Annotated in this window: 105 protein-coding genes, 4 tRNA genes, 1 other RNA gene, 1 pseudogene and 1 riboswitch (1 of these 112 running past the window's edge); of the genes and pseudogenes, 67 read left to right on the top strand and 44 right to left on the bottom strand. The window is 55.1% G+C overall.

Annotation, left to right across the window (positions count from 1 at the left end):
* Positions 1-28: 28 nt before the first annotated feature.
* Positions 29-105 (top strand) — tRNA-Ile (locus H6A25_RS01320).
* Between the two features lie 186 nt (positions 106-291).
* A complete protein-coding gene (locus H6A25_RS01325; protein ID WP_243423141.1) occupies positions 292-975 on the top strand; it encodes a DUF4230 domain-containing protein in 684 nt (227 codons plus the stop codon).
* 183 nt (positions 976-1,158) lie between these two features.
* Here H6A25_RS01325 and H6A25_RS01330 read toward each other — a convergent pair whose 3' ends face one another.
* Positions 1,159-2,121 (bottom strand): hypothetical protein, encoded by a 963-nt coding sequence (locus tag H6A25_RS01330; protein WP_204750223.1) that lies wholly within the window; start codon positions 2,119-2,121, stop codon positions 1,159-1,161.
* A 331-nt stretch (positions 2,122-2,452) separates the two neighbouring features.
* On the opposite strand from H6A25_RS01330, the gene H6A25_RS01335 reads away from it, so the two are divergent.
* From H6A25_RS01335 to H6A25_RS12645, 8 genes are all read left to right on the top strand, one after another.
* Positions 2,453-2,683, top strand: coding sequence for a hypothetical protein (locus H6A25_RS01335; protein ID WP_204750224.1), 231 nt, complete (start codon positions 2,453-2,455; stop codon positions 2,681-2,683).
* A gap of 58 nt (positions 2,684-2,741) precedes the next feature.
* Positions 2,742-3,728: a 3D domain-containing protein gene (locus H6A25_RS01340; protein ID WP_204750225.1), complete on the top strand. Its 987-nt coding sequence runs from the start codon at positions 2,742-2,744 to the stop codon at positions 3,726-3,728.
* 60 nt (positions 3,729-3,788) lie between these two features.
* Complete coding sequence (gene rsmA / locus H6A25_RS01345) at positions 3,789-4,619, top strand: 16S rRNA (adenine(1518)-N(6)/adenine(1519)-N(6))-dimethyltransferase RsmA (protein WP_243423143.1); 831 nt, start codon at positions 3,789-3,791, stop codon at positions 4,617-4,619.
* 65 nt (positions 4,620-4,684) lie between these two features.
* A complete protein-coding gene (locus H6A25_RS01350; protein WP_204750226.1) occupies positions 4,685-4,963 on the top strand; it encodes a DUF1294 domain-containing protein in 279 nt (92 codons plus the stop codon).
* Positions 4,964-4,989: 26 nt separating this feature from the next.
* The gene (locus H6A25_RS01355; protein WP_204750227.1) at positions 4,990-5,787 is read left to right on the top strand and encodes a metallophosphoesterase; all 798 of its coding nucleotides are present in this window, start codon (positions 4,990-4,992) and stop codon (positions 5,785-5,787) included.
* A gap of 77 nt (positions 5,788-5,864) precedes the next feature.
* Positions 5,865-6,731, top strand: a complete 867-nt coding sequence (locus H6A25_RS01360) for a PPK2 family polyphosphate kinase (protein WP_204750228.1) — start codon at positions 5,865-5,867, stop codon at positions 6,729-6,731.
* A gap of 169 nt (positions 6,732-6,900) precedes the next feature.
* Positions 6,901-7,350: a peptidylprolyl isomerase gene (locus tag H6A25_RS01365; protein WP_243423153.1), complete on the top strand. Its 450-nt coding sequence runs from the start codon at positions 6,901-6,903 to the stop codon at positions 7,348-7,350.
* Between the two features lie 134 nt (positions 7,351-7,484).
* On the top strand, positions 7,485-8,144 hold the full coding sequence (locus tag H6A25_RS12645) for a hypothetical protein (RefSeq protein ID WP_243423144.1): 660 nt from the start codon (positions 7,485-7,487) through the stop codon (positions 8,142-8,144).
* A 73-nt stretch (positions 8,145-8,217) separates the two neighbouring features.
* Here the strand turns inward: H6A25_RS12645 and spoIIP are convergent, their stop codons facing one another.
* Together spoIIP and gpr are read right to left on the bottom strand one after the other, a co-directional pair.
* Complete coding sequence (spoIIP, locus tag H6A25_RS01375; RefSeq protein ID WP_204750229.1) at positions 8,218-9,132, bottom strand: stage II sporulation protein P; 915 nt, start codon at positions 9,130-9,132, stop codon at positions 8,218-8,220.
* Between the two features lie 244 nt (positions 9,133-9,376).
* Complete coding sequence (gene gpr, locus H6A25_RS01380) at positions 9,377-10,255, bottom strand: GPR endopeptidase (RefSeq protein ID WP_204750230.1); 879 nt, start codon at positions 10,253-10,255, stop codon at positions 9,377-9,379.
* A gap of 140 nt (positions 10,256-10,395) precedes the next feature.
* Between gpr and rpsT the strand changes: the two genes are divergently transcribed.
* Together rpsT and H6A25_RS13025 are read left to right on the top strand one after the other, a co-directional pair.
* On the top strand, positions 10,396-10,656 hold the full coding sequence (rpsT, locus tag H6A25_RS01385) for a 30S ribosomal protein S20 (protein WP_118427731.1): 261 nt from the start codon (positions 10,396-10,398) through the stop codon (positions 10,654-10,656).
* A 186-nt stretch (positions 10,657-10,842) separates the two neighbouring features.
* The gene (locus H6A25_RS13025; protein WP_204750231.1) at positions 10,843-12,306 is read left to right on the top strand and encodes a lectin-like protein; all 1,464 of its coding nucleotides are present in this window, start codon (positions 10,843-10,845) and stop codon (positions 12,304-12,306) included.
* Between the two features lie 57 nt (positions 12,307-12,363).
* Here H6A25_RS13025 and H6A25_RS01395 read toward each other — a convergent pair whose 3' ends face one another.
* Both H6A25_RS01395 and H6A25_RS01400 read right to left on the bottom strand, forming a co-directional pair.
* Positions 12,364-13,164 carry an RNA-binding protein gene (locus tag H6A25_RS01395; protein WP_204750232.1) on the bottom strand — a complete coding sequence of 267 codons (801 nt, stop codon included), beginning with the start codon at positions 13,162-13,164 and terminating at the stop codon, positions 12,364-12,366.
* A 97-nt stretch (positions 13,165-13,261) separates the two neighbouring features.
* Positions 13,262-14,122 (bottom strand): DegV family protein, encoded by an 861-nt coding sequence (locus tag H6A25_RS01400; protein ID WP_243423146.1) that lies wholly within the window; start codon positions 14,120-14,122, stop codon positions 13,262-13,264.
* 156 nt (positions 14,123-14,278) lie between these two features.
* Here H6A25_RS01400 and H6A25_RS01405 point away from each other — a divergent pair, with 156 nt between their 5' ends.
* From H6A25_RS01405 to H6A25_RS01425, 5 genes are all read left to right on the top strand, one after another.
* Complete coding sequence (locus H6A25_RS01405) at positions 14,279-14,887, top strand: TetR/AcrR family transcriptional regulator (RefSeq protein WP_204750234.1); 609 nt, start codon at positions 14,279-14,281, stop codon at positions 14,885-14,887.
* Between the two features lie 140 nt (positions 14,888-15,027).
* Positions 15,028-15,699: a PAQR family membrane homeostasis protein TrhA gene (gene trhA, locus H6A25_RS01410; protein ID WP_243423148.1), complete on the top strand. Its 672-nt coding sequence runs from the start codon at positions 15,028-15,030 to the stop codon at positions 15,697-15,699.
* An 18-nt stretch (positions 15,700-15,717) separates the two neighbouring features.
* Positions 15,718-16,320: a GNAT family N-acetyltransferase gene (locus H6A25_RS01415; protein ID WP_204750235.1), complete on the top strand. Its 603-nt coding sequence runs from the start codon at positions 15,718-15,720 to the stop codon at positions 16,318-16,320.
* 59 nt (positions 16,321-16,379) lie between these two features.
* A tRNA-Ser gene (locus tag H6A25_RS01420) sits at positions 16,380-16,469 on the top strand.
* A 70-nt stretch (positions 16,470-16,539) separates the two neighbouring features.
* Positions 16,540-17,820 (top strand): dihydroorotase, encoded by a 1,281-nt coding sequence (locus H6A25_RS01425; RefSeq protein ID WP_204750236.1) that lies wholly within the window; start codon positions 16,540-16,542, stop codon positions 17,818-17,820.
* Here H6A25_RS01425 and H6A25_RS01430 read toward each other — a convergent pair.
* The 3 genes from H6A25_RS01430 to H6A25_RS01440 form a co-directional block, all read right to left on the bottom strand.
* The gene (locus H6A25_RS01430) at positions 17,811-18,248 is read right to left on the bottom strand and encodes an ImmA/IrrE family metallo-endopeptidase (protein ID WP_204750237.1); all 438 of its coding nucleotides are present in this window, start codon (positions 18,246-18,248) and stop codon (positions 17,811-17,813) included. The genes H6A25_RS01425 and H6A25_RS01430 overlap by 10 nt on opposite strands.
* 6 nt (positions 18,249-18,254) lie before the next feature.
* Entirely contained in the window at positions 18,255-18,524 is a 270-nt protein-coding gene (locus tag H6A25_RS01435; protein ID WP_204750238.1) for a hypothetical protein, read from the bottom strand.
* A 385-nt stretch (positions 18,525-18,909) separates the two neighbouring features.
* Positions 18,910-19,167: a hypothetical protein gene (locus tag H6A25_RS01440; RefSeq protein WP_204750239.1), complete on the bottom strand. Its 258-nt coding sequence runs from the start codon at positions 19,165-19,167 to the stop codon at positions 18,910-18,912.
* 181 nt (positions 19,168-19,348) lie between these two features.
* Here H6A25_RS01440 and H6A25_RS01445 point away from each other — a divergent pair, with 181 nt between their 5' ends.
* From H6A25_RS01445 to H6A25_RS01570, 26 genes are all read left to right on the top strand, one after another.
* Positions 19,349-20,272, top strand: a complete 924-nt coding sequence (locus H6A25_RS01445; protein ID WP_204750240.1) for a DMT family transporter — start codon at positions 19,349-19,351, stop codon at positions 20,270-20,272.
* Positions 20,273-20,328: 56 nt separating this feature from the next.
* A riboswitch (cobalamin riboswitch) is annotated at positions 20,329-20,520 on the top strand.
* 156 nt (positions 20,521-20,676) lie between these two features.
* A complete protein-coding gene (locus H6A25_RS01450) occupies positions 20,677-21,432 on the top strand; it encodes an energy-coupling factor ABC transporter permease (RefSeq protein ID WP_204750241.1) in 756 nt (251 codons plus the stop codon).
* Complete coding sequence (locus H6A25_RS01455; protein ID WP_204750242.1) at positions 21,429-21,728, top strand: energy-coupling factor ABC transporter substrate-binding protein; 300 nt, start codon at positions 21,429-21,431, stop codon at positions 21,726-21,728. The genes H6A25_RS01450 and H6A25_RS01455 overlap by 4 nt, the downstream gene beginning before the upstream one ends.
* A 63-nt stretch (positions 21,729-21,791) precedes the next feature.
* Positions 21,792-22,718, top strand: coding sequence for a cobalt ECF transporter T component CbiQ (gene cbiQ, locus H6A25_RS01460; protein ID WP_204750243.1), 927 nt, complete (start codon positions 21,792-21,794; stop codon positions 22,716-22,718).
* A gap of 1 nt (position 22,719) precedes the next feature.
* Positions 22,720-23,565, top strand: coding sequence for an energy-coupling factor ABC transporter ATP-binding protein (locus tag H6A25_RS01465; protein ID WP_204750244.1), 846 nt, complete (start codon positions 22,720-22,722; stop codon positions 23,563-23,565).
* Positions 23,544-24,329 (top strand): sirohydrochlorin cobaltochelatase, encoded by a 786-nt coding sequence (locus tag H6A25_RS01470; RefSeq protein WP_204750245.1) that lies wholly within the window; start codon positions 23,544-23,546, stop codon positions 24,327-24,329. Before H6A25_RS01465 ends, H6A25_RS01470 begins: the two co-directional genes overlap by 22 nt.
* Positions 24,330-24,365: 36 nt before the next feature.
* Positions 24,366-25,502, top strand: coding sequence for a cobalt-precorrin-5B (C(1))-methyltransferase CbiD (gene cbiD, locus H6A25_RS01475; protein ID WP_204750246.1), 1,137 nt, complete (start codon positions 24,366-24,368; stop codon positions 25,500-25,502).
* On the top strand, positions 25,499-26,188 hold the full coding sequence (cobI, locus tag H6A25_RS01480) for a precorrin-2 C(20)-methyltransferase (RefSeq protein WP_204750247.1): 690 nt from the start codon (positions 25,499-25,501) through the stop codon (positions 26,186-26,188). Before cbiD ends, cobI begins: the two co-directional genes overlap by 4 nt.
* 5 nt (positions 26,189-26,193) lie before the next feature.
* Positions 26,194-26,952 carry a precorrin-4 C(11)-methyltransferase gene (cobM, locus tag H6A25_RS01485; protein WP_204750248.1) on the top strand — a complete coding sequence of 253 codons (759 nt, stop codon included), beginning with the start codon at positions 26,194-26,196 and terminating at the stop codon, positions 26,950-26,952.
* Positions 26,949-27,962, top strand: a complete 1,014-nt coding sequence (locus H6A25_RS01490; protein ID WP_204750249.1) for a cobalamin biosynthesis protein — start codon at positions 26,949-26,951, stop codon at positions 27,960-27,962. Before cobM ends, H6A25_RS01490 begins: the two co-directional genes overlap by 4 nt.
* Positions 27,959-28,696, top strand: coding sequence for a precorrin-3B C(17)-methyltransferase (cobJ, locus tag H6A25_RS01495; RefSeq protein WP_204750250.1), 738 nt, complete (start codon positions 27,959-27,961; stop codon positions 28,694-28,696). The genes H6A25_RS01490 and cobJ overlap by 4 nt, the downstream gene beginning before the upstream one ends.
* Positions 28,693-29,463: a precorrin-6A reductase gene (gene cobK / locus H6A25_RS01500; RefSeq protein WP_204750251.1), complete on the top strand. Its 771-nt coding sequence runs from the start codon at positions 28,693-28,695 to the stop codon at positions 29,461-29,463. The genes cobJ and cobK overlap by 4 nt, the downstream gene beginning before the upstream one ends.
* The gene (gene cbiE / locus H6A25_RS01505) at positions 29,460-30,683 is read left to right on the top strand and encodes a precorrin-6y C5,15-methyltransferase (decarboxylating) subunit CbiE (protein WP_204750252.1); all 1,224 of its coding nucleotides are present in this window, start codon (positions 29,460-29,462) and stop codon (positions 30,681-30,683) included. Before cobK ends, cbiE begins: the two co-directional genes overlap by 4 nt.
* The gene (locus tag H6A25_RS01510) at positions 30,673-32,052 is read left to right on the top strand and encodes a cobyrinate a,c-diamide synthase (protein WP_345941566.1); all 1,380 of its coding nucleotides are present in this window, start codon (positions 30,673-30,675) and stop codon (positions 32,050-32,052) included. The genes cbiE and H6A25_RS01510 overlap by 11 nt, the downstream gene beginning before the upstream one ends.
* Positions 32,053-32,058: 6 nt before the next feature.
* The gene (gene cobT, locus H6A25_RS01515; protein WP_204750254.1) at positions 32,059-33,117 is read left to right on the top strand and encodes a nicotinate-nucleotide--dimethylbenzimidazole phosphoribosyltransferase; all 1,059 of its coding nucleotides are present in this window, start codon (positions 32,059-32,061) and stop codon (positions 33,115-33,117) included.
* Positions 33,101-33,658, top strand: coding sequence for a bifunctional adenosylcobinamide kinase/adenosylcobinamide-phosphate guanylyltransferase (locus tag H6A25_RS01520; RefSeq protein WP_204750255.1), 558 nt, complete (start codon positions 33,101-33,103; stop codon positions 33,656-33,658). The genes cobT and H6A25_RS01520 overlap by 17 nt, the downstream gene beginning before the upstream one ends.
* Positions 33,655-34,425: an adenosylcobinamide-GDP ribazoletransferase gene (gene cobS / locus H6A25_RS01525; protein ID WP_204750256.1), complete on the top strand. Its 771-nt coding sequence runs from the start codon at positions 33,655-33,657 to the stop codon at positions 34,423-34,425. Before H6A25_RS01520 ends, cobS begins: the two co-directional genes overlap by 4 nt.
* Positions 34,426-34,440: 15 nt before the next feature.
* Complete coding sequence (locus tag H6A25_RS01530; protein ID WP_204750257.1) at positions 34,441-34,785, top strand: bifunctional adenosylcobinamide kinase/adenosylcobinamide-phosphate guanylyltransferase; 345 nt, start codon at positions 34,441-34,443, stop codon at positions 34,783-34,785.
* A gap of 5 nt (positions 34,786-34,790) precedes the next feature.
* Positions 34,791-35,390: a histidine phosphatase family protein gene (locus H6A25_RS01535; RefSeq protein ID WP_204750258.1), complete on the top strand. Its 600-nt coding sequence runs from the start codon at positions 34,791-34,793 to the stop codon at positions 35,388-35,390.
* Positions 35,387-36,364, top strand: a complete 978-nt coding sequence (gene cbiB / locus H6A25_RS01540) for an adenosylcobinamide-phosphate synthase CbiB (RefSeq protein ID WP_204750259.1) — start codon at positions 35,387-35,389, stop codon at positions 36,362-36,364. The genes H6A25_RS01535 and cbiB overlap by 4 nt, the downstream gene beginning before the upstream one ends.
* The gene (locus tag H6A25_RS01545; protein ID WP_204750260.1) at positions 36,361-37,425 is read left to right on the top strand and encodes an aminotransferase class I/II-fold pyridoxal phosphate-dependent enzyme; all 1,065 of its coding nucleotides are present in this window, start codon (positions 36,361-36,363) and stop codon (positions 37,423-37,425) included. Before cbiB ends, H6A25_RS01545 begins: the two co-directional genes overlap by 4 nt.
* A 1-nt stretch (position 37,426) precedes the next feature.
* On the top strand, positions 37,427-38,944 hold the full coding sequence (locus tag H6A25_RS01550) for a cobyric acid synthase (protein WP_204750261.1): 1,518 nt from the start codon (positions 37,427-37,429) through the stop codon (positions 38,942-38,944).
* Positions 38,941-39,582, top strand: a complete 642-nt coding sequence (locus H6A25_RS01555; RefSeq protein WP_204750262.1) for a precorrin-8X methylmutase — start codon at positions 38,941-38,943, stop codon at positions 39,580-39,582. Before H6A25_RS01550 ends, H6A25_RS01555 begins: the two co-directional genes overlap by 4 nt.
* Positions 39,583-39,884: 302 nt before the next feature.
* Positions 39,885-41,423, top strand: a complete 1,539-nt coding sequence (locus tag H6A25_RS01560; RefSeq protein ID WP_204750263.1) for a DUF1538 domain-containing protein — start codon at positions 39,885-39,887, stop codon at positions 41,421-41,423.
* A 2-nt stretch (positions 41,424-41,425) separates the two neighbouring features.
* Entirely contained in the window at positions 41,426-41,785 is a 360-nt protein-coding gene (locus tag H6A25_RS01565; RefSeq protein ID WP_204750264.1) for a hypothetical protein, read from the top strand.
* Positions 41,782-42,120: a P-II family nitrogen regulator gene (locus tag H6A25_RS01570; protein ID WP_204750265.1), complete on the top strand. Its 339-nt coding sequence runs from the start codon at positions 41,782-41,784 to the stop codon at positions 42,118-42,120. Before H6A25_RS01565 ends, H6A25_RS01570 begins: the two co-directional genes overlap by 4 nt.
* 43 nt (positions 42,121-42,163) lie before the next feature.
* Here H6A25_RS01570 and H6A25_RS01575 read toward each other — a convergent pair whose 3' ends face one another.
* On the bottom strand, positions 42,164-42,676 hold the full coding sequence (locus H6A25_RS01575) for an NUDIX hydrolase (RefSeq protein WP_204750266.1): 513 nt from the start codon (positions 42,674-42,676) through the stop codon (positions 42,164-42,166).
* A 276-nt stretch (positions 42,677-42,952) separates the two neighbouring features.
* A complete protein-coding gene (locus tag H6A25_RS01580; protein ID WP_204750267.1) occupies positions 42,953-44,098 on the bottom strand; it encodes a pyridoxal-phosphate-dependent aminotransferase family protein in 1,146 nt (381 codons plus the stop codon).
* Positions 44,099-44,293: 195 nt separating this feature from the next.
* On the opposite strand from H6A25_RS01580, the gene H6A25_RS01585 reads away from it, so the two are divergent.
* A complete protein-coding gene (locus H6A25_RS01585) occupies positions 44,294-45,070 on the top strand; it encodes an IclR family transcriptional regulator (protein WP_204750268.1) in 777 nt (258 codons plus the stop codon).
* A gap of 265 nt (positions 45,071-45,335) precedes the next feature.
* Here H6A25_RS01585 and recR read toward each other — a convergent pair whose 3' ends face one another.
* The 4 genes from recR to ffs form a co-directional block, all read right to left on the bottom strand.
* On the bottom strand, positions 45,336-45,935 hold the full coding sequence (gene recR, locus H6A25_RS01590) for a recombination mediator RecR (protein ID WP_204750269.1): 600 nt from the start codon (positions 45,933-45,935) through the stop codon (positions 45,336-45,338).
* 2 nt (positions 45,936-45,937) lie between these two features.
* Positions 45,938-46,252, bottom strand: coding sequence for a YbaB/EbfC family nucleoid-associated protein (locus tag H6A25_RS01595; protein ID WP_430651151.1), 315 nt, complete (start codon positions 46,250-46,252; stop codon positions 45,938-45,940).
* 81 nt (positions 46,253-46,333) lie between these two features.
* Positions 46,334-47,884, bottom strand: a complete 1,551-nt coding sequence (dnaX, locus tag H6A25_RS01600; protein WP_204750271.1) for a DNA polymerase III subunit gamma/tau — start codon at positions 47,882-47,884, stop codon at positions 46,334-46,336.
* Between the two features lie 64 nt (positions 47,885-47,948).
* Positions 47,949-48,216: signal recognition particle sRNA large type (ffs, locus tag H6A25_RS01605), an RNA gene on the bottom strand.
* Positions 48,217-48,395: 179 nt separating this feature from the next.
* Between ffs and H6A25_RS01610 the strand changes: the two genes are divergently transcribed.
* A complete protein-coding gene (locus H6A25_RS01610; RefSeq protein ID WP_204750272.1) occupies positions 48,396-48,833 on the top strand; it encodes a helix-turn-helix domain-containing protein in 438 nt (145 codons plus the stop codon).
* A gap of 45 nt (positions 48,834-48,878) precedes the next feature.
* Here H6A25_RS01610 and H6A25_RS13030 read toward each other — a convergent pair whose 3' ends face one another.
* The 5 genes from H6A25_RS13030 to H6A25_RS01635 form a co-directional block, all read right to left on the bottom strand.
* Positions 48,879-50,894, bottom strand: a complete 2,016-nt coding sequence (locus H6A25_RS13030; RefSeq protein ID WP_204750273.1) for an MATE family efflux transporter — start codon at positions 50,892-50,894, stop codon at positions 48,879-48,881.
* Positions 50,895-50,909: 15 nt separating this feature from the next.
* Entirely contained in the window at positions 50,910-51,380 is a 471-nt protein-coding gene (locus tag H6A25_RS12660; RefSeq protein WP_204750274.1) for a WHG domain-containing protein, read from the bottom strand.
* 272 nt (positions 51,381-51,652) lie between these two features.
* On the bottom strand, positions 51,653-52,216 hold the full coding sequence (locus tag H6A25_RS01625) for a M48 family metallopeptidase (RefSeq protein WP_204750275.1): 564 nt from the start codon (positions 52,214-52,216) through the stop codon (positions 51,653-51,655).
* Positions 52,217-52,281: 65 nt separating this feature from the next.
* Positions 52,282-53,565, bottom strand: a complete 1,284-nt coding sequence (locus H6A25_RS01630) for a glycosyltransferase (protein ID WP_204750276.1) — start codon at positions 53,563-53,565, stop codon at positions 52,282-52,284.
* A gap of 65 nt (positions 53,566-53,630) precedes the next feature.
* Positions 53,631-53,912, bottom strand: coding sequence for a hypothetical protein (locus H6A25_RS01635; protein ID WP_207750792.1), 282 nt, complete (start codon positions 53,910-53,912; stop codon positions 53,631-53,633).
* Between the two features lie 85 nt (positions 53,913-53,997).
* Between H6A25_RS01635 and H6A25_RS01640 the strand changes: the two genes are divergently transcribed.
* Positions 53,998-54,156 (top strand): hypothetical protein, encoded by a 159-nt coding sequence (locus H6A25_RS01640; RefSeq protein WP_204750277.1) that lies wholly within the window; start codon positions 53,998-54,000, stop codon positions 54,154-54,156.
* Here H6A25_RS01640 and H6A25_RS01645 read toward each other — a convergent pair.
* The 6 genes from H6A25_RS01645 to H6A25_RS01670 all read right to left on the bottom strand — a co-directional run bounded on the left by H6A25_RS01645 (position 54,153) and on the right by H6A25_RS01670 (position 69,937).
* A complete protein-coding gene (locus tag H6A25_RS01645; protein WP_204750278.1) occupies positions 54,153-54,605 on the bottom strand; it encodes a hypothetical protein in 453 nt (150 codons plus the stop codon). The genes H6A25_RS01640 and H6A25_RS01645 overlap by 4 nt on opposite strands.
* Complete coding sequence (locus tag H6A25_RS01650) at positions 54,532-55,017, bottom strand: hypothetical protein (protein WP_204750279.1); 486 nt, start codon at positions 55,015-55,017, stop codon at positions 54,532-54,534. Before H6A25_RS01650 ends, H6A25_RS01645 begins: the two co-directional genes overlap by 74 nt.
* Positions 55,018-55,108: 91 nt before the next feature.
* Positions 55,109-55,717 carry a TetR/AcrR family transcriptional regulator gene (locus H6A25_RS01655; protein ID WP_204750280.1) on the bottom strand — a complete coding sequence of 203 codons (609 nt, stop codon included), beginning with the start codon at positions 55,715-55,717 and terminating at the stop codon, positions 55,109-55,111.
* Between the two features lie 165 nt (positions 55,718-55,882).
* Entirely contained in the window at positions 55,883-62,305 is a 6,423-nt protein-coding gene (locus H6A25_RS01660) for an S-layer homology domain-containing protein (protein ID WP_204750281.1), read from the bottom strand.
* A gap of 22 nt (positions 62,306-62,327) precedes the next feature.
* A complete protein-coding gene (locus tag H6A25_RS01665) occupies positions 62,328-69,533 on the bottom strand; it encodes an immunoglobulin-like domain-containing protein (RefSeq protein ID WP_204750282.1) in 7,206 nt (2,401 codons plus the stop codon).
* A gap of 32 nt (positions 69,534-69,565) precedes the next feature.
* Positions 69,566-69,937, bottom strand: a complete 372-nt coding sequence (locus tag H6A25_RS01670) for a response regulator (RefSeq protein WP_204750283.1) — start codon at positions 69,935-69,937, stop codon at positions 69,566-69,568.
* A gap of 182 nt (positions 69,938-70,119) precedes the next feature.
* Here H6A25_RS01670 and H6A25_RS01675 point away from each other — a divergent pair, with 182 nt between their 5' ends.
* The 3 genes from H6A25_RS01675 (at position 70,120) to H6A25_RS01685 (ending at position 72,364) form a co-directional block, all read left to right on the top strand.
* Positions 70,120-70,845, top strand: a complete 726-nt coding sequence (locus H6A25_RS01675) for a LytR/AlgR family response regulator transcription factor (protein WP_204750284.1) — start codon at positions 70,120-70,122, stop codon at positions 70,843-70,845.
* On the top strand, positions 70,842-72,155 hold the full coding sequence (locus H6A25_RS01680; protein ID WP_204750285.1) for a sensor histidine kinase: 1,314 nt from the start codon (positions 70,842-70,844) through the stop codon (positions 72,153-72,155). Before H6A25_RS01675 ends, H6A25_RS01680 begins: the two co-directional genes overlap by 4 nt.
* Positions 72,156-72,288: 133 nt before the next feature.
* A tRNA-Ala gene (locus H6A25_RS01685) sits at positions 72,289-72,364 on the top strand.
* Between the two features lie 309 nt (positions 72,365-72,673).
* Here H6A25_RS01685 and H6A25_RS01690 read toward each other — a convergent pair.
* Entirely contained in the window at positions 72,674-73,096 is a 423-nt protein-coding gene (locus H6A25_RS01690; RefSeq protein WP_204750286.1) for a hypothetical protein, read from the bottom strand.
* Between the two features lie 755 nt (positions 73,097-73,851).
* Positions 73,852-74,298 (bottom strand): hypothetical protein, encoded by a 447-nt coding sequence (locus H6A25_RS01695; RefSeq protein WP_204750287.1) that lies wholly within the window; start codon positions 74,296-74,298, stop codon positions 73,852-73,854.
* A gap of 131 nt (positions 74,299-74,429) precedes the next feature.
* Between H6A25_RS01695 and H6A25_RS01700 the strand changes: the two genes are divergently transcribed.
* The gene (locus tag H6A25_RS01700; protein ID WP_204750288.1) at positions 74,430-74,672 is read left to right on the top strand and encodes a helix-turn-helix domain-containing protein; all 243 of its coding nucleotides are present in this window, start codon (positions 74,430-74,432) and stop codon (positions 74,670-74,672) included.
* A 41-nt stretch (positions 74,673-74,713) separates the two neighbouring features.
* On the opposite strand, the gene H6A25_RS01705 is transcribed toward H6A25_RS01700, so the two are convergent.
* The gene (locus H6A25_RS01705) at positions 74,714-75,379 is read right to left on the bottom strand and encodes a hypothetical protein (protein ID WP_204750289.1); all 666 of its coding nucleotides are present in this window, start codon (positions 75,377-75,379) and stop codon (positions 74,714-74,716) included.
* Between the two features lie 50 nt (positions 75,380-75,429).
* Positions 75,430-76,131 (bottom strand): helix-turn-helix transcriptional regulator, encoded by a 702-nt coding sequence (locus tag H6A25_RS01710; RefSeq protein WP_204750290.1) that lies wholly within the window; start codon positions 76,129-76,131, stop codon positions 75,430-75,432.
* Positions 76,132-76,799: 668 nt separating this feature from the next.
* On the opposite strand from H6A25_RS01710, the gene H6A25_RS01715 reads away from it, so the two are divergent.
* On the top strand, positions 76,800-80,825 hold the full coding sequence (locus tag H6A25_RS01715) for a choice-of-anchor I family protein (RefSeq protein ID WP_204750291.1): 4,026 nt from the start codon (positions 76,800-76,802) through the stop codon (positions 80,823-80,825).
* A 403-nt stretch (positions 80,826-81,228) separates the two neighbouring features.
* Positions 81,229-81,857: pseudogene (locus H6A25_RS01720) on the top strand (helix-turn-helix domain-containing protein); the annotation flags it as partial.
* Between the two features lie 80 nt (positions 81,858-81,937).
* Here the strand turns inward: H6A25_RS01720 and H6A25_RS01725 are convergent.
* The 3 genes from H6A25_RS01725 to H6A25_RS01735 are packed head-to-tail and all read right to left on the bottom strand — an operon-like array spanning position 81,938 to position 83,172.
* On the bottom strand, positions 81,938-82,432 hold the full coding sequence (locus H6A25_RS01725; protein WP_204750292.1) for an AAA family ATPase: 495 nt from the start codon (positions 82,430-82,432) through the stop codon (positions 81,938-81,940).
* 43 nt (positions 82,433-82,475) lie between these two features.
* The gene (gene def, locus H6A25_RS01730; RefSeq protein ID WP_204750293.1) at positions 82,476-82,934 is read right to left on the bottom strand and encodes a peptide deformylase; all 459 of its coding nucleotides are present in this window, start codon (positions 82,932-82,934) and stop codon (positions 82,476-82,478) included.
* Entirely contained in the window at positions 82,909-83,172 is a 264-nt protein-coding gene (locus tag H6A25_RS01735; RefSeq protein ID WP_204750294.1) for a helix-turn-helix transcriptional regulator, read from the bottom strand. Before H6A25_RS01735 ends, def begins: the two co-directional genes overlap by 26 nt.
* 160 nt (positions 83,173-83,332) lie before the next feature.
* Between H6A25_RS01735 and H6A25_RS01740 the strand changes: the two genes are divergently transcribed.
* Positions 83,333-84,733, top strand: coding sequence for an S-layer homology domain-containing protein (locus tag H6A25_RS01740; protein ID WP_204750295.1), 1,401 nt, complete (start codon positions 83,333-83,335; stop codon positions 84,731-84,733).
* A 194-nt stretch (positions 84,734-84,927) separates the two neighbouring features.
* Here the strand turns inward: H6A25_RS01740 and H6A25_RS01745 are convergent, their stop codons facing one another.
* From H6A25_RS01745 to H6A25_RS01775, 7 genes are all read right to left on the bottom strand, one after another.
* Entirely contained in the window at positions 84,928-87,054 is a 2,127-nt protein-coding gene (locus H6A25_RS01745; RefSeq protein WP_204750296.1) for a heavy metal translocating P-type ATPase, read from the bottom strand.
* A gap of 53 nt (positions 87,055-87,107) precedes the next feature.
* Positions 87,108-87,380 (bottom strand): DUF6110 family protein, encoded by a 273-nt coding sequence (locus H6A25_RS01750; RefSeq protein WP_204750297.1) that lies wholly within the window; start codon positions 87,378-87,380, stop codon positions 87,108-87,110.
* A 186-nt stretch (positions 87,381-87,566) separates the two neighbouring features.
* A complete protein-coding gene (locus H6A25_RS01755) occupies positions 87,567-88,478 on the bottom strand; it encodes a helix-turn-helix transcriptional regulator (RefSeq protein WP_204750298.1) in 912 nt (303 codons plus the stop codon).
* A 45-nt stretch (positions 88,479-88,523) separates the two neighbouring features.
* Complete coding sequence (locus H6A25_RS01760) at positions 88,524-88,880, bottom strand: metal-dependent transcriptional regulator (protein WP_204750299.1); 357 nt, start codon at positions 88,878-88,880, stop codon at positions 88,524-88,526.
* Positions 88,881-89,153: 273 nt separating this feature from the next.
* Positions 89,154-89,324: a FeoB-associated Cys-rich membrane protein gene (locus H6A25_RS01765; RefSeq protein ID WP_204750300.1), complete on the bottom strand. Its 171-nt coding sequence runs from the start codon at positions 89,322-89,324 to the stop codon at positions 89,154-89,156.
* The gene (gene feoB / locus H6A25_RS01770; protein ID WP_204750301.1) at positions 89,324-91,327 is read right to left on the bottom strand and encodes a ferrous iron transporter B; all 2,004 of its coding nucleotides are present in this window, start codon (positions 91,325-91,327) and stop codon (positions 89,324-89,326) included. Before feoB ends, H6A25_RS01765 begins: the two co-directional genes overlap by 1 nt.
* 126 nt (positions 91,328-91,453) lie before the next feature.
* Positions 91,454-91,666 carry a FeoA family protein gene (locus tag H6A25_RS01775; RefSeq protein ID WP_204750302.1) on the bottom strand — a complete coding sequence of 71 codons (213 nt, stop codon included), beginning with the start codon at positions 91,664-91,666 and terminating at the stop codon, positions 91,454-91,456.
* A gap of 772 nt (positions 91,667-92,438) precedes the next feature.
* On the opposite strand from H6A25_RS01775, the gene H6A25_RS01780 reads away from it, so the two are divergent.
* Positions 92,439-95,954, top strand: coding sequence for an S-layer homology domain-containing protein (locus H6A25_RS01780; protein WP_204750303.1), 3,516 nt, complete (start codon positions 92,439-92,441; stop codon positions 95,952-95,954).
* Between the two features lie 76 nt (positions 95,955-96,030).
* Here H6A25_RS01780 and H6A25_RS01785 read toward each other — a convergent pair whose 3' ends face one another.
* Together H6A25_RS01785 and H6A25_RS01790 are read right to left on the bottom strand one after the other, a co-directional pair.
* On the bottom strand, positions 96,031-96,561 hold the full coding sequence (locus H6A25_RS01785) for a GNAT family N-acetyltransferase (protein ID WP_204750304.1): 531 nt from the start codon (positions 96,559-96,561) through the stop codon (positions 96,031-96,033).
* Positions 96,562-96,599: 38 nt separating this feature from the next.
* Positions 96,600-98,459, bottom strand: a complete 1,860-nt coding sequence (locus tag H6A25_RS01790) for an LTA synthase family protein (protein WP_204750305.1) — start codon at positions 98,457-98,459, stop codon at positions 96,600-96,602.
* Between the two features lie 230 nt (positions 98,460-98,689).
* Here H6A25_RS01790 and H6A25_RS01795 point away from each other — a divergent pair, with 230 nt between their 5' ends.
* The 4 genes from H6A25_RS01795 to H6A25_RS01810 all read left to right on the top strand — a co-directional run bounded on the left by H6A25_RS01795 (position 98,690) and on the right by H6A25_RS01810 (position 104,465).
* Positions 98,690-99,430, top strand: coding sequence for a DUF2461 family protein (locus H6A25_RS01795; protein WP_204750306.1), 741 nt, complete (start codon positions 98,690-98,692; stop codon positions 99,428-99,430).
* A 32-nt stretch (positions 99,431-99,462) separates the two neighbouring features.
* Positions 99,463-101,391, top strand: coding sequence for an LTA synthase family protein (locus tag H6A25_RS01800; protein ID WP_204750307.1), 1,929 nt, complete (start codon positions 99,463-99,465; stop codon positions 101,389-101,391).
* Between the two features lie 18 nt (positions 101,392-101,409).
* Entirely contained in the window at positions 101,410-102,447 is a 1,038-nt protein-coding gene (locus tag H6A25_RS01805; protein WP_204750357.1) for a threonine aldolase family protein, read from the top strand.
* A 128-nt stretch (positions 102,448-102,575) separates the two neighbouring features.
* Positions 102,576-104,465 (top strand): family 10 glycosylhydrolase, encoded by a 1,890-nt coding sequence (locus H6A25_RS01810; RefSeq protein ID WP_204750308.1) that lies wholly within the window; start codon positions 102,576-102,578, stop codon positions 104,463-104,465.
* Between the two features lie 71 nt (positions 104,466-104,536).
* On the opposite strand, the gene H6A25_RS01815 is transcribed toward H6A25_RS01810, so the two are convergent.
* Complete coding sequence (locus tag H6A25_RS01815; protein WP_118748075.1) at positions 104,537-104,722, bottom strand: Arc family DNA-binding protein; 186 nt, start codon at positions 104,720-104,722, stop codon at positions 104,537-104,539.
* A 283-nt stretch (positions 104,723-105,005) separates the two neighbouring features.
* Between H6A25_RS01815 and H6A25_RS01820 the strand changes: the two genes are divergently transcribed.
* On the top strand, positions 105,006-105,308 hold the full coding sequence (locus H6A25_RS01820) for a hypothetical protein (protein WP_204750309.1): 303 nt from the start codon (positions 105,006-105,008) through the stop codon (positions 105,306-105,308).
* Positions 105,309-105,374: 66 nt separating this feature from the next.
* Here the strand turns inward: H6A25_RS01820 and H6A25_RS01825 are convergent, their stop codons facing one another.
* The gene (locus H6A25_RS01825) at positions 105,375-105,935 is read right to left on the bottom strand and encodes a GNAT family N-acetyltransferase (RefSeq protein ID WP_204750310.1); all 561 of its coding nucleotides are present in this window, start codon (positions 105,933-105,935) and stop codon (positions 105,375-105,377) included.
* A 227-nt stretch (positions 105,936-106,162) separates the two neighbouring features.
* Between H6A25_RS01825 and H6A25_RS01830 the strand changes: the two genes are divergently transcribed.
* The 6 genes from H6A25_RS01830 (at position 106,163) to H6A25_RS01855 (ending at position 110,782) form a co-directional block, all read left to right on the top strand.
* Positions 106,163-107,299, top strand: coding sequence for an aldo/keto reductase (locus tag H6A25_RS01830; RefSeq protein WP_207750793.1), 1,137 nt, complete (start codon positions 106,163-106,165; stop codon positions 107,297-107,299).
* A gap of 249 nt (positions 107,300-107,548) precedes the next feature.
* Positions 107,549-107,625, top strand: a tRNA-Val gene (locus tag H6A25_RS01835).
* A 346-nt stretch (positions 107,626-107,971) separates the two neighbouring features.
* Entirely contained in the window at positions 107,972-108,634 is a 663-nt protein-coding gene (locus H6A25_RS01840; protein WP_204750311.1) for a hypothetical protein, read from the top strand.
* A gap of 56 nt (positions 108,635-108,690) precedes the next feature.
* Positions 108,691-109,716 carry an SPFH domain-containing protein gene (locus tag H6A25_RS01845; protein WP_204750312.1) on the top strand — a complete coding sequence of 342 codons (1,026 nt, stop codon included), beginning with the start codon at positions 108,691-108,693 and terminating at the stop codon, positions 109,714-109,716.
* Between the two features lie 3 nt (positions 109,717-109,719).
* Positions 109,720-109,917 (top strand): PTS ascorbate transporter subunit IIC, encoded by a 198-nt coding sequence (locus H6A25_RS01850; RefSeq protein WP_204750313.1) that lies wholly within the window; start codon positions 109,720-109,722, stop codon positions 109,915-109,917.
* Between the two features lie 139 nt (positions 109,918-110,056).
* Positions 110,057-110,782, top strand: a complete 726-nt coding sequence (locus H6A25_RS01855) for a LytR/AlgR family response regulator transcription factor (RefSeq protein WP_204750314.1) — start codon at positions 110,057-110,059, stop codon at positions 110,780-110,782.
* 19 nt (positions 110,783-110,801) lie between these two features.
* Here H6A25_RS01855 and H6A25_RS13035 read toward each other — a convergent pair whose 3' ends face one another.
* The gene (locus tag H6A25_RS13035; RefSeq protein WP_204750315.1) at positions 110,802-112,724 is read right to left on the bottom strand and encodes a GHKL domain-containing protein; all 1,923 of its coding nucleotides are present in this window, start codon (positions 112,722-112,724) and stop codon (positions 110,802-110,804) included.
* Between the two features lie 356 nt (positions 112,725-113,080).
* Between H6A25_RS13035 and H6A25_RS01865 the strand changes: the two genes are divergently transcribed.
* Together H6A25_RS01865 and H6A25_RS01870 are read left to right on the top strand one after the other, a co-directional pair.
* Positions 113,081-113,977, top strand: a complete 897-nt coding sequence (locus H6A25_RS01865) for a hypothetical protein (protein ID WP_204750316.1) — start codon at positions 113,081-113,083, stop codon at positions 113,975-113,977.
* Positions 113,978-114,051: 74 nt separating this feature from the next.
* A protein-coding gene (locus H6A25_RS01870) for a phage tail sheath family protein (protein WP_204750317.1) crosses the window boundary here: on the top strand, positions 114,052-115,343 show its 5' portion. It continues 421 nt past the right edge of the window; only the first 1,292 of its 1,713 coding nucleotides appear in the window; the start codon lies at positions 114,052-114,054; the stop codon falls past the right edge of the window.

A 115,343-nucleotide genomic window follows, 5' to 3' on the forward strand; every position in this document is an offset into this window, starting at 1 on the left:
CAGAAATGCGGCGGCTTTTTCCATAGCCGGGCCTTTAGCTCAGTTGGTTAGAGCATCCGGCTCATAACCGGACGGTCCCGGGTTCGAGTCCCTGAAGGCCCACCATTTCACCAAAAGACACGCCATCCGGCGTGTCTTTTTTCGTTGTATTTTATTGCGGATAAAAGCACATTTTTGTGGAAAAGATTGTCGAAAAATGGTATAATAGGGAACCGTGGAGAAACATGACAGATGCCTTCCGCGAAATTTGCAGGCTCTGTTATGAAAATCTTCAAAACGGAGGGTAAAAACATGAACGAACAAAAACAAGAAACCAATCAGCAAACTCAGCCTGTGCAGGTGCAGGAACCGGTGAAACAGAAGAAGGGAAAGGGCTTTTTCCGGTGGCTTGCGCGCCACCCCAAATTGCTGATACTGTTTATCCTGGTGGTGGCCATAGCCGTGGGCGGCCCCTTCTTCTGGCTGGCCATCCGGGATCAGATGAGTATTTACAGCGATACCAGCAAGTTGGGGTTTGAGGACATCGGCGAGATGGCTACACAGTCGGCTTATTGCACTGAAATCAGCATGACCGAGGCCGAACGAGAACTGTTTGGCATTTCCATTCCCTTCACCCAGAGCAAGTATATTTACAGCTATGATGTGGAGATCAAAGCGGGTTATGACTTTGGGGAGATCCAATGGAGTGTGGACGAGGAAACAAAGACCATTGAAGTCAAATTACCGGAAGCACAGATTCTCAGCAACGAGATCGACCTGGATTCCTTCAAAGTGTATTATGAAAAAGAGAGTATTTTCCGTCCAATTACCTTGGAGGAAAACAACACCGCCATGAAGGAATTGCAGGAAACAGCTGAAAAAGATGCCATTGAAAATGGCCTCCTGGAAAATGCTCGAACCAATGCGGAAACCATTCTGAAAGCCTTTTTCGCCAAAGGCTTTGATTTGGAAAAATACGAGATCTATTTTTCCTAAACGGAAAGGAGTGCTAGTCAGTGAAAAGCTTTGCGAGAGGGATTTTATACGCGCTGGGGATTCTGGCGGCCGCTGTGGTGATCTTTTACTTCATTTTGTTCATCACTGCCTGATGGCCGGTACTGTGCCACGCAAAACAAAGCCCTGGGAGAAGCCTTCTCCCAGGGCTTTTCATTTATCCCGTTATTTTGGATCGCTTTCTTTTCTTTGCTTTTTCTGACTTGCCTGAGCCAGGTCACGGATGCGAAGCTCTTCCTGGAATTCTTCGTTCCGTTCATCATGGCCGGTTTGCTGCAAGCCGGTCATCCGAGCCTGCATTTCACCGGTGACAAAAGGACTGAGATACATTCCGGAGGAAACGAATTTGGCCCGCTGCATACCACTGTCCAGAATGGCAAAGGGCTGGAAGATGGTAAAGAGCAAAGCATATTTCAGCCCCAGCTTGGGGATGCGCACCACCAGAAGAACCAGAAGCAGGACACCCATCCACAGATAGAGGGAAGGCTTCGCCAGCCCCATCAGGGCCAGCAGAAGCAGCGCCACGCTGGCGGCGGTGTTGCCCAGGCTATCGCTGTCATAGCCTTTCTCCCGGGCTGCATAGATGCGGAGAGGAAGAAACAGGATGTGACACACCAAACATACAGCCACAACAGCCACAAAGAGGAGAAGGTATTTCCAGTTCCAGGTGCCCCAATATTCCCGTAGAGCTTCTTTGTGCTGTTGCTCCTCAGCAATCTCCCGGGAACTGGGATTGGGATCGATTTCAAAACTGTAAGAGTACCGTTGGGCAACTTCTCCCCAGTCCTCACTCCAATGCACATAGTCCAAAGCGGGAAGGATGCCCAGAATCGAAGAGAGCAGATAAACCACAACCACAATTCCAACGGCGATCATGGCGGCCCAGCGTTTCCATGGGTCAGAAAAGGCGTGGTCATACAGATAAAGGATGAAACTCACCCCGAAATAGACAAGCACCAGGGAGCTGAGCACCAGCATCAGCACCATTAAGGGGCCGTAGGCCGGCTGGACCCGACCGAAGAAACGGGTGGTTTCCCACAAAACCAGAGAGACAAATCCCAAGATCAGAATAAAAATAAAATTGGTGGGAACAAAACGGCGATTGCTCATCATCTTCATAGGAAACATAAAGACCCTCCTTTCAAAGGGCAGGAACATCGCTCTCTGATTCTGTTTGAATACATTATAGCATATGTCGAAATTTTGGCAATATATCGGGCATGAAATCAGCAATATAGCCAAATATATTGTTAAAAAAATATCAATATTGCTGTGAGACAAGGAATACAGCGGAGAAAAGAAAAAACAAATGGTTACAGAAAAATAACAAAAAGGGTAAAAATATTCGCCAACAAAAAAGAAGCAAAAGAAAAAGAGACAAAATGAGAATTCTTGACTATAAAATAGCCGGTATAGTGGATGAAATACAGAAAAGTTGAAACAAAAATGAAGAAATGTTTTGGAAAAATGGAATAAAAATTTAGAAAAAAGGGGAGAATATATCCCTGAAAAGACCATATTTTGTGGTGCTGGTGGGGAAGGTCGAAAGAAAAAGGTTGCAAAATGGTATCAAATCGGTTACAATAAAGAAGGTTTCAAGCCGGCAAACAGGCCGGCGGATGGTCAGAGCGCCATTCTCCGCAGACAGCAAGCGGGGGAGCCAGCCAGAGGGGAGGCAGAGCCTGCCTGATGACGGCACCACAAGCCCGCGGCCTTGGCCGCGAGGAAATGGAAGGAGACATTCCCAAATGGAAACCAAGAAAAAGAGCCGATTGATCCCCATGTGTTCCATGTTTCTGGCCTCGTCCCTGTTGATGGGCGGCATGATGATGGGCACAAAACGGGTGGTTATTTACGACGAAGGGGAGCGCCATGTGGTCTATACCCTTTCCGGTGATCCCCAGCGGGCTGTGGCCGCAGCGGGCATTGAGCTGGGGGCTGACGATGAAATCACCTGCTCCGGAGATCTTTCCCAGGGCTTTGGCGTGGTGCAGGTGGAGCGGGCCTTCCCGGTGCTGATCACCGCCGACGGCCGTACCCATATGCTGCAGACCACAGGCGGCACGGTGCAGAGCATTCTGGCCGATGCCGGCATCACTCTGGGAGATCAGGATCTGGTATATCCTGCATCGGAAGAAGAATTGACCCAGGGCAGCGACATCACGGTGCGCCGGGTGGAAGTGCGCAATGAAGAAGTGCGGGAGAGCATTCCCTATACCACAAAAACAGTGGAGACCGATGCGCTCCCTTACGGAGAAAGCCGGGTGGTCCAGCAGGGCCAGGCCGGAGAAAAGGTGACAACCTTCCGGGTGGAATACCGGGACGGGTCGGAATACAGCCGTACCAGCCTGGGAACAGAAATCACCCGCCAGCCGGTGACTGAAGTGATTGAAACCGGCACCGGAGGTATGGTACAATACAACGGTCAGAACTACACTTACAGCAAGGTGTATCAAATGAAGGCCACTGCCTACACCACCGAGGGAAAGACCTGGAAGAAAACAGCTTCCGGTACCATTGCCCGTGTGGGCGCCGTGGCGGTGGATAAAAATGTGATCCCTCTGGGCTCCCGCCTGCTCATCCAGGGCAGCGACGGCAGCTGGATGTATGGTCTGGCGGTGGCAGAAGACACCGGCGGATCGGTGAAGGGAAACAAGATCGACCTTTATTTCAACACCTATCGGGAGTGTATCAATTTCGGCGTACGGACGGCTACCGTCTATGTGCTGGATTAGATCGCGTCAAAAGGGTGATCCCATCTGAATCTGTGTGATATCGGCACCATCAAAGAGATATTGACCCGTCATGGGTTTCATTTTTCCAAAAGCCTGGGACAGAATTTTCTCTGTGCCAGACATGTACCCACAGCCATTGCTCAGGGAGCAGGCATCGATGAAAATACCGGCGTGCTGGAAGTGGGCCCCGGCATTGGCACCCTCACCCGGGAGCTGTGCCAGAGAGCCCGGCGTGTGGTGGCGGTGGAATTGGACCGCAGACTGCCCCCGGTGCTGGGGGAGACCCTGGGGGAATTTGATAACTTCCACCTGGTGGAGGGAGATATTCTGAAAACAAATATTCCCCAGCTGTGCCGTGAGGAGCTGGGGGAGGGGCGGAAAGTGGCCTGTGCCAACCTGCCCTATTATATCACCACTCCGGCTCTCACCGCTTTGGTAAGCAGCGGCTGCTTTGCCCAGATCACCGTTATGGTGCAGAAGGAAGTGGCCCGGAGAATCTGTGCCAAACCGGGCACTGGGGATTATGGAGCCTTTTCGGTCTATTGCCAGTTCCACGGAAAGCCATCCATTTTGCTGGATGTGCCGGCCGGATGCTTTATTCCGGCTCCCAAAGTGGATTCGGCCGTGGTGGTGCTTACGCCCTATGCGGAAAATCCCCTGGGACCGGTGGACGAAAATCTTTATTTCCGGGTGGTGCGGGCGGCTTTTGCCCAGCGGCGTAAGACGCTGCTCAATTGCCTGCGCCATGGCTTTCCCCAGCTGGAGCGGGAGGATATACTGGCTTGCTTGGAAGAGGCCGGCATTGGAGCGCAGGCCCGGGGCGAGACCCTGGGGCTGGAGGATTTCGCCCGTCTCACAGAGGCTGTGGGAAAGCGTTTGCAGAAAGAATAAGAAAAGAGGGCCGGGCCGTCTATGGCTTCGGCCCTTTGCCCTGTGGAAAGAAAAAGGAGAATGGTATGCTCAAGGCCCTGTGGCTGTGGCTGCTGCTGATCAATGGAACGGCATTTGCCCTGTGCGGTGTGGATAAATGGAAGGCGGTACAGGGGCAATGGCGGGTGCGGGAGCGCACATTGCTGCTGTCGGCGGCATTGGGAGGAAGTCCGGGGTTGCTTTTGGCCATGCTCTTCTTTCATCACAAAACCAGACATCGAAAATTCACCTGGGGTGTACCGGCTATTCTGGTTTTGCAGATTGCCGTTTTGGTGTGGGTGGCTTTTCAGCGGAGCCGCCTTTGAAGCGGGAAAACAAGGAGGGAAGCTGTTTGGGAAAGTGGATCAAGCGGGTGCTGGCCCTGCTTTTGTTGTGTGCTATGGTGCTTGGCTATGCCCGATGGATTGAGCCTCGGTGGATCCAGGTGAAAAAGGTAGAGCTCTCCCTTCCCGGCCTCACAGAAGAAATGCGGGTGGTCTGCTTTGGGGATACCCATATGGGGCTGGAGTTCGGCCCGGAGGATCTGGAACAATGGGTGGAAAAAATCAACGGTCTGGAGCCCCAGGCCGTGGTGTTCCTGGGAGATCTGTTTGACAATTACAGCCAATATGAGGGCGATCCGGGCGAAGTGAGCCGGGCGCTTTCTCATTTGCAGGCGCCATGCAAGCTGGCGGTGATGGGAAACCACGATGTGGGCGGCGGCGCCGAGCGGGTCTACGAGGATATTATGGAAAAAGCCGGATTTCAGGTGCTGCGGAACCAAAGCGTACAGCTGGGGTCGGTGAATTTTGTGGGAGCCGACGAGCTTTTGTTTTTTGTGCCCCAGGTGGAAGGGCTGGTGGAAGAAGAAAAATGCAACATCCTTTTGTCCCATGCTCCCGATTACGCCGATGAAACCCAAGGGTTTCAACTGACAGTAGCCGGACATACCCATGGCGGCCAGGTGTGCCTGCCTTTTTACGGGGCCCTGGTCAAGCCGCCGGGAGGGGAACACTATACTTCCGGGCTGTATGAAAAGGGAGAAGAATTGGTGTATGTCAACCGGGGGTTGGGAGTGACCTCTCTGCCGGTTCGGTTTTTCGCCCGGCCGGAAATGACCCTGCTGGAGCTTTCTCCCCAGGGAAAATAAAGCCAGTATTTACATTTCGTTCAACATTTGCCCGCCTTCATCGGGTACAATCGTCCTATTAAAAAGGAGGAACGGGGATGGATGTAAAGAATTACCGTTATGACGGCAGTGAGGAATTGTCTTTGAAAAAAGCCCCCACCAGCGCCAAGGGCCTGGGACTCCAGCGACAGGAAATCGAAGAAAAGACCCAGCGCAATATGGAGAAGATCGCAAAGCTCCAGGATAAGCTGTATGCCCAGGGGCAGGAGGGCATCATCATTTTGCTCCAGGCCATGGATGCTGCTGGAAAGGACAGCGCCATCAAGCATGTGATGGGGGCCATCAATCCCCAGGGCATCACGGTGCACAGCTTCAAGCAGCCCAACAGCCAGGAGCTGAGCCACGACTATCTGTGGCGGGCCGTGCGTCAGCTTCCCGCCCGGGGAAGCATGGCCATTTTTAACCGTTCTTATTACGAAGATGTGCTCATTGTTCGGGTACACTCCTTGCACAAGAGCTATCAGATGGCCCAGCGGTGCCTGGATGACCCGGAGTTTTTCCAGAAGCGGTACCGGCAGATCCGGCATTTTGAAGAATATCTCTATGAAAACAGCTACCGGGTGGTGAAGGTCTTTCTTCATGTGTCCAAGGAGGAACAGAAAGAGCGGTTTCTGGAGCGTATCGAGAGAAAAGAGAAGAATTGGAAATTTTCCCAAAGCGATGTAAAAGAGCGGGCCTATTGGGAAGAATATCAAAAAGCCTACGAAAAGGCCATCAATCAGACGGCCACTCCTCATAGCCCATGGTATGTGCTGCCGGCGGACAACAAGTGGTACACACGGTATCTGCTGTCCCAGGCAGTGCTGGAGACGCTGAAGGATATCGATCCTCAGTATCCGGCCCCGCCGCAAAAGCAGCAGGAACAGCTGGAGCAGTGCCGGAAGATGCTGGAGGAAGAATGCTGAGTTTCAAACAAAGGGAAGGACAGAAGGAATGAAAAAAAGCCAATGGCAAAAAGCTTTGCTGGCGTTGTGCACCGCCGGGATGATTCTGGCGGCGGGATGCAGCCAGGAAAAGCAGGAAAATGAGGAAAAGAATAAAGGAGAGGATTCTGTGAACAAGGCAACCATCACCATGGAAAACGGGGAGAAGATCCACATTCAGCTGGATGAAGACCAGGCCCCCATTACAGTGGAAAACTTTGTGGAGCTGGTGCAGGACGGATTTTATGACGGCCTGACCTTCCACCGCATCGAGCCGGGTTTTGTCATTCAGGGGGGTGACCCTCTGGGCAACGGCACTGGCGGGCCGGGACACACCATCAAGGGTGAGTTCAAGGCCAATGGGGTGAATAACACCATTTCCCATGAGCGGGGCGTTATTTCCATGGCCCGGGCCCAGGACTATGACAGCGCCGGAAGCCAGTTCTTCATCACTCTGGACGATGCCACCTTCCTGGACGGCCAGTATGCTGCCTTCGGTACCGTAGACGAGGAAAGCATGGAAGTGGTGGACGCCATCGTGGAGCAGTATCTCACAGACGGCAAGGCCCCTGTGATGGAAAGCATCGTGATGGAAGACTGATTGGAATAGAAAATGAGAAGAATGCCCCGGCGCATACTGCGCCGGGGCATTCTGTTGCCTTTCTATGAAAAATGTGATACAATAAGAAAAAGAAAATGATATAGTGAATTAGTGCGATGAAAGGAGAGGCGAACATGAAACGGTATGTATTGACCCGATGCGCCAAATGGCTGGGAATTTTTCTGCTGGCCGGCGGGGTGATCTTTTACATCCTCCAGCTGGCCCCTCCCGATCCCAGCCAGTGCGTTCTGGCAAAGCCGGTGATTTATCTCTATCCGGAAACGCCCCAGGAGACCAGGGTGAATGTGGTCCTGACAGCCGGTACATTCACCGTCACCGAGCCTGCTTTGCAGGATGGATGGCAAGTCATGGCCTATCCGGACGGTACCCTGGTGGATGAGGAGGGAAACACCTGGCCCTATCTGTTCTGGGAAGCCGATTCCCAGGGGGAGTTCCAGTTTGAAGAAGGATTTGTGGTGCCTGGAAATGAGACCGGCGCGTTCTTGGAAAAGGCTTTGGCCATCCAGGGGCTGAACGAAAAGGAGCGTCAGGATTTTCTGGAATACTGGCTGCCTTTGATGGAGAAGAACCCCTATAACCAGATTGCGTTCCAACAGGAGGAATACACCAGCCTGGCCGCTCTGACCATCGATCCCGCCCCTGATACCCTGATCCGGGTGTTCATGGCCTGGAGGGGCCTGGATGAGCCGGTGGAGATGAAGGAGCAGGTGTTGACTCCCGTTTCCCGGCAGGGCTATACCGCAGTAGAATGGGGCGGCACACAGGTACAATAACAAAAAACGGAAAGAGAACCAGGGCCAAGGGTCCTGGTTCTCTTCTGGTGCAGCCAAATAAAATATGTGCTTTTTATTCCGCCATGTCCAATAACATATCTCCCAGTGCATCGGCAAAGAGGGAAGCGGAGTAAAGGGCCTCGTCCAGGGAGTTGCCGCTGGTACCCACTTCCAGAAGCATGCTTCCCGGTGTCACATGCTGGTTAAAGCGGGCGGCCCGCACATTGATGGGGCGCATGATGCCGGGATACAGGGCGTTCATCTGCTGTTGGATCTTGGCGGCAAAGGCCAGATGATCCGGCCAATCGTCAAAAGTCAGGCCGCCTCCGTCGGTACCGGCCACCAGCATCAGCTGGGCTGCCTGCCGTCCGCCGATCTGGGCCACGGTTTTGTATTTTTTGCCGCTGGAAGTGATCATGGCATCCCGATGCACATCAATGACAAATTTGATGGATGGGTTTTCAGAGATGGCCTGCTGGATCACTTCCAGCGCCCGGTTATAGGCGCCGTTATAGGAAGGACTGTCGCACAGCACGGTGGCGTGAATGGTTTTGATGCCTTTTTCATTTAAAATCTTTTCCATTTCGGCCCCCACCCGCACCACATTGTAATTGGTGTCGGTGGTGCGGTCGGTGTCGGTGGGAGTATACCAGTTGGCGGCGTCGGGGGTATAGGCCTCGCTGCCATGGGTGTGGACGATGAGCACCGCCGGCTCATCCAGAGAAAAGGGAATGGAAACATTCTGATTCAGCAGGTCTTCCATGTCGATCTGGTAATCGGTTTCATTTTTATAGTAGACCGTACCGGCGCCGGGATAGGAGCCATCGTTGCCGTCGATCTGGATGGCGGCCACATTGGCCTGGGCCTGACTGGTCTGTCCCTGGGGAAGCACCGCTTCACTGACCTCTTCTCCGGCAGATACCAATTCCTCTTCGGGAGCATCCTCTGGAAGAAGGACATCCGAGGGGGAATAATCCTCGATGGGCAAGTTGCTTTTTGCCGGGGGAAATGAAGAAAAGGCCGGAGGCCAGGGGGATTCCTGGGCGAAAACCCACAGCCCCACGGCTGCCAGCAAAAAAGGCCACAGCCCTTTTTTCCGCCGGGGCTTTTTCCGTCTGTTATGGCTTCTGATTTTTCTGTAGTTCCTGTGCCCCAGCGCCATGAAAAACTTCCTCCATCCTGGTGTTGATGGAACCATTCTATGGCTTTTATGGCTTTTTTATGCCTTGTCCTCAACTGAGCAGGCTTTCGATGTCCTCCACAGACAGATGGGTATGCAGGGCCATATCAACGGCATAACCCAGGATCTTGGCGCTTTTCACCATCAGGGCGTCGATGTCCTTGGGGGTGACGATGAGGGAAGAGGAAGGCAGCTGTTCTTCCGGCGGCGCGCCGGGACACAGATCGGCGGCCAGGGTGCGGGCTTCCACCACTGTGGGAATGCCCAGGGCCAGCACCGGGGTGTGGAGGGTCTGTTCATCCAGGGGGAAGCGGCCGGGGGCGATGCCGCCGCCAGGGGTGATGCCGGTATCGGAAAGCTGAATGGTGCGGCAGAGCCGGGACAGCTTTCGGGACACCAGCGAGTCGATGGCGATGATGGCGTCCGGACGGATCTTTTCACACAGCCCCAGCACCACTTCGCCGGTCTCTACGCCGGTAAGTCCCAGCACTCCTGGGGCAATGGCGCTGACCCGGGCAAAGGAGCGGAATACATCGGGCATGGTGTCTTTCAGATGCCGGGTGACGATGATTTTTTCGGTGCAGAGTGGGCCCAGGGCATCGGCGGTGAGATGGCGGTTGCCCAGTCCCACCACCAGAACGCTCTCCGGCTGGGAGGGCAGCAGGCAGCGCACCTGGCGGGCCAGAAGGGAAGAAGCGGCGGCGATGGTGTGATCCTCCCGTTCCCAGTTTGCCCCCAGCTGGAATGTGATATAGCGGCCTTGCGGCTTGCCCATTTCCCGTGCCCCCTCCGGGGTGCGGATATGCACTTCGGTGATATGGATGCCCTCCTGCTCTTCTTCCTTCCAATCCACCCCCGGCGGTTCCTGGCGGGTCTGCTCCTGATAGAGCTCCCGGGCCTCCAGGGCCAGGTCTGTGCGTCTCGATTCCATCGGATTTCCTCCTGTTTTTCTCTTAGTGTTTCCCCCGGAAAAGAAATATGCAAAAATTGTGTGAGAAACACTTGCATTTGCCGCCGCAAAATGTTAGAATAAGCAATGCTATGAATATCTGAGGTAAGGAGGTCATGATTTTGCCGAATATTAAGTCCGCGAAGAAGCGCGTGCTGGTCAATAAGACAAAGAACGAGAGAAATCGCGCCGCGAAGACAGCGATGAAGACACAGTTGAAGAAGTTCGACAGTGCCATTCAGCAGGGCACCGGCATCCAGGAGGCGTATAAGGCCACCGTGGTTTGCCTGGACAAGGCTGTTGCCAAAGGTATTCTGCACAAGAATACTGCCGCGAGAAAAAAGAGCGCGCTGGCGAAGAAGGTCAACGCCGCCGCCAAATAAGCAGTGGAATTTTGATGATCTTCCAGGGCCGGGATTTGTTCCCGGCCCTTTTTGCTGCGCAAAAAGAAATGGGATTGCATTTATTTTCCTGTCTCCCTTTACAGCAGAGTGGGAGTGTGCTAACATAAAAATGAACAATTTGTAAAAGTTCACCGCTGCAAAGGAAAATAAGGAGGATGATTGCTTGTGAAAAAAGGCATTGTATTGGCCGCACTTCTGTTTTTGCTGGTGCTGTGCACCGTTTCTATGGCGGCGCCGGCCGAAGTGTCTCCCCTGGCGGGGACCTATGAAGGCTGGTATTATGCCAACCAGGGACAGACCGGCCTGACTCTCACCGTCAACGAAGACGGCACCGGCGTGTTTGAGTTTTACAATATGCCCGGGCGCAGCAATGCAAAGGAGGGCTCCTATACCATCAAGGCCACTCTGGAGAACGGCAATTATGTGATCAGAGGAGACGAATGGATCGAAAAACCCAGCACCTATTCCTTTGTCACCCTGAAAGGTACGTTGAACCAGGACATCTACACCGGTTTGGTGGATGGCAACAAAAACTGGGAGTTTGTGCTGAACAAAAACAACTCCAGCTATCAGGAAGTGGTGGACAGCGTCTATCAGAACCACAGCTACAAGGTGTTTGACGAAGGCATGACCTGGCAGCAGGCCAAGGAGAAATGCGAATCCCTGGGCGGTCATCTGGTGACCATCACTTCCCAGGGAGAGCAGAACTTTGTGGCAAAACTGCTGACAAACGGCAGCAAGAAGCAGTACTGGATCGGAGCCACTACCACAGGCGGCGCGCCCCAGTGGATCACAGGGGAAACCTTCTCCTATTCCAACTGGGATGTGATCGAGCCCAACAGCCACACCCGCTCCGATGGGGAAAAGGAACAGTATGTGCATATCTATAACACACCAAATCCGGCGGTGAGCGGCAGCAAGCGCTTTGCCTGGAACGATATGTATTATGACAACACCTATCCAGGGGAAGAGGACAACTTCTCTTTGCAGACTGTGGGCTTCGTATGCGAGTGGGAAACCTGGTCGGATTCGGCGGACTGGTCCACCCCGGAGCTTCAGGAAGCGGCCGATGCCGGACTCATCCCCGATGTGCTGGTGGGCAAGGATATGACAGCGCCGGTGACCCGGGGCGAATTTGCTGCCATTTCCGTCAACCTGTTTGAAGCCATGACCGGCGGGCGGGCCGTCATGTCCTCCCAGTGCCAGTTTGAGGACATCGCCGATAATGAAAACAGGAACTATATCCTGAAAGCCTATAACATCGGTGCAGTCCGGGGATACAGCGCCACAGAATTTGCCCCCGATGAGCTGATCACCCGGGAGCAGCTGGCCACCATGCTGTGCCGGGTGTACAAAAGAGCACAGTGGCCCGACTGGACACTGGAAACCGATGAAGAATACACCATCAACTATTCCGGTGTTCCCAAGTACGCCGATGATGGCCAGATCTCTGATTACGCCAAGCCCAGCGTCTATTTCATGACCAAATACAATGTGATCTCCGGTGTGGGCAATGGGATGTTTGCTCCCAAGAACACCAACTCCATGGAAGAGGCAAAGCATTATGCCAATGCCACAAGAGAGCAGGCCATCGCCATGTCTTTGCGCAGCTTCAAGAATCTGAAGTAATCGAGCTATACAGAAAAAACACCGTTGGGATTTCCCAACGGTGTTTTTTCAAGCGGTTTAAATCAGCTTGTGTACTTCGATCTGGATACGGCCTTTTTTGGAAAGACCGCCGATCTGGGCCAGAATGGCTTTGCCTTTGCCCCGCAGAGAGATGCGGGCTCCTTCGGGCACAGGCTTGTCCCCTTTGAGGGCATCGGCCCCATCCACCTGCACCAGGCCCCGGCGGATGCACTCCGCCGCTTCTCCCCGGGAGAGGGAAAAGGCCACGGTGAGCACCGCGTCCAGACGGAGGGAAGGCACGGTGTCCCGCAGGGTTTTGAACTGAAGGGGAGGAATGAGCAGGCTGTCCAGAGCCACCGGCTCCACGACGATGGAGGCGTGGCCGGCTTTCTCCAGGTTGTGGCGCACATAGTCCCCCATTTCCGCCGTCAGCAGAATGTCGGCGCTTTGAGGGGAAACCAGAATGTCACCCACCATCTCCCGCCGGATGCCCAGCCCCATCAGGGAGCCCAGGTAATCCCGGTGGTTCAGTTCTATGCCGCCTCGGGGCCTGGCCCGCAGGGCACAGATGGGGTTGTCCTCCAAAGGAATGTCATCCGGGGTCTCCATATAGTCCGGGAGGAACAGGGCCAGACGCCGCTCGGCCTGGGGATAACCGCCATAGAGAAAGAAGCCCTGGCTTCCCATCCGTTCCATGGCGGTGCGGCACAGATTCTGCTGGCGCAGATCGAGAAAAGAAGTGCAGGATGGTTGAAAATATTTTTCTGCCTGGCTCATTTTATCCCATAGCTGGCTGATGATCAGCCGGTCCTCCGGCTGTTGGGCCAGAGACAGCAGTTCTTCCCGTTTGGCTGGCATGGACCATCCCTCCTGTGTGTGTTGGAATACTCATCAGGGATTATAGCATACTCCCTGGGGAAAAAGCAAAAAAAGCGCCCGAAGGCGCTTTTTGCAGTTACTCTAAAATCTGAATCCCGCAGCCGATCAGATGGGGGCCGGTGTGCACACCCAGGGTACAGTCGATTTCCCCTTCATAATAATGGGTGGCGCAGCCGATCTCATCCCGGAGTTTGCTTTTCAGATATTCCAGATCCCCGGGGCAGCCGCCATGGGCGGTGGCCAGGGTATAGGGGGTGCCGTCGGTGGGGACCATGGCCCGGATACGCCCTGCCATCTCGTCCATGGACCGATACCGGCCCCGTACTTTGCTGATGCTGGCCAGCTGGCCGTCAGGAGCAAAGGAGATAATGGGCTTGATCTGGAGCATGGTACCGGCAATGCAGCTGATCTTGCCGATCCGGCCGCCTTTTTGCAGGTATTCCAGGGTGTCCAGGCTGAACATCACCTGGGTGTTTTCCCGCAGGCGGGGAACCAGGAGCAAAAGCTCTTCCCAGCTGGCCCCCTGGGCCAGGCGGTTGGTCACTTCCAGCGCCAGACAGCCCTCTCCCAGGCTGCCGCTGTTGGAGTCGAATACGGCGCATTGGAGCCCTTCGTAATTTTCTGCCATCAGACGCACCATATTATAAGTGCCGCTGAGGCCGGCGGACAAGCAGATGGCAATGACCTTTTCAAAGCCCTGGGACTTGATTTCATCCAGCAGAGAAAGCAGCGTACCGCCGTCGGGCAGGGAGGTGGTAGGCAGAGCCTGGGGCATCCGCTGGTAGATTTCCTGGGGCGTGATGTCCACCCCGTCGGAATACTCCCTGTGGGGATAAATGATTTTCAGGGGAAGCACAAAAATGTCCCGTTCCCGGGCCAGGGCCGGAGAGATATCAGCGCAGGAGTCGGTGAGCACCGCAATTTTTTGAGGATTCAAATGAACACACGCCTTTCCAAAAGCCCAAAGGGCCGGTTGACGGAAAAATCCGTTGCAAGTATAATAAAAACAGAAGAACATAACGCTGTTATGTGATATACTCATTATACAGAACGACGGCATTGTTGTCAATTCTTTTGAAAGGGAGGACCCTTGATGGAATATCGGGAGAAGCGGAAAGCCCAGGGCCAGGAAACCGAGCAAAAGATTCTGGAAACGGCCCGGCAGCTGATGCGGAAAAATGGCTACGACGCCGTGTCCATCCGGGACATCTGCAAGGAGGCGGGGGTGACCACCGGGGCCTTTTATCACCATTTCCGTTCCAAGGAAGAGATGCTGGAAAAAGGCGGCCAGCAGCTGGATCTTTACATCCGTCAGCAGCTGAATGTGCGGCCTTTTCACAGCAGTCTTTCCGCATTGCGTATTATTTTCACCGCTTATGCAGAATATATGGAAGAAAACCAGGGTGAGCTCACAGCCCGGTATTATCAGAATATGCTGGCTATCAGCGCCCAAAAGCCCTTTGACACCGGACGGAGCATTTATCAGATGGTGCTGCATTTTGTGATGGAGGCCCAGGACAAGGGGATCCTATCCCGGCAATACGATGCGGAAACGATCGCCACCTTCTGTGTCCGCCATTTCCGGGGCATTGTCATCGACTGGGCCTTTCATAACTACTCTTTTTCCCTGATGCAGGCCATGGAAAGGGAATTTAAGATGGCCTATCAGCTGTTCAAATCTCTCCGGGCGCCGATGATATAAAAAATTTACAAACAACCGGCTTTTTTCGTCCAAAAAACCATTGGAATCGGCAATGAACTGTGATAATATAATTATATTGATTTTATGATCTGGTTTTCAAAACTACTTATTTGTTTTGTATGGCTGGAAAGGAGCCGAATATGGAAATGAGAATGGATAAGGCAAGAGAATATCTTCCCCGCTACACCCTGGGCGAAGAAATCTTCAACTCGGTGTCCCATGGGATAGGGGTGGCCCTGGCCTGTGTGGGCTTCGGGATTCTGATCGTGCTGTCGGCTTTGTATGGGGATGCCTGGGCGGTGAGCAGTTCCATCGTCTATTCCTTCTCCCTGTTTGCTCTCTATCTGGCGTCCACCCTGTATCATGCCTGCCCCAACCGGCGGGTGAAGGGTGTTTTGCAGGTGCTGGATCATTGCTCCATTTTCCTGCTGATCGCCGGGACCTATACTCCCTATACGCTGATCACCCTGCGAGGGGCTTTGGGATGGAGCTTGTTTGGTGTGGTGTGGTGTGCGGCTATTGCAGGCGTGGTGCTCAACGCCATCGATGTGCGGAAATACAGCCGCATTTCCATGGTGTGTTATGTGGCCATGGGCTGGGTCGTTGTTCTGGCCATCCGGCCGCTGATGGCGGCGCTTTCCTGGCGGGGACTTTTGCTGCTGGCTCTGGGCGGCGTATTTTACACCGTGGGCATCGTCTTTTATGCGATCCGCCGCAGCTATATGCATTCCATCTGGCATCTGTTTGTGCTGGCGGGCAGCGTATGCCATTATCTGAGCATCCTTCTTTATGTGATCCCTACCACTTTCTGAGAAAGGCGGTGAATAGCCGTGGAGCGAGAAATCAGAGGCAAGAGGATCCTTTTGCGGGAGCAGAGGGAAGAGGACGCGCCGTTTTTTGCTTATTGGTTCAACCAGCCCCGGGTCATGTTCCAGTGCGGTTTTGAAAAACCCACCGACGAGGAAAAAATAAAGCGGCAGATCACTTTCGATCACAGATCGGAGGATTCCCGTTGGTTCACCATCACCGATAGGGAGGGGCATATCGCGGGAGAGACCGGCCTGCTGCGGATGTTTCCGGCCTGGAACCAGACCGACCTGACCATCATCATTCCCGATCCCCAAATGCAGCACAAAGGTTATGGCACAGAAGCCATGGAGATCATGCTGGATCTGGCCTTTCGGGAATATCAGATGCACCGCGTTTCCATAGGAGTCGTGGCGCTGAATACCAGTGCGCTGGAATTTTACAAAAAGATGGGATTCCGGCAGGAAGGCGTTCTGGAAGAGGCATACTATTATAAAGGTGCGTACAGTGATTTTGTGATGATGCGCATCCTCAGCCGGGAGTGGAGATCGTCAAACAAAATGTTTGCAGCCTGTGAGAAGGTCCCTTCTGAGGAAATCCTGGATGAGGGAAGAAAATGTCCTTGACAAAACCGATGAGACATGGTAGGATATAAAGGCACTCATGAGTGCAGCCATCAGGCTGTGGAGAAGTACTCAAGTGGTGAAGAGGCTCCCCTGCTAAGGGAGTAGGGCTCGAAAGGGTCGCGAGGGTTCAAATCCCTCCTTCTCCGCCAAGAAAAGACACGCTGTCCAGCGTGTCTTTTTTGCTATCTATTCCAAAAAAAGAGAAAGGCGGAAACGGGTATGCTGCGAATCAAAGGGGCCAGAGTGCTGTGTCCGGACAGCGGGATGGATCAGGTGATGGATATCCTCCTGGAAGGAGGAAAGGTGGCCGCCATGGGCAATGGCTTGCCGGAGCAGGAAGGAGAGACGGTCATCGACGCACGGGGACTGTGTGCAGCTCCGGGGCTGGTCGATGTGCATGTACACTTCCGTGACCCGGGCCAGACCCACAAGGAGACCATCCAATCAGGGGCGGAGGCTGCCAAGAAGGGCGGTTTTACCACGGTGATCACCATGGCCAATACCAAGCCCCCGGTGGACAATGTGGAGACGCTTCAGTATGTGCTGGAAGAGGGGAAAAAGACCGGCATCCATGTGCTCCCGGCGGCCTGCATCACCAAGGGTATGGCGGGGAAAGAACTCACCGACCTGGAAGCACTGTGCCAGGCCGGAGCGGCAGGATTCACCGACGACGGCATCCCTCTGCTGGACAGCGGCCTGTGCCGCAAGGCCATGGAGTGGGGAGAAAAGCTGCAGAAACCTCTGAGCTTCCATGAAGAGGACCCGGCCTTTATCGGCGAAAACGGCATCAACCGGGGCAAAGCCTCGGAACGCCTGGGAATTTTCGGTTCTCCGGCCGTGGCGGAGGATTCTTTGGTGGCCCGGGATTGCATGCTGGCCCTGGATACCGGAGCCAAGGTGAATATTCAGCACATCAGCTCCAAAAATGCCGTGGCCATGGTGCGTCTGGCCAAAAGCCTGGGGGCCCATGTAACGGCGGAAGTCACCCCCCACCACTTTACCCTCACCGAAGAGGCGGTAGCCCAGCACGGGGCCATGGCCAAGATGAATCCGCCCCTCCGCACAGAAGAGGACCGGCAGGCGTTGATCCAGGGGCTGAAAGACGGCACCATTGACATGATTGCCACCGATCACGCTCCCCACACCCAGGAAGAGAAGGGGACGGAGCCTTTGTGGAAAGCTCCCAGCGGCATCATCGGCCTGGAGACCGCGCTGGCTCTGGGTATCACAGAGCTGGTGGAAAAGGGACACCTGACCCTGGTGCAGCTGATGGAAAAAATGAGTCTGGCGCCGGCCCGTCTGTACGGCCTGGATGCCGGGTATCTGGCTGCCGGCGGCCCGGCCGATCTGGTGCTCTTTGACCCCTGCGAAAGCTGGGAGGTGACCGAAGAGGCTCTGGGCTCCCGCAGCAAGAACACCCCCTTCCTGGGGCGGCATGTGACCGGGCGGGTAAAATACACCATCTGTCAGGGAAAGGTGGTCTATGCCCATCAGGGCTGAGGCGGTCTTTTCTTGAGCCGGTAGGCGATCAGCTCAGGGCTGACCCCAAAGGCCTGGGCCAGCTGAGGGATGGTGCAGCCGTCATATTCTTCCAGTGTGCTGTCGTCGATGAGCAGGCAGACGGCGAAGCGGCTGGCCTCCCATTCATAGCGGCTGATGGGGAAAAGGGTATTCTGGCGCAGAAAAGGCGTGTTGGCTTTGGGATGGAGGATGGCATGTCCCAGTTCGTGGGCGCAGGTGAATCGCAGTTGATTTTCCTCCAGATCGCTGTTGAGATGGATGACCTGATGCCGGTAGCTGCAGCTGTAATAGCCCCGGATGGAGCCCAAAGGCTCGGTGATCAGGATGATATGGCGCAGGCGGGCGATCTCAAAAGGGTCCCGGGTGCCATAGCGGCGCACCAGACGGGAAACGATTTTCTGGACCATAGGGTTTCACCTCATCCTTCGGTATTTTTTCGGTGTGAATTTTTCCTTGGCCAGGGCTTTGGTCATTTCCAGCTGCCGGCGAAGACTGGATACCAGCAGACGGCGGGTGGGGTTGTCCAAGGGTTCGCCGTCGAACATCAGCGCCCCCTCGCCGCCTTCCAAAAGGGCCAGCATGGCCGAAAGCCGCCGGTTGATCTGTCTCCGGTCCCGGGGAGTGAGAAAGCTCCCCCGCTCCCGGCTTCGCCGTGGGCGGGAAGAGGTGTTTTTCCGATCCATGGTGCCCCCTCCTTATAAAGTAAGAGAAATGGAAAGAAAGGAAAAGCTTTCCTTTCTTTTACAATACCACAGCCCTTGTCCCATAAACAGGACAAGGGCTATGGTCGTCCGAAAAACGATATAGCAAAAAGAATGTCCGCCTTTTTTGATCCGTAAAAAGTGGCGACCTGTGCGTCACTTTTTACACTTCTCAAGAGGCAAGTGCGGGTTAAAGCGTGCACGCAGCCCCTTGCAAAACTCGAAAAAGTGGATTCGCCACTTTTTCGAAGCCAACAGCCCTTGTCCCATAAACAGGACAAAAGCCGTGGCGGCACAAACTGTGCCGCCACGGCGGGGAGGGAAAGAACGAGAAAGGATGTATCCGGGGGGCAAAGCCCCCGGGCGTTCAGCAGCAGTGCCAGTTCTGGCCCCAGCCTGACTGGCAGCAATGTTCGGCGGGAGCCATGCGCTGAAGAGCACAGGAGATCTCCTTCAGCACTTCCAGGGTATCCTGACAGCACTCCAGCTCTGTGTATCCGCTGCCAGTATGGATGCTCATGGGAACATCCACATAGCGGGCACAGGTGCAGATGGTCTGGATCTGGGGGGTACAGGAGCAGCAGGAGCAGCAGGAGCTGCAATTTCTTTGGCAATGATTTCTCATACTCTCACCATCCCTTTTGGATTGGCGCATCCGAAAAGGAGCGCTCACCCTATTGTATGCTTCCGGGGCCTCCGGCGTCCCTGGCGCCGTTTGACAGGAAGCGGGGGACCATGGTACTATTCTGATAGAGTGCCTTTTGGCAAATTTCCCCCGGGTTTCCGGGAAAAGGGGATCAAACAACATGAAACACCAGAACGCATGGCTTTTCAATCTGATGCTGATCGGCACCGCCTTTTTATGGGGCGTCTCTTTTTTATGGGTGAAAGATGCATTGAACGCCGGGTTGGACAGCAGCTTTTTCCTGTTTCTCCGGTATTTGCTGGCCTCACTGATCTGGCTGCCTTTCTGCGGCAAGGAAGTGAAAAATCTCACCTTCCGTCAGGTGCTCATGGGCCTGACGGTGGGCTTTTTCCTTTACGCGGCCATGCTGGTGCAGACCATCGCACTGAACATGACCACGCCCTCCAACAGTGCCTTTATCACCACATCCTATGTGGTGCTCACTCCCTTTGTGGTGTGGGTCCTTTTGCGGCAGAAGCCCAAAAAGAAGATCTATGCCTGTGCTGCCTTGTGCTTTCTGGGGCTTTATGTGCTCACCAGGGTGCCGGGGGAAAGTTTTTCCCTTTCCTTTGGTGATGGCCTTACCTTGGTATCGGCTCTGCTGTTTGCCTTGCAGATGACCTTCCTGTATCGCTTCAGCAGCCAGCTGCCTTCCAAAGTGCTTACCTTCCTGCCCCAGGCCACCACCTGTGTGCTTTCCTTTATTACGGCCCTTGTCACGGGAAAAGTCACTTTTGAGGGCGTGGATGTGAAAGCCGCTTTGATCCCCACCTTGCTGGTGGTGTTTCTGGCCACATTGGCCGCAGGCTATTTCCAGACCGTGGGCCAGAAAAATGTGGAGCCCTCCCGGTGCGCCATTATCTTTTCCCTGGAGTCGGTGTTTGCCTGCATCGCCTCGGTGGTCATGGGCTATGAACCGTTGACCACCAACCTGGTGGCCGGAGGACTGATCATCGTCACTTCCATCATTATTTCTGAACTGCCCTCCAAAGAGGAACGGCGTCAGGCACGCCTTGCGGGACAAATTCGCCAGAAAGAGAAATAAAAGCCCAAACCGCTCTCCTTTTTCGTTGACAAAAAAGGGCGGGGGGTGTAAACTATCGTGGACAGAGATCAACCGGTGCGCCGGGAAAGTTTTTCCGGCGAGAATAGGTAAGTTGGGTGCAATTCCCACGCGGGACCGCCGCTGTAATGGCCGAGCCCTTTTCCAGAATGTCACTGTGGTTACACACGGGAAGGCGGAAAGGGCAAAGACGCCTGAGCCAGAAGACCTGCCTGTTGATAAATAGCCGGGCCGCATTGCGGCGCGCGGCAGATTACACAGCTAACGGAATCCTTGGCTGGCGTAACAAGGGCAGTGCTTTGGCACTTTGGTCTTTTTATGCCTTTTCCCCAGGGAAAAGGCATTTTTTTGTGCCAGAGACCGCCGAGAAAAAAGGAGGAATTGTCATGCGCAAACGAGAAAAACTGGCTCTGAGTCTCTCTTTGTTCATGGCCCTGGGTGCCGGTGTAACACGGCAGGCAGGCGCGATGCACATTATGGAGGGATTCCTGCCCCCCAGCCACTGTGTGGCCTGGGGCGTCATTTGTCTGCCCTTTTTGGTATGGGGCGTCATCCGCATCAAGAACATCACCCGGGATCACCGGAAGACCCTGCTGCTTCTGGCTATGTGCGGGGCTTATGCCTTTGTGCTGTCGGCTCTCAAGATCCCCAGCGTCACCGGCTCTTCCAGCCATCCCACCGGCACCGGTCTGGGGGCCATGCTCTTCGGGCCTTCGGTGATGGCGGTGCTGGGTATTATTGTTCTGCTGTTTCAGGCACTGCTTCTGGCCCACGGCGGCCTGACCACCCTGGGGGCCAACACCTTCAGCATGGCCATTGCCGGACCCTTCCTCACCTACGGGGTGTGGAAGCTGTGCCAGAAAATGGGCATGAAGCGGGAAATTTCGGTGTTCCTGGGCGCTATGCTGGGAGATCTGTTCACTTATTGCATCACCAGCTTCCAGCTGGGCCTTTCTCATCCTGGTACAGGCGGAGTGTGGAGCTCTGCCATGGAGTTTATGGGCATCTTTGCCCTGACCCAGGTGCCGCTGGCCATCATTGAAGGCATCGTCACCGTGGTGGTGGTCATGGGGCTGGATCATTATGCCCAGCCGGAGCTGCGGGATCTGGCCCGGAGAAGATGTGAGGAGGGTGCAAGATGAAAAAGAGTGTGGTTGCAGTGCTTTTGCTTCTGTTGTGCGCCCTCATCGCCGTCTTTCCTTTGGTGATGGTGAAAAACAGTGAGTTTGGCGGCGCCGATGGCGCGGCGGAAGAAGCGGTACAGAAGGTGGACCCGGACTATGAGCCTTGGGCCGAAAGCATTCTGGAACCCCCTGGCGGAGAGACAGAGAGCTTGCTCTTCTGTCTCCAGGCCGGTCTGGGTGCTGGAGTGCTGGGCTTTGGTTTCGGCTGGCTGGCTGCCCGGAAAAAATACCGGAATGATGAAGCATCTCAATAAGCGACCCCTTCCAAGCCCTGCCCTGCGGCAGGGCTTGGCGTGCGTGAAAGGGGGAAAGCAGGAATGGTGAAACGGGTGCTTTGGGGCCTTCTGGCTTTCGCACTGGCGCTGGCCTTCACCTGGGGCAGCCTGCCGGGAACCGACGCCCTGATTCTGGGAGCTGCGGCGGCGCTGTTGGCCTTTTTCTTTTTGGGGCATGGAGGACATAGCCACCATGGAGTGGCGTCCTTTGATCAGCTGGCCCAGCGTTCCCCTTTGGGCAAGGTGCATCCGGGGATTAAGATTCTTTTTTCCCTGGGATCTCTTTTTCTTTGCGCCGGGGCCAAGAGCCTCTGGCCGCCCCTGCTGGCAGGCCTGATCCTGGGCGGAATCACCGTATGGAAGGGAAAAGTGCCCCTCAGACGGTATCTTTCCTTTCTGGCGCTGCCCCTATCGTTCATCGCTTTGAGTGCTCTGGTGATGATTTTTCATCTTTCCCCGGCTCCCGCAGGGCTTCTGGACATCCCTCTGGGGCCGGTATGGCTTTCGGCCACGGCAGCGGGACGGCAGGACGCCATTCTCACATTCTGCCGTGCCATGGGCGGGGTGAGCTGCCTGTATTTCCTCAGCCTGTCCACCCCTTTGCCGGAGATCATCCATTGTCTGGAAAAAATCCATGTGCCCCAGGTGGTGCTGGAACTGATGTTTTTGATCTACCGGTTCCTCTTCCTTTTGTGGGAGGAGGGACAGCGGCGCAATCAGGCCGCCCAGGCCCGCATGGGGCAGGGCCGCTTTGGAAGAAGGGTGCAGAGTTTTGCTCTGGTGGCCCAGGGGCTTCTGGGGGGCGCCATTCTCCGGGCCGAGGGGAGCTGGCAGGCCATGGAGAGCCGGGGGTATGACGGCGCCTTCTGCTTTTTGCAGGAGAAAAAGCCTGTGCGGCTGCGTCATGGCCTGTGGGCCGCTTTGGGTCTTGCAGCCCTGGGGATCGGGGTCTTTTGGCCGGGGAGGTAACATGGAACAGATCATATTGCAGCTGGAGGACCTTTGCTATTCCTATGGCGGAGATGCTCCTGCTTTGGAAGGGCTTTCTCTCAAGGTGAAAGCCGGGGAGCGTATTGCGGTGCTGGGAGGTAACGGAGCGGGAAAATCCACCTTGTTTCTTTGCTGCAACGGCGTGCTTCATCCTCAAAAGGGACGGGTGGTCTATGAGGGGCAGCCCATGGATTGCCGCAAACGCAGGGACCGGCTGGCCTTGGGGCAAGGAGTGGGCATCGTTTTCCAGCAGCCGGATGAACAGATCATCGCCCCTACGGTGCTGGGAGATGTGGCCTTCGGTGTGCTGAACCTGGGATTTTCCCAGGAAGAAGCCAGAAAGCGGGCCAAGGATGCCCTTTGCCAGCTGGGTTTGGAAGGGTTTGAGGAAAGAGCACCCCAATATCTCAGCGGCGGCGAAAAAAAGCGGGTGACCATCGCGGGGGTGCTGGCCATGGAGCCAAAGGTGCTGCTGCTGGATGAGCCGGCCGCTGCTTTGGACCCTCAGGGAGCCTGGGAACTGGAAGGGCTGCTGGAAAAGCTGCACCAGAAGGGTCTGACCCTGATGGTGGCCACCCACGATGTGGACTTTGCCTATGGGTGGGCCGACCGGTGCCTTGTAATGGAAAAAGGCCGGCTTCTGGCCGATTTGCCCCCATGGGAACTTTTTAAAAAAGAAGAACTTTTGGAAAAAGCCCATTTGCGGCCGCCCTTTTTGTTTCGGGCGGCCCGGGCCTTGGGGATGGAGGAACATCCGCCCCGCACCATAGAGGAATTGGAACAACGGATCAAAGGAGAGAAACAATGGAACAGACCGCACTGCTGATCGTCAGCTTTGGCACCAGCGTGGAGGAAACACGGAAAAAGACCATCGGTGCTTTGGAGGAAGAACTGAAACAGGCTTTCCCCCATCTCCCGGCCTATCGAGCCTATACCAGCCCCACCATCCGCCGTATCCTGGCGAAGCGGGGCGAGCAGGTGCCTTCCCCTCAGGAAGCCATGGAGCAGCTGGCCGCTCAGGGTGTACGGACCCTGTATATCCAGCCCACCCATCTGATCTGCGGGGAGGAATACCATGCCCTTTCCCAGAAGGTGGCCGAAAAAGCGGGATTGTTTGAAAGGGTAGTCCTGGGCCGTCCGCTGCTTTATGACATGGAGGACTGCCGCCGGGCGGCTGAAGGGCTGCTGGAGGACTTTTCCCCGGAAGAAGGGGAGGCTTTGGTGTTCATGGGCCACGGCACCGAGCATCCGGCCAACGCCGTCTATCCGGCCATCGGCTATATTTTCCACCTGCTGGGCCGGACGGATGTGTTTGTGGGCACCGTGGAGGGCTGGCCCCAGGGAGAGGATGTGCTGGCGCAGGTGCAGAAGGCCGGTTTCCGCCGGGTGCTGCTGGCTCCCATGATGCTGGTGGCCGGGGACCATGCCCGCAACGACATGGCCGGGGAAGAAGACAGCTGGAAAGCGTTGTTTGAGAAAGCCGGGCTTACAGTGCGCTGCGCCCTGCGTGGAATGGGTGAAATCCCCGCCGTCCGGCAAATCTATGTGGATCATTGCCGAAAACTTCTTGAGACCAAGGAGCAGGCATAGTACAATAGAAATTGCCGAAAAAAGGAGGGGAGCGCCATGGGTCTTGAATTATACCGCCAGGAAGGGACCAAAAAGCTGCGCTGCGGCTATACCACCGGTACCTGTGCTGCTTTGGCGGCCCAGGCGGCGGCCCGGGCGCTGCTGCTTCATGAGCGGCCGGCAAAAGCCACTTTGCTCACTCCCAAAGGGGTGGAGGTTTCCGCCCCGGTGGAAGAACTGGAAGTGGGAGAAGGTTTTGCCCGCTGCGCCATACGGAAGGACGCCGGAGACGATATCGATGTCACCGACGGCATCCTGATCTTCGCCCAGGTGCGTCCCATTCCCCAAGGGATTCAGGTGGACGGCGGAAGGGGCGTGGGACGGGTGACAAAGCCCGGTTTGAACCAGCCGGTGGGACAAGCCGCCATCAACCAGGTGCCCCGTCAGATGATTACTCAGGCCCTTTCCCAGGTGCTGGAGGAAGGGGATTGTAGGTGCGGCCTGGAGGCCATCATTTCCATCCCCCAGGGAGAGGAACTGGCCGCCAAGACCTTCAACCCCAACCTGGGCATTGTGGGAGGACTTTCTGTGCTGGGCACCAGCGGCATTGTGGAGCCCCAGAGCCTGGAGGCTTTGCAGAGGAGCATCGAAGTGGAGATCCGGATGCACCGGGCCCAGGGAGAGAACAAGCTGATCCTCACCCCGGGAAATTACGGGGAAGCATTTATCCGTACTTATGCCCCTCTTCCCCCATGGCCCCAGGTGAAATGCGCCAACTTCATCGGCGCCAGCCTGGACTACTGCGCTCAGTATGGCTATGAAAAAGTGCTGCTGGTGGGACATTTGGGTAAATTTGTCAAACTGGCTGGTGGGGTGATGGACACCCATTCCCGTCTGGCCGACTGCCGCATGGAGATCCTGGCCGCTCACGCTGCGCTGGCCGGGGGAGAAGCCTCCCTCATCGGGCAGATCATGGAAGCGGCCACCACCGATGGCGCTCTGGAGCTGCTGCAGAAAGCCGGTTTGTGGGAAAAAGTCCGGCAGACTCTGCTCTATAAGATCCAGTATCATCTGGAACGGCGGGCGGCGGGGAATTTTTCGGTAGGCGCTATTATTTACAATAACATCCAGGGCTTTTTGGGAGAGACCTCCCAGGTGAAAGGCCTTTTGGGTTTGATGGAGGAAAAAGAATGAAAAAAGGTACCTTTTACGGAGTGGGCGTCGGTCCGGGAGATCCGGAGCTTTTGACCCTCAAGGCCATCCGGGCTATGGAGCATTGCCCGGTGATCGCCGCTCCCGAGACCCGGGGAGAAAAGACGCTGGCTCTGGACATTGCCCGGGGAGCGGTGGATCTTTCGGGTAAAACCATTCTCACTTTGGAATTTCTCATGACCCGGGACAAGCAAAAGCTGGAGGAGAGCCACAGGGCCCAGGCCCGGGCCGTGATGGAATACCTGGATCAGGGTCAGGATGTGGCCATGCTCAATCTGGGGGATGTGTCCATCTATTCCACCTTCAGCTATCTGCTGGAGATCATCAAAGGGGCGGGGTATGAGACAGAAGTGATCCCCGGCGTGCCCAGCTTCTGTGCCGTGGCGGCTTTGCTGCAGCAGAGCCTTACCGTCATGCGCCAGCCGCTGCACATCATTCCCGGCGGCCACGGCAATCTGGAAGAGCACCTGTCCCTGCCGGGCACCAAGGTGCTGATGAAATCGGGGAAAAGTCTGCCGCAGGTGCGGGAGACCCTGGACAAGCTGGGGCTTTCCCACAAGGCTTCCCTGGTGCAGAACTGCGGCCTTCCCGATGAGAAGGTCTGCCGGGATCTGGCGGAGGGCATTCCCGAAGCCGGCTATTTCACCACCATTGTAATAAAGGAGTGAGGAAGATGATCTCCATTGTAGGGGCGGGCTCCGGCGCCGCCGATCTGATCACCGTCCGGGGAGCCCGTCTGCTGGGCCAGGCCGATGTGATTGTCTATGCAGGCAGCCTGGTCAATCCCCAGCTGCTTTCCTATGCCAAAGAAGGCTGCGAGATCCACAACAGCGCCAAAATGACCCTGGAAGAAGTGGTGGATGTGATGGCCAAAGCCCATTTTCTGGGCAAAAATGTGGTGCGGCTCCACACCGGAGACCCTTCCATCTATGGGGCCATCCGGGAGCAGATGGATGCCCTGCGGCAAAAGAACATCCCCTTTGAGGTGGTGCCCGGCGTGTCCAGTTTCTGTGGTGCCGCCGCCGCTTTGCAGGCGGAGTACACCCTGCCCGGAGTGAGCCAGACGGTGATCATCACCAGAGCCGCCGGGCGTACACCGGTGCCGGAAAAGGAGAACATCCGCTCTCTGGCCGCTCACCGGGCCACCATGGCCATTTTTCTGTCGGCAGGGCTTCTGGAGCAGCTGACAGAGGACCTGGTAGAGGGCGGATATCCGCCGGAAACTCCGGCGGCCATCGTCTACAAGGCCACCTGGCCCGATGAGAAGGTGTGCATCTGTCAGGTGAGTACCTTGGCGGAGACCGCTCAGAAAGAGGGCATCAACAAGACCGCGTTGATCCTGGTGGGTGATTTCCTGGGGCAGCAATATGACCGCTCCCTGCTCTATCACCCCAATTTTACCACCGGTTTCCGGGAAGGCAAAAAACAGTGAACGGTGCCATCATCGCCTTCACCCAGCGGGGAATGGACACCGGCGAGCGTTTGAGGAAAGGGCTGGAGGAAAAAGGCATCTGCTGCACTCTTTGCCGGGGCGGGAAGGAAAACCCTCTGCACCAATGGACAAAGGAGCATTTTGCAGACTGCGGCCTGCTGGTCTATGTGGGGGCGGCGGGCATTGCTGTGCGGGCGGTGGCGCCCTTTGTGCAGGACAAGACCCGGGACCCGGCGGTGCTCTGTTGTGACGAAGGGGGACGCTATGCCATCCCTCTGCTGTCCGGGCACATCGGCGGCTGCAACCGCATTGCTTTGTGGGCCGGGGAGATACTGGGAGCCCAGCCCATCCTCACCACTGCCACCGATGGCCGGGGGCTTTTTGCCGTGGACACCTGGGCCACCCGGCAGGGCCTTTCCATCCTCAATCCCAAGGCCATCAAAAGGGTGTCCTCCCGGCTTCTGGATGGGAAGGAAGTGGTTCTGTGGAGCGATTTTCCCTGGAAGGGAAATCTGCCCCAAGGGGTGGTGCAGGGAGAAAAGGGGCCTTGCCACATCCGCATTACTTGTCAGAAGGGTGACTGGGGCGAGGCGCTGGTGCTTTGTCCGCCCGTGGTAATTGCGGGAATCGGCTGCCGCAAGGGCACAGCGGAAGAAAACATCCACAGGGCTGTGGACAATGCCCTTGGCCAGGCGGGACTCTATCCCCAAAGTCTTAAAAAGGCGGCCAGCATTGATTTGAAAAAAGAGGAGCCAGGGCTTGTGGCTTTTTGCCAGAGCCGAGGGGTTCCTTTTATCACATATTCCCCGGAAGAGCTTGCGGCCCTGGAAGGGGACTTTACCCCTTCAGCCTTTGTGCAGAAGGTCACCGGGGTCAATAATGTGTGTGAGCGGGCGGCTTTGATGGAAGGTGGCCGTTTGATCCTGCACAAACAGGCCGGGGAGGGCGTCACGGTGGCCCTCAGCCTGGGAGAATGTATTTTGGATTTTGCAAAGGGGGAAGAGCCATGAAAAAGCTCTATATTGTAGGTTTAGGGCCGGGAGACGGGGAGTTTATCACCCCCCAGGCCCGCAAGGCCCTGGAAGACAGCCAGGTGATCTGCGGCTATACCGTTTATATCGATCTCATCGCTGAAAGCTGTCAGGGCAAGGAGATTCTGACCACACCCATGACGAAGGAACTGGAGCGGTGCCGCATGGCTCTGGAACAGGCGGCGGCCGGACAGACCACCGCCATGGTGTGCAGCGGAGACGCCGGGGTCTATGGCATGGCCGGGCCGATTCTGGAGCTGAGCCCGGAATATCCTCAGGTGGAGATCGAAGTAGTGCCGGGCATCACCGCCGCTCTCAGCGGCGGGGCCGTGCTGGGTGCACCCCTTACCCACGACTTTGCCATTATTTCCCTCAGCGACCTGCTCACCCCCTGGGAGACCATCGAAAAGCGGCTCCACTGTGCCTCGGAGGCCGATTTCGTCCTGTGCATCTACAATCCCCGCAGCAAGAAGCGGGCCGACCATCTGATGAAGGCCTGCGACATCGTCATGGAGCACCGGGATGAAAACACGGTGTGCGGCATTGTGCGCAACATCGGCCGGGAGGGCCAGGAGCATAAGCTGATGACCCTGCGTCAGCTGCGGGATGAACCGGTGGATATGTTTACCACGGTATTTATCGGAAATTCAGCCACCCGGGCCCTGGGGGATAAGATGGTCACTCCCCGGGGCTATGAAAATAAAAAAAGATGAAAAAGCTATTGATCTTTGCGGGCACCACCGAGGGACGGCTGCTGGCTCAGGCCATGGCGGAAAAGGGCTTTGCAGTCACGGCATCGGTGGCCACAGGCTATGGCCGGGAAGTGCTGCCCCAGGGGGAGAACCTGACCGTTCTCACCGGAAGGCTGGACGAAGGGGCCATGGAAGGACTGCTGAAAAAGGAAGGGTTCTGCCAGGTGGTGGACGCCACCCATCCCTATGCCCAGGATGTGACCTGGAACATCCGTCGGGCCTGTGAAAAGGCGGGGACGCCCTATCTTCGTCTGCTGCGGCCAGGGAGCCTTTTGCCCTCTGACGCCGTGCAATCCGCAGATACCAAAGAAGCGGCCCGGCTGCTGGAAAAATTGCCTGGGAATGTGCTGCTCACCACTGGCAGCAAGGAACTGGGTGTGTTTGCATCGGTCACCGGGTTTGACAGCCGTTTTTTTGCCCGGATGCTTCCCATGGGTACGGCTGTGGAGGAAGCGGCGGCGCTGGGTCTGCCCCGAGGGCATATCATCGCCATGCAGGGACCTTTCACCAAAGAGCTGAATGTGGCTCTCATTCACCAGTATCACATCGATATTCTGGTGACCAAAGACGGGGGAACACCGGGAGGATTTGCGGAAAAATGCCAGGCAGCCCAGGAAGGGGGCGCCCGGCTGCTGCTCATCGGCCGTCCGCCGGAAGAAGCGGGGAGCATGAGCTATGAGCAGGTGGTAAAACAGCTGGAACAGCTGGGAGAGGAGGAACACCCATGAAAATCACCCTGTTGGGAGGCGGTCTGGGCAGTCCGGATACCCTGACCCTGGGAGCCTGGAAGGCTTTGCAGAATGCCCAGGTATTGGTGGGGGCACGCCGGGTGCTTGAGAGCCTGCCGGAAGGACTGACTGGGGAACAATATCCCGAGATCGCCCCCCAGAAGATCGTCTCCCGACTGAAACAGGCCATGGAAGAGGGGAAAAGAGCGGCTTGCGTGGTGCTCAGCGGGGATGTGGGCTTTTACAGCGGCGCCCGGAAACTGCTGCCACTGCTGGACTTTGGCCCGGTGGAGGTGCTGCCCGGCCTTTCCTCTCCCCAGTATCTGGCCTGCCGTCTGGGGATGCCCTGGCAGGACTATCACCTGGTCAGCGCCCACGGCATGGGAGAAGAGCAGGTGGACCCTGTGGGAGAGGTGCGCTGCCATAAAGAGACCTTTTTCCTCACCGGGGGCCAGTTTACCCCTCAAAGAATCTGCCGCCGTCTCAAAGAGGAAGGATGGGGAGATTTGCCGGTGACGGTGGGGGAAAACCTGTCCTATCCGGAGGAAATCATCACCCGGGGAACAGCGGCAGAATTGGCGGAGCGGGAGTTTGCATCTCTTTCGGTGATGCTGGTGGAAAACCCCTGGCCTGCACCCCTTTGTCTCACCGGCGGCCTGCCGGACGACTGCTTCCTGCGGGGCAAAGCACCCATGACAAAGCAGGAAGTGCGGGCGGTGTCGTTGGCCTTCCTTTCTCCTGGGGAAAGGGATACCCTATGGGATGTGGGGGCGGGAACCGGTTCGGTGTCGGTGGAACTGGCCCGCCTGGCCCGGAGGGGGAGAGTGTACGCCGTGGAATGCGGGGAGGAAGCCTTTTCCCTGCTGGAAGAGAACAAGCGCCGGTTTGCACTGAGGAATCTGTTTCCGGTGCAGGGCATGGCCCCGGAAGCACTGGAAGCTCTTCCGGCCCCGCAAGGGGTGTTCATCGGCGGCTCCAAAGGGAATCTGGGGACGATCCTCCAGGCGGCCCGCAAGAAAAATCCCCATGTCCGGGTGGTCATCAACGCCATTGCATTGGAAACGGTGCATCAGGCTTTGGAAGAGCTGACAAACCAGGGCTTTGTGAACATCCGCGTCAGCCAGGTGGCGGTGAGCCGGGGAAAAGAAGTGGGCCGGTATCACATGATGACCGCCCTCAATCCGGTGTATGTGCTGGGAGGTGAAGGCAGTGGCCTATAACATTCCCCGTCTGGTGCTGGCCGCTCCAAACAGCGGAGCAGGCAAAACCACCATGGCCTGTGCTCTTTTGCAGGTCATGATGAACCGGGGCCTTTCTCCCGCTGCCTTCAAATGCGGCCCCGACTACATCGATCCCATGTTCCACAGCCAGGTCATTGGGGCCAGGGCCCACAACATGGATCTGTATTTCGTACCGGAAGACCGGGCGCGCTTTTTGTTCCAGGAAGGGATCCAGGGCTGCGGTGTGGCGCTCATCGAAGGGGCCATGGGCTTTTACGACGGGGTGGCGGGGAAAAGCACCCAGGCCAGTGCTTATCATGTGGCCCAGGTGCTGAAGGCTCCGGTAGTGCTGGTGGTGCAGCCGGGAGGCTCTTCCCTCACGCTGGCCGCTGCTCTGAAAGGACTGCTGGGGTTCCGGGAGGATAGCGGCTGCCGGGGGATCCTTCTCAACCGGTGCAGCAAAGGCCACTATGCCTTGCTGAAACCCATGCTGGAAGAAGAGCTGGGGATACCGGTGCTGGGCTATCTGCCGCCCATGCCGGAGTGCGCCCTGGAAAGCCGTCATCTGGGACTGGTGACGGCAGAAGAGGTGACAGGGCTGCGGGAAAAGCTGGCGGCTCTGGCCGCTCAGGCGGAAGAGACCATCGACATCCCTAGGCTGCTGGAACTGATGGAAAGTGCGCTGCCTTTGGAGGAAGAAGTGCTGATCCTTCCGGCCCGCGCCATCACCCAGCCGGTGATCGCCCTGGCCAGGGACAAGGCATTCTGCTTTTATTATCAGGAGAATCTGGAGCTTTTGGAGAAGCTGGGGGCCAAATTGGTCTATTTCAGCCCCCTGGAAGACGAAGGACCGCCAGAAGAAGCCGATGCTTTGTATCTGGGCGGAGGGTATCCGGAGCTTTACGCCCGGCAGCTCAGCCAGAACCAGGCTTGCCGGGAAAATGTGAAGCAGGCTGCTTCCAGGGGAATGCCGGTGCTGGCCGAGTGCGGCGGCTTCCTTTATCTGCAAAAGAGTTTGCAGGATGAGGAAGGCAGCAGCTGGCCCATGGCCGGAGTGCTGCCTGGGGAAGGATTTCCCACAGGCAAGCTGGGACGGTTCGGTTATGTGGAGGTGACTTCCTGGCGGACCGGGTTGATGTGCCCCAGGGAAGAAAAAATCCGGGGCCATGAATTTCATTATTGGGACAGCACCCAGCCGGGAAAGGATGCTTTTGCAAAAAAGCCCCTTTCTACCCGCACCTGGGAATGTGTGCATACCAGCCGCACCCTGTGGGCCGGATTCCCCCATCTGTATTTTTACAGCAATCTGGGCTTTGCCGCCCGGTTTGTGGCGGCGGCTGCACAATATCAAAAACAAAAAAAGGGATGATAAGCAATGACTTTGGAGCAAGTGTGTGCCGGCATCCATGGTGCTGACGAAGGAGCCCGGCAGGAATGTCTGAAAAGGTGGAGCACCATTGCAAAACCCCTGGGCAGTCTGGGAATGCTGGAAGAAAATGTCATGCGTATCGCTGCCCTCACCGGTGACGCCCAGTACCGCATCGACAAGCGGGCCGTGGCGGTGCTCTGTGCTGATAACGGCGTGGTGGCCCAGGGGGTCACCCAGACCGACAGCAGCATCACCGCCCTGGTGGCCAAAAATCTGACCGAGGGGCAAAGCTGCGTCTGTCACATGGCTCATATGAACCGGTGCGATGTGGTGCCGGTGGACATCGGCATCAACCGGGATGTGGAAGCCCCCGGCCTGTGGCACAGAAAGGTGGCCTATGGCACCAAGGATCTGTCGCTGGAGCCGGCCATGACCCGTCAGCAGGCTGTGAAGGCCATCCTCACCGGAGTGGAGGTGGTGCGGGAGCTGAAAGAGCAGGGGTACAAGATCATCGCCACCGGAGAGATGGGCATCGGCAACACCACCACCTCCAGCGCCGTTACCGCCAGCATGCTCTCCCTTCCGGTGGAGACCGTCACCGGAAGGGGAGCCGGTCTGAGCACCGAGGGACTGATGCGGAAAAAAGCGGTGATTCAGAAGGCTCTGGATCTTCACAAGCCCGATCCCAGTGACCCGGTGGATGTGATCTCCAAAGTGGGCGGCTTTGACATTGCCGGAATGGCCGGACTGTATCTGGGCGGCGCTTTGTACCAGGTGCCCATCATTGTGGATGGGCTGATCTCCGCCGTGGCCGCCCTGTGTGCCCAGGGGCTGGCGCCGCTGTGCACCTGCGCCATGGTGGCAAGCCATGTTTCCGCAGAGCCTGCCGGTCAGGTCCTGCTGGATAAATTGGGGCTTTCCTCCATGATCAATGCGGGAATGCGCATGGGCGAAGGCACCGGGGCCGTGGCCGCCCTTCCCCTTCTGGATATGGCCTATGATATCTATTTTGGCATGGGTACCTTCTCCGACATCCAGATGGAAGCGTATGTGCCCCAGAAATAAGGAAGAAAAAGGCCGTTTTCTCCTGGTGGTGGGAGGCAGCGCCAGCGGCAAAAGCCAGTTTGCCGAAAGCTTAGCGGTCTCCGCCCCAGGGAAGCGGTATTATATCGCCACCATGGAGCCTTTTGGAAAAGAGGCCCAGTGGCGCATCGCCCGTCACCGGCTCCTGCGGGAAAACAAGGGTTTTGAGACGGTGGAGCGGTTCTGGGAGCTGGGGAGCCTGGTGTTGCCCCAGCGGGGGACGGCGCTGCTGGAGTGTGTCACAAACCTTCTGGCCAACGAGATCTTTTCCCCGGAAGGCGCGGGAGAGCAAGGGGCCGTGGAGGCCATTTTGCAGGGGATCGCGTCCTTGCGCCGCCAGTGCCATCTTCTGGTGGCCGTCAGCGGCGAGGTGGGACTGGAGCCTTTGAGCCAATATGCCCCGGAGACCCGCCGGTATATGGGGCTTTTGGGAAAAATCAACCGGGAGATGGCAAAGCAGGCCGACGAGGTGTGGGAAGTGACCTGCGGCGTGCCCATCTGCCACAAAGGAGGAACAAGATGAAAACCTTTTGGCAGACCATTTGGGTGGCCCTGTCCATGTATTCCCGTCTGCCGGTGCCCCGGGCGGAGTGGAACAGCAAAAATATGCGCTATGCTCTGTGTGCCCTGCCCCTGGTAGGGGTGTTTTCCGGCATCTCTCTATGGCTGTGGGACTGGCTGTGCCAGGCGCTGGAGCCAGGGGAGATGCTGCTGGGGGCGGGGGTGACCCTTCTTCCCATCCTGGTCACCGGGGGCATTCACATGGATGGCTTCTGCGACACCTGTGACGCCCTGGCCAGTCACGGGGACCGGGAAAAGAAGCTGGCTATTATGAAAGATTCCAACGCCGGAGCCTTTGCTGTTCTGGGCTGCGCCTGTTATCTGCTCTTTTATTTGGCCCTGGCGTCCCAGTGGCACACCGGAGGAACATGGGCTTTTCTCATGGGCCTTGCCATGGTGTTGGAGCGGGCCCTGGCCGGGCTTTCCCTTTGCCTGATGCCCTGCGCCAGAAACAGCGGCCTGGCCCGAATCTTTGCCGACGGGGCCGCCAAGAAAAACACCGGCATCTTTTTGGCTTTTGTGGCAATTTTCTCTTTTTGCGCACTGGTTTATGTGGGAAAGATGGTGGGAGCTCTGATGGGGCTTGTCGCTTTCCTGCTGTGGCTCTGGTACGGCGCCTGGGCCAAAAAGGAGCTGGGGGGCATCACAGGAGACCTCCAGGGCTATTTTGTCCAGCTGTGTGAAATGGGTCAGCTGGCGGTGCTGGTGTTTGCCACACTGGCCCTTTGAGAAGGGAGAAAAAACATGATCCTGGTCATCGGCGGCTATGCCGCAGGAAAAAAGGAATATGTCAGGAGTCTGGGCTATCAGGATGAGGACTTCACCATCGATCCCCGGGAGGAAAAACCGGTGGTCTGGGGCCTGGAAGCCCTGGCCGCCCAGGCGGGAGAAGGGTGGGAGAGCCTTGTGCCCGGCCTTGTGGAAAAAGAGGTGGTCATCTGCCAGGAAGTGGGAAGCGGCGTCATCCCTCTGGAAAAGGAAGCCCGGCAGATGCGGGAATACACCGGCAGGCTCTGCACCGCTTTGGCAGAAAGAGCAGATCGGGTGGTGCGCCTTTTCTGCGGCATTCCCACCATCATCAAGGAGTGAGAAAGATGGAAGTTATTCTGCGCCGCCACGCCATGACGGCGGGCAACAGCAAAAAGCAATACATCGGCTCCACCGACCAGCCTCTCAGCCCGGAAGGGGAGCAGAGCGCCCGGTTGTGCGCCGGGGCCGGGGATCAATCGGTTTCCAAGGTCTATTCCAGCCCTATGCGCCGCTGTCTTCTGACCAGCCGGATTTTTTATCCCAAAGCACAGGTGGAGATCTGCCCCCTTCTTAGGGAGATGGATTTCGGCCTGTTTGAGGGAAAAAACTATGAGGACCTGGGGGCCGATCCCCTGTATCAGCAGTGGCTGGATTCCAACTGCCAGGACCCCTGTCCCGAGGGGGAGAACATGGATAATTTTTCCAAAAGAGTGTGCCAGGGTTTTGAAGAAGTGATGGACAAGGCTGCTTCCCAGGGAGAAGAGCAGGTGGTCATTTTGGCTCACGGCGGAACCCTTATGGCCCTGATGGGCCGCTATGCCCTGCCCCGGCGGGGGTATTTCCAGTGGCAGACCCCCAACTGCGGCGGATACAAGGCCCGCTGGGATGAAAAAAGCCGTCATCTGGTGGATTGGAGCCCGCTGACTCTGGAGGAGCGGAAATGAGGCCCTTTTTCTTTGCGCTGCCCCTGGGTGCTCTTCTGGATCTGCTGCTGGGGGACCCCCGGTGGGCGCTGCCCCATCCGGTGGTGCTCATGGGCAAGGCCATTGCTTTCTTGGAAAAGATTTTCCGCCGGATTTTGCCCAAAACCCCTGGAGGAGAGCGGATGGGCGGCGCATTGCTGGCCCTTTGTTTGCCACTGGGATCATGGGGGATCTCCTTTTTGATTTTGTGGGCGCTGGGGCTGATTCATCCCATTCTGGCCTTTTTGGCGGAGAGCTTTATGTGCTATCAGATTCTGGCCGGGCGCAGCCTGTGGGACGAGAGTATGCTGGTTTATAAAGAACTACGCAAAGGGGATCTGGAAGGGGCCCGGCGCATGGTGGGACGCATTGTGGGCCGGGATACCCAAGCCCTTTCGGCAGAGGGTGTCACCCGGGCGGCGGTGGAGACGGTGGCGGAAAACACCGGCGACGGTATCATCGCTCCTTTGTTTTTCCTCATGCTGGGCGGGGCCCCTCTGGGCTTTTTCTATAAAGCGGTGAACACCATGGACAGCATGGTGGGATACAAAAACGACAGATACCTGTATTTTGGGTGCATCCCCGCCCGGCTGGACGATGTGATGAACTTTCTGCCGGCCCGGCTGGCCGGGGCCTTGATGGTGCTGTCGGCTTTTCTGCTGCCGGGATACCGGGGGAAAAATGCCTTTTCCATCTGGCGGCGGGACAGGCGGAACCACAAAAGCCCCAACTCCGCCCAGACCGAAGCGGCCGCCGCCGGGGCTTTGGGTGTGGAGCTGGCGGGAAGCGCCTACTATTTTGGGAAGCTGGTGGAAAAGCCCACCATTGGTGATGCGCTGCGGCCTATCCAGCCGGAGGACATTCCCCGGGTGGGAAAACTCATGTTCTGCACCAGTTTTTGCTGCCTGCTTTTGTGTCTTGGCGGGCGGCTGATTTTGTGGGGAGGGATTTTGTGAAACTGATCCATGGAGGAGATGTGGAAGGATTCCGGGAGGAATTTGGCCGGGAGCCTTTGGATTTTTCGGCCAACATCAGCCCCTTGGGGCTGCCGGAGGGGGTGCGCCAGGGGGTGATCCATAGCCTGCGTGAGGCCACCCAGTATCCCGACCCGCTGTGCCGCAAATTGCGCCGGGCCATTGGGGAAAAAGAGGGGATCGATCCGGAATACATCCAGTGCGGCAATGGAGCCGCCGACCTGATTTTCCGGTTGGTGCTGGCGGGGCGGCCCCGGCGTGCACTGGTCACCGCCCCCACCTTTGCCGAATATGAGCAGGCCCTCACCGCCTTTGGCGGTGAGGTGGAGCGGTATCTGCTGACAAAAGAGGAAGGCTTTGCCCTGACGCCCCGGTTTCTGGAGGCCTTGGAAGGAAAGCCGGACATGGTCTTTCTCTGCAATCCCAACAACCCCACCGGAAACCTGATTGCCCCTTCCTTGCTCCGGCAGATCTGGGAAAAATGCCGGGAAAAGGGCATTTTACTGGTGGTGGATGAGTGCTTCCTCTCCTTTTTGCCCCGTCCCTGGGAGCACACTCTGAAAAAAGAGGTACAGGAAGGAGCGCCCCTGCTTTTGCTGCGGGCCTTTACCAAGCTGTATGCCATGGCGGGCATCCGATTGGGTTATTGCCTGTGCGGCGACCGGCAGCTGCTTTCCCGGATGGCTGGAGTGGGACAGCCCTGGGGCGTGTCGGTGCTGGCCCAGGAGGCCGGCCTGGCGGCCTTGCAGGAAGATCAGTATGTGGAGAATGTACGGGCTCTTATTGGGCAGGAACGCCCCTGGCTGTGGCAGCAGCTGGAACGGGCCGGAGTGCATGTGGTGGGCGGCAGCGTCAACTACCTGTTCTTCCGCAGCGATGTGCCCCAGCTGGGAGAAAAAATGCGGCGCCTGGGCGTGATGATCCGTTCCTGTGCCAATTATCCCGGCCTGAGCGAGGGCTGGTACCGGGTGGCGGTGCGCACCCGGGAAGAAAATCAGCGTCTGGTGGATTGCATCCGCCAGGCGGGAGAGGGGGATCGGTAACATGAAAAAAGCCAAGTCCATCATGATCCAGGGCACCATGTCCAATGCCGGCAAAAGTCTGCTGTGCGCCGGGCTTTGCCGCATCTTTCACCAGGACGGCTACAAGGTGGCCCCCTTCAAAAGCCAGAACATGGCCCTCAACAGCTTCATTACCAAAGAGGGACTGGAAATGGGCCGGGCCCAGGTGGTGCAGGCCGAAGCGGCAGGGGTGGAGCCCGATGTGCGGATGAATCCCATTCTGCTCAAGCCCACCAGCGATGTGGGAAGTCAGGTGATCCTTCGGGGCCAGGTGCTTTCCACTATGCCCGCCCGGAAGTATTTTGCCTATAAACACAAGCTGATCCCCTCTATTTTGGAGGCCTACGATTCCCTGGCCGCCGAAAATGATATCATCGTGTTGGAAGGAGCAGGGAGTCCGGCTGAGATCAATCTAAAACAGCAGGACATCGTCAACATGGGTATGGCCCGCATGGCGGGAGCGCCGGTGCTTCTGGCCGGAGACATCGACCGGGGCGGCGTGTTTGCCAGCCTGTATGGCACGGTGGCCCTGCTGGAAGAAGAAGAGCGGCAGCGAATCCGGGGTCTGATTGTCAACAAATTCCGGGGGGATGTGGAGATCCTCCGTCCCGGCCTTTCCATGCTGGAAAATTTGACCCGGGTGCCGGTGGTGGGCGTGGTGCCCTATCTGTCGGTGGACATCGAGGAAGAGGACAGCCTGGCCGCCCGCCTGGACAATGAAGCACCTGCCTTGGTGGATATCGCCGTCATCCGTCTGCCCCGGCTTTCCAACTTCACCGATTTTGCCGCCCTGGAGCGGACCCAGGGAGTGGGCGTGCGGTATGTGTCCCGCCCTTCTCAGCTGGGCGAGCCCGATCTCATCATTTTGCCCGGGACCAAAAACACCATGGGCGATCTGCGCTGGCTCCGGGAAAGCGGCCTGGAAGGGGCTATTCTCAAAAAAGAAAGCCAGGGCGTGCCCATTCTGGGCATTTGCGGCGGTTATCAGATGCTGGGGCAGGTCTTGCGGGACCCCCTGGGTGTGGAAGAGGGAGGCAGCCTGCGGGGCTTGGGTCTTTTGCCCATCGAAACCGATTTTCTGCCTCAAAAGACTCGCACCCAGACCCAGGGGCATATCACAAGGGCCCAGGGCTTTTTTGCTCCTTTGGAAGGCTGCGCCTTCCAAGGCTACGAGATCCACATGGGAGAGACACGGCATTTGTCCGGCGACCCTGCCGCAGCCCTCACGGGAGAGGGATGGGAGAAGATGGATGGAGCCTCCCAGGGAAATGTGCTGGGCACTTATGTCCACGGCATTCTGGACGGGGGCGAGCTTGTGCAGAAGCTGGTTTCCCTGCTCTTTGAGAGCAAAGGCCTGGACCCCCGGCAGGTGGAGCAGATGGATTACAAAGCTTACAAAGAGCAGCAATATGACATTCTGGCCGACGCCATCCGGCGCAGTCTGGATATGGACAAGGTGTATCAGATATTGGAAGAAGGAGCCAAGGAGGAACGGCCATGACAGGAAAATTGGAAACACAGAACCCGGCCGGCATCGAAAAGCGCAGCTTTGAGATCATCACAAAGGAACTGGGCGACCGTCATTTTTCTCCGGAGCAGGAACCGGTGATCAAGCGGGTGATCCACACCACAGCGGATTTTGAGTATGCCGATTCCCTGTATTTTTCCCCGGAAGCGGTGGAAAAGGGCATCGAAGCCATCCGGGAAGGGGCCCACATCGTCACCGACACCAACATGGCATACAGCGGTGTGAGCAAAAAGACCCTGGAAGGCCTTGGCGGTGCGGCCCACTGCTTCATGGCCGATGCCGATGTGGCCAAAGAGGCCAGGGAGCGGGGGGTGACCCGGGCGGTGGTGTGCATGGAGCGGGCTGCTTTGATCAAGGCTCCCCTGATCATCGCCGTGGGCAACGCCCCCACGGCTTTGCTGCGCCTGTGCCAGCTGATGGAGGAGGGAAAAATCGCTCCCCGGCTGATCATCGGTGTGCCGGTGGGCTTTGTCAATGTGGTGGAGAGCAAGGAGGAAGTGATCGCTTCCAAAGCTCCCTGCATTGTGGCCCGGGGACGGAAGGGGGGCAGCAATGTGGCTGCGGCCATTTGCAATGCCCTGTTGTATCAGGCCTCGGGACGGGTACTGTAAAAAGAAAAAGGAAAAAACAGGCTCGGGTTTTCACCCCCGAGCCTGTTTTTTATGATATGAGCAAAGATAAAAACACAAAAGTTGGATTTTTATGCGGAATGCCACTGTTTTTCTGCACTTTGATGTGTTACAATAAATATAAATATTTTCAAAAAAAATAAAATTGCCTTAAAATTTGCTGTCATGTCGAAACAATTCAGAGGAATGGCGAAAAGTAAAAGGCGCAAAAAGGAGGGATGGAGAAGGGAATATGCATTTTATATTCACAAATGGAAAAGGAAAAAGGGGGGACGGGTCGTAACATGCCAAACAAATTGGAAATCAGAAGAAGTGCTCTGCGAAAGATTCGGGAAAAGTTTCTGGAATCTTTTAGCGCCGTAATACCTATTGGTTTGATCGTACTGCTGCTTCATTTTACCATCGCCCCCATGCCAGGGGGAACATTCGGCTCCTTTTTGGTGGGGCTTGTTTTGCTGATTGTGGGGATGTGCCTGTTTTCTTTGGGGGCAGATCTGTCCATGATGCCCATGGGTGAACGGATCGGCGCACAGCTGACCCGTTCCAAAAATCTGAAATTGTTGATTATCACTGCGCTGGTGATGGGGGTGCTCATCACAGTGGCCGAGCCCGATCTCCAGGTGCTGGCCCGGCAGGTGCCGGCTGTACCGGATAAACCGCTGATTTTTTTGGTGGCGGCAGGAGTGGGTCTGTTTTTGGTGGCCGCTCTTTTGCGCATTATTTTTCAAAAAAGCCTGCGTTTGATTCTGATGGTCTGCTATGGCTTGGTGTTTTTCCTGGCTATTTGGGTGCAGCCGGGATTTCTGCCGGTGGCTTTTGACTCAGGCGGCGTCACCACGGGCCCGATTACGGTGCCCTTTATTCTGGCGCTGGGCATTGGTGTGGCCGCCGTTCGGGGCGGACGCAGCGCCCATGACGACAGCTTCGGTTTGGTGGCCTTGTGTTCCATTGGCCCGATTTTGTCGGTGCTGCTGCTCAGCCAGTTCTATGATGCAGCTGGCGGCGCTTATGGCGCCACTGTGCCGGAGACGCCTCACAGCCTGGGCGAGATCCTTTTGCAATACATTCAGGCATTTCCCCATTATGCCAAAGAGGTGCTCATTGCCCTTCTGCCCATTCTGGGGGCTTTTGCCTTGTTTCAGGTGCTTTTTCTCCGCTTGCCCCGGCGCCAGATGATTAGGGTAGGGGTGGGCGCTGCCTACACCTATGTGGGATTGGTGCTCTTTCTCACCGGGGCCAATATTGGCTTTTTCTCCGCCGGCAATTTCCTGGGCGGCGCCATTGCCGCACTGTCCTACCGGTGGGTGCTCGTTCCCATCGGCATGGTGATGGGGTTCTTTGTGGTGGCCGCTGAGCCTGCGGTGCATATTCTCAACAAGCAGGTGGAAGAGATCTCCGGTGGCACCATCTCCCGCAGCGCCATGCTCATCAGCCTGATGTGCGGTGTGGCCGTTTCCCTGGGACTGGCCATGGCACGGGTGATCTGGGGGCTGAGCATCTGGTATTTCCTTCTGCCCGGTTATCTGGTGGCTTTGGTGCTCACTTTATTTGTGCCCAAAATCTTTACCGCTGTGGCATTTGACTCAGGCGGCGTGGCCTCCGGACCGATGACGGCCACCTTCCTTTTGCCTTTTGCCATGGGGGCCTGCCAGGCCATGGGAGGCGATGTGCTCTCCGATGCCTTTGGCATCGTGGCCATGGTGGCCATGACGCCTTTGCTGGCCATTCAGCTGCTGGGACTGTGGTCGGTGTACCGCCAGAAGAAGCAGCCCAGGGAGGAATTTGCCCTGGATGAAACCGAACTCATCGAAATGGAGGGATAGCTGTGGCAAAAAAAACAGAAGAAAGCCGCCGGATCCTCCTGTTTGTGGCGGTGGCGGCCCGGGGACAGGGAGAGAAGATCGCCACCTTCTGCGCCTCCTGCGGCGGAAAGGTACGCCTGGTGGCCCTGGGAAGGGGTACTGCCAGCCAGGATATCCTCAACTACCTGGGCCTGGGGGACAGCAAGAAGGATGTGGTGCTGTGCACCGCGGCCCGTCCGGCAGCCCAACGGATGCTGGAGGGAATGAAAGAGAAGTTTTCCATGGACAGCCCTGGCGAAGGCATTGCCTTTACCATCCCGGTATCCAGTGTGGTGGGCCGGGTAAGTTTTGAACTGCTGCTGGGGGGAAAGGGAGAGCAATGAAAGAAAACGAATTGATCGTAGCCATTGTGGAGCGGGGCTATGCCGACGATGTGATGAAGGCGGCCCGGTCGGCCGGGGCCAGAGGGGGCACCATCCTTCATGCCCGAGGGGCTGGAAATGAGGCACGGGACCGTTTTTACGGTGTGACCATCCAGTCGGAGAAAGAAATGGTACTGCTGGTGGTGGAAAAAGAGCACAAGGCGGGCATTATGAAAGCCATCTGTGCCCAGGCCGGGCTCAATCAGGAGGCCCGGGGTCTGGTATTTTCCCTTCCGGTGGAGGATGCTGTGGGAATGGCGCCGGAGGACAGCCTGCCCGATCTTTCGCAGCAATAGGAAAAAGGCTTCTGGCATTGTGTCAGAAGCCTTTTCCATTTGTTCAGATGTTCAGAGCTTTTTTCAGCGCAGGACAGAGCAGGAGCAGGGTTTTGCCGATGGGAGCGGCCAGACGGCCGGTACGGGCCATTTCCAGCAATACTTCATAGGAAACACGGCATACGGCCACCGTTTCTCCCTTTTGCAGCCGCACATTTTTGGGATGCACGGATGAGCGCAGCAGGAAGGAGTCCATCTGTCGTCCTTTGGCCCGGGTGGAGCACAGAAAGTGCAGTTGCTGCGGCCGGGCCTGAATGCCTGTTTCCTCCTTCAGTTCCCGTAAAGCAGCCAGGGAACTTTCTTCTCCCCACTGCACACCGCCGCCGGGATTTTCCCAGCAAAGGGGATATTCCTCTTTTTCCGGGCTGCGTAAAGTGAGAAGAAAGCGGTTTTCCTTGTCTACGATCCACACTCCTACCGCTTTGTGGAATGTGCCGGGGGGCAGAGGCTCGCCCCGGGGATGGGGATGGGGAAGGGGTGCGCCGGTTTGTTCATCGTAAAGCTGCCAAAATTCCATAAATCCTCCGAGAAAAGAAAGGGGCGGCTGAGCCGCCCCTTTGAGCGTGTCGAAAAAGTGGCTTGAGCCACTTTTTCGAGTTTTTGCAAGGGGCTGCATGCACGCCTTCGGCGCACACTTGCCCCTTGATAGGTGCAAAAAGCCACGCACAGGTCGCGGCTTTTTGCGAATTGATGAAGGGTAGGGCAAACGATCTTTTCGTTATATAGGTTTCTCGATAGTCTGAAAGGGGCGGCTGAGCCGCCCCTTTTTGCATATCAATGGAATCAAAATAAGTTATTTTGCCATTTCTTCCAGATAGACGCCCACGGCCTTGCCGTAAGGCACATTCTGGCCGCACTGATTCATGGCTCTTTCAATGACGCCCAGCACAGCCACTTCATCATTGATGTCGATGTTGCCCATGTGGCCCAGTCGGAACATCTTGCCTGCATAGGCGCCCAGACCGCCGGCTACGATGATGCCTTCTTCCAGCAGAGTGGCCCGGAATTTGGCATCGTCCATGCCTTCGGGATAAAGCAGGTTGCTCAGGGTCACGGCCCGGCAGCTTTCCTTGGCCAGGGGCACAAGACCGATGGCTTCCAGCGCCTTCTGCATGGCCCGGGCGTTCTTCAGGTGGCGCTCATAGCGGGCTTTCATGCCTTCTTCCTTGATGATGCGTACCGATTCCTTCATGGCCCACACCAGGTTGATGGCCGGAGTGGCGAAGTATTTGGAGGTGTCGTCCATGATGGGCACCCACTTGTCAAAGTCGCAGTAATACTCGGGGATGACGCCCAGAGTGGCTCTTCTTTCCATAGCCTTTTTGTTGGCCCACAGCAGAAGCAGACCGGGGCAGACGCCGAAGGCCTTCTGGGAAGCGGTGAAGAGCACATCGATGTTCATCTCTGCCAGGTTTTCATATTCGCCGGCGGTGGCGGCCACGCCGTCCACGATGTAGATGGTCTCGGGGAAGTCACGCATCACTTCGCCGATGGCGGCGATATCGGCGGCCGCACCGGTGGCGGTGTCCACATGGGTGACTGTCATGGCGGCATAATGCTTTTCGCTCAGCTTTTTGCGGATTTCTTCCGGAGAGACCACGCTGCCCCATTCGGCCTTCAGCACATCGGCATTGAGCCCTTTGTGCTCACAGATGTCGATGAACCGGTCGCCGAAGAAGCCGTTGGAGACGATGAGCACATTGTCCCCCCGGCGGGTCATATTGGAGATGGCCATTTCCATCGCCAGTGTGCCGGTGCCGGCCACCACAAAGGTTTTGCCATCGCAGCCGAACAGCTGGCCCAGATCGTCAATGACGCTCTTGAAATCCTTTACAAAACGAGGATCGCCGAAGGCCTGAATTTCACGGCCCATTTCCTCCTGGATGGAGCGTACCACCGGCGTGGGGCCGGGGATCATCACCATGGTTTTCTCTTTCATTATCAAAAGCACCCCTTTTCAAAACGATGGAAGCTGATTTCACAAAGTGAAATGATATTTCGATTCCATTTTTCTGCTTTTATTGTAGCATCCCCATGGGGGAAAGTCAAAGGAGGATGCGACGAAAATCCGTTGAGGATTCCGTGCAAATAGTCTATAATTTCATTGTGTAAAATGAAACGGGGAGGAAGAACCATGGAAAAGAAGCTGGCCAAAGTGAATCAATCGGTGGAAAAGGCATTGCAGCTGGTAGAGGTGCTGGCTTCTTCCCGGGAGCCCATGCGACTGGGGGATCTGGCGGCGGCCTGCGGCCTTCCGGCCAGCACCACGCTGCGTCTGGTAAACACCCTGCTGCTTCATGGCTATGCCAATCAGGACCCGGTGACGCTGCGCTATTCTCTCACGCTGAAATTTGCCCAGATCGGCAGCCAGGTCTCTTCCCAGATGGATATCCGCAACCTGGCCCATCCCTGGCTGCTGGAGCTTTCCAGCCGGTGCGGGGAAAGCTGCTGCCTGGCCATTGAGGAGAACCGGCAGGTGGTTTATGTGGATGTGGTGGAAGGCCCCGATGGAATGCTGAAAATCATGCAGCGCATCGGAAAAAGGGCACCTTTGTACTGTACCGGCGTGGGGAAGATCTTTCTGCTCAACGACGATGCCGCCTCCCTGGAACAGTATATCGCAGAAAATGGTCTGGAACCCCTGACTTCCCACACCATCACCACCCGGGAAGGGCTGCTTTCGGAACTGGACAGGATCGGGCGCCAGGGATATGCCCTGGACGATGAAGAGTGCGAGCAGGGAGCCCGGTGCGTGGCTGCCGGGGTGCGGGATTACACGGGAAAAGTGGTGGCTGGCATCAGTGTTTCCGGCCCGCTGCACCGGATGGAGCCGGAACACATCCGCCGGATCATTCCCCAGGTCCAGCGCACCGCCCAACGCCTGTCCCAGCTTCTGGCCTACGAAGAATAAAAAGAGCGTGCCGTCTGGCACGCTCTGAGCATGTCGAAAAAGTGGCAGGAGCCACTTTTTCGAGTTTTTGCAAGGGTCTGCATGCAGCCGATTGCTGCTTTTAGCGTCCAATCGGCTACACTTGCCCCTTGAAAGGTGTAAAAACCGACGCACAGGTCGCCGGTTTTTGCGGATTGATGAGGGGGAGGGCACATATTTCTCTCCAGCTGGATCAGTCTTTCGACCGCAAAAAGAGCGTGCCGTCTGGCACGCTCTTTTGCTGTGTTCAGATTTGGGTACGGCCTTCCAGGGCCCGGGTGAGGGTCACTTCGTCGGCATATTCCAGATGCCCGCCCACAGGCACGCCGTAGGCCAGACGGGTCACAGCCACACCAAAAGGTTTGAGCAGCCGGGAAAGGTACATGGCCGTGGCCTCCCCTTCGGTGTCCGGGTTTGTTGCCATGATGACCTCCCGGATGTCCTCGTCGGCCACCCGCTGCAGCAGCTCCTTGATGCGCAGCTGATCGGGGCCGATGCCGTTGAGGGGAGAGATCACCCCGTGAAGCACATGGTAAAGTCCCTTGTATTCCCGGGTGCGCTCCAAAGCCACCACATCCTTGGGGTCGGTGACCACGCAGATCAGTCCTTTGTCCCGCATGGGATCGGAACAGATGGAGCAGATTTCACCATCGGTGAGATTCTGACACACCTTGCAGGTGTGTACCGTCTGTTTGGCATCCAGAATGGCCTGGGCAAATTCGGCCGCCTGATCCTCTGGAAGATCCAGCACGAAAAAGGCCAGCCGCTGGGCGGTTTTATAGCCGATGCCCGGCAGACGCTCAAATTGCTCGATGAGCTTTTCCACCGGCGGCGCAAAATATTTCATAATTAGAACAGACCGCCCATCCCGCCGGTGAGTTTGTTCATCTCTGCGGTGTAGGTGTCGTCAGACTGCTTCATGGCCTCGTTGACAGCGGCCATCACCAGGTCGCAGAGCATTTCGGCATCTTCCGGATCGATGACTTCCGGCTTGATGGTCAGCGCAGTGAGCTGCTTTTGCTTGATGGTAGCGGTAACAGCGCCGCCGCCAGCGGAAGCGGTGAACTCCATCTCTTCCAGCTCGGCCTGCTTTTTGGCCATATCCTGCTGCATTTTTTGGGCCTGCTTCATCAGGTTGTTCATGTTGAAACCGCCCATAGGCATCTTTTTCATGGGATAAACCACCTTTTCTTTGGTATTTTGTTGGTATTTTGATTGTATTGACAGAAGCTTTGTGACAAAAGCTCAATCCTGCTGTTCCCGCACATCCACACCCAGGCTTCGGGCTGTGTTCAGCACTTCATCCAAGGAGCCTTCCTCGGCCTGGGCCGAAGCGGCCGATTTGTTCCGCAGCCGCACACCGGAGAATCCAGCCTTGCTGGCGGCCTGCTCCAGAAGGGTTATTACACGGGGACGGTCCAGAAGCAAAAGTCCCTCTTCGTCCACGCCGATGAGCAGCAGATCGCCCTTGAGAGAATAGTGGGCCAGCCGGATGTAAGTGGCGGCCGCCGGATTCATAGGCGTGCCCTTCAAAGCGGCAAAAAACCGGTCCCTGGCATCGGTATCTCCCGGAGAAGAACTTCCCTTTTCCTTGGGGCTGCCCTCTTGTGGAGCAGGGGAGGGAGCCCCGGGAGCAGCCGATGCTGCTGGGGCGGAAACCGGAGAAACGGGCGCCGCCGGGGCGCTTTGCTGGGGAGCGGGAGAAAGGAGCACCGGCCCCCGGCACAGGCGGAGCAGGCACATTTCCCCATCGGCCCGGCGGATGGCCGAGCGTGTCAGCCGGGAAAGAGTCTCGCCGATGACCCCTGCGGCAAAGTCCAGAAATTCCGGAGAAGCCTCATGAGAAGCCTGTTTCAGTTCTTCTATGGTAAAGAAAGAGGAAAGCAGGGAGCTTTCGGCTTCCTTGACCGACTGGACGAGGTAAATATCCCGGATCAGGGACAAAAGCTCGTCAAACAGGGAAATCATATCCCGTCCCTGGTCATAACACTGGGAAAACACCGCCAAAGCCTGGGCGGCATCTTTTTTGCACAAAGCGGAAAAGAGAGCCAGTAGCTGCTGGTTTTCCGCTACCCCCAGGCAATTTTGCACATGTTGCAGATCGATGGGGGCATCCCCGGCCACACAACGGTCCAGAAGGGAGATGGCATCCCGCATGGAGCCGTCTCCCAGCCGGGCCAGGAGCAAGGCGGCCTCGGGGGAAAGACTCAGATTTTCCGCCCGGGCGATGGTGAGCAAACGGTCGCCGATGGCGGCGGGGGAAATCCGGCGGAAATCATACCGCTGGCACCGGGACAGGATGGTGGCAGGCACCTTGTGGATCTCGGTGGTGGCCAGGATAAACAAGGCATGTTCCGGCGGCTCCTCCAGGGTTTTCAGCAAGGCGTTGAAAGCGCCCGGTGACAGCATATGCACTTCGTCGATGATATAGGTGCGCAGACGGAGAGCGGTGGGGGCGTAATTGACCTCCTCCCGGATCTCCCGGATGTTGTCCACGCCGTTGTTGGAAGCGGCGTCGATTTCCGATACATCCATTGCCGCATCTTCCAGCACGGCCCGGCAGTTTTCACACTGGTTGCAGGGGTTGCCGTTCACCGGGGAAAGACAGTTGGCCGCCCGGGCCAGGATTTTGGCGCAGGTGGTCTTGCCGGTGCCCCGGGTGCCGGTGAAGAGATAGGCATGGGACAGCCGCCCGGTCTGGACCTGGGCCTTGAGGGCGGCGGTGATGTGCTGCTGGCCCACCACATCGTCAAAGGTGATGGGTCGCCATTTGCGATAAAGGGCCTGATGAGACACGAAAGTTCCCTCCCAAGAAAGCAGAAACACAAAGAAAAACAAAAAACAGCGGCGACTCCCAAGGCTGCACACCGCTTCCTCGAAGACGTCCTTTGCCCGTAACCCGTATGCTCGGCTCAAAACCGGTTGGCCGCGGCACACAGACTGTGCCGCTTAATGCTGCTCGGTTCCCCGCCTGACATGGTTCACGGCGATCTGTTGCGCGGGACCGATCTCTCTCAGCTTTGCATACGAGGCAGACGGCAAAAAGACGAATCCTCTGAAACGGAATTAACCCCTGCATATAGCGGATTTCAGGTGATAAGGAACCGCTGACTCCCCGGTTAGTGCAGCCTTGGCAAGCGCCGCTGTAAAAGATATTATAATACATCTTCCCCGATTTATCAACTGGTTCTTGGGGAAAGAAGGGTGGATGAGAAAATTTTCCCCATGTTATTTTGCGTTGCTTGTGTTTGCCCGCGGTGTTTGCTATATTGGTGGGCAGTATAGAAGCAGTACAGGAGGAAAAGGAATGCTTGGAGAAAACCTGAAAAAGTTGCGGAAGGAAAAAGGAATGTCCCAGCAGGAGGTGGCCCAGCGGCTCCATGTGGTGCGGCAGACGGTATCCAAATGGGAGAGCGGGCTGTCGGTGCCCGATGCCGATCTGCTGGTGAAGCTGGCCGATGTGCTGGAGAGCGATGTATCCTGTTTGCTTTGTGGAGAGACTGGCGGCAAGGAAAGCCGGGGACAGGAAGGAGCGTTGGTGGAGCAGTTGGTGGAGCTCAACCGTCAGTTGGCGGAAAAGAACCGCAGGGCCCGGCGGATCTGGAAGGCAGTGGGAATTACAGTGGCCTTGTTCCTCCTTTTCAATGTGTTGCTGGTGGTGCTGGGAAGCGTGGCCTTTCAGCAGATGAAAGCCGAAGGAGATGTGGAGGTCATCACAAGCGGGGAGGCAGAATTTCAGCCATAGCAGCAAAAAGGCCGGGAGATAAACTCCCGGCCTTTTGAAACTGGCCTAGTACAGGCTCTGGATGATTTCTGCACAGCGATCGGTTCCCAGAACGCCGCTGTCCAGGCAAAGGGTGTAGTTTTCCGCTTCGCCCCAAACGGTGCCTGTGTACAGTTCGTAGTAGGCTTTCCGTTTGTTGTCCTTGTCCTGCAGTCTTTTTTCCGGACCGTCCTCCCGCTGGCCATAGATGGAGACGATTCTCTCGGCTCTTTTTTCATCGGAAGCATGGATGAACACAGTCAGGTAATCGGCGATGTCCCGGAGAATGTAGTCGGCGCAGCGGCCAATGATGACGCAGGGGCCTTGGGATGCCAGGTCGGTGACCGCTTTCTTCTGGGCCAGCCACAGCTTATCCCCATCGGACTGGCCGTTGTAGGTCCGTCCGGCCAGGGCGTTGCTGTACAGGCTGTCCGATATGGCGTATTCGCCGTATTTGGCCACATATTCTTTGGCAAAGCCGGTTTCTGCTGAGATTTTGTCGATGATCTCGCTGTCGTAGCAGGGAATGCCCAGCTTGGCGGCCACCTGTTTGCCGATGGTACGGCCGCCGCTGCCAAATTCCCGGCTGATGGCAATGATCCGGTTGGAAGTGGCCGGGGCCGGCGCAGCCGGAGCCTGGGCAGCTTCCTGAATGACGGACTTTTTGAAGCGGGCGTAGAGCACTGCCGCAATGACAAAGGCCAGAGTGTCTGTGACGGCCTGCACCCACATCAGACCTTTGACGCCCCAGATGGCATCCATGACAAAGGAAAGCACTGTAAAGATGATACCCAGGCGAAGTACAGCCAGAAGCAGGGAGGCCTTCCATTTGCCCACTGCCTGAAACACCGAGTTGTACATATTGAACAGGCTCATACCGATGACGCACCAGCTCCAGCACCGCATGAAGGTGGCAGCCACCTGAATGGTTTCTTCGTGAGGTGTGAAGATGCCGGCAATGGCTGCGGGCATCCGCTGTACGATGATGAGAAACAGAATGGAGAAGATCCACAGGATCTTGAAGGAAAGGCTGCACACCTGATGGACCCGCTTATGGTTTTTGGCGCCGTAGCTGAAGCCGATCAAAGGCATGACGCCCTGGGCGATGCCGATGCTGATGTGAAGGGCGATGGTACCGCATTTGGAGGTAACGCCATAGGCGGCGGAGAGGATGTTGCCGTTTTCATGTCCCAACAGCAGGCCGTTGAGCACGGCAATGGACACCGAAACCAGCAGCACTGACACCGCAGCGGGGAAGCCCATGGCACAGGTGTCGAAAGACACTTTGCGCTCCAGGGAGAAGCGTTTGGGATGGATGCTCAGAACGGTGTGTTTGCGTATCCGGGCCAGTAGGACAAAAAAATACACCATGGAGATGGTGTTGGAAAGCATGGTGGCCACCGCGGCACCGGACACATCCATACCAAAGCCAAAAGGCATGGTCAGGGCGCCGTTAAAAATGGTATCGCCCTTTTCGAAGATGAAGATGGGGTCCAGGATGATGTTCATAATGCCGCCAAGGGAAAGGCCAATGCCGGCCTCTTTGGTCTTGCCCTCGGCCCGGACCAGATGGCCCAGGATCAGTCCGGCCACTGTGGGCAGGCCGCCGATGACAAACACCCAAAGGAGATATCGGGCCGAAAAGCTGAAGGTCAGCTCATCTGCCTTGAAAAAAGTGAGGATGGGTTTCATAAACAATCCCAGGATAATGGCCAGAATGGCTGTCACGCCGAAGCTGGCCCAGAAACCAAAAGCAGAGGCCTTTTTGGCAGTATCCTGATCGTTTTTGCCCAGACTCCGGGCGATCACGCTGTTGGCGCCGATGCCGAACAGATTGGCCACAGCGGTGAGCAGGGTGAAAATGGGAAAGGTGATGGAAAGCGCCGCAAGCTGGTTGGGGTCGCCGATCTGTCCCACAAAGAAAGTGTCTGCCAGGCTGTACAAAATCACCACGATCTGGCTGATCACCGTGGGGATGGCCAGTCTGGCAACGGCCTTGCCCACGGGCATGGTGGTAAACAATTCATTGTTGTTTTTCTGCATTCTTTCTGCCCCTTTCTATTCCATCCGGCTGGTTTCTGCATGGAGGCCATTGAGAAAACACTGAATGGCGATCTCCCGGCTTTTTTCCAGCTCGGTGTCCTTATAATAATAGAAATACCCCAGATCCTCCTGGGAGATGAAACCGTGGAGAATGGCGCGAAGCACCCGCTGCCAGTGGGAGCAGGCCTCACGGCTCAGACCATAGCCGCAAAGCAGCTCCATCACCGTTTCCAGAAGCGGTACGGCCATTTCTTTTTCCGTCTCATCGTTGTTCAGCGGCATGGACATGATCAGCCGGTACAAGCCTTTGTTTTCTGCGGCAAAGGCAAAATACGCCCGGGCAAAGGCCCGGATGGCTTCGTCTTTTTCCTTTCCGGAGATGGCGGCCTTTTGGTTTTCCACAAACCTGTGGATGGCGCAGCGGAACACCTCCCGCTGCAGATCCTTTGTGTTTGCAATGTGGTTATACAGAGACGGCGTTTTCACCTAAAGCCGTCTGACAAGCTCATGCAGGGAGATGACACACTGTCCGCTTTCTTCAATCAGCGTCACAGCTTCCTGCACGATGATCTCTTTGGTCAGTCCTTTTGGACCCATAACCCATGCTCCTTTCAAACCAACAGCATTAGTAATGCTGTCACTAACACTGTTAGTTTGTCGAGAGGGAAAGAGCGGCAGAAGATGAAAAAGAAAAATTCCCCGGATACCGTGGGTATCACGGCATCCGGGGAATGGGGCAAGGGAAGGTATGGCAGAGTTTATTTCAGCCTGTCCAGCAGTGGGCCGCCCTCTTCCCGCAGCCACTGGCGGCAGGGAAGATAATCAGGTAGCACCCGCTCCACTTCTTTCCAAAAGCGGGGAGAATGATTCATTTCCAGCCGGTGGCACAGCTCGTGTACCACCACATAGTCCAGCACTTCCGGCGGGCAGAGCATCAGGAGAAGGTTAAAATTCAGATTTCCTTTGGAAGAACAGCTGCCCCACCGGGTATGCTGCGCCCGGATGGTGATGCGGCCATAGTCCACCCCCGCCAAAGGGGCAAAATGCTCCACACGCCGGGGGATTTCCTGCAAAGCGGCATCTGCCAGAGAAATACGCTCTGTCAGAGTCAGCGGCGGCAGGGCCCGGCTTTGCCGGGCGGCAAGTTTTTCCAGATGTTTCTGAATCCAGGGGGATTTTTCCTCTACAAAGCGGCGGATTTCTTCTTCCGGCAGCTTCAACGGAGAGCGCACCACAAGCTGCCCCTCCCGGGTGATCTGAAGGGACAGTGTTTTCCGCTTGCTGCGGAGAAGGGTATAGGGATACAGTGGGGATGAGGGCATGGAAATCTCCTTCCGGCGTATTTGCTTTCAGTATACCCTCTTCCGGTTTCCAGGACAAGAGCCTTCTAGCCTTTCAGCAAAGGAAGCAGCTGGTTTTCCATTACCCACCGGTGACTGTAATGGGTGCGCACCAGGGTTTTGGCAGAAAGAGCCGGGTCTTCATCCATCCGGCGCAGAATGTCCCGGCCCTGGTCCTCATAATAGGCCTGTTCCGAAGGATTGTAGGTCTCCCGGGTGTCAAAGCCGAAGTTACGGGCATCCCAGCGAAGAAAGTAGGCGCCCAGCTTCTCTCCCAATTCCTGGAGCGCAGGTACTGCTTGATTGAGCACCAGGAAGTTGCCGCGGCTGGCGGCTTCCAGCACCGTCAGACCGAAGGATTCCGAATAGGAAGGACAAATGAACAGGTTGGACAGCTGGAACAGTTCCAGTACACTCTCCCGGGGAAATCCCAGGGGATAACCGATATCGGATGTGAAAAGCAGATTGCCGGCAGACAGACCGTATTTTTCCCCCTCGGTACGGATCATTTTTTTGTAGAGTGCCGGAGGAATGTGGGCACAGGGGAAGCCGCAGAATACGGCTCGGGTCTGGCGGGAGGACACCTTCTGGATGGCGCCGCACAGAGCAGCCACTTTTTCCAGCCGCTTGCCGGTGGTGAGCCGGGCCGGGTAAATGGCCAGCACCTCGGCCCCCAGCAGATCTATATGCCGGGCCACTTGCTGTACATCCTGGTTCATGGAGGAAAGAAGGGGCAGGCAGTTATATACGGCGGCGCACTGGTCCAATGGAACACCGTACTGCCGGGAAAGGGCAGGAAGGCCTGACTGGGTAGGATAGACGAAGATGGTATTGGGCAGGGGGGTAAAGCGGGCGGAAAAAGGTTCTTCCATGGTTTCCGGCCGCGGTACCGGCAGGGAATGGGTAAAAGAGAGAAAACGGAGCTGGGGCAGCTGTTTCTGGGCTTTCCGCAGGGCGACATTGTGTACCAGATGCCACCCCTGGTACAGGATGTCATGGAGGATGCACACATCCACATCCTGCAAATGCCGGACAAAATCCCGGGCAATGGCATCGGCTTCCCGATGGAAAGTGGGATGCACCGAGCCGGTGGGGGCGGAGTAATCCCGCCAGTGGATGGGCTGTCCATCCAAGGTGTTGGTGATCTTTACCCATTGCAGTACGGGGTCTGAGAAAATTCCGGTGCGTTCGCGGTCGGGACAGTTTTCACTCACCAGCATTTTTACGGCAATGCCGGCATCCAACAGCATTTGCAGCTGGTCAGCCACCACATTCACCAGAGAATAGGTGGAGGACAGCCCGGCGAACATGGTAAGAATGGCAACTTTCACGGTGTGCTCCTTTCCATGGATGCGGCGCGGCGATTTTGCCGCGCCGCAAAAGTGGGTCAACCGGATTAAACGGAAGGTTGGTTGGGGCAGCTGCACCCTCCGAACAGATCCAGCTTCTGTTTCAGAACGGTTTCCAGCTGGGCCACGGAATCCACCATGGGCTCCACCGATTTGTTGGTTTGCAGCAAGATCTCCGGGGTGACATCGGCCATAGCCACCATTTTCTGGATTTTTTCACCCTCAGCGTTGAGGATGTGAGACAGAGCGGCTTCTTCCAGGGCCACCGACTGAATGATATCGGTGATGGCCTGGGATCTTGTGATGTTGCTGGACGAAATGACAGGCATTCCTATAATTGCTTCCGCTCCTTCGTTGGTGTGGTTTTGTGTTGAGTATGGGCTCCCTTTATCTTATGGAAAAAGGAAAAGAGATGTGACGCCCTGGAGAAGATTTTTTCTTCCCTATGGGAAGAAGGAATCCTGTCTTGATACGGCCCCTGATGCGCCGGCAGTGGAACGGATCATCGATCCCCGGGGAAATGTTCTGCTCAGCTCCGACGAAATGGGAAGAATCGATGCTCTTTCCTCTTAATGGGGTTTTGTGAAAGCAGCATATTTTGAGAGGGAGGACAGCAACCCTTTGGAAAACAGATCAAAGCCTCCGGATTGGCCGGAGGCTTTGATTATTTCAGACATATGCAGCACCGGGTATCCATTTCCCTTGGGAAGGGAAAGAATATACAGAAAAAATGGGGAGCTTGGGGTTTTTCTTACCGGTTTTGCGCATCTTCGTCCTGTTGCTCTTCCTTGGGTAGAGTGTGCCATGGGATTTCCTTTTTGGGGAAAAAGCTGCCTTTGATTTTTTTCAAAAGGCTTTCCACCAGATAAAACCACAGATTCCCCAGAAAGAAGAGAAGAAGCAGCAGAAGAAAAATAACTCCCGCCTGCTGGAGCAAAGGGATCAGGGTCATTTTGTGGCAAAACGATGGAGGAAAAAGTCGGTAAAGGCCGCCAGCTCTTTTTCCTGAGATACATAGACATAGAGCTTTTCATCTTCCAGCCAGTCATAGGCGTTGATGCCGATGTAATTCCGCTTGTCCGGATAAATGATAAAGGCATCGGTGGGATATTTATTCCGGTAGGCCTTGAGGATTTCCGACCGGCGGTAATAGGTAGGATCGCCGCAGCCCGACAGATCGGGCACGGTGGGCACCACTGCAATGGTTCGGGTTTCTTCGTTCCAGCCTACGATCAGGTTGCCGATCTTGGTTTTGCTGCCGTGAACAAAGCCATAGTTGAACCGGCTCACATCTTCAGTGTAGCCAAAAATCAGCTGGTAGGAACTGCCGTTTTCCACCACCTGGTCAAACAGTGCACGCATCTTGGCTGCGTTTTGTCGGCTTTTTTCCATGTCGATTTCCGGCCCTTTGAAAATTTTGCTGAACAGTCCCATAGGATTTCCTCCTGAAATAAAGATGTTTTTTTGATTTTGTATTTATTATGGGTGAAATTTTTCCGCCTCGGGGTAGAGGCGGAAAAGGGGATCACCGGCGCAGCCCATCCAAAAAGTGGATGATGGTCTGGATCTGGAAATCGGCCGTTTCATCGGCGGCTTCAGGCACCAGAAAGGGCAGAGTCTCAGGAATCGCCCGGCGGATGACCATCAAAGTCAGGCAAAGATTGGTGAACAGGGCCACCTGCCTGGGACCGGCCGGAACGCCGAAACATTCCAGAAGTTTTCCAAACAGCTGACTTTGCTTTTGACGAAAAATCTGACAGTTTTCGGGAGAAAGCCGGCGGAAAATATGCTGTTGCCCTTCGATCGTCAGGACGGCGATACCATTTTGCTCACCATAGCAGCAGGAGCGGAGAAAGGTATCCACGCCTTCGCTCCAGGAAAGGGACGGATCTTCCATCAATTTTTTGGCGTAAGCCAGGATCCGGGGCTGCTGGAGATAGAGGGCTTCCACCACAAGGTCCTCCTTGGTGGGGAAAAAAGAATAGAAAAAGCTGCGGGAGATCCCTACCTTCTGATAGATTTGCTCCACCGTTGTATGCTGAATGCCTTGTCTGGCCATCAGCTCCAGCGCCACAGCCACCAGCTGCTGCCGCAGCCGCTGTTTTTCTTCCAGGGAATAGGCCACCCTGGGCATAGCACAGACCTCCTTCCATAATAAAGACAAATCAAAAAATGTGTTTTTATTTTAGCACCGTTCCAAAGATTTGGCAAGTGGAGGATCGGTGGAGAAAAAACGACAAAGCCCCTGGCCATCGGCCAGGGGCTTTGTGTATTAAAACAGGGGATAGGGTTTGCGGGTTTAATGGGTGAAGCGGTACAGGAAGGTCACCATTTGTCCGCGATTGCATCCCAGGTCGGGGCTGAATGCGGTGTCCGAGGTACCATTGGTGATGCCCTTTTCCAGCGCCCACTGCACTGCATTGTAATAATAGTCGCTGGGCTTCACATCGGCAAAGCCCGATGGAATGGTGGGAGCGGGGGACTGGGAGAAACGATGGAGAAAAGTGACCATCTGGCTGCGGCTCACCGTCTGATCCGGTGCAAAAACTGTGGCGGTGACGCCGTTGGTAATGCCTTGCTCCACAGCCCATTGGACCGCTGTGCGATAATAGGCATCTTCCGTCACATCGGCAAAAGGCATATCCTGGCTTTGGGGCGCAGGCGAACCGGCCAGACGCCACAGGAAGGTGACGGCCTGGGCTCGGGTACAGGTGAGATGGGGGCCGAATGTGGTGTCCGTGATGCCGTTGGTGATGCCCTTTTCCAGCGCCCACTGTACTGCATCATAGTAATAATCCTCTATGGATACATCCACAAATCCCAAGCCGGTACCCTGGGGTACAAACAGGGCTTCCACCTTCACTGGGCCGCCAGGCATCCGGAAGGTAAAGCTGCCATCGCCTTTGGGAGTGAGGGTCAGCATACTGCCCTTCTGATCGGTCACGATCAGGCTTCCCAGCTCATATCCAGCCTCCGGCTGGGATGTGATGGTAACGGTTTTTCCGGGAGAAGCATTTTGGGGAGTGATGGTGATTTTGCCGCCCTCTGTCTGGGAGGGAGAAGTGATGGGATAGTGGGGCTCCTGGTCTCCGCCGCCAGGAACAATGGATGCAGCCTGGAAAGCGGCGTGGACCGTGAGGGAATCCCGGATGTTTTCCACCTGATAAGTGCCGTTGGCGGCAGGAACTGGCGTACCGTTTACCGAAAGAGTTGCCAGGGTGTAGCCGCTGCTGGCGCTGGCCCGGATGGTCACGGTGGAGCCGGACTTCACCTGATAGACGCCGTTCTCATTGCGGATCACAGCATCGGTTCCATCTGCATTGATCGCAGAGATGGAAACCGAGCCGCCAGCACCGGCAGTACAGGTGATGGTGGGATCGACATGTTCACCGCTGACCAGGGCATAGGCCGAATAAGCTCCCTGGTCGGTGGCCCGAAGCCGGGCGTGTACCAGGCCGGACGATCCGGCGGACAGAGTCAGCTGGCCCTGATCATTCACCTGGAAAGTGCCGGTGGCCGGATCGGCTTCCCACTCTACCAGGCGGCTGCCGGTGAGGGACAGGGTGCTGCCGTTTTCCAGCACGGCCACTGCTGATAAGGTGGTGGAGCTGCTGGTGGGCTCCAGCTTTTGGTTCTCGATGGGCTGGCCATCTGCATAGATGGCGATGTTTTTCAGTTGTCCCAGAGCCGGGTTCACCAGCTGTAAGGTACGGGTGGTGCGGTGGCCCACCCCATCGGTGGCCGTAAGGGTCAGGGTGTGACTGGCGGCCGTTTCACTCAGGTTGACTTTATAGGTGAAAGAGCCGTCTTTTTCAATGGTCACAGGTTCCGCTGCGCCGCCATCCACCGAAATGGTGAGCGTGCCTTCGCTCCGGCCGGTCACCTGGGTGCTGGCGGAGAAGAAGGAGCCGCTGTTGGGGGTGGAGATCATCAAAGCCGGGGGCGTTGAATCCACGGTAAAGCTCTTGGTATAGCGGAAGGCATCCCCCTGGCTGTTGGTTCCCTGGAACCGGATGGTATGGGAACCTTCGGTGAGGTTTTTCAGTTCCAGAGAGATCGTGCTTTGGCTGGTAACTTCTGTTTCCTCGCCGTCGTCCAGGCTCCAGGTGCCCGAGACCTTCTGGCCCTTTGCCTCTGTGATGGTGGCGGTGAAGCTGTTCTTGGGATAGATCAGGGTCTCAAAGGTTTCTTTCCCAGCCTGGGTGGTTTCTGTTACGGCCTTCACATCGGCATCCCAGGAGAATGTGGGCGGGGTGGGAGCGGAAACGGTCACATCGGTGCGTGTTTCTTCCGAATAGAGGGTAACGCCGTCAGTTGTTACCTTATAAGCGGATACCCCCATTTTGTAGGTTTTGCCCGCTTCCAGGCCCACGGTGGTTTCGCCGGTGGCGATGGGATAGCCCTTGTCGTCCAGAAGCAACTGTCCCTCCTTGCCGGTTTGATACTCCGGCACTGTGGCCTGGCCGCCGGCGGTATAGGTGTTGCTGCCTTTTTCCAGCATCAGCCCGCTGACACCGGAAACCAGCTGATCCCCTTCATAGAAGTTCACCCGGTAGCCGTCAATCCCCTCACCGGAGGCGGTAAAGGACACCTTGTAGTCTCCGGCGGATTGTACATTGCTCACCGTGGGTTTTGCGGGCTGCTGGGGATTTTCATACTTCCAGCGGGTTTCCGCAGTGGAGGCGGTGGTGGCACTCTCGTCCACCGCTACGGCCCGCAAAGTGTATGTGCCGGAGGGCAGGGCAGCGGTGTCCAGGGTGATTTCCACGCTGCCGCCCGTGATGGCGCCAGTTGTACTGCCCACGGGATAGGCGGTTTCCCCGTCCACGGCCAGCAGGGTGATCTGGGAGAATTTGCTCAGGCCGGTACCGGTGACGGTGGCCCGATTGTCGTTTTCTTCCACCTTTTCCAGCTCCGGCAGCGGGGCCAGGCGGTAGAAGGTCAGGTCGGAGGGCTGGCTGGTTGCGATGGTATAGGCGCCCTGCGTCCCAGCCGGGAAGGTTACTGTCATGTGTGCTTGCTTGCTTTTTTCGTCATAATACACATGGGCATTGGCATTCTGGTTTTCCGGCGCATTGGCGTCTTTTTTCGGATCAAGCCAATGCATCGGGTAATCTGATCCATCGCTTGCCTGGATGAAAAGCTTCTTGCCTTCTTCTATGGCGGCCGCTTCGCTGGCGCTTTCCCAGGTGAAGGACAGAGCGCCGTCAGAGGCGCTGTTTTCCAGGGTCAGCTGATGGTTCAGGCCGGAAATGTTGCTTTTCAGGCTGTCGCCGCCGGTAAAGGTGGTGGGGCCGTTCAGACTGGATACCACCTGGGCCCGGGCCGCCACCGACACATTGTTGCCCACGGCGGCATACAGGGTCTTGCCGGTGGTGGGGGAGGTGTACAGCGGCACGGCCCGGAAGGTCATCAGTTCCGGATGGCTGGAGGTGGCTTCTTCCCCGTTCCAGCTGATGTCGCCGCCCCAGTAATAGGTGATGCCCACCTTCATCCCCAGGGCTTCGGCAGCGCCCCAGATTTTTTCGGTGTTGGCTCCCAGGCCCACATTGGCCAGGGTCAGGCCCCCGATGAGGGGCAGATTGCCGGGCAGGGTCAGAGCAGCCTGGATGAAAAACTCAAACAGCTGCGCTTCATCGCTGACAATATAGCCGCCGCCCTGGAGGATGCCGGCAATGTTCATATTGAGAGCGGCCAGGAAATAGACCTCCGGATACCATCCCAGCTCCAGCTGGGCGCTGTCCAGCACGGCCACCGAATTAGCCAGGGTGCCGTTGCTCAGCTGAGCGCCGATGCCCTGGAGGCTCAGGTCCAGCTCAGCCCGGGCAGAGATGATCTGGAGGATGGAGAACTGTCCTTGAAGAATCAGCTGCAAGGGCGGGATGGCGTCGGTGAGGAAGATGGTGTCATACAGATTGTCGATGCCGCCGCCTGCACCCTGGAGCCACAGCACGCCCATGCCGTCCAGGTTGATTCCGGGGGTAAATCCGCCCACATAGAAGCGAAGGGTGTCGGGGTAGGGGATGCCGTCCTTGCTCTGGATGGCCAGCTCGGCTTCCATGGCAAAGGTAGCAAAGGAGGCGGCGCCCGAAACGCCCACGGCCCAATCGCCCACAGTTTTTACCGTGAGCACGCCTTCAATGCCGGGCATGCCGTCGATGTAGCTGGGAAGGCCCAGGGCCACGGAAAAGTTGACGCCCTGGTATTGGCCGCCGCCGAAGAGGATGTCGTCCACCTGGATGGTGGCTGAGCGGCTGTCCCCATCCCCGGCCTCGGCGCTGTCTCCCATGTCGGTGCTGGTTTCAAAGGGGGGCGCGTTGGTATCCACCGTGTCGGCATTATGGGGATACTGGTCCTCCAGGGCCCGGAGATTGTCCGGGGTGGCCTGGCCCTTTGCGATCAGGTCCTGCTTGGCTTTGTCCAAAGCAGAGGCTTCCGGTGCAGACTGCTTGGCGGCAGGCACCAGGAAGGACAGATCCAGGCCGCCGCCAAAGGCGATGACGCCGCCTACGCCATTCATATATCCCATTTCGCCGTACTTGAACTCAAAGAGCAGCCCCAGCAGGTCCTGGGCCGCCTGGCCCACGCTGGGCCATAGCAAAGTGATGTTGCCGTCTTGATCCCGGTCGCCGTTTTCCTCATAGGTGGTGAGGGAATAGGCCGTGCCGTCCTCGATGGCGGTGAGGCAGCAGGGCCCGGTCCACACCGAGGTTCCCACGCCGGAGATCAGCAGGGAGGCGTCAAAATCCACCTCGATGACGCCGCCTTGATCGGTGATGGTCACCTGGCCGTCCCGGATATCCAGGCAGTTGTTCAGGGTGATCACATTGTCCTCTTTTCCCAGGGACACGGCGGTGTACACTTTGGCGCCGCTTTCTTCCTTCTGGGAGAAGGAGCCCCGGAACTCCAGCAGGACGGCGCCGCCCAGGGACTTGCCGGAGTCTGCATAGTCTTTTTCTGTGGCGTAGGTATGGACAGAATACTGCTTGTCGGAATCCTGCTCCACCGTCACCACGCCATAGCCGTTATTGCGGTATTCCGGGTCATCGGTGACCTGGAAACGCAGGGCCGGGGCGGCGATGTCAGTCTTGGAAGCGTCGAGGTAATCGATGGTCAGCTGGTATTCCCCAATGTCCAGTTCCTGGGTCAGCACCACCTGGGCGGTGTTGTTTTCCGCATCGATGGCAAAGGCATCTTTTTCAATCTCAATGCTCTCTTTTCCATCGATTGTTCCCCCATCGGTGCGGGAAAGACGCAGGGTGAAGACAGCGCTCTCCTGCTGGCTTTCCAGCATATTGAAATTGGTGCCGGTGAGGTAGAGACTGCGGGTGCCGGTGGTGTAGATCAGATCGGGAGAAGCGCTGGTAAAGCCGATCTCCGGCACATTGCCATTGGTGCCGGGACAGAGAATCCACACCGTTTCGGTGCACAGCAGGTTTTTGGCCTGGAGAACGGTGGAGCTGTCTTCCATCTTGTAGGCCTGGAAGGTCAGCTTCCGGTAGGTGGCTTCTTCCCCGGGGGTGGCCTGGAACTTGAAATTCACATTCTGGCTTCCCTGGTCCTGCAAATTGGTCAGTTCCAGATAGTAGGGATCCCAGTAGGTTGCATCGGTTTGCAGCGCATTGTTTTGATCATAGGGCGTCATCTTTTCTCCCGGATAAACCACCAGGCGCACATTGTCCAGCGTGCCGCCGGAGATATTCCGGAAGGTTCCCTGCACCGTGAAATCGCCATTGTTTGTATAGGCCGTTCCGTTGGTGTCCATTGTCAGGGTCTCGGGCATGTCGGTGAAGTTCAGGGTGGCCCCGGCGGTTTCGGGCACATCGGCATTGGAAAAGACGCCGTAATACCCGGCGGCCGAGCCGCTGCCGTTCTGAGCCAGGGTGCCCAGGTCATAATAAAGGGCAAAGGCGCTGTCGGCTGTCAGGTAATCCCGGTTGTAGGGGGTGGTGAAATCCAGGCTCCCGTCGGGTGCATAGTCAAAAACCGAGGCGGCCAGGTTGTTCCAATGGCCGAAGGTCACTTTTTCCGGCTTGCTGACGGTATCCCCTACGGTTCCGTTGAGAAAATAGGCCATGATGCTGGGGTTCTGGGGGTCGTCATAGGCGAAAAAGTTGTTCTGGTAATCGGTGACGGTCTGTTCGGAAGTCACCCGGGTGTAACCGTTGTCCTGGGCCACTTCATAGACTCCGTAGTCCTGGGTGCCCAGGGCGGTGTCCATCAGCAGGCGCAGCTCTACTTGGGCCTGGGCCCCCAGGTTCTCCGCTGTATAGCTGAGATAGGCCATGCCATGTTCAGTGGAACCGGGGTTGGCCAGGCGGAAGGTCTGGGTAATGCGCACATCATCCACTTCCCATACCGCCTGGATCTGGGAAGTGGCAGCGGTGACTTCCACCGGGGAAGCTCCCTCATAGTCTCCGCCGAACACATAGTCTTTGGCTTTCCCGTCCCGGGTGATCCGCACCGACAAAAAGGAGGTGTCGTCCTCACCCAGGGGGAAGAGCAGGTTTTTGTTGTTGTCGTCCTTCTGGATGGCGTCCCCTTCCAGGGTGCGGATGGAAAAGCCGCCGTTGCGCCGGTCCACCAGGATCTGCAGGTTTTCATCGGACAGGGTGTCCACCCCTCCGCCTTCTGAAGCGAAGGCGGAAGGGGGAAGGATGCCCAGCAGCAGGCTCAGGGCCAGCAGTGAGGCCAGGGCCCGGTGCAAAAATGATTTTTTCATGGTAGTTGCTCCTTTTCACGGCTCAGGAACGAACATAGAGATAATAGATGGTCTCGGTCCGATCCTGGGTGCGCAGGTAGAGGGTATAGTAGCCGGAACTTTGGAAAGCGGTTTCCAAAGGCTGGGTATAGGCGCCGTTCAGCAGCACCTGTGAGCCGGTTTTCATCTGGGCCGCCGTTTTATAGCCCTGCTTCAGCGCCAGATATACCGGGGTGTCGGCGCCATCCAGGGTCAGGCTGGCATCCCCTTTGCATAGGGTCAGCGTGCTGCCCGGATAGACGATCTGGCCGTTGACCCTCAGCTCTATGGGTTTTCCCAGAGTGAGCACCAGGGTGCGGGTGACGGAAATGGCGTTTTGGGCCGTATCTTCTGCAGTGTAGGTGATGGTATAGCGGCCAGGGGTATTCCAATCCACAGAGGAGGTAACGATTGCGTACTGCACCGATTTATCCTGGTTGTCGGTGACGGAAACCCCATCATGCAGCAGAGCGAGGCCTGCATCTTGAGTAATCCCCGCCTGGGCATAGACGATCTGGCTGGGCAGGGAGATCACCGGGGCCACAGTGTCGGGCAGCTCCACGGTGAGATAGGCAAAGAGGGTGTTTTTGTCCTCGTCCTCCGCTTTCAGGATCACAAGGCCCGGTTCACTGGGCAGGGAAAAAGCTGTCCACTGGCCTTTTTCTACCGTAATGGGAGATTTTTCGCCCAAAGTGATTGCAGTCTTCCGGGTGGGCTTCACATAGAAGGTGTCCCCCGCTTGCAGGTCCAGCTCTGCCGGGTCGGTGACGGCGTCGGTACCATCTGCGTTCCTGGCGTAAGACAGGGCCAGCCGGTCGTCCAGGTTTTGAATATCCAGGGTTACCTGGGTCAGGTTGCCTGCCTGGTCGGTAAAGGACAGGGTCGTTCCTCCGTTTTTGGATGCCACATAGGTATGGGTTGTGCTGAACTTCCCTCCGTCCTCTGCCGCCGCCAGGTCGCCGGCGGTGGGTTCATTGGTGATGAAGGTCAATTCCACACTCCGCAGACCGCTGCCGTCCACGGTGTATTTGCCGTCGACCGCAGACAGTACGGCGTTGCCGTTTTTCACAGTGACCGCCGGAGCCGTGGTGTCGATGCAGGTAATGGCCGGAAGGGTTACCTCTGCGGTCTTTCCATTCCGGGCCGTCAGCGTCAGGGGCAGTTCCTCTGCGTTGGCCGCATAGGTCACATAGGCCTGATTGGTCTGGTAGGAGACGGTGACGCCGGGGGTTTCGGTGTGCCGCACCTCTTTCAGCTGGGTGTTCAGGGTAAGAACGGCGGTCACCGGGGCATTGGTGTGGACATTGCTTTGGGCGTCTTTCCATTCCTCGCCGGTATAATCCATGCCCTGATTGAGCCATTGGGTGGAAAGCACTTCCGGCTCTGTGGTGTCGATGCTGTGCACCGAAGCCAGGATGGAGCCCACATTGCCTGCCGCGTCAGAGAAGCGGAAGGTGTAGCTGCCGTTTTCCTGGAAGGTATAGTAATACTGGCCCTTGTGGTTGTAGTCGTCGCTTTCATCCAATATCAGCTGATTGGTATCCAGCACAGTAAAGTCCGATGGATCATCTTCCAGCGGCACCAGATAGGCCCGGATGGGCGGCAGTGTCAATTCTCCGCTTTCGCTCACATATTCCACCTTGGCCGCGGGGGCAGTTTTGTCCACCGCCGGGAAAGTAAGGGTCAGCGGGCCTGCTGCATTGCCGGCGGAGTCCACCAGATAAATGGAAAGGGGCTCGCTTGCGTTTTCGGTTTCCCAGGTAAGGGTGGAGCCGGTGACCGTCAGGCCGTCGATGGTATCGCTTTCTCCGTCGTAGCCGGGGGCAGCAGAACCGTCCTTTTTCACGATGACCTTCACCGGGGAATCGTCCTGGATGGCAAAGGCCAGCCGGATGGCCTGGGCTTGGGTGCTTGCCAGGTCTGCGCTCAGATTTGTGGGGGACAGGGGACTGCTGCTTTCGATCATGGAATCGTATTGGTCGATCTGACCCCAGGCGCCCGAGCGCAGCAGATACAGTCCCACCTGATACTGGGGAGCCGTTTTATCTGCCGGAGGTGTGGAACCGCCGTCTGCATCCACCAGGTCCCAGGGCAGGGAAGCGGTGATCTGGGCGGCATTGCCCAGCAGGTCGGTCACCTGGAAGGTATGGCTGCTGCCCGCTTTGGAGCCGATGGGGAACACATGGCTGGTCTCCCCCACCAAAAGCTCGCTGCACTGGAGGGCGGCGGTCACCGGGCCGCTTTGGTAATTGCCCGAAAGGGGGTTGCCCTTTTCGTCGTAATAGACCACGGTGATTTGTTCCACCTTGTCATCGATGTTGGTCACCTGCACCCTATGGGATGTTCCATCGGACAGGGTGATGGTCACGGTGTCGTTAGAGGTTAGCTCCAGGGTGGCGGTGGAGCCGGAGATGGTTCCATTGCCGTTCTTTTCCGAAGAAAGGCCGGTGATGGTGTTTTCTCCGCTGGCAGTGGCCGTCAGGGTTACCGGACCCCGGGTAGCGGCGGTCTCCGACAGGGTAACCGAGAGATTTTCAAAGGGAGAGGCGGAAATGTTTTCCGTATACTGGTTGCCGAACACATCCTCATAGGTAATGGCAGCGCTGTCGGTATAGATGGGCAGGGCGTGGGCGGCGTCAAAGGTGCCGGCGGTATCGGCAGGCACCGGGTCCAGCACCCGGATGGGCAGGTCGGAGGTGAGGGTCACTTGGCCCTCGCCGCTGGCGGTAGCGGTGACGGTGGGCTTCGTCGCGTCATAGGCGACGCCCGAAGAAATCGTACAGTAGGCATGGTTGTATTCATTCTTATCCACGCACCCATTGCCCAGATTGTCCTGGCAGGACAGGGTGATTGTCACCGTGTCGCTGGTGGTGCCATAGGGGTACTGGCCGTAGATGCGCAGGTCTACACCCCGTGTCTTGCCCTCTTCCGTGTCATCAGTGGCGGTGTCTTCCACCTTGTAGATGCCGGCATAGCCTGCGCCGCTGCCGGTCCAGGTGCCGTTGGGGATGATATCAGGCAGGGGCGTGGTGACGGTAGTGCCATCGGAGTATTCAAAGGTGAGAGCGAAGCTGCTCAGATCCAGCCCCTCGGAGCAGTCGTTGCTGTTGTCATAGTCCGAAACTACCGCTGTCAGGCAGAAAGTGCCTTTGCTCACTGTTACATTGCTGCCTTGGTAGAGGTTGACCCGAGGCGGCAGGATGTCTATGTAGCGGTTCGGATAGATGTATTGCCAGGTGAAATTGCCGTACTCGTCCATCAGCTGGATCGCCGCAGGGTTGCTGGCCCATATGCCCGTCGTCACCTCCGTCTGGGTCAGGTCCAGGCCCAGGTTGCTGTCCAGAGTGATGGTTTCGCTTTCTCGGAAGGTTTTGTCATCGGACACGCGCAGGGTGCGGCCGTTGAGGGCCAGGGCCTCCTCCGCATCCCCGCTCAGGTTTGTGAGCTGCATCCGCAGGCCGCCCGACCCGTTGGGGGTGAACTCCACTGCAAAGGTGGGGTTGGCGGTGCGCACCGTGATGGCCAGGGTCTTGGTGGCGGCGTAGGTCCCGTTGGGCAGAAGGCCCCGGTACCGGAGGATGTTTTCCCCCTCCACCAGGTAGAGGGTGGTTTGAGAGGACGCACTCTCGCTGTTCATTTGGAGGGGAACCTGTGTGTAGCCCGTAAGGGTGTTTGGAGTGCCCGTAATATGGGGGGCATTCTCGCCCAGGCTTTCATTCCAGATATCGATGGGCATATAGCTCAAGCTATTGAGGTTGCTGTTCTTGTACGCCTGGAAAGCCTGAAGGGTCAGTATGACATTGTCCCAGCCGGTGAACCCCAGGGAGACCTGGGCGGCGTCTTCGCCCAGCTCCACCGTCCGGGAGGTCCCGTTCGTGCTGTTGCTTTGCTCCAGCTTTGTGGGATAGCAGTCTCCCACTGCGGGGGCGTCGTTCATGTAGAGAGCGTCGCCGCTCTGCTCCCACACCGATCCGTCCAGATAGACCAGATGGAGCACCGGGGTATAGGTGCCCCGTTCTCCGGCCAGGGGCACGGTGATGGGATAGTTGAGGGTCCAAGTCCAAGCATTTGAGCCTTGATTTAATAAGTCAGAACTGAAATAGTATTGGCTGTCCTCCACCTCGGAGCCGAAACTGTATTGCAGACAGACATAGGATTTGGCATAGTCGATATCATTCAGGTAATAATCGCTGTAATTATGATTGGCCCGGCTTATAGTGAGAGGCACGGTCAGGCCGGTGAGGGTCTGCACCGACACGGTACTGCCGGTCACATTGGATGCGATGGCGTTGGAGACGCTGTTGCCCCCTGCGTCTTTCGGCGTCTGGAAGGAGATGGTATAAATTTCCTGCGCGTTATTGGCCCCAGTGGCATCTTTGTCAAACGCCTGGGCCGCCTTGATGGTAAACTGCTCCACGGCCAGGTGGTCGGTGGCGCCGGGGATGGTCACATCATAAGAAGTACTTGTTCCCCCGGCTGCAGCTGTCTCCAAAAGGCCATTCCAGGTGTCCGTCGGCAGGGTGACCAGGGTCACCTTGATATCGCCGTAGGTATAGACGGGGTCCCAGGTAATATTCGCAGTTTCTTTCGGCCGGTAGTTCTGAATCGTGACACCGCCTGTGGTGCTGTCCTCGGAAACTTCATAGCAGGAAGCAGAAACATAATCTTTGTTGCTGCCGGAGAAAATCTCAAAGGAAGATCCGGAACTGTTGATGGAGTAGATCAGGGATGTTGAGCTGCCTTGCAGCACCGCCAGGGTGGTCATATCGGTGCCGGCTTCTGCATTGCCCACCCTGGCCGGGGCATGGAGTTCCAGGCCCGGGTTACCGGTGACCACGCCTGGCGGGCTCTTCAGGGTATACCGGGCAGAAGAGGTCATATTGTATGAATATGTGTATGATTTTTCAGCTACATTGCCTGCCACATCGGTGGCCGCCACCTTCAAGGCAGCGGTTCCTTCTCCGGTGAGCCCATTCAGGACTGCAGCGCCGGAATAGGTGGCGGAGCCGGGGGCCAAATCACTGACAGGTGTTTCCAAACCGTCATTCCACTGCACGGTGATGCTTTGCAGGTGGGATGCATCGGACACCGAGAAGGGGACCGAGATTCCGGCCTCCCCCGATACCGAGAAAGCCTCCGGCAAGGTGATGGTGGGGCCGGTGGTGTCAGTCTTCACGGAATACTCTCCCAGGCTTCCGGTCCCCTGGTTTCCGGCGTAGTCCTGGGCGGTGATCGACACCCCGATGGGCAGCTGGCCGGTGCTGGGGTCGGCGTAATTTCCCAGCTTGGCAGCATAAATGTGGAGATAATAGTTTCCGGAGCCGTCGGGGGTGGGAAGGGGGGACCGATCCAGCCAGGAGGTATAATTATCACCATCCGTACTGATTGCCGGTGCAGTTGCACTGTCATCTATGCGGTACCACAGGGTACCGTCGCAGGAGATCTGGAGAGAGACCGTTACTTCCTGCTCCGGATCCACACCGGAGCCATTTTCTTCCTCCGCAATGGTGAAGGGCAGGGTGATGTAGTTCGAATCCCTGCTGATTTCATCTTTTTTCAGCGTGACGGCGGGGGCCGTTACATCCAGATTCAGTTTTTCCACAGGAGCAAGATCACCCAGGGATGTTTCCAGCATGTTGCCCGCCGGGTCCCCCAGGGTGCTGCTTCCATCTGCGGCTTCCAGGCGCAGGATGCGGATGGGCTCATTTTCTTCCCCTTCGGCCATGGTCATGCCCTCTTCCGGGCGGAAATAGGCCCAGGTGAGGGTGGTGCTGTTCCGGACGGCGTTGACCCCATCCGGGGCATAGGACACTTCCGCCAGGTTGAGCTTCACCGGATTTCCATCTTTGTTTACATTGAGGACGGCTTTGACATCATTGGCCTCAAGGGCGGCGTACACATCGCCTGTCCAAAGACCCACTTCCTCATCCAGGGTCAGGGTGAGGGACAGGTAATCCCCCACACCGGCCCAGGTGGCGGAAGGAGTGATATCCTCCGGCCAATCTCCATTGGCGTTCGCCTTGTAGCCCTGGGTCATATTGCCCTGGAGATTCAGTCGGGTATAGCCCGGGGCATCATTGTCCAGCGCCAGGTTCTCTTCCAGCATCTGGCCGCTGGTCCAGGAGAGGGCGTTGCCCGCAAGGTCGGTGACCAGGCCGTCAGCGGTAAAATCACCCATGTTCATGGGCTGGCCGCTTTCATCCAGCAGCGCCAGGCCGGTTTCCTGGTTTACCCAGGACTGGGGTTCCACGGAAGTGACGAAGTGGTTCATCCCGCTTTCCACATCATAGGAGAAGATCAGCTTGTTCCCGGTGAGGGAAACCAGATGGGCGGTAATGGTCTTATCGGTGCTCTGGCCGGTTTCGGAGCTGAGCAGATTCAGCTGGAGTTCCAGATCGTGGGATACACCGTCGGCAAAGCGGACAGGCTCGCTCATTTCCAAAGTGATATACGCTTTTTCACCTGCTTTGTAAGCCGTGCGGGAAGTCTCATTGCCTGCACTGTCGCTTACATAGGCCCGGCTGAGGGTGGGGGCGGTCAGGTCGGAAAAATACACATAGGTCTTGCTCACCTTGGAACTGCCGCAGGAGCAATCGGTGCCGCCCATGGTCAGGGTCAGGCCATTTTTGGCAGAAGCGGGCAGGGTCTTGCTGCCGGTATAGGTGCGGGCCACTTCGTCCGGGTCGTCCTGGCCGTTCTGCAGGGTCAGGGTGGTTTTCTGCTTTCCATCGGAAGTGTACTGTACCTGCACCCGGGCCCGGTCGGTGAGGGTGCCGTGGCTGCCGATATGCATATGCCGATCAGCCGTCAGCGCTGCGCTCACATTGACGGTGATCTGTTTTAATTCGATCAGGCTTTGCAGCGCATCCATGCTTTCCATATTCCAGGAATAGGAGGCGCTCCATTTTTTGTTTTCGCTGTGCATATAGGTGTTGCCAGGGCTCAGCTCGTTTTTATTTTCCCCGCTGACGCTGAGGGAAGAGCCCTGCAAAGAGCCAAAGAAGTCATTGACCAGCAGCCCTTCTTCAGTGAGCACCTGGGTGCGCACAAAGCTGCTGTGCTCCACTGTCACTTCAGGCAGCAGATAGACCCCTGCCACAGCCGGGGCATAGCTGACAGCCGGATCCGCCGCCCGGATGGGCAGAGGGCCGGTGAGAGAGCATAGCAAGCTGAGACAGAGCAGCAGGCTGATCCATCGTTTTCCTTTCATCTCACATTCGTCCTTTCTGGATTTGGTATCGCTTACAATTTCCGCCGGTCCTGCCAGCAAAGGATCCCTTGGCGAAGAGATTCTTCGGTGGGATTTCCCTGGATGAAATAATCCACCCGCAGCCGATAGGCCTGGAGGGAAAAATCCAGGTCGCAGCACCAGATCATGGTGCAGTCCGGTCCAAGATGGCGCAGATGCTCAGCGGTGTTCAGTCCCGCTATCCCATCCATAACCAGCAGGATGCCGTCAGGAGGAGAGGCTCGCATGGCATAATAAAACGCCTCCAGGTCTTCCGGGATTTCCAGCAGGGGGAAATAACCCATCCCAGCCAGACATCGGGCCATCTGCCTGCATAGGCGGATGCTCTTGCTGGGGGATGGGCTGATCACGGCAATGCGGTCCATTTTGTCACCTTCTTTTATATGGATAGAGAAGTCTGGCTTCTGGTTGTTTCCATCTTTATAAAATACATACACCAAAAACAGGATCAAGGGATCTGTCCCAAACTGCGTTTTTGTGACCTAAACGGTTGGAGAAGGGCGGGGATTTGTGTTACAATAAAAGACAGTAGAAGGGGGATGAACAGATGCGGATCGCCGTGGTGGATGACAATCGGCAAGAGAGGGAAGAATTGGTGGACTGGATTGCCAATGCATTGGAAAAGCGGTGCTGGATGGGCGAGTGTCTGGAATTTTCCAACGGTGTGGATTTTCTCAATGCGGCCAGAAAGGAAAAATTTGATCTGGTTTTTCTGGACATTTATATGGAGCCCATGGACGGCGTGACAACGGCCCGGCAGCTGCGGGCCTTGGATGAGCGCTGCCTTCTGGTTTTCACCACCACTTCCACTGACCATGCTCTGGATGGATACCGGGTGCGGGCGATGCACTATCTGGTCAAACCCTTCTGGCGGGAGGATGTGGAGCTTTTGTTTGATGAGCTGGCCAGCCGTTTGCCTCAGGCCGATGTTTTTATTCAGGTGAAAGTGGGGCGGCAGATGCAGAGACTGCCTTTGGGTGAGATCCTGTGGGCAGAGCATTTTCAGCATCAGATCCATATACACACCGGGAATATGGGAGAAATTCTTTGCCGCATGACATTCGGGGAGTTTTCGGCCTTGCTGCGGCAACAGGAGCAATTCCTGGTGTGCGGTCGGGGTGTGCTGGTCAATCTGGCTCATGTATGGGATTTTGACGGGACGGATTTTTTGCTGGATAGCGGGGCTCGGGTGCCGGTGAGCCGCAGTGCGGTGGAGCATTCCCGTAAAGCTTTTGGGGAGTATCTCTTTCAAAAAAGGAGAATGAGGTCATGAAGGATGCCCTGCGTTCGGCTCTGGAATTGGGGGTGGTGGTGCCGGCAGCTGTTTTGTGCCTGCTGCCCATGAAAGAGCATTTGAGGGAAAAGAGAAAATGGATGGTATACGGATCCATTCCTTTTTTGATTTTGTGGGCGCTTCTGGCAGGCTGGGTATGTGCGCACAATGGCTGGGAGAGCAATGCGATGCTGCCATTTCTCCTTCTTTTTGCCGGGGCCTATGTAGCGGTGGTGGATTTGCCGCTGGAAAAATCGGTCAGTGCCTTTTTGGGAGTTTGCGGCGTGTTTGCCTGTTTGACCAATCTGGCCACGGCGGCCGACGCCGTTTTGGCTTCCGGTCATCGCGGGACCTGGTTCACTTTGGGGGCCGGGCTGGTTTTTCATGCCATCTGCTGGCTGTTTGTGCTGCTGGCCTGGCATCCCGCAACCCATGGGGTCCGGGATTTTTTGACGGAAAGAGAAGTGCCGGTGACCTGGCATGTATTTTGGGTTTTGCCGTTATCCTTTATTTTTCTCAATGTGTTCATCCAGCCCCAGGATTACGCTACCCTGTATGCGGGGCGGATGTTGATGCTGTATCCCTTGATTGTGGGATGTTTGCTGGGACTGCTGCTGTTTTGCTATTTTATGTTTTTTCACATGGCCCGGGAGATGGGGAAAAATATGCGTTTGCAGCGGCAAAATGAGTTTTTGCAGATGCAGACGGCACAATATGAAACATTGCAGAATGCCATCGGGGAAACAAGGCAGGCCCGGCATGATTTGCGTCATCATTTTACTGCGATCCATGGTCTGATTGAGAAAGAGGCCTGGGAGGAATTGCGGAATTATGTGGAAAGTGCCCGGGAGAGCATTCCGGGAGGAGAGCTGAATCTGTGTGATAATTCGGCTGCCGATGGGGTAGCAGGTCATTATGCAGTTCAATTTCGGAGAGAGGGAATTTCTTTTGATTGCCTGCTGGATCAGCCTCAAAAGCTGCCGGTGGCGGAAATGGATGTATGTGTGGTACTGGCCAACCTGCTGGAAAATGCGTTGGAAGCCAGCCGGAAACTGCCCCGCACACTGCGGCATGTGGCTTTGCGAGGAGAAATTCATGGTAAGAGCCTGGTGTTAATCCAGGTGGAGAACACCTATGGGGAGCAGGTGAAAGAGGAAAAGGGCGTGTTTCGTTCCACCAAACGCCCGGGGAATGGGATAGGGCTGCAGTCGGTACGACGCATTGCAGAGAAAAATGGTGGCTATTATGATTTTGCTTATGATGGAAGAGTGTTTCGGGCTTCTGTGATGCTGCGGGGAGAAGAGGGGTAAATACCCTCTTTTTGAATAGGACAGAAAAAATGAAAAATATTTTAAAAAAGCGTTGACAACAGAGAAAGCCTGTGGTATTATAAACAAGCAGTCGAGAGACGGCAAAGAAAAACAAAAGAAAACAACAAAATATGGGGGTATAGCTCAGCTGGGAGAGCGCTTGAATGGCATTCAAGAGGTCAGCGGTTCGATCCCGCTTATCTCCACCAACTCGAGAGAGTGAAAAAAGACCTGAAACTACGGTTTCAGGTCTTTTTTCACTTACAAAAGTGCGAAAATGGTGAATTTCCAGTTTTTCTGGTTTTGCCGGAAAAGTGGAATGAAAGTGGAATCGTATTTTTTCTCCCGAAACAGGCGTCACAGCTGCGCCCTGTGTGGAATTAAGATTCCACTTTCCGCGGGCCTAAACGCCCGTATGTTTTTTGGGTGGGGGCCTGCCGCATATGCGGCAGGCCTTTTACAAGGCAAGAGAATCGCAGGGCTGCGTAATTCCGGTAGATCACGCAACACATTATGGGTTAAGCAACCTGCTTCAGATATGTATCCAGCGCGTTAGAGAGAGCTTCCGGAAGAGGCATATGGAAAAGATTGACGGCCAGTCCCATGCAGCCAATCTTCGCAACCAAGAGCAACCATTCGGCATGATACTTGCCAGCCTCATCGGTCAGATATTCATCGAACTCGTCGAAAAAGTTCAGAACATCTGCCTTGTTGCAGCAGTTTACCACATCAAAAACATACTCTGCAGCGAAGGAGTCCACATAGTAGTCCTTTGTATTGTCGCAGATACCGGCAGAAGTCACCTCGTTGTACTTCTCCAGGGCCAACTGTACACTCAGTGCCATTGCTTCAGCGGATGCGGGAATGGTGTGGGTGCCAATCTGGTTAAATGCCTCAACAGCCAGATTGATTGCTGTATCATCCAGGTTTACATTTTGCATTTAAAATTCCTCCAATTTATTATAATATTGATGGTGGGCAGTGGGAACGCTCGCAGAGGCCCACCGATCTCTGCGCATAAAGCGAACACCGGATATTGTTTTCTATCTTTGAAATAATGGGTTATTTTTTGAAAAGGGTACAAAAAAAGACAGAACACCCCTAATGTGTTTGCTTTCAAAGCTTTACAATCAGGAGGTTCCGTCACTTTATTGCGCCATGGGAGACGCAGTATGAAGTTGCAGAACTTTTTGTTTAAGAGGTTCCGTCTGCTGGCCTGCCGGATAGAATCGCAGTATGAAGCCGCGGAGCCCCTTTTCATAGTAGGACTTCAGGTAGTCCTTCGTATGCAGACCTATACCAAACAGTGTCAGCACATACGCAGTGAAAATTTTGATGTGAGTTTCAATTTTGAAATTCACATATCTAAGTAGTATCGGGACTTTAAATTTATTTTTAATTATTTGTTGCCAATTCTCTGGCTTGAATTTATATTATCACATCGAACATTTGTTTGTCAACAGGGACTCCTGCCCAAGATATCGACATATATAATAATCTAAAAAGTTCGGAAAACGCCGAATTTCTGGATATCAATAAAAAATGCAATTTTCTGATATTGACCAACTTTAGGATATAATTTCATGGTATTTGGTGAGAAATAGCCTTTTTTAAGGGGTTTTCCATTTTTGACCCAAAAGTTCTGATTTTGACATTTTTCCATTTGCTATCCGTGAGAGCTCTCAAAAAATTTTTTCTAAAATTTGCAGTTCTCTGCAAGATTCAGCACCCTTTTGCCCTGCCGATGGGCCTTCTCCGCATATTGGGCCGCACCTCCCCAGTTGTGGGTGATATAGGTCACCACAAAGTCCGCCTGCTTCAGCATCCAATCGTTGCTTTTGGAGATGGCGAACCGGGGCGGCACAGTCTCCAGCCCTTCCGGAAAGATGCTGTCGGAGAAGTCCCAGACCGCCTTCTCGCGCGGCCCCGGCAGCCGTTCCAGCACCACGGTGTAGGAGATATGGTGATAGACCTTTGCCAGCTCCCGCAGCACAGAGCGAGCCATGGCATCAAAGGCCCCCTGTTGCCCCGCATAGAACCGATCCACACCATGCTGCTCAATCAGCTCCACCACCACCGCCCGCAGCCTCGGTCGAATGGTCTCCGGACAGTCCCGGTGGCCGAAGAAGGTACACACAGCCACAGCTCACCCTCCAAATATGGGATATATCGCAATTATAGCAGAGAAAAAGCAAATTTGCGATATGTCCCATGCGATTTATCGTAATATTGGTTACACTGTTTTTACGATACATCGCAGGGAGGGATGCGAGGATGAACACAAAAGAAGCAGTAGCAAAACGCATTCTCGACTTGTGCGCGGAACATAATATGGCAGTCAACGCCTTGGCTGGCGTATCGGGCGTTTCACCATCCACAATTTACAGTATGCTGAACGAAAAAAGTCAAAATCCCGGTGTGGTTTCGCTCAAGAAGCTGTGCGACGGATTGGACATCAGTATCCGGCAGTTTTTTGACTGCGATCTGTTCGACGACCTGGAGCAAGAAATTAAATAAGCACGGATAACCGCCAAGCAGCGATTGTCCGTGCTTATTTTTTACTCGAATCCTTTGAAGTGCGGGTTCTTCTCCAACAAAGAAGTCAGTTTTGCTTTCAGTTCCGGCTCTCCGGAATCATCGCACGTCTTCAGCAATTCCTCCTGCGGATACCCAACATAGGCGCTTCCGAATACCTGCCGGGCAAAGTTCTCATCCTGCTCCATAGCTTTCAGAATAAACCACAGGGAAGTGGGGCCGTACCAGACATCGCCCATGAGGTCACACAGCAGATACTCCGCTCTTTCCGGCTCCTGGAGGTGTCCCTGGGTCACATCCAGCACCTTCCGCCACATCTGTACCGCCAGATCGGGGTTCTTCTCATAGGTGGCTCCAAACAGCCCCTCAGTCCCGAGATCATCAGCTTCAACATAAGAGGCGGCTTCCGGGAATGTAGCCAGCAGCAGATCCCGGATGGCATCCTCGTTGTCCACAATGTCCCACCCGCGCACCATGGCTTCCAGTTCCTCCGGGGTGAGCTTCTTTGGAGATTCTTCTTCCGGATCGGTCACTGTCACAGTGACTGTCACCCGGATTGTGTCATCTAATTTCGCTCGTTCCGACGGATGAAGGGATGAGAGGGCTCCAAAATCGCCGCACCAGCCGCACTCCCACCGGCTGCCCCGAATCATCACCGGACTTCCGCAGTGCGGACAACAAATCGCCATAGTGCCACCTCCTGACGGTGTTTCTTGTTGTAATTGTACCGGAACTGGTCTTATTTGGCAAGGGTAGCTTGCTCTTCCAGTCGGCTCTGAAACTGTGCTGCCAAAGCGGTGATGTAGGCGCTGTCCAACATTGGCAGCGTGTCTCCATTCGGCAGATCTTCGGCCTCGATGCCGCCAAGGGCCAGGGCAAGCGCCAATTCCACCTGCATCAGAAGATAGAAGCAGTCCATTTTCCGCTCCCGGGGCTGCCGCTGAATGGCCTCTAGTGCATCCACCAGGCTGCCTAAAATGTTCCGCATCCGGTTCATGGCCACAATGGAATCCGCCGCAGTCCATTTGGAACGGTCTTTCGGGTAGACGGATTGGCGAATGGTGTCCAGCATTTCTTCCAGTTCCCGCTTGTCCAAAGTCATCTGCTCGTCCTGGGTCAGAGGCATGCCGGCCTTTTCGCTCAGCAGGAAGCCGATAGGCTTCTCTGGGTTTTCCCGGAACAGATAGTAGTCGTGGCCGTCAGCGTCCCGATACAGAAAACAGACCCGGTGGAGCAGTTCGTCCTGCTGCATCTCGCTGATCTCGCCGAACAGTTCCGGTTCCAGTCCAAAAAAGTCACTCAATTGCCGCAAGCGTGCCTCTGGCAGCGGTTCCCGGCGGTTTTCCCATAGGTTGATTGCCTGCCGTGTGATATCGAGCATCTGCGCCAGCTGCCCTTGGCTCAAGTTGCACCGCCGCCGGATAAAGGATAGTCCGTTCATGTGATCCCCTCCTTGTTGGTCATTGTACGGGAACTTGACAGCGGGACGCAAGATGAAAGGTAGTCTTTTTCGGTGTCATATGCCTGTTTGATGATTTCTCAGCATCAACGATATGTCGTGTAGCACGAACCTGCCGCAATTTGCTCCCAAACGGTTGAACTAAATTTTTATGGTTATTTCTAATTAGTTTTAACCTTTTCCGCTGCATTTCGCTCGCTATTTTACGCCTTTAATTCCACTGTTTCCGAGTACTCCGACGCTGTCTGTGGTCAAACATGCGTCCTGCGCCGTGACTTTGCCTCACGGGCGGCCAATGTCTGCGGCGCCACCGACCAGGAATTGAACTTTGCGCTGGGACACAAAGTGAAAAACGGAGAACGGGCAAAGCGGGAATTTTTCGGCGATGACTCCATGGCCGCCTTTGGGAAAAAGCTGGAACGGTTCAACAGAAGTTTAATCTTAATTTTACGAAAGTGTGATAGATGGAAGGCTTGCCCTTATTTTATTCTGAATACAAAGACAGTGTGTCTGCACAGCCATGAGAATAAGGAGGTATTGTATTAGCAATGAATTTAGCAAAACTTAAAACCAAAGGAATTTCTGTACTGTTGGTCGCTGCACTTGCTCTGGGCATGGCGCCTTCAGTTTCCGCGACAGACGGAACGTCTTTGGAAAGCGGATTGCTGACAGAGCCGTTTTTACAGCTGCCGGAAGAAAATTCGGTCCATGTGGTGTGGTTCACCGAAGGGGAGACTGCGCCGGAGACCAATGTGGTCAAGCTCTATGAAAACGGCAAGGATCAGCCGGCCACCCGGACAATCGACGCGGAGACCACAAATCTGTCCCGCATCCGCGGCGGCAAGACCAGCAGCGATAAGGATAAAGCGGAGATTCAGCGCAATATCTGGCGGCATGAGGCGGTTGTAACCGGTCTTCCGCAGTATAACGGCGGAGAGGATGAAAAGGTGCCGTACAGTGTCGTCAGCGACAAGGCACAGAGCCAGATCTACACCCTGCAGGCCCAGGCCCAGCCGGGCACCCCCATGAAGATCCTGCTGACTTCGGACATCCAGACCAAAAATATGTGCGCGGCCAATATCCAGAAGGTGTATGAGACCGTGGGTCAAGTGGACGCCATTTTGGCCAACGGCGACATCATCGACGTGCCGGACCGGGCCTATGACTGGTTCGACGCGGACAGCTCCTTCTTCCGGGTGATGCAGGGCACCAGCGACCGTGAGATCGGCGAGGAAACCTACACCGGCGCGCCGCTGCTCCAGAACGCGCCCATGTATGCCTCCATCGGCAACCATGAGGTGATCGGCCGGTACAGCGAAACGGCATCCCTTTCCAGCCAGTTCAACGACCCGGTGCCCAGGGCATACGCGGAAAAGCTCTATGAACAGCTGAACAATGATGACGACCCGAACAATGACATTTCGGAGGAAGATAAAGAACAGTTCCTTGCGGACAACTCCTTCAACACCACCACCTGGGAAGAGGTGCTCACCTTGCCGGAGAGCGAGACCGGCGACGAGCGCTACTATGCCGTTTCCATCGGCGACGTCCGGGTGATCGTGCTGGAGGTGGCCCGGATCTGGCGGGGCAACAGCGTCGGCAGCAAGAGCAAATACTCCGAGAAGCCCGGCGCCGCAGAATCCCAGTACGGCTTTGGCCAGCACATCTTTGAGCCCATCGGGGAGGACAGCGAGCAGCTGGCCTTCCTGGAAGAGGAGCTCCGGAGCGAGGAATTCCAGAACGCCAAATATAAAATGGTCATGTACCACTGGCAGTTCCACTCCCTGGGCGGCAACCAGATCCCCGCCTATACCGACCCGGTGGCGTCTAAGGTTACCGATCCTGTCTCCAAACAGGAAATGACCATTTACGAATATCCCCTGGCAAACGACTATCTGGCCAATTATGTGGAGCCGCTGCTGGAGGAATACGGCGTGGACTTTGTGTTCAACGCCCACTCCCACCTGTGGAACCGCTTCCGGACCGACAGCGGCATGAACATCCTGGAGACCTCCAACAACGGCAATACATACAACGCCTTCCTTGACACCATGAGCCGCACCGACGCCTGGCCCAGCGTGTTCAACGGCGGCGAACGCGCCTCCCTGGCGGAGAACTGGGACAAGGACAACTATGTGCTCCAGGGGGATCCCTATGGCCTGTCCCCCATCGCCCCCACGGTGGCCCAGCTGCCGGACGGCGAGCCCTATCTGATGAGCAATACCATCACCGCCTTCTCGGTGATGGACACCGGCACCGGCATGGTGGACAGCTATTATTTCGACACCAGCAATCCGGACAGCAAAGTGGTGCACTTTGACTCCTTTGCCATTTCCGCCCAAGGGGAAGCCCCCCTGGAGGAGAACAACGTTCTGGAAAAGCTGGCCGGATATTCCACCGGCTATTCCGATCAGGACGGCGGTGTGGCAGAGATCGTTTCCTACAATGCAGATAATGAAAAATTCTATGTAGTGAACGGCAAAGAGAAGATGCTGGACATCGTCTCCGTTTCCGGACTGACTGCCAACGGTGAAAATCAGTCCATGACGATGGAAAAGCGGATCGATGTAAGCCGGATGATCGAAGGCTTCACTTTCGGCGATATCACAAGCGTTGCGGTGGACACTGCCAATGACCGCATCGCCGTGGCAGTACAGGCGGCAGACTATCAGGCTCCCGGAGCCATAATGCTCCTGAACTATGACGGCACCTATGCTGCCCATTATGAAGCCGGCGTTCAGCCCGATATGATAACCTTCTCACCGGACGGGCGCTATGTGCTGACGGCTAACGAAGGCGAGCCCAGAGAGGGCTATGACAGCGCTGTGGACCCCAAGGGTTCCGTAACTGTAGTCGACCTGAGTGCCGATGCGCCTTCCGCAAAGAATGTGACATTTGACGCATGGGATGCAAAGCGTGCTGAGCTGATAAAGGCCAATGTGCTTTTGAAGGCCGATCTGAACCCCTCCGCCGATTTCGAGCCGGAATATATTGCCGTATCTTCCGACAGCTCCAAAGCCTATGTAGCGCTGCAGGAAGCAAATGCCATTGCTGTGCTGGATCTGGAAAGCGGTGCGTTCACCGGCATCCACAGCCTCGGCTTCAAGGACCACCGTGTGGCGGGCAATGAAATTGACGCGGTGAAGGACAAGGAGATCAATCTCAAATGGGAGAACCTGATGGGCGTGTATATGCCTGACGGTATCTCGATCTATGAGACAGGCGGCAAGACCTATCTGCTTACTGCCAACGAAGGCGATGCCTCCGAATGGGGAAGCTACACCAATATGACCGAAACCAATATCAACGGTGAAACAGTCGAGGTCCTGAATAAGGCAAAGATGGAGGGCCTGCCCTCGGTCCCCTCTCAGGTGAACTTTATTCTGGGCGGCCGCTCTTTCTCCATATACGAGGTAACGGCTGACGGTCTCCTGCAAGTCTTTGACAGCGGCAGCGACTTCGAGAATATAACTGCCGCCGCATATCCCGATTATTTCAATGCTTCCAATAAAAACAACAAACTTGACAGCCGCAGCGACGCCAAAGGGCCTGAACCCGAAAGCATTGCTGTTGCCAAGGCAGGCGATAAGACCTACGCTTACATCGGTCTGGAACGCATCGGCGGCATTATGCTTTACGATATCACCAACCCGGCAGATGCTTTCTTCTGTGATTATATTAACTCCAGAGATTTCACGGTAGATTTCCCTGAAAGCGGCACGGATCCGCTGCAGGGCGATGTGTCGGTGGAAGGGATCTGCGCTGTGCCGGCAGAGCATAGCCCCACAGGCTATCCGCTACTTCTGGCAGCCAATGAGGTGTCGGGTACCGTAGCCGTTTACCAGCAGAAAGAGGGCTATGTTTCCCCCGAACCTGATTCCGGCAGCTCCGGCAGCTCTGCCACCTATCCTGTGACTGTGGAGGAAAGCAGCAACGGTTCTATCACCCTTACGCCCAAGAATGCCCACAGGGGTGATACAGTCACCGTCACGGTTACGCCAGATGACGGATACAAGCTCGATGCGCTTATCGTTACGGACAAGGACGGCAATGCTGTGCCGGTGACCGAGAAAAATGGCAAGTACACCTTCCGTATGCCTGCCTCTAAAGTGACGGTTCGGGCATCCTTCGTTGTGGATGCAGCTGCTGTAAACTTTGTGGATGTCCCTGCGGACGCCTATTATCACGATGCGGTCCTCTGGGCTGTTGAAAAAGGCATTACCAATGGGACCGATACGACGCATTTCAGCCCGGACTTTTCCTGCACCCGTGCGCAGATGGTGACCTTTTTGTGGCGTGCGTCCGGCAGCCCCGGGCCCAAATCCGATGCCATGCCCTTTACCGACATAAAGGCGGATAGTTACTACTATGATGCAGTGATCTGGGCAACGGAAAACGGCATCACCAACGGGGCCAGCGACACTACATTCAGTCCCGACGACATTTGCACCCGCGCACAGATGGTCAGCTTCTTGTACCGCATGGCCGACAGTCCTGAAGTCAGCGGCAGCACGACTTTCACCGATGTGGCAGCTGACGCCTATTATGCAGAGGCAGTCGAATGGGCGAAAATGAACAACATCACCAACGGCACAGGCGGCGGCTTGTTTGGCCCCGACTACGACTGCACCAGAGCGCAGATCGTCACTTTTCTCTGGCGCGCTCTTGCGGAATAACAATGTTCGCGCGTATGGATGTATACTGATTTTTAAATAATGAAGCGGCACAGCAGATGAGCATCTCGCTCGGTTGCTGTGCTGCTTCTTTTGCCCTGTATCGGACATGAAAATAACGTACAACTCCTGAAAGGGCAGAACAGAGAGACCCCTGCGGCGGAAATAAAAGTCGCCGGGGAGATGAAGGAAGATCAAGGAAGGAAAAAAGATATGCCCAAAGCGGCCGGCGGGCAGAGAGCACCGGTTGGATGGGAAAATATATAGACAAGGGATAATTTATCACATTGAAGCCTCTGGATCATGGGGCGGCAAAGTATGGAAAACATCTTCGTCGCCACAGATATTGCAGCGAATGGCGTTCCTGATTATTTTCATTATATTCCTCCTATTGGCAGACTTCTAGGGAGTTTCCGTTGATTATCTGCTGTGCCGGACAGAGAACAGGGAGCAGATCAACACGCCATTGACGGAACTGCATTTGAATGATGAGATGGTCGCACTTCTGAAAAGCGGTCGGATTAACAACCGTCTGCTCTGTGAGCTTGCCACATATAAAGATTTTATCAAGTTTCTTGCAGACATTGAGATTTATGTAGACGGGATTGCCACCATGCAGATTCAGAACCTCAACGCCCTTGTCGATACCGTCCGGCATGAAATCATTGAACGGTATCGCCCCGGCGAAGATGACCCACATTTGAAAGTGTTGCAAGCCGCCCATATCAGCGATGATGAATATTTCAGTCAGATGGTACGGGATGACCTCAACCTCATTATCCGGGATATTCGAGAAGCCCATAAAAGGACAGCGAGAGTGAACCCCAGACCACTGTTGCCGATGAACTGAAAGAAAATCTGGAAGCGGTCGAAAATTTCAAGGGTAGCCGGGATGAAAAGCTGGTCGTCCTTTACTGCAAACAGCTCGGCATCAACTATAAAAATCTGTCAGATGAAGAATTCCGCTGGCTCATTCGGATTCTCAAAAAATCAAAGAAAATGGGAACACCTATCAGCCAGAGGAAAAAACGGTAAAGAAAAACCGCTGTTGCATGGTTTGTTGGCTCCCATGTAGCAGCGGTTTGTGCTGTGGTTATTCAGTTGAAATTTGAATATTACATAATATCCGCTTTCTGCAAAATTACTTTTTCTCCTTCGCCGCATGGCTCCTGAAATGCGTGATAATGATGTTCCAATATTTCATCTGTTATCACAAACGGCGAATTGGCATGTAAGACCTGATTTCTTTTATATAGTCTTTTTTGCAAAAGCTCCTTACTGGCTTTCATATAGACAAGTTCCGTTTCAGCGCCTGCTTTTTGGATCAGCTCTTTATAAAAATTCCGATTTTCCTTACTCCAGAAACTAAAATCAATCACAACGTCTTTTCCCTGCTGAATCAGGGACAGCAGCTTTTTTTGAAGCGCAGCTTCCACCTGCTCTGACAATTTTTCATATTGTTCTTCCGGATAATCAATTCCATTTCTTCCATAAAGTTTCCACATTTCTTCATCAATGGAAAGTCTGATATATCCTTCCTGTTCTTTTTTCTTGGCGTAAGTAGTCTTTCCAGAACCACATACGCCGCACATCATAATAACCTTGCTCATAAAACCCCTTTTTCTTTTCCGAAACGGCATCTATCAATTTGTACTACAAAGCAGAAAGTTCTTCAATCGCTTTATCTAAAAAAATCATACCGTCCAGATGTTCCAGCTCATGGCAGAAGCATTTTGCCATTTCATCTTCTCCGTCAACTATAATTTCCTCTCCATATTCATTGAGTGCCTGAATCGTGACCTTTTGCGGACGGATCGTTTTTACAAAACGGTTCGGGAAACTAAGGCATCCCTCAACACATTCCTGCACACCGCTTTGGCTTATCATTTGCGGATTTACAAGTTTTAATCGTGTGTCGTTAAAATCAATGACAACCAACCGTTTCAAAACACCAACCTGATTTGCTGCCAGTGCAGCTCCATTTTCTGTTTCATGTAATGTATCAAGCATATCATCTAAGAGCTGCCTGATTTTATCATCAACTTTTAGGACGGCTTTACATTTTTTTCTCAATATAGGGTCGCTGTCATAGCGAAGAAATCTTTTTGCCACTTTTTACCTCCTGCCTGCTACTGTCAGCTCTTGATTTTCTAGGACTTACATCAAATAAAAACACATCCTCAATGGCACACTCAAACACTTTAGAAATATCATATGCAAGCCAGATAGATGGTTCGAATTTTTCTGTTTCTATGGCATTTATCGCCTGCCTTGAAGCTCCAACCAGTTCTCCTAATTGCTCTTGCGTCAGCCCTCGCTGTTCCCGCAATTCTTTTATTCTGTTTTTCATAGTTCCTCCAAAAGTAAGGTTAATATTACAATAATTATATATGTTTTTCTTGTAATGTCAACCTTACATCCGTTTTCTGCTACACAAATATCTATAAAAACAGGAAACGATACCATGTTTCAGATATCGTTTCCCTATATCATACCCTTATGGCTGTGTCATGGATGAAATTGTTTTCTGGTATCTGAACGGTGCACGGGGAAGCGGCACCGTCACAGTGCCTTCCACAGCCCAGGCAGGGGAGTGGAAACTGACGGTTTTGTGCAACCGCTCGCCAGATACCCGTGCCACTGTTTCCCTGATCCTGGAAGCCGGGGAAGAGGAGGAGTCTCTGACGCCGGTGGTGACTCTGAAGGATTGTGAGCAAACCTATACGGCAATGCCGCTGAGCGCACCAGAAGCCAAAGTGACCCGGCCTGACGGTACGGCCCTGGAGCTGGATGTCACTTATGTCTATTATCAGGATGCTGACTGCCGCATGGAGCTTTCCAGTGCGCCAACAGCGGTGGGCACCTATTATGTCAAAGGTTTCACGGAGGCCAGCGACGGTCTGACGGCGGCGGAGAGCGCCCCCGCCCGAATAAAGATTTTGCCGGCAGTGCCGGTGATTCACCTGGCGGATCAAACCGTTTCCTATACAGGAAAGCCAGTGATTGTGGATAAGGCTCAAGTCACCTTGGTGGGCAGTGATGTCTATGAGGGATCTGTCGTTTACCGGTATTATCAGGATGCTGGATGCCGCACAGAACTCTCCGGCGTACCTGAAGAACCTGGTATCTATTATGTCAAGGCTTTTGTGGAAGCCCACGGCAATTACGCTGCTGCCGAAAGTGATCCGGCACGGCTGGAAGTGATGGCAGCGGAGGAAGAAGAGAAGCCCGGAGAGTCGGGCGGTGAACCGGAACAGCCTGACAGCGGCGGTCAGACTCCATCTGCCGGCGGCATAGTATCGGAAACCGTCGGCCAGATGGCTTCCCGGCCGGAAGAGACACCAGGGGAAGCGATGAGCGACCTTCCATTTGCAGATGTTCCGGCCGATGCATGGTATTATGAAGCCATTGCCTATATCTGCGGCAAGGGCATGATGAACGGTGTCGCCGAAACAAGGTTTGCACCTCAGGCGGAACTGACCCGTGGCATGATCGTAACTATTCTTTATCGCCTGGAGACCGATCCTACCTATAGCGCCGCCTTGTTCCCGGATGTGCCCGTCGATGCTTATTATACCAACGCCACGGCCTGGGCCAGCGGCAACGGCATTGTTACCGGCTATGACGACGGCACCTTCCGACCGGAGGATTCCATCACCCGAGAGCAGTTGGCGACGATTCTGTACCGCAATGCTGTTTACAAGGGATATGATGTAACCGAGTCCGGGGACCTGAGCGGCTACACCGATGCCGATTGTATCAGCGCTTACGCAAAGGATGCTATGGCCTGGGCCAACAGCGAAGGCCTTATCACCGGTGTGACGGACACCACGCTGAATCCCAAGGGCACGGCAACCCGTGCTCAGGTAGCCACCGTTCTGATGCGCTTCTGTGAGAATGCAGCCAAATAATTTTCAATAAACTAAAACATCGGCGCCTTTTGCGACTGCAAAGGCGCCGATGTTTTATCATGCTGTTGCCGCTTCAGAACAACGGCAACCCGCAGGCCATAAGAAACAGATACAGGAGTATATTCTTCACTGTATTGATATTGTTGGAGAGTCAGCCGGATATATCCCTGTAAAAAGTACGCACTTTCATAGATTTAATGGGGGATTTTACTGTTTTGCAAATTAGTGTGCGGTGAAAGATCTGATTTGTGTGTCAGTCTGCTCATGCTCCGCAGGCTAACGCCAAGAGTAGATGTATTATGCAGTGTGGCGGAGATGGCGGGGGTAAGGATCCCGGCCATGCCCAGAGCGATCAGGGCTCCGTTAAAGCCAATGACAAAGCGGTAATTGGAATGGATGCGGTCCATGAGCGCCATGGCGATCCGACGCAGCTCCACCAGTTCCCAAAGGCTGTCGGCAGCAATGGTGATGTCCGCAATTTCCCGGGCGATAGCGGCGCCATCGCTGATGGCGATGCCGGCATCCGCTTCAGACAAGGCCGGGGAGTCGTTGATGCCATCGCCTACCATCAGGACGGTATGCCCCTCTTGACGGAGCCGGGCCACATAGTCGGCCTTGTCTGCGGGAAGCACCTCTGAACGGAAATCGTCCACCTCCACCTGGGCGGCAATGGCTGCAGCGGTCCGATGGCTGTCTCCAGTGAGCATGACTGTGTTGGAAACTCCCAGCCCACGGAGTGTGGCGAGCACTTCTTTTGCCTCCTCACGCAGCGGGTCGGAAATACAGATCACGGCCGCCAGCTGTCCACCGACTGCCAGATACAGGTGGGAATATTCCGGCGAGAGTGCATCAAAGCGTTCCTGATCGCCTTCCGGAACCTGGCAGTGCTCATCCTCAAATACAAAGTGGAAGCTTCCGATGAGCACCCGCTCCCCATTGACAGTGCTGGCAATGCCGTGGGCGACCAGGTATTCTACTTTGGAGTGATATTCCTCATGGGTCAGGCCGCGGCGTCTGGCCTCTTCCACCACGGCATTGGCCATGGAGTGGGGAAAATGCTCTTCCAGACAGGCGGCCAGTCGCAGCATCTCCTGCTCCTCCTTGCCGCCGAAGGGGATCACCTGCGCCACTCGGGGACAAGCATGGGTCAGAGTACCGGTCTTGTCAAATACGATGGTGTCGGCGGCAGCTACCGCCTCCAGGAACTTACCGCCCTTAACCGTGATATGGGAACGGCCTGCCTCGCGCATAGCGGACAGGACAGCCAAGGGCATGGCCAGTTTCAGTGCACAGGAGAAGTCCACCATCAGCACCGAAAGGGCTCTGGTGACATTGCGGGTGAGAGCAAAGCCCAGCAGGCTTCCTGCAAAGGTATAGGGAACCAGTTTGTCGGCCAGATGAGCAGCCTTGCTTTCGGCCGCCGATTTCATCTGCTCCGATTGTTCGATCATGTGGACGATCTGGTCATAGCGGCTCTGGCCGGAGGCTTGTTTGACCTCCAGAAGGCATTCACCTTCCTCCACCACGGTTCCGGCATACACTGCGCCGCCGGGACGCTTGGGGATGGGAATGGATTCCCCGGTGAGGGAGGCCTGATTGACGGTGACTTCACCTTCCAGTACCAGACCATCCACAGGGATGATACCGCCAGCGCGCACAACCACGGCATCTCCCGGTTGAATCTGGGACACAGGAACCAGTACTTCACCCTGGGAAGTGCGCAGCCAGACCCGATCTACATTTAGCGACATACACTGAGCCAGATCGGCCACAGATTTTTTTCGGGTCCATTCCTCCAACAGCTCGCCCACTTCCAGCAGGAACATCACCATCCCGGCGGTTCCGAAATCCTTCCGGCAAGCGGAGATGGAGATGGACAGGGCGTCCAGCAGCTCTACCTTGATGCGGCGATGCAGCAGGCAGTGCAACCCCCGCCACACAAAAGGAATCATATGCCAAAGGACACGGGCAATCCGAAGGGGGGATGGGAGAAAGAGTGTGCAGGCGGCTTTGCAGAGAACCTTCCCTACCAGTCTCTCTTCAAATTCTCGGTTGAGTGCTCGGCTGTTGTATGCAGGCAATGCAGTGGTCTGCTCTGCCTCCTGCCAGGAAAAGTGCCGGATTTCATCCAATACGGCTTGGCGTGTGCCATCATAATGGAGAATGACACAGCAGGTGCGTTCATGAACAGTGACCTTCCGGATCCAGGGCTTTCTCTGGAGCCACGCTTCCAAAAGATCGGCCTGAGCAAGACTCATTTGCTTTTGACGAAGCCTGAGCCGGATGCGGCCGCGGCTTTCATGTACAATCGTTGCGTTCATAAGCTCCTCCTTTGAGAAAAAAAAGGAGCCGCAAGCGGCTCCCTCTGCGGATATCAGATTTCTTCGCAGTCCAGAATGGAAGCGGCATCTTCCTCTGCTTCCTTGGCCGCGCGGGATTCATTCAAATCCTTGGCGGAGGCCAGTACATCTGCGGCATTTTCCTGAACCGTAGTTACAGCTTCCATGACCGAGTCCTTCATACGCAGACCAGCGGCCGCAACATGGACATACGCCTTCTTTGCATCTTTTCCGGACAGTAATTTGATGCCGAAGGAGCCAAATAAGGCACCGCCCATAAAGCAGGCCAGTTTTGTGTAGACATTCATTGTGATACTTCCTTTCCCTTATTTCTTTCTGTAGCCTGTGACCATGACCATGACCATGCAAATCACTGCACCCCAGGCCCAGAAACGATGCTGTTTCATTGCAATCACTCCTTTTGATTCGGGACACAGTTGCGTATTTTATAATTATAGCGATGCTGTTTTTTGCTGTCATTATTCAAATGGACACTATATTCCGGTTTTCGACATTTTTTTGAATTGTCCGGGGGTTGTCCCATAATATTTCTTAAACACGACACTGAACTGGCTCATCCCCTCATAGCCAACATCCTGAGCGATCTTGTATAAAGGCTGGTTTGTACAGAGTATCAACTCGCCGGCTTTTCGCATGCGTAAATCGATCAGACAGCGATGAACAGATATGCCATATATGCGTCGGAACTCAGTTTTCAGGTGGGTGGGGGAGACGGAAAGCATGCGGCTTAAATCTGCAATTGTAATCTTTTCGGCCAAATGTGTTTCCAGGTATGAGCGTGCATATAAAATGGTTTGAGGGCTTTGAAGATTCTCAGGCCCTGTTGTCAAATCTTTCATGCGAAAACATCTTGAAGAAAGAAGGTAAAGCAATTCCAGGGCTTTGAAAACGCAGTATCGGCAGAATATATCATCCGGCAAATATCCCCGCAGATCAAATACTGCCTGACTCCAACAGCGATTGCAAAGAGCAATAGAACCATGCTGCAGTGCGAAATTTGATTTCAGGCGGCATAGATCGATCCTTAGCCCTGAGTCTGGAAGGAGAGAAGGGGGATTTTTTTGAAAGGCCGGAAGGTCAACCGCCACCAGGATCCCATGCAGATCCTCGCTGATTTTCAAGGAGAGCAGCTCTGATGCATCCGAGAGGATAAGAATATGATGCTTTTCAATTTTCTGTGATTCCCCGGATGACAACAGGGCAGTGATTTGGCCGCCCAGACAAAAGAGAACCTCGAAGGAACCGGAAGACTCGTTTTTCTGAAGTGTCAATGCTCTCTTTTTTGATAATTCCGTCAATTGAAACTGACAGGCACATACACCGGGCATGATATTGATCCATTGGGTGTATGGGGGAGGATTGCTCCGCAGATATTCAATAAACATATCTAACACCTGTTTTTTATGCAGATATATACCGATGTGTATCGCTCATTGTGTCAGGGACTTTAGCGCCAGAAAACTTTCCTCACCCAGTACATGTTCCATCCTGCATGCGTCCCTGGAAGCGATTGTTTCATCCACTCCAAGGCGTACTAAAAGATCGCACAGGACCCGATGCCGTTCTTCTACTGTTTTGGCAATATTCAGTCCGCTTTCCGTCAAATGAATGCCGTTTGTGTCATCTGTATAAACAAGACCGGCCTCTGACAGCGCCTTGATGGAAATGGAAACTGTGGGGCGGGAAACAGATAAGCATTCGGCCAGCTGGCAGCGGCGGACTTCTCCGTTGCGTGAGAGCGTATAGATCGTCTTTACATAATCTTCTGTGGTCCGTTTTGATTTCATAGAGCAATTACCATCCTTCTTTTTGCATTTGATGGGGAAACGGAAATAGAGCACAAAAGGTCGGCCAATGGGGATAAGTGCTCCGAATTGGGGTTGGCGATTCCGCACTTTTGATACGGAAATCGCATATCAGATGGTTATCGGCGGGGATGTCCGCTTTCCGAGTTCACAGATTCTCATAGGTTGGTTTAAATGCAGACAATAACAGCTGTTCAATATTGAAAAAGGATCGCGGCTTTCCCAAGGGAAAAGCCGCGATCCAAGACATGGATTCTATGAATGGTGCTTGCCGCAACTACAATGTGCGTTGCCTTTTTTAGAACTGCAAGAGCAGCCGTCTGGGCATCCGATGCATTTTTTTCCGCTCTTCTTTGCTTTGTAGACATAGAAGGCGGCCGCTGCAACGATCACCACAAGAATGGCAATGACGATGTAGTCGATCATCAGGCTTTCACTCCACCAAGTGTGTATTCACTCTTCAGATTTTTATCGGCTTTCAGGCAAAGATAAGTGAGGATCGCAACAAAAACGATCACAGCGATCAGACCGGGGACAAAGCCTGCACCAAGCGCGCCTGTGGTAATCAGAGTACCAATTTGATAGACCAGGAAGCCGACAGTGTAGCCGGTGCCCATCTGCAGGCCAATACCGGCCCAGAGCCATTTGGCACTCTTCATCTCGGAGTTCATGGCGCCGATGGCGGCAAAGCAGGGGGGCGTGTACAGGTTGAACATCAGGTAGGCCAGAGCGGCAACCTTAGTGATGGCGATGATGCCGGCTACTTCGGCGCCGGAACCCTCGAGCATGGCCAGCTCGTCGGTATCGATGAAATTCTCCAGGCCCGCAAAGCACACAGCCAGGGTGCCTACCACATTCTCCTTAGCGATGAAGCCGGTGACGGCAGCGGCAGCCAGCTGCCAGCTGAGGACGCCCACGATGGGCACCAGCAGGTAGGCAAAGGGGTGGGCGATGGAGGCCAGGATGGAGCTGTCGGCGGTCTCCGCCACGGCAAAGCTCCAGTTGAAGGTCTGCATGATCTGCACGGCGGTGTTGCACAGCAGGATGATGGTGGCAGCCTTCACGATGTAGGCCCAGCCTCTGGCACACATGGCCTTGAAGGCAAACCAGAGAGAGGGCACCTTGTACTCAGGCAGTTCAATAATAAAGAAGGACTTCCGGTTTTTGTAACCGGCGATTTTGTTGACCAGCAGGGCGCCCAGGAAAATGAGGACGATACCGGTGAAGTACATGGTGAAGCTCACCCAGCCGGCATCGTCAAAGAAAGCGCCGGCAAACAGGGCGATTACAGGAATTTTAGCGCCGCAGGGCATGAAGGGGGTCAGCATTGCGGTGGCCCGGCGCTCGCGCTCGTTGCGGATGGTGCGGCTGGCCATGACGCCGGGGATGGCGCAGCCCGTGCCGATGACGAAGGGGATCACCGACTTGCCGGAGAGCCCCACCTTTTTGAAAATGGGATCCAGCACCACCGATACACGGGACATGTAGCCGCAGTCCTCCAGCAGGGCGATGAGAAAGTACATGATCATCACCAAGGGAAGGAAGCCCACCACAGCGCCTACGCCGCCGATGATACCGTCAGCTAAAAGAGCAGTCAGCAGCGGGTTGGCATCGGCCAGGCTGTCTGCCACATAGCCCTGGAAGGTCTCGATCCAGGCCACCAGGGTGTCTGCAATAAACGGACCTACCCAGACCTGAGAGATCTGGAACACCAGGAACATGACCACGGCAAAGATGGGAATACCGGCAAATTTGTTGGTAAGGACAGCATCGATGGCGTCTCCGGGTCCTTTCTCTCTGGTAAGTACTTTCCGCTTTTCCACTTGAGAGACCAGCTGGTTGACAAAAGCGAAACGCTTGCGGTCTGCTTCTTCCACGACCTTCTTATCGGTCAGGTCGATATTGCCCTGGCTGTACGGAGCTTTCTGACCCTTGCCGTTGAGAGCCGCTGCAGCTTCTACCACTGCTTTCAATCCTTCGGCGGCGGTAGATACAGTTTCCAGAACCGGGCAGCCCAGCTTAGCAGAGAGGGCCGTTGTGTCAATGGTGGTCTGCTTTTTGGCATTGATATCGCTCTTATTCAGGGCGACCACCACAGGAATACCAAGTTCCAGCAGCTGCGTGGTGAAAAACAGGCTGCGGCTCAGGTTGGTGGCATCCACGATGTTGATAATAGCATCGGGGTGCTCGTTGCGTACATAGGAACTGGTGATGCTTTCCTCCGAGGTAAAGGGAGACATGGAATAGGCACCGGGCAGATCCACTGCGATCAGTTCCTCTGTTCCGCTGTAATAGGATTTTTTAATGGGATGTTCTTTCTTTTCCACCGTCACACCGGCCCAGTTGCCCACCTTCTCATTCCGCCCGGTGAGGGCGTTGTACATGGTGGTCTTGCCGGAGTTCGGGTTGCCGGTTAAGGCAATGCGCATGGTTATTCCTCCTCTTTCTGTTAGTCTCTCATACACAAACAGTATTACAACACACTGAAGTTGCTTAATGCTAACCGATGTGTGTGGTAAGCGAGCACTTTGGCATCGGCAGGGGTACAGGGTACATCAAATCACAATCGCTTCCGCCAGCTGATAATCGATATTATACCGTCCGTCTTTAATGGAAACGATGCAGCCGCCCTTCAAATGAGAGACCACAGTAATGGGTTCTCCCGCATAGCAGCCAAGAGAAAAAAGGAAGGCGTTCAGTTCTTCGTCGTCTGTTTCGATTTGCTCAATCACGTACTCTTTTCCTTCCAGAGCATCTTTCAAAGTCATAATCTTCACCTATTCTTCCGTCATAAAACTTTGGTTAGTGCAGGGCAACCAAGGTTCCGAAAAAAGCGGTTAGCAATATCTAACCACCACGCTCCCAATAATACCTCACTCCATCGGGTTTGTCAAGGGAAGAATGGATGATTTTGGCCTGGTTTGCAAAATATTCAGGAGATTTTTACGGTGACAAAGAACCCATACGGCGGGAACCGTTCTGTTTTTCGAAAAATGGCGGCATTTCGCCTTGAAGTGCGAAAAAAGCTGTGATAAAATGACAAAAAGAGGTGACAAATCATGAAGCGGCAGTATGCCTTTGGCAGAGAAGGGCAGGAGATGGTTTTATTATTTGTCACATCCGGGAAAATCAGCATTCAAAGAGGGGGATATCGGCCGGTGTAAGAAAATGCGCCTGCGGGTGTCTTTTGCTTTGATTTGATATATACAAAACAAATTGAATATAGGAGGAAAAAAGATGAGGAAAAAAACGCGTATCGGAAGCATTTTATTGGCTGTTATTATGCTTCTGAGTCTTTTGCCAATGACGGCATTGGCGGGAGATGCTGACATTGCGAAAATTACCATTGGTGAAAATACGGTGGTATATAGCGATGCCGCTTCTTTTCGAGCTGCGGTAGCAGCTTTGGAATCCGGAACAGAGGCCCAGATCAAGTTGCTTGATGATCTTACTATTTCTGCAGCAACTGGTTCGGCGGATATTTTGGCATTTCCAAAGGACACCGATGTTACCTTGGACTTGAACGGATGCGTTTTGACAATGGGAATGCGTGTCAATGTAAATGGCAGGCTGGTGGTTCGGGATAGCAGTCAGGATGGTACCGGCAAAATTGTTTCAGCCAGCAATTACGATTGTGCCATCTGGATGGGATCCACTGGTGTTTTCTGGCTGGAGAGCGGCACTTTGCAGGGAACCACAGGAATTGATACATATTCTTTTGGTTCCCAGATCACCATTCTTGGAGGCACTGTGCTTTCCACAGCTAAGACCCGCAGCACAACTTATGTGGCGGTTGATGCTCAAAACGCAGCCAGCCTTGTAATTGGCTGCGGCAATGCAGAGCAGGACAGCAAGATTGTCATTGACGGCGGTATGAGTTATGGTGTCAACCTTCCCAATAACGATCAGGCACAGACGGAAATCAAGGGCGGATGGGTCAGCAGCCTTTGTGGAACACTGCGAGATCTGGAGGCTATTCAGTGCAAACTGGGCGAGCCCATTGATGATATGCTGCCGGCCGGAAAAATCAGTAAGCCCTATACTGACGAAGATACGGGGAAGATTTATTACCAAATTGGAGATCTGACGGATGATGCCGATGTGGCTGCTACCATTGGGGAAGACAAATATGCATCGGTGAAAGCCGCGGCTGCTTTTCTGGAAGATGGAGAAACACTGACTTTGCGAAAAGATTTCACCATCAATGAACAGCTGAGAATCACCGCAGCAAATGTGACTCTGGATCTGAACGGATATGATTATACCAATACATATAGTTATGGTATTTATGCATATCTTTGGAATGCTCCCGCCGAAGGCTCCACCTTTTTGCTGAAAAACAGCAGCGATCATACATCGACTGTGACGGCGAAGTATCAGCCGGTTTATCTGTATGGCCCCAGCAAGGGCATTGCTACGCTTTATATTGAAGGCGATATTGTTCTGCATCGCGAAAGCGGTGATTTGGTAAAATTGTCCCGGGCCCAGATGGCGTACAGTGAAAGTGCTGCCGCCATGATTGGGAACGGCGGCTTCAAAGCCACTGCCAGCGACGGAAACAGTTATATTTATGGCGGATACGCAGAAGCAGCAGAGGCAGATGTAAACAATACAGCAGTGCTGCTCAATGACTATAGCGGTATGGCCAATCTGACAGTTCCAAAGGATAAGAACTATGTAGTGGATCTGAATGGATATACCTATACGGTGACCAATGCTTTGTATATCGATGGAGCCATTGATCTGTCCAACGCCGGAGCTTCTCTGACTGTGAAAAATGGCAAGCTGGTCAGTGAGATGACCGATGGCGCTTTCCTCAATGGAGATCGTACAAGCCTTACCTTGGAAAATGTGGATCTTTCTGTCCCCAACAATACCTATGGCATTGTTACGCAAGGCACTCATTCCCAGATTTCTGTCAGTCTGACAGGAGGCTCTGTGACGGCCGGCGGCGATAGCGTGGGAATTTACTTCCCCTCTGACAACAGTACTTTGGTGATTGACGGGACAACGATTACCGGTGATACCGCTGTCGCTGTCAAAGGCGGCACTACAACGATCCGCGGCAATGCCTCCCTCCACGGCACCGGCGCAAAACATATACCCGATGAGCCCCAGGGAAGCGGCGTCAATCTCACTGGCGCTGCCCTCTATCTGGAAGGAAATTATGGTTGGGATACATCTGTCCGTGTGGAGGGCGGCACTTTTGTCAGCGATCAGGCTGATGCTGTGCTGATGCTGTTTGACGATGAAAATTACCGGAGGACTATTTCCATCTCCGGCGGATACTTTACCAGCGATCCCAGCGCCTATGTGGCAGAGAACAAAGCTGCTCTGCCCAGCGACACGGCTGGTTATGCCTTTATGGTAGGCAATGCGGTTCAGACTGAAGTAGAACCTGCTGTGGGTGAGCCGAAAGTGGATATGTCCCTGATCAATGAAGGAGACAAAGAGGAGGTTCAGAAGGCTGCAGAAAGCGTTACTGCCAGCGGTGAGCTGGCCGCTGCGGCCAACCAGGTCATCGGCGAAGTGACCGAGCAGCAGAAAGAAAAAGCTGTGGAAGCTATCAAAGCGGAAGGCAGCGGCGTAAATGTGGGTAACAAGCCTGTGACGGTCTATGCTCAGACCTATCTGGACATCAAACCCACCGGTTATGATGCCTCTGCCGGCACGATGATCCTGGAGATCGTCCCCATGTATCGTGTGGTGGCCACCACTGCTGCTGATGCGGAGAGCATCCAGGTATATGACCCCGAGGCTGAAGACAATACCGGTGCTAACGCCGTAGCGCTGGCCGGCTCGGAGCAGAAGTTGACCAACATTCAGACTATGACCATCAGCATCACTCTGCCCGTCGGGTTCCCCACGGAGAATCTGTATGTCAAGCATATGAAAGACAATCAGTTGGTGGGCTATCACACAGCTAAAGTGGATGGCACGACCCTGACTTTCCTGAACGACAAAGGTTTCTCCACTTTTGAAATCAAAAGGGATACCCGTACCGCTAAGGTGAAATTCGGCGATGATATTCTGACCCTGACTCCCGCCGATGTAAACCAGGATCTGCCCACTGCCATTTCGGCTGGACAGGTGTTCAGCGGTTGGAGCTTCGAGGGTATTAATGGAACTTACAAAACCCTCACTGATGATCTGTTGACAGCTCTGAGCACGGCATATGGAGATGGCTCCAACGGCAACATCAAAGCTGTGGCTCAGTTCTATACACCTTCCACTGGCGGCAACACTGCTACCAGCTATTCCATCACTGTGGAAAAGGCTGAAAACGGAACGGTGACAGCGTCTACCCAGAGCGCAGCCAAGGGCAATGCGGTAACTATTACCGTTGAGCCCAATGAGGGCTATGTGCTGGATACCCTGACGGCCACCGATGCCAGCGGCAATGAGGTTGCATTGACCAAGGTCAGCGACAGCCAGTATAGCTTCACAATGCCTGGTTCCAAAGTCACAGTCAAAGCCACCTTCAAGGCCGACGAGGCGGAGAGCGACTCCCTGCCTTTCACCGATGTGAACAGCGAAGACTGGTATTATGATGCTGTGAAATACGCCTATGACAATGGGATGATGAACGGCATGGAAGAAACCCTGTTTGCTCCGTCTTTCAACCTGACCCGTGGCATGCTGGTGACCATCCTCTATCGGCTGGAGGAAGATCACACATACAGCGCCACTCTGTTCCCTGATGTGGCCAGCGATGCCTATTATGCAAATCCGGTGGCCTGGGCCAGCGGCAATGGGATCGTGAAGGGATATGAGGACGGCACATTCGGACCGGAGAAGAACATCACCCGTGAGCAGATGGCACAGATTCTGTACAACTATGCTGTGTACAAGGGAATTGACACCAGTGTCCAGAGCGATCTGTCTGCATTCACTGATGGAGCCAACACCTCGGAATGGGCAGAGACTGCCATGAAGTGGGCCGTGGGCAATGGTCTGCTCCAGGGCTACAATGGCCAGCTCAATCCCAATGGTACAGCTACCCGTGCCGAAGTGGCACAGATCCTGATGAACTTCTGTGAGAATATCGCAAAGTAAATACAGGTTATAAAAAAAGGACGCTTCCCGATGGAAGCGTCCTTTTGCTTTTGTTTTTTCATGGGAAAAAATCGGATCATTTTCCCTGATAGGCCGAGCGCCACAGGAAATAGGAGGGATGATACAGGCCGGTGGGAGAATAAAATTCGTCGTGGTCATACACAAATCCCAGCCGGAGGAGCAGCGCACGGGAAGCGGTGTTTTTGGGATTGTGCCCGGCAAACACCGCCTGGCAGCCCAGAAGGGAAAAAGCCCGGTCGATGGTGCGGCGGGCCGCTTCCTGGGCATAACCTGCATGCCAGTAATCGGGAAGCAGGTGGACACCCAGCTCAAAGATATCGGCCCCTATACCATAGGGGCGCAGGCCGCACACGCCGATAAAGGCTCCGCCTTCCCGGAGGAATACCGGGTGATACTGAAGCCCGCAGCGCTGGTATTGCTGGATTTCCTTTTTCAGGCGCTCGTCGATCTGTTCCGGGGTCATAATTCCATCGGCCGTGATAAACTGGGTGACCTGAGGATTGCCCCACAGGGTGTGGGCCAGCTGGGGATCCTGCTGATCCCACAGGGAAAATTCCAAACGGGGAGAAGCATATAAAATATCCATAGAAGAAAACCCGTCTCCCGGACAAGGGAGCCTTTCTGTTATTTATTATTATATAAGGAAGAATAGTGCTGGCCCATGGCTCTGTCATAGGAGAGAATATCCAGGGCATCCCGGCAGCGCTGCACTTCTTTTTTCTCTCCCACTTCCTCTGTGATGTGCAGAGAGTATACCGGCAGATGACGGAAGGCATCGTCCAGGAAGGAAAGATAACAATCCTTGGGCATACCCAGGGCTGTGAGATACACATCCATCAGATAGCAGGCGCTGAAAGGCCGGTCGGTGCGCCGGGAGTCGCTGCCGTCGATGGAGGTGAGGGGAGCCCGGTAATTGGTATAGATGGCATAGTCGGTGGTCAGATTGGAAAGGTCCTCATACAGCGTGTCGGTTTCGATGCCGTTGAGCTTTTTGTATCCTTCCAGCAAAGGCTGGTGATCACCGAAGAACAAAAGGGCGGTGGGCTTTTCACGGCTGTCGATGTAGTCCAGAAGCTGGCCCAGGGCCTGGTCGGTATCCCGGATGCCCACAGCATAGGCCCGCAGCCCATCCAGCTCCCCTTCACTGAGCACACCCTCAGGCGCATCAATGAGCCAGGGATCGCTTTCTTCCATGGTCACATAGGGAGAATGGTTCTGCATGGAGGTGGCCCAGATAAACTGGGGGTCTTCCTGCTCTTCCTCCAGAAGGGCGATGAGCTGTTGGGTGAGGGTGGCATCGCTGATGTGGATATCCCGGGAATATTCTTCTGCCGGCACCGTCAGATCTTCCTGAAAGAGCATATGGTCAAAGCCCATGGCGGCAAAGGCATTTTCCCGGTTGTAAAAGGAGCCTTTGAAGGGGTGCACATAGGTGCAGTCATAGCCCTCATTTCCAAAATAATCCCGGAAAGAAGGGAGGGTATCCCAGGAAGAAATGCCGCCATAAGGGGAGCGGGTGCCTTGCAAGGAGGTGTTGGAAGTGCCGCTGAGCACCTCAAATTCCGAAGAGGCTGTACCGCCGCCAAAGGCGGGCACCACCACCCGGCCGTAGCATCCCTGGGACTGCATCCGCCGGAAGTTTTCATAAAGGGAGTCATCCACCTTCAGGTTCTTCACCCGGCGCAGATCAAAGTAAGATTCGCTCATCACCACCAGAATGTCAGGGCGTACACCGGTGCCGGCCTGGGGTTCATAGGCGGAGAGCAGACGCTGCACATTCTTTTCCGTGGCCCGCTCGTCGGTAAATTCATCGTAATAGACCGAGCCGATCAGACAGTCGATGGAGGTGAGGCGAGGCGCATTGGTGCGGGAAGAGGGCACCACGCTGTAAGCCTGCAGCTGGGGATCAAAGATCTGATAGGCCAGACTGTTGGTGGAAAAGGTGAGCAGGCACCACATGGCCAGAGCGCCGCAGATGACCCGGCGGCCGTGAAAATGCACCGCATCTTCCACCCGCAGTACCCGGAGAAAATGGATATACAGGCAGAGAAGAGGAAAAGTGACAAGCAGCAGGGGACTGAAAAACAGGCCGTTTCCCGCAGCTCCTTGGGGAGTCCAAAGGTCATGCAGGCTGAACACCATGATGATATCGTCCATGGAGATGCGGGTGCCCAGGGCGTAATATTTATAGTAGTCCACCATGGAGATCACATAAAGAGGCGCAGCCAGCACCAAAGCCGCCAACCATGACCTGCGGGTCAGGATGGTGAGAAACACATAGACAATGAAAATCAGCAGCAGCGCCAGCAAAAACCGGAGCACCCCCGGCAGATCAAAGGAAAAGCGGGGTGTGCGCGGGGCCAGCGATGGGGAGGGAGTCAGGTTGCAATAGAGCACCAGATTCAAAAAAAGGGGAAACAGATAGAAGCAGATCCGGCGCATATTCCGGGTGGCCAGATGGGTCAGTTTCCTGCGCAGTTTCATACCCGACACTCCTTTCCGGGAGAAAGACTGTACTAATATAGATAATACAGCTTGGGAAGGGGGAATGCAAGGACAAATCCCCAACGAAATTCTGAACATTCTATGAAGATTATAGAAAGTTTTGTGAAAAAAGGCAAGAAGGAACTGCATTGACTGTGCCTTTTTCTTGACAAATTCCAGCGAAAGGGGGAAAATGAAAGTCACAGTATGTTGTCGAAGGAGGAAAAACAGTGGCTTTTTCCAGGGAAGCGCTGGATTTTTTGATGGAAAACAAACTGCGGGACAGCAAGGAATGGTTCCGGGAACATCGGAAGGACTACGACCGGTTGGTGCTTTTGCCGATGCGTCAGCTGGTTCTGGAATTGCAGCCCGGGGTCTGGAAGCTGGACGACAGTCTGATCGCCGAGCCCAAAGTGGGCCGTTCCATCTCCCGGATCTATCGGGACACCCGCTTTACAAAGGATAAATCCACTTTTCGGGATGTGTGCTGGTGCGTTTTCCTGCGGGAAAAGAAGCTCTATCAGGGGCCGCCAGCTTTTTATTTTGAGTTTTCCCCCCGCTTTGTCCGCTGGGGCTGCGGTTATTACCGGGCCAGTCCACGGGATATGGACACTTTGCGGGGGCTGATTTTGCGTCAGGACCCGGATTTTGAGAAGGCGGACAAAGCCCTGGGGAAAGACGGCTACTTCCTGTTGGAGGGGGACCGGTACAAGAGGAGCAAGTTTCCCCATGCCCAGGGGCGGGAAAAACTGTGGCTGGATCAGAAAAATGTGGCGGTGACCCACTCCTGCTCGCCGGAGGAGGGAGAGATCCTCTTTTCGCCCCGGCTGGCTCAGAAACTGGAAGAGGATTTCCGGAAACTTCAGCCGGTGTATGACTTTTTCCGCAAAGTGCAGACCCTCTCTTTTGAGCAGACCCAGCAGGAGGACACTCCTTTGCCCAAAGCCCCCCGGCAGCAATTTGATTGGTAACAAAAGACGGAAAGGACGGGATTGCTTCCCTCATGAAATTATTCAGCATTGTGCGTCCGGCTCAGAAAGCCAAGGATACTCCTGTTACTGGCTGGAAAAGCTGGTTCGTTTTTCAGAAAAAACCGCCGGAAGGCTGGAGCACCTGGAAAAAAGTACTTTTTTGGGTGTATACCGGCCTGATTTATACGGCCGCCACCTTTGGGGTGGCTGTGATCAGCCTGGCTTTTGCCGCCTCGGAATACGGCGGGGAGATGTTTGAAAGCTATTTTGAGTTTCCTCTCATCGTCCTTCTCAATGTGCTTCCGGTGCTTTTGCTGGGAGCGCTGCTGTATTTCCTTTTGGGACGGGCCTGGCTGGCCTTTTTGCTCCAGAGTGTTGTCATTCTGGGCGGCACCTTTGTCAACTGGTTCAAACTGGCTTTGCGCAACGATCCATTGCTGTTTGCCGATGTGCTTCTGGTGCGGGAAGCCGGGAACATGGCAGGGCAGTATGAGATCATTCCCACCGCCGGAATGTGGTGGACCCTGGCCGGAGTGCTGGCGGTGACGGTGCTGTTTTTCTTCTTCCTGCGGGGCAAGCCCCATCCCCTGGTGCGCACAGGGGGTGCTTTGGCCGTGCTCATCATCGCCTTTCTGGTCAGCGGAAAATATACCGACGACAATTTGTACAGCTACGATACAGCCACCGACAACTCGGAACTCATCAGCCCCTGGTCGGACACCCAGATCTATATTTCCAGAGGCTTTGTCTATCCCTTCCTCCACAGCATTACCGACGCCATTGATCGTCCGCCCGAGGGCTACGACGAGGATACCGCCGCGGCCCTCATGGAAGATTATGAGGACGCCCACATCCCCGAGGACGAAAAGGTCAATGTGATCTCCATCATGTTGGAGGCCTACAACGATTTCAGCAAGTTTGAAGAAGTGAATCTGGCCTATGACGCCTATGAGGAATACCACAAGCTGGAGCAGGAAGGCATTTCCGGAAACCTTGTGACCAATATCTTCGCCGGGGGCACGGTGGACACCGAGCGGTGCTTCCTCACCGGCTACAGCCAGCTGAGCAATTTCCGCACCGACACCAATGCCTACCCTTGGTACTTCCGGGATGAGGGCTATACGGTGGAGGGCAGCCACCCCTGTTTCCAGTGGTTCTATAACCGGGAAAATATCAACCGGTACCTGGGGTTTGAAAACTATTACTTTGTGGAAAATTATTATGAGCAGTTCACCGGCGGAGAAGTGGCCATGGACGAGGTGCTTTTCCCGGAGATCATCCGGTTCTATGAAGAAAACCAGGAAACCGGCAAACCCTATTTTTCCTTCAATGTGAGCTACCAGGGCCATGGCCCCTATGACAGCGAACAATATTGGTGGAGCCCCAAGGATACCTTTATTGATAACAGCGATGGCAAGCTCACCGACAGCCAGCAGTGCATTCTGGAAAACTATCTGGGTTCTGTCTGGAACACCAATCAGAACCTGGCGGCCTTCTTTGATTACTTCCGGGAGGAAGAAGAGCCGGTGGTCATCGTGCTCTTTGGGGATCACAATCCCTGGCTGGGGGATGACGGGGAGGTCTATGACGCCCTGGGCATCAATATGGATCTGTCCACCCAGGAAGGATTTTTGAATTACTATTCCACCCGGTATCTCATCTGGGCCAATGACGCGGCAAAAGAAGCGCTGGACAACGATTTTTCCGGGGAAGGCCCGGACATCGGCCCCTACTTCCTGATGAATCTGCTCTTTGAGGAATGCGGCTGGGAAGGTCCTGCCTTTATGCAGATGACCGATACAGTGATGGAAAGCGTTCCGGTGATCCATTCCAGCGGCCTTTATATGAAGGACGGGAAGGTGGAAGAACAGCTGGATCTGGAGGACAGGGATCTGGTGGCAGATGATCGGAATGCCCAATATTATTGGCGCAAACATTTCTATAAAAAAGAAGAGGATTAGGAAAAGGAGAGAGGAATGATGATCCGTTTCAACTGTGACTATTCCGAAGGAGCCCATCCCCGGGTGATGGAGCATTTGATGGAGACCAACATGGAGCAGACGGCGGGATATGGGGAAGATCCCCACTGCCAGCGGGCTGCCCAGCTTATCCGGGGAAAATGCGGCCGCGAGGATGTGGATGTCCACTTTCTGGTGGGGGGAACCCAGACCAATCTGACGGTGATCTCTGCGGCTCTGCGGCCCCATCAGGGGGTGATCGCCGCCGAGACCGGCCATGTGAATGTGCATGAAAGCGGCGCCATCGAGGCCACCGGCCACAAGGTGCTGGCCATCCCCGGCTGCAAAGAGGGAAAACTCACCGCCGGACAGGTGCGCAAGCTGGTGGAGGATCATTATAACGATGAAACCCAGGAGCATATGGTGCAGCCCAAGATGGTGTATATCTCCCATCCCACAGAGCTGGGAACACTGTACACCAAGGCTGAACTGGAAGCCATCAGCTCCCTGTGCCGGGAAAAGAACCTGTTTCTCTATGTGGACGGGGCAAGATTGGGGTATGGCATCACCGCTCCCGGCACCGATGTGACCATGGCCGACCTGGCCCGTCTGTGCGATGCCTTTTATATCGGCGGCACCAAAGTAGGGGCGCTCTTTGGGGAGGCCCTGGTGATCGCCGCTCCGGCCCTCAAGGAGGATTTCCGCTATTTCATCAAGCAGAAGGGCGGACTTCTGGCCAAGGGACGGCTGTTGGGCGTTCAGTTTGAGACCATGATGGAAGACGGGCTTTATGAGGAGATGGGGAAGCGGGCCAATGAAGCCGCTGCCATCATCCGCAAAGCTTTTGCGGACAAGGGTTTCTCCTTCTTCTGCGACTCGCCCACAAACCAGCAATTCCCCATTTTGCCCGAGAGCGTGATGAAAAAACTGGGTGAAAAATATGCCTTTGCCGATTTCGGAAAGGTGGATGAAACCCACCACGCTGTGCGTTTCTGCACCAGCTGGGCCACGCCCCTGGAACACGCCCAGGCCTTGGCTGCCGATGTGGCAGCTTTGTAAGCAGGCAGAAGATACCACTAAAAACAGGGGACCGGTTGTGTTATAATGGCTTTGGTCGCCCATGACGCAGCCGGTCTCCGGCTTTTTGCCGGAAAACAGAACAAAACAACATAAGATGGGAGAAAGATATGAAACATTTGCGAAAAAGGCTGTGGGCCGGGCTGTTGGCAGGGGTCATCCTGCTGATGGGGGCCTGCGGCGCCGGCGTGAAAACCGAAAAAAGCCAGAATCCCGCCCGGGAGGATATGAAGGCGGTGTGGGTGTCCACGGTGTATAACCTGGACTATCCCACCAGCGCCACCACCGATCCGGCCGTTTTGAAAAGCCAGGCCGACTCCATTTTGCAGGGCTGTGTGGATATGGGAATGAATGCAGTCATCCTTCAGGTGCGTCCTTCCTGTGATGCGCTGTATCCTTCGGAGATCTTTCCCTGGAGTCGTTATCTCACAGGCAGCCAGGACCAGGCTCCCCAGGGGGATTTTGACCCCCTGGCCTATTGGGTGGAGCAGGCCCATGCACTGGGGCTGGAACTCCATGCCTGGATCAACCCCTTCCGGGTGACCAAAAGCGGCGACAGCGAGTACCAGAGCCTGTCGTCTTCTTCTCCGGCCAAGCAGCACCCGGAATGGCTGGTGCAGCACGAGGGGAACTACTATCTGAATCCTGGCCTTCCGGAGGTGCGGGAACTGGTGATCAAGGGGGCCGAGGAGCTGGCCCGGAACTATGACATTGACGGGCTGCACATGGACGATTATTTCTATCCCGGTCAGGACTTTGACGATGCCGCAGCGTTCCAGCAGTACGGCGGAGACTTTTCCGATCTGGGAGATTGGAGAAGAGACAATGTAAACCAGCTGGTGAAGGAACTGGGAGAGCGTCTCCATGCCATCGATCCCAGCTTGTCCTATGGCATCAGTCCGGCCGGCGTATGGGCCAACCAGGGCAGCCACCCCGAAGGTTCGGCTACCAATGGCAATGAGACCTATTTCAATGCCTATGCCGACAGCCGCAAATGGGTGAAGGAAGAATACATCGATTACATCTGCCCTCAGATCTATTGGTACATCGGCCACAAGGCCGCCGATTATGACACCCTGGTCCGCTGGTGGGCCGATGTGGTGGACGGCACCGATGTGCGTCTGTATGTGGGCATGGCCGATTATCAGGCGGGCAACAGCGATCCCTCTTCTCTCTGGTATGGCGTCAAGGCCCTGGAGGATATGCTGGCCCTTAACAAGACCATTCCCCAGGTGTCCGGTGAAGTGCATTTCCGCTATCAGCTGATGGTGCAGAATCCGGAGATCGTGGCGCTGTATCAGAAGGAATACGCTCAGCCGGATGTGCCGGAAGAACCGGCCACTCCGGAGGAGCCGGAAGAGACCGTAAAACCCATGCTCAATCAAACAGACCACGGCGCCTATATTCAGGGGGCCGAGGGTCTGTTCCGGCCGGGGGATTCCCTCAGCCGGGCCGAGGCGGTGGCCATGCTGGCCCGGCTGACGGTGGACGAAAACGGCCAGGCCCTTTATCAGGAAGGTGAGAGCTATCCGGTTTCCTTTTCCGATGTGGCAGAGGACAGCTGGTATGCTTCCTATGTGGGTTTTGCCCAGAAATACAACATTGTAGGGGGCTATGAGGACGGCACTTTCCGTCCCGATCAGCCGGTGACCCGGGCCGAACTGATGAAGATTCTGGCGGCCTACTTCCCCGGTGAGACAGGCAGCGTCTCTTTTACCGATGTGCCGGAAACCCACTGGGCCTATCAGGCGGTGGCTTTTGGCGCAGGAAAGGGCTTTGTGGCAGGCTATGAGGACGGCACCTTCCGTCCCGATCAGCCGGTGACAAGAGCCGAAGCGGTGAAGATGATCAACGGCGCTCTGGGCCGCATCCCGGCAGAAGGGCATCTGGCAGAGCTGATCTCCCGGAATCCCTTCCAGGATGTGAACGAAAGCCACTGGGCCTATGGCAACATTCTGGAAGCCTCGGTGGCCCACAATCCCGACGGTACCCTGGCATAAAAACGCAAAAAAGAAGCCCTTTTGGGGCTTCTTTTTTGTGTTTCGAAAAGGAAAAATGTGCTTAAATTGGCTTATTGAAGATCGGAAAGGTCGATTTTTCCGTGTTCTTTTTCATAATCAGCAATGAATTTCAGCATTAACTGAATGATTTGACTGTTTGCAGAGCGGCCTTCATAAGAACAGACATACCGGAATTTTGCCAGGATATCGCCATTTACCCGCAGGCCGAAGTGCTTTTCCTTCTCCCGGTTCACCATGCTTGTTCCTCCTGTAAAGTTGATATGACTTTATTTTAGACTCATTATTTGATAAAATACGAAAATAGAGTTGATATGGAGTTATAATAACTCTGGATTTGAAAGGAGGATGTGACCGATGCGGGAAAAGACATGTGTATTCATTGGCCATGGAGAATGTTACGGTGTGTCTTTGCAACAAATAGAAAAAGAGTTGGAGCGGCTGATCAATTGGGGAATAACGGATTTTTTATGTGGTGGTATGGGAAGATTTGATTGGATGTGTGCTCGGGCCGTATAGGAGTTGAAAAAATATCGAAAAAACATTCGTTGTGATCTAATCATTCCATATTTGACTTTTCGCATTCCAGAGTTTGTCTATTTTGATGAGATTCTATATCCGGAAGGATTTGAAAAATACCATTTCAAAGCGGCTATTTTAGCAAGAAATCAATATATGGTGAATCATGCAGCTTACGCATTGTGTTATGTGACCCATCGTTGGGGTGGAGCTGTAAAAACTTATGAAAAAGCAGTCAAACAGGGCTTGACAATGATCAATTTAGGCAACGAGGAATTGAGAAAAAATTACGGAACAATGCAATGAAATTTGGATAGCATCGGAAAAGAATGGGTTAAGAAATAAAAAAAGAAGCCCTTTGGGGCTTCTTTTTTATTCGCTCATTCCGGTATTTCGCTTGGCCATATGGAGGTGATCCTCCCATTGGCCGCAGATTTTCAGATAGTCCCGGGCCAGGCCCTCTTCTTCAAAACCCAGCTTGCGCAGAAGGGCCAGGGAGGGGAGGTTCCGGGGCATCACATTGGCTTCCACCCGGTGGAGACCCAAGGGGCCAAAGGCATAGTCCACCGCCGCCGCCACTGCTTCGGTCATAAACCCTTGCCGCAGGAAATCCTGGTCCATATGGTAGCCCAGAAAGCAGGAGAGGAACACGCCCCGGCTGATCTGGCTGAGATGCACCATGCCGGCGATGGTCTGAGGCGCTTCCTTGGGAAAAAGCCAAAACCGTACGCTGGCGCCTGCTTCCTGCTGGCGCACATCCTCCATCAGCCCTTCGGTCTGGCGGGAAAGGGTGAAAAATTCCTCCGGCCGCAGAGGGGAGGTGGGACGGAGATGCTCACGGTTTTTGATGAAATGGGCGGTCACCATTGGGGCCAGGGCCAAAGAAGAGGGAACAAGACGGAGACGAGGGGTTTCCAGGGGCTGTATTGTCATGGAAAAGACCTCCTTTGCACTGGGAAAGTAATAAAAGAATAATGTGATTTTGCTAAACACAAAATTGTTACAAAAAATTTTCTGTACTTTACTTCATTTTACAATCTGCCCAAAGAAATTGTCAAGGAAAAGCAAAAAAATGTTGACTTCCACCCCACTCCAGGCGTTACAATAAAGATAAGAAAAATGCGGGATGAATCCCGCCTGTGAAAAAGGAGGAACCTCAGATGATTGCCATGCGGAATTATAAAGACACCGATGATAAGGTTTCCCTGCTGGGCTTTGGCCTGATGCGTCTGCCCAAGATCGATCCGGAGAAATCCGACATCGACAAGGAAAAGGCCCAGGAGATGATCGACTATGCCTATTCCCACGGGATCAACTATTTTGACACCGCCTATCCCTATCACGAGGGCAAAAGCGAGCTGTTTGTGGGCGAGGCCATGAAGAAATATCCCCGGGAGAGCTTCCATCTGGCCAGCAAAATGCCGGTCTGGCTGGTGGAAAAGCCGGAGGATACCCTGAAATATTTTGAGGAGCAGCTGAATAAGTGCCAGGTGGAGTATTTTGACTATTACCTGTGCCATGCTCTCAACCATGACCGCCTGGAGATCATCAAGAAGAACCACATCTTCGAGACACTCCAGAAGGAAAAGGAAGCCGGCCGCATCAAGCATCTGGGCTTTTCCTTCCACGGCACCATCGAAATGCTGGAAGAGATCGTAAACGCTTATGACTGGGATTTTGCCCAGATCCAGCTGAACTACTATGACTGGGATATGCAGAATGCCAAGCGGCAGTATGAGATCCTGGAAGAGCACGGCCTGCCCGTTGTGGTGATGGAGCCTGTGCGCGGCGGCGCTCTGCATACTCTGTGCCCCGAAGGCATCGAGATGCTGAAAAAGGCCGATCCCAATGCCACCCCCGCTTCCTGGGCCCTGCGTTTTGCTGCCAGCCTGCCCAATGTGCTGGTGGTGCTCAGCGGCATGACCACCATGGAGCATATGCAGGACAATGTGGCCACTGTGGACGATTTCAAGCCCCTCACCGAAAGCGAAAGAGAGCTTTTGTTCAAGGTGGCCGATGTGTATAAGCAGAGCAAGACCGTGCCCTGCACCGGCTGCCGCTACTGCATGGATTGCCCGGCCGGAGTGGACATCCCCGCCGTCTTCAAGATCTACAACCAGTACTGTGTCACCGAGAACAAGGCTCAGTTCCTGGCTGATTACGAAGCCCTGGGAGACAGCAAACAGGCTCATCACTGTGTAGCTTGCCGCCAGTGCTGCTCTCAGTGTCCCCAGTCCATCGACATCCCCACCCGCATGGAGGATGTAAAGGCCCTGTACAAAAAGCTGAAGGGCTAAAAGGTACATATAAACAAAGAAAGCCTCTTGCGGCGATGCCGCAAGAGGCTTTCTTTCATTTCTTTCTTTTGTTTTGCCCCATCCAAAGAACGGCGAGAAACAGGAGAAGAAGCACAAAGGGGATCAGGCATGGGCTAATCTGCCCAGAGAAGAGTAAAGAGAAGAGTAAAAAGAAAAAAGGGGAGAAAAGCGAAAAAACCTATTGACAAAATAACACATGGCTTGTATAATAAAAAAGCTGATTGACCCGGACGCTTAGCTCAGCTGGCTAGAGCACCTGCTTGACGTGCAGGGGGTCAGGGGTTCAAGTCCCTTAGCGTCCACCATAAAAAAGACACGCCTTAGGGCGTGTCTTTTTTATGGTTTCCGGGAGATTTTGGATACCGCAGGGGAAAATGAATTTCCCCTGCGGGGCTTCGGCGCACTGGCGCCGCCGGCCAGAAGGCCGGTGAAGGGCCTTTGGGGCAGGGGAAAGACTCTCCTTTGGTTTGCCGCCTTGTTTGCAGAAAGCCCTTGGGCCATGGCGCCCAAGGGCTTTTTTGATTTGTTAGTAATGCGTTAGTAACCGGGGAACAAGTTTGTTTTTTGCGGCCGATGTAAAAAGAAAAATTCGACAGTTTTCCCCATATTTGCTATGATAGGAATATCTTTAAAAATAAAGGAGGAAATGAGATGGGCGCTTTTTCCGGAGCCACGGAGTTTTTCAGGATGCCGCTGTCTCAGCTGGCCCGGCGATATGGGTACGCAGAGGACAACATCTGTATTCTGGAGGGAGATCTGCAAAAGCTGCGGGAGCAGTTTTCAGAGACTTATGACAATCTCTGTTCCTGTACCCACCAGGCCGATCAACGCAGCCCTCTGAAATACGGCCAGGACCTGGTGGCCTCCTGGCTGGTGGAGGATGTGTTCCTTCGGGTATTCTGGGCTGCCGGTCTGGACGCCAGTCTGGATGGGGCCGACCAGGGCCGGAAGGTGTTGCGCAATGTGAAAACTTCCTCCTCCAGCGATTTCTCCATTAGCTGTGAAGGATATCGCCGAAAGCTGGAGCTGATGAACGATTATACCGGCTTTTGGGCCAGAAGCCACAAAATGCATCTGCGGGACAACAAATATTTGAAAATGCAGCGGGAAAAATCCCTGTTCCTTGCCGTTTCCATGGCTACCAGAGAGTTTGCTCTTTTGGATTTTGCAGAGGAGATTCCAGCCCGCCTGATCCCTCATCACATTCCTTATGGGAACAAACCGGCCTATGAACTTTCCCTGCCGTCTTCGCTTCTGCACACAGCCACCTCGGCCGCCATCGGTCAGGCCGTGAAGGCGCGCTTCCATGCTTGACAGCCTGATTTGATTATGATATTATTTTGATATCATAAAGAGAGAGGGTGTTTTTCGTGGAAGAAAAGATCCTGAAAAAATGCAGAAAAGGGATGCCGGTGCTGCTTTTAGTGCTGCTGAGCTATGTGGCGGCCATTGCACTGTGTATCCTGGGAGCCTTTTGGACAGAATCAGGACAGGAGCTGGCAGGGGGCCTGGTGTTGGCTGTTTCCATTGCGTGGCTCTGCCTGGGGTGGATCTTCCTTTGCGGCCTGAAGGTCATCAAGCCTCAGGAGGCATTGGTGCTCACTCTGTTCGGCAAATATGTTGGTACATTGCGGGGCGAAGGATTTTATTATGTAAACCCCTTCTGCACCGGGGTGAATCCGGCAGCTAAGACCCGGCTGAAGCAGAGCGGGGATGTGGATGGTCAAAGCAGCGGCGCTCTGGCCGCTGCAGCCGTGGCCGCGGCCGGTGCAGAAGCTGCCGGGAAAAAGGTTTCTCTGAAAATCATGACGCTGAACAACAACCGGCAGAAGATCAATGATTGTCTGGGCAATCCGGTGGAAATCGGCATCGCCGTGATGTGGCGGGTCACCGATACGGCCAAAGCGGTATTCAATGTGGACAATTACAAGGAATATCTGTCTCTCCAGTGTGACAGTGCTCTGCGGAACATCGTGCGGATCTATCCTTATGATGTGGCGCCGGGAGTGGATACCACCGGCGATGGTGTAGCCGATGAGGGCAGCCTGCGGGGCTCCAGCGAAGTGGTGGCCCAGCGCATCAAGGAGGAGATCCAGAGCAAGGTGTCTGACGCCGGGCTGGAAGTCATTGAGGCCCGGATCACCTATCTGGCCTATGCGCCGGAGATCGCCGCTGTGATGCTTCAGCGTCAGCAGGCCAGCGCCATTATCGACGCCCGGAAGATGATCGTGGATGGGGCAGTGGGTATGGTGGAAATGGCTCTGGAACGGCTGGGAGAAAACCATGTGGTGCAGCTGGATGAGGAACGGAAAGCCGCTATGGTTTCCAACCTCCTGGTGGTGCTCTGCGGCAACCGGGATGCCCAGCCGGTGGTCAATTCCGGCAGTTTGTATTAAGCCATGGCCGAAGAGAAAAAACAGGTTCCCCTGCGTCTGTCTCCCAAGCTCTATGCCGCCATTGCCGCCTGGGCCGAGGAGGATTTCCGCTCGGTGAACGGACAGATCGAGTATCTTCTCACCGAATGTGTCCGCCAGCGGAAAAAGAATGGCAAATATGTGCCGGAAAAACTGGATGAACCTCCAAAACTGGATCTGTAAACAAAGGACGGGAGCACTTGGCTTCCCGTCCTTTTTCTTGACATCGTTTTGCAAAATCGGTACAATAATTGATAGTGTAAACGCCCCGTTCTGAAAAGAAAATACTGGAAAACAGAAACGGGTGGAGGACGGTGATAAGATGTATCATATTGCGGTTTGCGATGACAATCAGGAAGAAGCACATCTTATCAGCCGCATGGCCCGGGAGATCATGGCTCAGCGGGAGATCGAAGCCCGGGTGGATCTGTTTTTTGATCCGGAAAGTTTGTTGGACAAGCTGCAGCAGGTGCAGAACCAGTACGATCTGTTTTTGCTGGATATCCTGATGGAAGAACGCAACGGCATCCAGTTGGCCCAGGCTTTGCGGCAAAGAGGGTATCGGGGCAAACTGATCTATATCACCGTCAGCCGGGATTATGCTATTGATGGCTACAAGGTCAAAGCCGATGACTATTTGCTCAAACCGGTGGAGAAGGATACCTTGGACCAGGCCATTGGCCGGGTGCTGCCCCGGTTGGAGACCGTTTTGCTGGAAACCACAGGGGGAATGAAAATCCTTCGGCTCCAGCAGATCCTTTATGCCGAGGCTGTGGGACATTATGTGCTCATTCAACTGGCGGATAAAGAAGAATCTTTGCGTTTGCGGGCCACATTGCTCCAGGTCCAGCAAAAGCTGGGGGCGGAAAAATTTGTCCGCTGCCACAAAGGGTATCTGGTCAACCTGGGCCAGGTGCGGGAGGTGCGGGTGAGCACCAGTCAGATCCTGCTTCATAGCGGCGATACCATCCCTCTGGGCCGGCAGTATCGTTATAAAGTACAAAAAGCCGTTGTGCAGTATGTGGAACAGGCCATTTCTTCTTATTGAGAAGAAATGGCCTGTTTTTTTATCCATTTGCCCGGGATGCGTCTTTTTTGAAATAAAGATAAGACTTTACATGGAACAGATTTTCCTGGGTCTCTATAATGAGGACACTGTTATATTCTTCAGCTACCCGGCGCATGGCTTTGATGCCCTGGCCGTGGCCCTCCCGGCGCCGGGGAGACAGGAAATCACCCTGTTCATTCCGCTGGAGACCACCGGAAAAACTATTGGTGCAGCTGACGAAAAGGCCGGCGTTTTCAAAGATCTCCACTTTCAGCTGGATGCTGCGTTTTTGGGGATCAGGCAGGGATGCCACGGCATGGAGAGCGTTGTCGATCATGTTGGACAGAAGCACGGCCAGGTCGGCATCGACAATGCCGATGTGCTGGGGCACCTGTACCGAAGCCTGGAAGGAGGCGTTCAATTTTTGGGCTTGCAGCTGACAATAGGACACCAGGGCGTTGATGAGGGGATGGTCGGTATACCGGCCGGGTGCACGGCGGATCTGGCCGGTGAAATGTTCCACATATTGATATGCTCTCTGGAGATCTCCTTCCTGGCAAAGGGCGGACAGAGCATTCATATGGTGAAGAATCTCATGGCGCATGGCATAGGTTTCGTCCAGGGAACGGCGCAGATAGGCGGCATGTTCCAAGGCGTAACGATTCTGCACTGTCAAAAGCTGCAATTCACTGTTCCGGCGCACGATGCTTTGTACGAAATCATATACGGCCAGCAGGAAAAAGATCAGCAGCAAAAGATGGTTTGCCAGCCGGGTCAGGAAGAAGAAGCTGTGGAGCATCCGGGTATCTTCCCACAGAGAGCAGACATAGGACCACAAAAAGCCATCTCCGGCCAGGGAAAAAAGGATACAAAGGACAAAAAGAAGGAGAAGAACGCCGCCCAGCAGAAAATAGTGTCGGTAATAGGCGATGCCCCGGCGGGCTTGGTGGGCGCAAAGCAGCAGAGAGACGAGCAGGGCCAGAGGAAGCAGACGGCTCAGGAGCAGATTGGTCCACGCAGCACCGCCCTGGTTGTCGATGAGCCGCCACACCAGCCCGATGATCATGCTCAAAGAGCCAAGGGATGGCAAAAGAACCCCCCATTTCCGGACTCTTCCTGCCAGATGGTACCAAAGTGCCCACAAACTGAGCGCCAGAGGGAGCATCTGCAGCCCTACCAGCACCAGAGGACTTTGAAGGAACCAGATCCCATAGGCGCCGTAGGAGACAGTGCGCTCCAAGCCAAAGGATAAAGCCAGAAGAGAAAGGAGCAGCAAACTAATATCCGCTTTGTTGTGATAGAGCTGGAAGAAAAAAAGCCCGGCTAAAAATAACGCTGCCGCCAAAAGCACGCCTGCCGGCAAAGCATCCTGGGCAGTGGCAGCCATAGCCTGGCTTTGATACGATGTGAGGTCGGAGTACAGCGCCAGGGAGGGAAGCTGGTAAATGGAAGCCATTCCTTCGGGATAGGACAATGCCAAAGTCAGCTCTGACGCAGAGCCTAAGGTGACGATATCGCTGTACATGGCGGGCTGACTGCCAGGGTCAAAACGCCCTTCCGCGGGATGATACCGCAGGGAGGGGTCAGCCAAAAGCTTTCCATCGGACAAGACGGCAGCATCACAGCCGAAACGATTCATCGTAAGGATGGCTGTCGAGGTGAGTGAAAGCTCCAGATGGGATAGATCCCGGCTGCAATAGAGGATGGTATCCGGAGGAAGAAGCAAGTTGTCACCTTGGGGAGAAACCTCTGTGCCGTCGGCCAGGGTGAAGCGCCAGGAGGCCGGATCGGAGGCAGGGCTGATGTCCAGACTTTTCAAGGGAGTCTGGGTCATATCAATATAAACAAAGCAGCACCACAGCAGTGCAGCCGCTGGGATCAAAGTCAGCAAAAACCATTTTTTGTCATGGAGAAATCTCTTCCATTTCTCTTTGGAAAGCACAGCCCGCACCTCCATTCATGAGCTGAGAAAGGATACCGAAAAGGTATCCTGTTTTATTTTACGATAAGCACCGTGTTTTATGGGGATTTGACACTATTTCTATCATACAGGAGTTTGTTTCCAGACACAAGCGACTGAGAAGCCGTTGTCATGTTGTTTGTGCCAGATGACTGTCGTTTGTGCCAAAAGTCACTATTCGACAAGATTTTATGCTATTCTCATCATGAAAATATGGCATCTGAGCAGCGGTCTTGGGGCAGAAAAAGCCCGAGGGCTTTTCTGTGTATATTCTCTCTGCCGCGGCTGGATGGGGTCGGGAAGACTGCGGCCCGGCCGGAAGGAGGGGATGAGGGAAGGTGCTTTCCAAGGAACAGACAGCGCCTGGAAAAAAGCCGCTGCGGCCCAAATGGAGCAAGGCTGCAGGGGATCATATCACCCTCAGCGCTGCCACGACCAAACATTCCAGCACTTATTTGCAGGGGCTGGATCTGGAGACTGCCGAAAGCATCCGCCTGAAACCGGCAGAGGGAAAAGATCCCCGGCTGCAAAGTGTCAAGCCCTCCTGCTGTGCTTCCCGTGAGGAACTGCCCCAGCTTTCCGGTCAGGTGGATCTCACCACCGGACGGGCCGAGGTGGGCTATGACCCGAAAAAACGGGATGTGGTGCTGGGTTTTGTCCGGCACAGCAATGACTCCCAGGGGCGGGAAGTGTTGGAAAACAAGGCAAGAGTGCGTACCATCCACGGTCAGGACCGGTTCCGCAGCAACGACGAGACCTTTTCCCAAGGAGCGATGGGCCTGCGGTGTGAAGCAGCCCGGGCGCCCAAGGCGGTGATGGACCGGATGGGAACCATGTCCCGTCGGGAAGGCAGGGAGACCACCATGGATCGGGTGCTCCCCTTTTACGGCGTGGAAGAGGAGCGAGTCCGCCTGCACCAGCTGCAAATGCTGGAGCACCGCAGCGATGTCCGGCGCAGCAGCATTCACAGCGCTGCCTCCGGTGTGGGGACCCTGATCTCCCGCAAGAGGCAAAAGCAAAAAGAGTTCCAAAAAACTTTCTCCCGGGCTTTGCAGAAAGCCGGGGAGAACCGCCAAACCGACGACTATCAGCTTTTTATCCGGAAAAAATGGCTGGCTATGCAGGCCCAGGCTCTGGGACTGGATTCGGAAAGTCTGGGGGAAGAGATTTCCCTGGAGGAAGAAGCAGAGAAGCGGGAGGAACAGGCGGAATTCCCAAAGAGCGAAACACCATGAACACCAGATAGAAAGGAGTGGAAAGATCCCGGGCCGGGCTGGTTGCGGCCTTATCGCTCGAGGATCGAAAGCGTATGGCAGAATATTTGTCTCCCGGTGTCTATGTGGAGGAATTTGACAGCGGCCCGGCTCCCATGCAGGGGGTGAGCACCAGCACGGCCGGTTTTGTGGGCCTTGCCGAAAAAGGCCCCGTGTCCGGCGCTCCGGTGTTTGTCACCGGAATTTCCGATTTTCACCGGAAATTCGGCGGCTATCTGCAGAAGAGCGAATTCGGCGAATATCGCTACCTGGCCCATGCTGTCAGCCACTTTTTCGCCAATGGAGGTGCCCGGGCTTTTGTAATGCGCGTGGCCCCTTCCGATGCGGCAGTGGCCGGCCTGTCCTGCGGCGAAGGCCTGCGTTTTGAAGCCAAGAACCCCGGTGCATGGGGCAATCGGGTCATCATCACCATGGTTCCGGCCAACAAGGCCAAAAGCCAGATCATGGAAGATCTGGGAGAGGGCAAATACGCCCTGAAGAGCGTGGAAGAGTTCCATGCAGGCGATGTGGTGGCCCTGGAGGGCCCCGACGGAGTGGAATACGGCCTGGTGGCCCAGGTGGAGGGCAAGAACATCACTCTGGCAGCTCCCTTCCAGAGCGCCCAGGTGGTGGATCAGGCTCTGCTGCCTCAGGTGACCATCAAAACCTGTGAAATGAACATGGAGATCCGCTGCGAGGATATGGCGGAGACCTATGAGAATGTGTCTTTTAACATCACCACCCCCTATTTCATCGAAAAGATGCTCTCCAAATCCGAGCTGGTCAATGTGACCGCCCAGGCCGTGGAAGAGGCCAAGGCTCCCATTGAGCTGGTGCAAGAGTGGACAGGTTGCCAGAAGGCAGAAGTCCGTCTCCAGCTGTCCGGCGGCCTCAACGGCACAGCGGCTGCTTTGTCCGACGGCGATTTCATCGGCGTGGACAAGGGCCCCGGCGAGCGCACCGGCATTCAGGCTTTCCTGGACAACAGCGATGTGTCCATCATGGCCGTGCCCGGCATCACTTCTCCCAATGTGCAGCTGTCCCTGGTGGCCCATTGCGAAAACCTGGGCAGCCGTTTTGCTGTGCTGGATATGCCCAAAGAAGCCAAGAGCGTGGATGAGATCATGAAGCACCGGAACATCGTGGACAGCGACTACTGCGCCATGTATCATCCCTGGCTGGAGGTCTATGATCCCCTGGACAAGAGAAACACTTATATCCCGCCCTCCGGTTCGGTGATGGGCATCTATGCCCGCAGCGACAACAGCCGGGGCATCCACAAAGCCCCCGCTAACGAGACGGTGATGAACTGCACCGGTCTGTCGGTAGCCTACAACACCGCCGAGCA

Origin of the sequence: Intestinimonas butyriciproducens (assembly GCF_016901775.1) — a bacterium.
GTDB lineage: Bacteria > Bacillota > Clostridia > Oscillospirales > Butyricicoccaceae > Pseudobutyricicoccus.

Coding starts and splice junctions, on each gene's coding strand:
- H6A25_RS01775 (WP_204750302.1), bottom strand. CDS start 91,666: ATGACTTTGAAAGATGCTCTGGAAGGAAAAGAGTACGTGATTGAGCAA.
- H6A25_RS01830 (WP_207750793.1), top strand. CDS start 106,163: ATGATTGCCATGCGGAATTATAAAGACACCGATGATAAGGTTTCCCTG.
- cbiB (WP_204750259.1), top strand. CDS start 35,387: ATGAGGCCCTTTTTCTTTGCGCTGCCCCTGGGTGCTCTTCTGGATCTG.
- H6A25_RS01430 (WP_204750237.1), bottom strand. CDS start 18,248: ATGGTCCAGAAAATCGTTTCCCGTCTGGTGCGCCGCTATGGCACCCGG.
- H6A25_RS01610 (WP_204750272.1), top strand. CDS start 48,396: ATGCTTGGAGAAAACCTGAAAAAGTTGCGGAAGGAAAAAGGAATGTCC.
- H6A25_RS01760 (WP_204750299.1), bottom strand. CDS start 88,880: ATGAAATCAAAACGGACCACAGAAGATTATGTAAAGACGATCTATACG.
- H6A25_RS01805 (WP_204750357.1), top strand. CDS start 101,410: ATGATCCGTTTCAACTGTGACTATTCCGAAGGAGCCCATCCCCGGGTG.
- H6A25_RS01725 (WP_204750292.1), bottom strand. CDS start 82,432: ATGAGCAAGGTTATTATGATGTGCGGCGTATGTGGTTCTGGAAAGACT.
- H6A25_RS01665 (WP_204750282.1), bottom strand. CDS start 69,533: ATGAAAGGAAAACGATGGATCAGCCTGCTGCTCTGTCTCAGCTTGCTA.
- H6A25_RS01365 (WP_243423153.1), top strand. CDS start 6,901: ATGGAAAACGGGGAGAAGATCCACATTCAGCTGGATGAAGACCAGGCC.
- cobM (WP_204750248.1), top strand. CDS start 26,194: ATGATCTCCATTGTAGGGGCGGGCTCCGGCGCCGCCGATCTGATCACC.
- H6A25_RS01395 (WP_204750232.1), bottom strand. CDS start 13,164: ATGCCAGCCAAACGGGAAGAACTGCTGTCTCTGGCCCAACAGCCGGAG.
- cobS (WP_204750256.1), top strand. CDS start 33,655: ATGAAAACCTTTTGGCAGACCATTTGGGTGGCCCTGTCCATGTATTCC.
- H6A25_RS01855 (WP_204750314.1), top strand. CDS start 110,057: ATGTATCATATTGCGGTTTGCGATGACAATCAGGAAGAAGCACATCTT.
- H6A25_RS01705 (WP_204750289.1), bottom strand. CDS start 75,379: ATGGCGATTTGTTGTCCGCACTGCGGAAGTCCGGTGATGATTCGGGGC.
- feoB (WP_204750301.1), bottom strand. CDS start 91,327: ATGCGCATTGCCTTAACCGGCAACCCGAACTCCGGCAAGACCACCATG.
- H6A25_RS01750 (WP_204750297.1), bottom strand. CDS start 87,380: ATGAATGTCTACACAAAACTGGCCTGCTTTATGGGCGGTGCCTTATTT.
- H6A25_RS01660 (WP_204750281.1), bottom strand. CDS start 62,305: ATGAAAAAATCATTTTTGCACCGGGCCCTGGCCTCACTGCTGGCCCTG.
- H6A25_RS01455 (WP_204750242.1), top strand. CDS start 21,429: ATGAAAAAGAGTGTGGTTGCAGTGCTTTTGCTTCTGTTGTGCGCCCTC.
- H6A25_RS13030 (WP_204750273.1), bottom strand. CDS start 50,894: ATGCAGAAAAACAACAATGAATTGTTTACCACCATGCCCGTGGGCAAG.
- H6A25_RS01815 (WP_118748075.1), bottom strand. CDS start 104,722: ATGGTGAACCGGGAGAAGGAAAAGCACTTCGGCCTGCGGGTAAATGGC.
- H6A25_RS01840 (WP_204750311.1), top strand. CDS start 107,972: ATGGGCGCTTTTTCCGGAGCCACGGAGTTTTTCAGGATGCCGCTGTCT.
- H6A25_RS01520 (WP_204750255.1), top strand. CDS start 33,101: ATGTGCCCCAGAAATAAGGAAGAAAAAGGCCGTTTTCTCCTGGTGGTG.
- H6A25_RS01650 (WP_204750279.1), bottom strand. CDS start 55,017: ATGGGACTGTTCAGCAAAATTTTCAAAGGGCCGGAAATCGACATGGAA.
- cobI (WP_204750247.1), top strand. CDS start 25,499: ATGAAAAAAGGTACCTTTTACGGAGTGGGCGTCGGTCCGGGAGATCCG.
- cbiE (WP_204750252.1), top strand. CDS start 29,460: ATGAAAATCACCCTGTTGGGAGGCGGTCTGGGCAGTCCGGATACCCTG.
- cobK (WP_204750251.1), top strand. CDS start 28,693: ATGAAAAAGCTATTGATCTTTGCGGGCACCACCGAGGGACGGCTGCTG.
- cobJ (WP_204750250.1), top strand. CDS start 27,959: ATGAAAAAGCTCTATATTGTAGGTTTAGGGCCGGGAGACGGGGAGTTT.
- H6A25_RS01580 (WP_204750267.1), bottom strand. CDS start 44,098: ATGAAAGAGAAAACCATGGTGATGATCCCCGGCCCCACGCCGGTGGTA.
- H6A25_RS01755 (WP_204750298.1), bottom strand. CDS start 88,478: ATGTTTATTGAATATCTGCGGAGCAATCCTCCCCCATACACCCAATGG.
- H6A25_RS01850 (WP_204750313.1), top strand. CDS start 109,720: ATGGCCGAAGAGAAAAAACAGGTTCCCCTGCGTCTGTCTCCCAAGCTC.
- H6A25_RS01740 (WP_204750295.1), top strand. CDS start 83,333: ATGGATGAAATTGTTTTCTGGTATCTGAACGGTGCACGGGGAAGCGGC.
- H6A25_RS01625 (WP_204750275.1), bottom strand. CDS start 52,216: ATGCCCTCATCCCCACTGTATCCCTATACCCTTCTCCGCAGCAAGCGG.
- H6A25_RS01350 (WP_204750226.1), top strand. CDS start 4,685: ATGCTCAAGGCCCTGTGGCTGTGGCTGCTGCTGATCAATGGAACGGCA.
- H6A25_RS01560 (WP_204750263.1), top strand. CDS start 39,885: ATGCCAAACAAATTGGAAATCAGAAGAAGTGCTCTGCGAAAGATTCGG.
- H6A25_RS01465 (WP_204750244.1), top strand. CDS start 22,720: ATGGAACAGATCATATTGCAGCTGGAGGACCTTTGCTATTCCTATGGC.
- H6A25_RS01360 (WP_204750228.1), top strand. CDS start 5,865: ATGGATGTAAAGAATTACCGTTATGACGGCAGTGAGGAATTGTCTTTG.
- H6A25_RS01330 (WP_204750223.1), bottom strand. CDS start 2,121: ATGTTTCCTATGAAGATGATGAGCAATCGCCGTTTTGTTCCCACCAAT.
- H6A25_RS01550 (WP_204750261.1), top strand. CDS start 37,427: ATGAAAAAAGCCAAGTCCATCATGATCCAGGGCACCATGTCCAATGCC.
- H6A25_RS01530 (WP_204750257.1), top strand. CDS start 34,441: ATGATCCTGGTCATCGGCGGCTATGCCGCAGGAAAAAAGGAATATGTC.
- H6A25_RS01710 (WP_204750290.1), bottom strand. CDS start 76,131: ATGAACGGACTATCCTTTATCCGGCGGCGGTGCAACTTGAGCCAAGGG.
- H6A25_RS01780 (WP_204750303.1), top strand. CDS start 92,439: ATGGGAATGCGTGTCAATGTAAATGGCAGGCTGGTGGTTCGGGATAGC.
- H6A25_RS01825 (WP_204750310.1), bottom strand. CDS start 105,935: ATGACAATACAGCCCCTGGAAACCCCTCGTCTCCGTCTTGTTCCCTCT.
- H6A25_RS01700 (WP_204750288.1), top strand. CDS start 74,430: ATGAACACAAAAGAAGCAGTAGCAAAACGCATTCTCGACTTGTGCGCG.
- H6A25_RS01440 (WP_204750239.1), bottom strand. CDS start 19,167: ATGAGAAATCATTGCCAAAGAAATTGCAGCTCCTGCTGCTCCTGCTGC.
- H6A25_RS01470 (WP_204750245.1), top strand. CDS start 23,544: ATGGAACAGACCGCACTGCTGATCGTCAGCTTTGGCACCAGCGTGGAG.
- H6A25_RS01435 (WP_204750238.1), bottom strand. CDS start 18,524: ATGGATCGGAAAAACACCTCTTCCCGCCCACGGCGAAGCCGGGAGCGG.
- H6A25_RS01765 (WP_204750300.1), bottom strand. CDS start 89,324: ATGATCGACTACATCGTCATTGCCATTCTTGTGGTGATCGTTGCAGCG.
- trhA (WP_243423148.1), top strand. CDS start 15,028: ATGGAAATGAGAATGGATAAGGCAAGAGAATATCTTCCCCGCTACACC.
- H6A25_RS01425 (WP_204750236.1), top strand. CDS start 16,540: ATGCTGCGAATCAAAGGGGCCAGAGTGCTGTGTCCGGACAGCGGGATG.
- H6A25_RS01575 (WP_204750266.1), bottom strand. CDS start 42,676: ATGGAATTTTGGCAGCTTTACGATGAACAAACCGGCGCACCCCTTCCC.
- H6A25_RS01670 (WP_204750283.1), bottom strand. CDS start 69,937: ATGGACCGCATTGCCGTGATCAGCCCATCCCCCAGCAAGAGCATCCGC.
- H6A25_RS12645 (WP_243423144.1), top strand. CDS start 7,485: ATGAAACGGTATGTATTGACCCGATGCGCCAAATGGCTGGGAATTTTT.
- H6A25_RS01645 (WP_204750278.1), bottom strand. CDS start 54,605: ATGTCTATGTATCTCAGGAAAAAGAGCTGGCGGCCTTTACCGACTTTT.
- H6A25_RS01810 (WP_204750308.1), top strand. CDS start 102,576: ATGAAACATTTGCGAAAAAGGCTGTGGGCCGGGCTGTTGGCAGGGGTC.
- cobT (WP_204750254.1), top strand. CDS start 32,059: ATGACTTTGGAGCAAGTGTGTGCCGGCATCCATGGTGCTGACGAAGGA.
- H6A25_RS01585 (WP_204750268.1), top strand. CDS start 44,294: ATGGAAAAGAAGCTGGCCAAAGTGAATCAATCGGTGGAAAAGGCATTG.
- H6A25_RS01340 (WP_204750225.1), top strand. CDS start 2,742: ATGGAAACCAAGAAAAAGAGCCGATTGATCCCCATGTGTTCCATGTTT.
- H6A25_RS01535 (WP_204750258.1), top strand. CDS start 34,791: ATGGAAGTTATTCTGCGCCGCCACGCCATGACGGCGGGCAACAGCAAA.
- H6A25_RS01785 (WP_204750304.1), bottom strand. CDS start 96,561: ATGGATATTTTATATGCTTCTCCCCGTTTGGAATTTTCCCTGTGGGAT.
- H6A25_RS01635 (WP_207750792.1), bottom strand. CDS start 53,912: ATGCCTGTCATTTCGTCCAGCAACATCACAAGATCCCAGGCCATCACC.
- H6A25_RS01675 (WP_204750284.1), top strand. CDS start 70,120: ATGCGGATCGCCGTGGTGGATGACAATCGGCAAGAGAGGGAAGAATTG.
- H6A25_RS01570 (WP_204750265.1), top strand. CDS start 41,782: ATGAAAGAAAACGAATTGATCGTAGCCATTGTGGAGCGGGGCTATGCC.
- H6A25_RS01655 (WP_204750280.1), bottom strand. CDS start 55,717: ATGCCCAGGGTGGCCTATTCCCTGGAAGAAAAACAGCGGCTGCGGCAG.
- H6A25_RS01790 (WP_204750305.1), bottom strand. CDS start 98,459: ATGAAACTGCGCAGGAAACTGACCCATCTGGCCACCCGGAATATGCGC.
- H6A25_RS01450 (WP_204750241.1), top strand. CDS start 20,677: ATGCGCAAACGAGAAAAACTGGCTCTGAGTCTCTCTTTGTTCATGGCC.
- H6A25_RS01735 (WP_204750294.1), bottom strand. CDS start 83,172: ATGAAAAACAGAATAAAAGAATTGCGGGAACAGCGAGGGCTGACGCAA.
- H6A25_RS01745 (WP_204750296.1), bottom strand. CDS start 87,054: ATGAACGCAACGATTGTACATGAAAGCCGCGGCCGCATCCGGCTCAGG.
- H6A25_RS01405 (WP_204750234.1), top strand. CDS start 14,279: ATGGAATATCGGGAGAAGCGGAAAGCCCAGGGCCAGGAAACCGAGCAA.
- gpr (WP_204750230.1), bottom strand. CDS start 10,255: ATGGAATCGAGACGCACAGACCTGGCCCTGGAGGCCCGGGAGCTCTAT.
- H6A25_RS01325 (WP_243423141.1), top strand. CDS start 292: ATGAACGAACAAAAACAAGAAACCAATCAGCAAACTCAGCCTGTGCAG.
- H6A25_RS01800 (WP_204750307.1), top strand. CDS start 99,463: ATGAAATTATTCAGCATTGTGCGTCCGGCTCAGAAAGCCAAGGATACT.
- cbiQ (WP_204750243.1), top strand. CDS start 21,792: ATGGTGAAACGGGTGCTTTGGGGCCTTCTGGCTTTCGCACTGGCGCTG.
- cbiD (WP_204750246.1), top strand. CDS start 24,366: ATGGGTCTTGAATTATACCGCCAGGAAGGGACCAAAAAGCTGCGCTGC.
- H6A25_RS01690 (WP_204750286.1), bottom strand. CDS start 73,096: ATGCAAAATGTAAACCTGGATGATACAGCAATCAATCTGGCTGTTGAG.
- H6A25_RS01555 (WP_204750262.1), top strand. CDS start 38,941: ATGACAGGAAAATTGGAAACACAGAACCCGGCCGGCATCGAAAAGCGC.
- H6A25_RS01680 (WP_204750285.1), top strand. CDS start 70,842: ATGAAGGATGCCCTGCGTTCGGCTCTGGAATTGGGGGTGGTGGTGCCG.
- H6A25_RS01445 (WP_204750240.1), top strand. CDS start 19,349: ATGAAACACCAGAACGCATGGCTTTTCAATCTGATGCTGATCGGCACC.
- recR (WP_204750269.1), bottom strand. CDS start 45,935: ATGAAATATTTTGCGCCGCCGGTGGAAAAGCTCATCGAGCAATTTGAG.
- H6A25_RS01595 (WP_430651151.1), bottom strand. CDS start 46,252: ATGCCTATGGGCGGTTTCAACATGAACAACCTGATGAAGCAGGCCCAA.